The organism is Kitasatospora sp. NPDC001175, assembly GCF_053598215.1.
Genome location: NZ_JBSFJU010000037.1, coordinates 1 through 84,023, shown reverse-complemented (window position 1 = coordinate 84,023; position 84,023 = coordinate 1). Strand labels below are relative to the sequence as shown.

General features: G+C 73.0%; 71 protein-coding genes and 2 pseudogenes. 31 read left to right on the top strand and 42 right to left on the bottom strand.

Going from position 1 to position 84,023, the window contains the following annotated elements:
• Nucleotides 1–535 precede the first annotated feature (535 nt).
• On the top strand, nt 536–985 hold the full coding sequence (locus ACWDAK_RS24880; RefSeq protein WP_344640025.1) for a PTS sugar transporter subunit IIA: 450 nt from the start codon (nt 536–538) through the stop codon (nt 983–985).
• A gap of 183 nt (nt 986–1,168) precedes the next feature.
• Nucleotides 1,169–2,839 carry a phosphoenolpyruvate--protein phosphotransferase gene (gene ptsP, locus ACWDAK_RS24875; protein ID WP_344640026.1) on the top strand — a complete coding sequence of 557 codons (1,671 nt, stop codon included), beginning with the start codon at nt 1,169–1,171 and terminating at the stop codon, nt 2,837–2,839.
• A gap of 60 nt (nt 2,840–2,899) precedes the next feature.
• On the opposite strand, the gene ACWDAK_RS24870 is transcribed toward ptsP, so the two are convergent.
• From ACWDAK_RS24870 to ACWDAK_RS24860, 3 genes are all read right to left on the bottom strand, one after another.
• Nucleotides 2,900–4,918 carry an acetoacetate--CoA ligase gene (locus ACWDAK_RS24870; protein ID WP_344640027.1) on the bottom strand — a complete coding sequence of 673 codons (2,019 nt, stop codon included), beginning with the start codon at nt 4,916–4,918 and terminating at the stop codon, nt 2,900–2,902.
• Nucleotides 4,919–5,067: 149 nt separating this feature from the next.
• Nucleotides 5,068–5,625, bottom strand: coding sequence for an NUDIX domain-containing protein (locus tag ACWDAK_RS24865; protein WP_344640028.1), 558 nt, complete (start codon nt 5,623–5,625; stop codon nt 5,068–5,070).
• Nucleotides 5,622–6,644 carry an NUDIX hydrolase gene (locus tag ACWDAK_RS24860; protein ID WP_344640029.1) on the bottom strand — a complete coding sequence of 341 codons (1,023 nt, stop codon included), beginning with the start codon at nt 6,642–6,644 and terminating at the stop codon, nt 5,622–5,624. The genes ACWDAK_RS24865 and ACWDAK_RS24860 overlap by 4 nt, the downstream gene beginning before the upstream one ends.
• 250 nt (nt 6,645–6,894) lie before the next feature.
• Here ACWDAK_RS24860 and mmuM point away from each other — a divergent pair, with 250 nt between their 5' ends.
• From mmuM to ACWDAK_RS24835, 5 genes are all read left to right on the top strand, one after another.
• Nucleotides 6,895–7,824 carry a homocysteine S-methyltransferase gene (gene mmuM / locus ACWDAK_RS24855; RefSeq protein ID WP_427396202.1) on the top strand — a complete coding sequence of 310 codons (930 nt, stop codon included), beginning with the start codon at nt 6,895–6,897 and terminating at the stop codon, nt 7,822–7,824.
• A gap of 122 nt (nt 7,825–7,946) precedes the next feature.
• Nucleotides 7,947–8,711 carry an IclR family transcriptional regulator gene (locus tag ACWDAK_RS24850; protein WP_344640031.1) on the top strand — a complete coding sequence of 255 codons (765 nt, stop codon included), beginning with the start codon at nt 7,947–7,949 and terminating at the stop codon, nt 8,709–8,711.
• Between the two features lie 358 nt (nt 8,712–9,069).
• On the top strand, nt 9,070–9,789 hold the full coding sequence (locus ACWDAK_RS24845) for an MIP/aquaporin family protein (protein WP_344640032.1): 720 nt from the start codon (nt 9,070–9,072) through the stop codon (nt 9,787–9,789).
• 147 nt (nt 9,790–9,936) lie between these two features.
• Nucleotides 9,937–11,451, top strand: a complete 1,515-nt coding sequence (glpK, locus tag ACWDAK_RS24840) for a glycerol kinase GlpK (RefSeq protein WP_344640033.1) — start codon at nt 9,937–9,939, stop codon at nt 11,449–11,451.
• 197 nt (nt 11,452–11,648) lie between these two features.
• Nucleotides 11,649–13,244 carry a glycerol-3-phosphate dehydrogenase/oxidase gene (locus tag ACWDAK_RS24835; protein WP_344640034.1) on the top strand — a complete coding sequence of 532 codons (1,596 nt, stop codon included), beginning with the start codon at nt 11,649–11,651 and terminating at the stop codon, nt 13,242–13,244.
• Between the two features lie 415 nt (nt 13,245–13,659).
• On the opposite strand, the gene ACWDAK_RS24830 is transcribed toward ACWDAK_RS24835, so the two are convergent.
• Nucleotides 13,660–15,066 carry a GntT/GntP/DsdX family permease gene (locus tag ACWDAK_RS24830; protein WP_344640035.1) on the bottom strand — a complete coding sequence of 469 codons (1,407 nt, stop codon included), beginning with the start codon at nt 15,064–15,066 and terminating at the stop codon, nt 13,660–13,662.
• A 141-nt stretch (nt 15,067–15,207) separates the two neighbouring features.
• On the bottom strand, nt 15,208–15,738 hold the full coding sequence (locus ACWDAK_RS24825; protein WP_344640036.1) for a gluconokinase: 531 nt from the start codon (nt 15,736–15,738) through the stop codon (nt 15,208–15,210).
• Between the two features lie 138 nt (nt 15,739–15,876).
• On the opposite strand from ACWDAK_RS24825, the gene ACWDAK_RS24820 reads away from it, so the two are divergent.
• Nucleotides 15,877–16,572: a FadR/GntR family transcriptional regulator gene (locus ACWDAK_RS24820; protein ID WP_344640037.1), complete on the top strand. Its 696-nt coding sequence runs from the start codon at nt 15,877–15,879 to the stop codon at nt 16,570–16,572.
• A 327-nt stretch (nt 16,573–16,899) separates the two neighbouring features.
• The gene (locus tag ACWDAK_RS24815; RefSeq protein ID WP_344640038.1) at nt 16,900–17,154 is read left to right on the top strand and encodes a hypothetical protein; all 255 of its coding nucleotides are present in this window, start codon (nt 16,900–16,902) and stop codon (nt 17,152–17,154) included.
• A 225-nt stretch (nt 17,155–17,379) separates the two neighbouring features.
• Here the strand turns inward: ACWDAK_RS24815 and ACWDAK_RS24810 are convergent, their stop codons facing one another.
• The gene (locus tag ACWDAK_RS24810; protein ID WP_344640039.1) at nt 17,380–18,468 is read right to left on the bottom strand and encodes an NADH:flavin oxidoreductase/NADH oxidase; all 1,089 of its coding nucleotides are present in this window, start codon (nt 18,466–18,468) and stop codon (nt 17,380–17,382) included.
• Between the two features lie 116 nt (nt 18,469–18,584).
• On the opposite strand from ACWDAK_RS24810, the pseudogene ACWDAK_RS24805 reads away from it, so the two are divergent.
• Nucleotides 18,585–18,923 (top strand): annotated as a pseudogene (locus tag ACWDAK_RS24805) (ArsR/SmtB family transcription factor); the annotation flags it as partial.
• A 100-nt stretch (nt 18,924–19,023) separates the two neighbouring features.
• On the opposite strand, the gene ACWDAK_RS24800 reads toward ACWDAK_RS24805, so the two are convergent.
• From ACWDAK_RS24800 to ACWDAK_RS24775, 6 genes are all read right to left on the bottom strand, one after another.
• Entirely contained in the window at nt 19,024–19,152 is a 129-nt protein-coding gene (locus tag ACWDAK_RS24800; protein WP_344640040.1) for a DUF6126 family protein, read from the bottom strand.
• Entirely contained in the window at nt 19,149–19,505 is a 357-nt protein-coding gene (locus tag ACWDAK_RS24795; RefSeq protein WP_344640041.1) for an ArsR/SmtB family transcription factor, read from the bottom strand. Before ACWDAK_RS24795 ends, ACWDAK_RS24800 begins: the two co-directional genes overlap by 4 nt.
• Before the next feature lie 2 nt (nt 19,506–19,507).
• Nucleotides 19,508–19,705 (bottom strand): hypothetical protein, encoded by a 198-nt coding sequence (locus ACWDAK_RS24790; RefSeq protein WP_344640042.1) that lies wholly within the window; start codon nt 19,703–19,705, stop codon nt 19,508–19,510.
• A gap of 197 nt (nt 19,706–19,902) precedes the next feature.
• On the bottom strand, nt 19,903–24,462 hold the full coding sequence (locus tag ACWDAK_RS24785) for a hypothetical protein (protein WP_344640043.1): 4,560 nt from the start codon (nt 24,460–24,462) through the stop codon (nt 19,903–19,905).
• A 63-nt stretch (nt 24,463–24,525) separates the two neighbouring features.
• Nucleotides 24,526–25,398, bottom strand: coding sequence for a hypothetical protein (locus ACWDAK_RS24780; protein WP_344640044.1), 873 nt, complete (start codon nt 25,396–25,398; stop codon nt 24,526–24,528).
• Nucleotides 25,399–25,522: 124 nt separating this feature from the next.
• The gene (locus ACWDAK_RS24775; RefSeq protein ID WP_344640045.1) at nt 25,523–27,055 is read right to left on the bottom strand and encodes a hypothetical protein; all 1,533 of its coding nucleotides are present in this window, start codon (nt 27,053–27,055) and stop codon (nt 25,523–25,525) included.
• 190 nt (nt 27,056–27,245) lie between these two features.
• Here ACWDAK_RS24775 and ACWDAK_RS24770 point away from each other — a divergent pair, with 190 nt between their 5' ends.
• The 4 genes from ACWDAK_RS24770 to ACWDAK_RS24755 all read left to right on the top strand — a co-directional run bounded on the left by ACWDAK_RS24770 (nt 27,246) and on the right by ACWDAK_RS24755 (nt 30,783).
• Nucleotides 27,246–27,890, top strand: a complete 645-nt coding sequence (locus tag ACWDAK_RS24770) for a hypothetical protein (RefSeq protein ID WP_344640046.1) — start codon at nt 27,246–27,248, stop codon at nt 27,888–27,890.
• 310 nt (nt 27,891–28,200) lie between these two features.
• Nucleotides 28,201–28,977, top strand: a complete 777-nt coding sequence (locus tag ACWDAK_RS24765) for a LamB/YcsF family protein (protein ID WP_344640047.1) — start codon at nt 28,201–28,203, stop codon at nt 28,975–28,977.
• 158 nt (nt 28,978–29,135) lie between these two features.
• Nucleotides 29,136–29,816, top strand: a complete 681-nt coding sequence (pxpB, locus tag ACWDAK_RS24760) for a 5-oxoprolinase subunit PxpB (protein WP_427394662.1) — start codon at nt 29,136–29,138, stop codon at nt 29,814–29,816.
• A gap of 85 nt (nt 29,817–29,901) precedes the next feature.
• Entirely contained in the window at nt 29,902–30,783 is an 882-nt protein-coding gene (locus tag ACWDAK_RS24755; protein WP_344640049.1) for a 5-oxoprolinase subunit C family protein, read from the top strand.
• A gap of 215 nt (nt 30,784–30,998) precedes the next feature.
• Here the strand turns inward: ACWDAK_RS24755 and ACWDAK_RS24750 are convergent, their stop codons facing one another.
• The 6 genes from ACWDAK_RS24750 to ACWDAK_RS24725 form a co-directional block, all read right to left on the bottom strand.
• On the bottom strand, nt 30,999–32,258 hold the full coding sequence (locus ACWDAK_RS24750) for an RNA polymerase sigma factor (RefSeq protein ID WP_427394676.1): 1,260 nt from the start codon (nt 32,256–32,258) through the stop codon (nt 30,999–31,001).
• Nucleotides 32,259–32,329: 71 nt separating this feature from the next.
• Nucleotides 32,330–32,677 carry a YciI family protein gene (locus ACWDAK_RS24745; RefSeq protein WP_344640051.1) on the bottom strand — a complete coding sequence of 116 codons (348 nt, stop codon included), beginning with the start codon at nt 32,675–32,677 and terminating at the stop codon, nt 32,330–32,332.
• Nucleotides 32,678–33,149: 472 nt separating this feature from the next.
• Nucleotides 33,150–33,527 (bottom strand): hypothetical protein, encoded by a 378-nt coding sequence (locus ACWDAK_RS24740; protein ID WP_344640052.1) that lies wholly within the window; start codon nt 33,525–33,527, stop codon nt 33,150–33,152.
• Nucleotides 33,528–33,706: 179 nt separating this feature from the next.
• On the bottom strand, nt 33,707–34,486 hold the full coding sequence (locus ACWDAK_RS24735; protein WP_427394663.1) for a DUF1775 domain-containing protein: 780 nt from the start codon (nt 34,484–34,486) through the stop codon (nt 33,707–33,709).
• A 264-nt stretch (nt 34,487–34,750) separates the two neighbouring features.
• Entirely contained in the window at nt 34,751–36,211 is a 1,461-nt protein-coding gene (locus tag ACWDAK_RS24730) for a HEAT repeat domain-containing protein (protein WP_427394664.1), read from the bottom strand.
• Between the two features lie 332 nt (nt 36,212–36,543).
• Nucleotides 36,544–38,010 carry a DNA-binding protein NsdB gene (locus ACWDAK_RS24725; protein WP_344640055.1) on the bottom strand — a complete coding sequence of 489 codons (1,467 nt, stop codon included), beginning with the start codon at nt 38,008–38,010 and terminating at the stop codon, nt 36,544–36,546.
• A 540-nt stretch (nt 38,011–38,550) separates the two neighbouring features.
• On the opposite strand from ACWDAK_RS24725, the gene ACWDAK_RS24720 reads away from it, so the two are divergent.
• Nucleotides 38,551–39,711 carry an aminoglycoside phosphotransferase family protein gene (locus ACWDAK_RS24720; RefSeq protein ID WP_427394665.1) on the top strand — a complete coding sequence of 387 codons (1,161 nt, stop codon included), beginning with the start codon at nt 38,551–38,553 and terminating at the stop codon, nt 39,709–39,711.
• 267 nt (nt 39,712–39,978) lie between these two features.
• Here the strand turns inward: ACWDAK_RS24720 and ACWDAK_RS24715 are convergent, their stop codons facing one another.
• The 3 genes from ACWDAK_RS24715 to ACWDAK_RS24705 all read right to left on the bottom strand — a co-directional run bounded on the left by ACWDAK_RS24715 (nt 39,979) and on the right by ACWDAK_RS24705 (nt 43,172).
• Nucleotides 39,979–41,223, bottom strand: coding sequence for an acyl-CoA dehydrogenase family protein (locus tag ACWDAK_RS24715; RefSeq protein ID WP_427394666.1), 1,245 nt, complete (start codon nt 41,221–41,223; stop codon nt 39,979–39,981).
• A gap of 341 nt (nt 41,224–41,564) precedes the next feature.
• On the bottom strand, nt 41,565–42,059 hold the full coding sequence (locus ACWDAK_RS24710; RefSeq protein WP_344640058.1) for a hypothetical protein: 495 nt from the start codon (nt 42,057–42,059) through the stop codon (nt 41,565–41,567).
• Nucleotides 42,060–42,914: 855 nt separating this feature from the next.
• The gene (locus ACWDAK_RS24705) at nt 42,915–43,172 is read right to left on the bottom strand and encodes a DUF397 domain-containing protein (RefSeq protein WP_344640059.1); all 258 of its coding nucleotides are present in this window, start codon (nt 43,170–43,172) and stop codon (nt 42,915–42,917) included.
• A 441-nt stretch (nt 43,173–43,613) separates the two neighbouring features.
• Here ACWDAK_RS24705 and ACWDAK_RS24700 point away from each other — a divergent pair, with 441 nt between their 5' ends.
• Nucleotides 43,614–44,126, top strand: coding sequence for a PTS-dependent dihydroxyacetone kinase phosphotransferase subunit DhaM (locus ACWDAK_RS24700; RefSeq protein WP_344640060.1), 513 nt, complete (start codon nt 43,614–43,616; stop codon nt 44,124–44,126).
• 61 nt (nt 44,127–44,187) lie between these two features.
• On the opposite strand, the gene ACWDAK_RS24695 is transcribed toward ACWDAK_RS24700, so the two are convergent.
• Both ACWDAK_RS24695 and ACWDAK_RS24690 read right to left on the bottom strand, forming a co-directional pair.
• Nucleotides 44,188–44,667: an NUDIX hydrolase gene (locus ACWDAK_RS24695; RefSeq protein ID WP_344640061.1), complete on the bottom strand. Its 480-nt coding sequence runs from the start codon at nt 44,665–44,667 to the stop codon at nt 44,188–44,190.
• A gap of 116 nt (nt 44,668–44,783) precedes the next feature.
• Complete coding sequence (locus ACWDAK_RS24690) at nt 44,784–45,035, bottom strand: hypothetical protein (RefSeq protein WP_344640062.1); 252 nt, start codon at nt 45,033–45,035, stop codon at nt 44,784–44,786.
• Nucleotides 45,036–45,544: 509 nt separating this feature from the next.
• Between ACWDAK_RS24690 and ACWDAK_RS24685 the strand changes: the two genes are divergently transcribed.
• Entirely contained in the window at nt 45,545–46,543 is a 999-nt protein-coding gene (locus tag ACWDAK_RS24685) for a polysaccharide deacetylase family protein (protein ID WP_344640063.1), read from the top strand.
• A 76-nt stretch (nt 46,544–46,619) separates the two neighbouring features.
• On the opposite strand, the gene ACWDAK_RS24680 is transcribed toward ACWDAK_RS24685, so the two are convergent.
• Complete coding sequence (locus tag ACWDAK_RS24680; protein ID WP_344640064.1) at nt 46,620–47,402, bottom strand: glutamate racemase; 783 nt, start codon at nt 47,400–47,402, stop codon at nt 46,620–46,622.
• A 207-nt stretch (nt 47,403–47,609) separates the two neighbouring features.
• On the opposite strand from ACWDAK_RS24680, the gene ACWDAK_RS24675 reads away from it, so the two are divergent.
• Together ACWDAK_RS24675 and ACWDAK_RS24670 are read left to right on the top strand one after the other, a co-directional pair.
• Entirely contained in the window at nt 47,610–48,749 is a 1,140-nt protein-coding gene (locus tag ACWDAK_RS24675; RefSeq protein WP_344640065.1) for a glycosyltransferase, read from the top strand.
• A 101-nt stretch (nt 48,750–48,850) separates the two neighbouring features.
• Complete coding sequence (locus tag ACWDAK_RS24670; RefSeq protein WP_344640066.1) at nt 48,851–49,633, top strand: SAM-dependent methyltransferase; 783 nt, start codon at nt 48,851–48,853, stop codon at nt 49,631–49,633.
• 15 nt (nt 49,634–49,648) lie between these two features.
• On the opposite strand, the gene ACWDAK_RS24665 is transcribed toward ACWDAK_RS24670, so the two are convergent.
• A complete protein-coding gene (locus tag ACWDAK_RS24665; protein WP_344640067.1) occupies nt 49,649–50,299 on the bottom strand; it encodes a DsbA family protein in 651 nt (216 codons plus the stop codon).
• Nucleotides 50,300–50,671: 372 nt separating this feature from the next.
• Between ACWDAK_RS24665 and mscL the strand changes: the two genes are divergently transcribed.
• From mscL to ACWDAK_RS24640, 5 genes are all read left to right on the top strand, one after another.
• Nucleotides 50,672–51,115, top strand: a complete 444-nt coding sequence (gene mscL, locus ACWDAK_RS24660; RefSeq protein ID WP_427394667.1) for a large conductance mechanosensitive channel protein MscL — start codon at nt 50,672–50,674, stop codon at nt 51,113–51,115.
• 314 nt (nt 51,116–51,429) lie between these two features.
• A complete protein-coding gene (locus ACWDAK_RS24655; RefSeq protein WP_427394668.1) occupies nt 51,430–52,281 on the top strand; it encodes a DUF6643 family protein in 852 nt (283 codons plus the stop codon).
• A 169-nt stretch (nt 52,282–52,450) separates the two neighbouring features.
• The gene (locus ACWDAK_RS24650) at nt 52,451–53,335 is read left to right on the top strand and encodes an MOSC domain-containing protein (RefSeq protein WP_427394669.1); all 885 of its coding nucleotides are present in this window, start codon (nt 52,451–52,453) and stop codon (nt 53,333–53,335) included.
• 155 nt (nt 53,336–53,490) lie between these two features.
• Nucleotides 53,491–55,896: a right-handed parallel beta-helix repeat-containing protein gene (locus ACWDAK_RS24645; RefSeq protein WP_344640071.1), complete on the top strand. Its 2,406-nt coding sequence runs from the start codon at nt 53,491–53,493 to the stop codon at nt 55,894–55,896.
• Nucleotides 55,897–56,055: 159 nt separating this feature from the next.
• On the top strand, nt 56,056–56,871 hold the full coding sequence (locus ACWDAK_RS24640) for a DeoR/GlpR family DNA-binding transcription regulator (RefSeq protein WP_344640072.1): 816 nt from the start codon (nt 56,056–56,058) through the stop codon (nt 56,869–56,871).
• Between the two features lie 104 nt (nt 56,872–56,975).
• Here the strand turns inward: ACWDAK_RS24640 and ACWDAK_RS24635 are convergent, their stop codons facing one another.
• Complete coding sequence (locus ACWDAK_RS24635) at nt 56,976–58,079, bottom strand: PLP-dependent cysteine synthase family protein (RefSeq protein WP_344640073.1); 1,104 nt, start codon at nt 58,077–58,079, stop codon at nt 56,976–56,978.
• Nucleotides 58,080–58,777: 698 nt separating this feature from the next.
• Between ACWDAK_RS24635 and ACWDAK_RS24630 the strand changes: the two genes are divergently transcribed.
• The gene (locus tag ACWDAK_RS24630) at nt 58,778–59,158 is read left to right on the top strand and encodes a VOC family protein (RefSeq protein WP_427394677.1); all 381 of its coding nucleotides are present in this window, start codon (nt 58,778–58,780) and stop codon (nt 59,156–59,158) included.
• A 185-nt stretch (nt 59,159–59,343) separates the two neighbouring features.
• On the opposite strand, the pseudogene ACWDAK_RS24625 reads toward ACWDAK_RS24630, so the two are convergent.
• The 5 genes and pseudogenes from ACWDAK_RS24625 to ACWDAK_RS24605 form a co-directional block, all read right to left on the bottom strand.
• Nucleotides 59,344–59,685, bottom strand: a pseudogene (locus tag ACWDAK_RS24625) (response regulator transcription factor); the annotation flags it as partial.
• Between the two features lie 4 nt (nt 59,686–59,689).
• A complete protein-coding gene (locus ACWDAK_RS24620; RefSeq protein ID WP_344640075.1) occupies nt 59,690–60,568 on the bottom strand; it encodes a PhzF family phenazine biosynthesis protein in 879 nt (292 codons plus the stop codon).
• A 149-nt stretch (nt 60,569–60,717) separates the two neighbouring features.
• Nucleotides 60,718–61,335, bottom strand: a complete 618-nt coding sequence (locus ACWDAK_RS24615; protein ID WP_344640076.1) for a class I SAM-dependent methyltransferase — start codon at nt 61,333–61,335, stop codon at nt 60,718–60,720.
• Nucleotides 61,336–61,679: 344 nt separating this feature from the next.
• The gene (locus ACWDAK_RS24610) at nt 61,680–62,906 is read right to left on the bottom strand and encodes an alpha/beta fold hydrolase (RefSeq protein WP_427394670.1); all 1,227 of its coding nucleotides are present in this window, start codon (nt 62,904–62,906) and stop codon (nt 61,680–61,682) included.
• A gap of 373 nt (nt 62,907–63,279) precedes the next feature.
• Nucleotides 63,280–64,479 carry an ROK family protein gene (locus ACWDAK_RS24605; RefSeq protein ID WP_344640078.1) on the bottom strand — a complete coding sequence of 400 codons (1,200 nt, stop codon included), beginning with the start codon at nt 64,477–64,479 and terminating at the stop codon, nt 63,280–63,282.
• Nucleotides 64,480–64,859: 380 nt separating this feature from the next.
• Here ACWDAK_RS24605 and ACWDAK_RS24600 point away from each other — a divergent pair, with 380 nt between their 5' ends.
• Together ACWDAK_RS24600 and ACWDAK_RS24595 are read left to right on the top strand one after the other, a co-directional pair.
• The gene (locus ACWDAK_RS24600; protein ID WP_425557824.1) at nt 64,860–66,194 is read left to right on the top strand and encodes an MFS transporter; all 1,335 of its coding nucleotides are present in this window, start codon (nt 64,860–64,862) and stop codon (nt 66,192–66,194) included.
• Between the two features lie 325 nt (nt 66,195–66,519).
• Entirely contained in the window at nt 66,520–67,083 is a 564-nt protein-coding gene (locus ACWDAK_RS24595; RefSeq protein WP_344640079.1) for a HutD/Ves family protein, read from the top strand.
• Between the two features lie 342 nt (nt 67,084–67,425).
• On the opposite strand, the gene ACWDAK_RS24590 is transcribed toward ACWDAK_RS24595, so the two are convergent.
• Together ACWDAK_RS24590 and ACWDAK_RS24585 are read right to left on the bottom strand one after the other, a co-directional pair.
• Nucleotides 67,426–68,193, bottom strand: a complete 768-nt coding sequence (locus tag ACWDAK_RS24590) for an acyltransferase (RefSeq protein ID WP_344640080.1) — start codon at nt 68,191–68,193, stop codon at nt 67,426–67,428.
• Nucleotides 68,194–68,379: 186 nt separating this feature from the next.
• Nucleotides 68,380–69,144 carry an enoyl-CoA hydratase family protein gene (locus ACWDAK_RS24585; RefSeq protein WP_344640081.1) on the bottom strand — a complete coding sequence of 255 codons (765 nt, stop codon included), beginning with the start codon at nt 69,142–69,144 and terminating at the stop codon, nt 68,380–68,382.
• A 224-nt stretch (nt 69,145–69,368) separates the two neighbouring features.
• Here ACWDAK_RS24585 and ACWDAK_RS24580 point away from each other — a divergent pair, with 224 nt between their 5' ends.
• Nucleotides 69,369–70,169: an ATP-grasp domain-containing protein gene (locus ACWDAK_RS24580; RefSeq protein ID WP_344640082.1), complete on the top strand. Its 801-nt coding sequence runs from the start codon at nt 69,369–69,371 to the stop codon at nt 70,167–70,169.
• Nucleotides 70,170–70,225: 56 nt separating this feature from the next.
• On the opposite strand, the gene ACWDAK_RS24575 is transcribed toward ACWDAK_RS24580, so the two are convergent.
• A complete protein-coding gene (locus ACWDAK_RS24575; RefSeq protein WP_344640083.1) occupies nt 70,226–71,512 on the bottom strand; it encodes an MFS transporter in 1,287 nt (428 codons plus the stop codon).
• Nucleotides 71,513–71,637: 125 nt separating this feature from the next.
• On the opposite strand from ACWDAK_RS24575, the gene ACWDAK_RS24570 reads away from it, so the two are divergent.
• Nucleotides 71,638–72,621, top strand: a complete 984-nt coding sequence (locus tag ACWDAK_RS24570) for an ArsR/SmtB family transcription factor (RefSeq protein ID WP_427394671.1) — start codon at nt 71,638–71,640, stop codon at nt 72,619–72,621.
• Between the two features lie 176 nt (nt 72,622–72,797).
• On the opposite strand, the gene ACWDAK_RS24565 is transcribed toward ACWDAK_RS24570, so the two are convergent.
• Nucleotides 72,798–74,036, bottom strand: a complete 1,239-nt coding sequence (locus ACWDAK_RS24565) for a geranylgeranyl reductase family protein (protein ID WP_344640085.1) — start codon at nt 74,034–74,036, stop codon at nt 72,798–72,800.
• Nucleotides 74,037–74,164: 128 nt separating this feature from the next.
• On the opposite strand from ACWDAK_RS24565, the gene ACWDAK_RS24560 reads away from it, so the two are divergent.
• The gene (locus ACWDAK_RS24560) at nt 74,165–75,529 is read left to right on the top strand and encodes a dipeptidase (protein WP_344640086.1); all 1,365 of its coding nucleotides are present in this window, start codon (nt 74,165–74,167) and stop codon (nt 75,527–75,529) included.
• A 266-nt stretch (nt 75,530–75,795) separates the two neighbouring features.
• On the opposite strand, the gene ACWDAK_RS24555 is transcribed toward ACWDAK_RS24560, so the two are convergent.
• The 7 genes from ACWDAK_RS24555 to ACWDAK_RS24525 all read right to left on the bottom strand — a co-directional run bounded on the left by ACWDAK_RS24555 (nt 75,796) and on the right by ACWDAK_RS24525 (nt 82,756).
• On the bottom strand, nt 75,796–76,659 hold the full coding sequence (locus ACWDAK_RS24555) for a DUF4184 family protein (protein WP_344640087.1): 864 nt from the start codon (nt 76,657–76,659) through the stop codon (nt 75,796–75,798).
• Nucleotides 76,660–76,863: 204 nt separating this feature from the next.
• On the bottom strand, nt 76,864–77,919 hold the full coding sequence (locus tag ACWDAK_RS24550; protein ID WP_344640088.1) for an NUDIX hydrolase: 1,056 nt from the start codon (nt 77,917–77,919) through the stop codon (nt 76,864–76,866).
• 316 nt (nt 77,920–78,235) lie between these two features.
• Entirely contained in the window at nt 78,236–79,684 is a 1,449-nt protein-coding gene (locus tag ACWDAK_RS24545) for an acyl-CoA synthetase (RefSeq protein ID WP_427394672.1), read from the bottom strand.
• Between the two features lie 134 nt (nt 79,685–79,818).
• Complete coding sequence (locus tag ACWDAK_RS24540; RefSeq protein WP_344640090.1) at nt 79,819–80,781, bottom strand: electron transfer flavoprotein subunit alpha/FixB family protein; 963 nt, start codon at nt 80,779–80,781, stop codon at nt 79,819–79,821.
• Between the two features lie 77 nt (nt 80,782–80,858).
• Nucleotides 80,859–81,644 (bottom strand): electron transfer flavoprotein subunit beta/FixA family protein, encoded by a 786-nt coding sequence (locus ACWDAK_RS24535; protein ID WP_427394673.1) that lies wholly within the window; start codon nt 81,642–81,644, stop codon nt 80,859–80,861.
• A 537-nt stretch (nt 81,645–82,181) separates the two neighbouring features.
• A complete protein-coding gene (locus ACWDAK_RS24530) occupies nt 82,182–82,517 on the bottom strand; it encodes a TlpA family protein disulfide reductase (RefSeq protein WP_427394674.1) in 336 nt (111 codons plus the stop codon).
• 2 nt (nt 82,518–82,519) lie between these two features.
• Nucleotides 82,520–82,756 carry a hypothetical protein gene (locus ACWDAK_RS24525; protein WP_427394675.1) on the bottom strand — a complete coding sequence of 79 codons (237 nt, stop codon included), beginning with the start codon at nt 82,754–82,756 and terminating at the stop codon, nt 82,520–82,522.
• A gap of 242 nt (nt 82,757–82,998) precedes the next feature.
• On the opposite strand from ACWDAK_RS24525, the gene ACWDAK_RS24520 reads away from it, so the two are divergent.
• Nucleotides 82,999–83,766 carry a lysophospholipid acyltransferase family protein gene (locus tag ACWDAK_RS24520; protein WP_344640092.1) on the top strand — a complete coding sequence of 256 codons (768 nt, stop codon included), beginning with the start codon at nt 82,999–83,001 and terminating at the stop codon, nt 83,764–83,766.
• The last annotated feature ends 257 nt before the right edge of the window (nt 83,767–84,023 follow it).

Sequence of the window (84,023 nt, the reverse complement as noted above, 5' to 3'; positions counted from 1 at the left end):
TGGCACGCTGTTGAGTTCTCAAGGAACGGACGCTTCCTTCGGACCGCCTTCCAGCGGAACCTCCGGGCGCTTCGTTCTTTCGTGTTTCCAGCTTAGCAGATCCGTTTTCCTGGCGTTGACCAGGTGTTTACCGATCTGACTTGCTCCGTTCACCGCTGAAGCGCGGCGACCTGAGCAACAATAGCCGCTTCTGGCGCCAGCGCCTAATCGGGACGCGGCCACTGTCACCCGATCGGATGCGGGGCGCCCGCCCGAGGCACCGGTCGCCACGATCGTCGGGGGCCGCCCGCATGCCGTAGAGTGCGGCGCATTGGGCAAGAGGACTAGACCACTTGAGTTCGCGGGGATCGTCGCCGTCTGGGCTGCGGGCCGGTCTCATCGGTGTGGTGCCCGGCCGACGGCCGGGCGGGACACCGCTGTTTCCACCCGCGAGACTCTTGCGATATGTCCCAACTTGGCATGATTTACGCTTCAGTCGATGTCTCCGTCGCTGCCCGCGGCGGCACGATGTGCTCCGTACTTGGGAGGCTCCACCATGACCACTGTGACCTCACCGCTGGCCGGTCGCGCTGTCGGGCTGGCCAATGTGCCCGACCCCGTTTTCGCCGGCGCCATGGTGGGTCCCGGCACCGCCGTCGACCCGGTGCGGGAGCCCACTGCGGCGGTGGCGCCGGTGGACGGTCTGGTGGTGTCGATGCACCCGCACGCGTTCGTGGTGATGGATGCGGACGGCCACGGCGTGCTGGTCCATCTCGGGATCGACACCGTGCAGCTGAACGGCGAGGGCTTCGAGCTACTGGTCAGCAAGGGCGACCAGGTGAAGCGTGGTCAGCCGGTCATCAAGTGGGACCCGGCGGCCGTCGAGGCGGCGGGCAAGTCCCCGATCTCGCCGATCGTCGCGCTGGAGGCGTCCGCCGAGCAGCTCGGTGAGGTTGTCGAGAGCGGTGAGGTCGCCATCGGCGGCGAGCTGTTCACCTGGAACTGATTCCGGGTACACGCGCACCGTGCGCCGTCCCTCCAGCTCGTGTGGGACGGCGCACCGCACTATCGGGCCGCGGAGCGGCCACCACCCGTAGTGACCCCAGAGACGGACGAGCCCGGTCCGGTCCCGACGAGTGCCAGCAGGAGTGGCGCGTGGCCGGATTGCGGGTGAAAGGAACTCACGAAGATGGAACAGGCACTGCGCGGCGTAGGCGTCAGCCATGGTGTCGCGATCGGCCAGGTCCGGCACATGGGTACTGCGGCTCTCGAACCGCCCGCCACTCAGATTCCGACCGAGGAAGCGCCGCGTGAGCAGGCTCGTGCGCAGGCGGCCGTGGACGCGGTGGCGGCGGATCTGATCGCTCGTGGCAACCTGGCCGGTGGCGAGGCCCAGGCCGTGCTGGAGGCGCAGGCGCTGATGGCGCAGGATCCCGAGCTGATGGCCGACGTCAGCCGGCGGATCGCGGTCGGCAGCAGTGCGGAGCGCGCGGTGTACGACGCCTTCGCCGCGTACCGGGCGCTGTTGTCGGCGGCGGGTGACTACCTGGCCGGGCGGGTCGCCGACCTGGACGACGTCCGCAACCGGATCGTCGCCCGGCTGATGGGTGTGCCGATGCCGGGCGTGCCGGACAGCGACGAGCCGTACGTGTTGTTCGCCCGGGACCTCGCGCCGGCCGACACCGCCTTGCTGGACCCGACGCTGGTGCTCGGTTTCGTGACCGAGGAGGGCGGGCCGACCAGCCACAGTGCAATTCTGGCGCGGGCCATGGGAGTTCCGGCCGTCGTCGCGCTGCCGGGTGCGACCGGACTCGCCGAGGGCCGGCTGGTGGCGGTGGACGGCAGCACCGGCGAAGTGCTGGTCGACCCGTCCGAGGAGAAGCAGGCTGAGCTGCGGAAGACCGCGGCCGAGCGGAAGGCCGCGATGGCGGCCTCGTCCGGTCCGGGGCAGACCTCCGACGGGCACAAGGTGCCGCTGCTCGCCAACGTCGGTGGGCCGGCAGACCTGCCGGCCGCGCTGGAAGCGGGTGCGGAGGGGGTCGGACTGTTCCGCACCGAGTTCCTGTTCCTCGACGACTCGGCGAAGGCGCCGAGCGAGGAGAAGCAGGTCGAGGCCTACCGCAAGGTGCTGGAGGCCTTCCCGGAGAGCCGGGTCGTGGTGCGGGTGCTGGATGCCGGCGCGGACAAGCCACTGGACTTCCTGACCCCCGCGGACGAGCCGAACCCGGCGCTGGGTGTGCGCGGCCTGCGTACGTTGCTGGACCACCCCGAGGTGCTGCGGGGCCAGCTCCGGGCGCTGGCCAAGGCTGCCGAGGGTCTGCCGGTGCACCTTGAGGTGATGGCGCCGATGGTGGCCGACCGGCTGGACGCCAAGGCGTTCGCCGAGGCCTGCCGGGAGGCCGGGCTGGCGGCCAAGTTCGGTGCGATGGTGGAGATTCCGTCGGCTGCGCTGCGGGCCCGCTCGATCCTGCAGGAGGTCGAGTTCCTGTCGCTGGGGACCAACGACCTTGCGCAGTACACCTTTGCGGCCGACCGTCAGGTGGGTGCGCTGGCGCGGCTGCAGGACCCGTGGCAGCCGGCGCTGCTCGACCTGATCGCCGCCGCCGCGGACGCGGGCCGGGCCACCGGCAAGAGCTGCGGTGTCTGCGGTGAGGCCGCGTCCGACCCGCTGCTGGCCTGTGTGCTGACCGGTCTCGGAGTGACCAGCCTGTCGATGGGTGCGGCGTCGATCCCGTATGTGCGCACCGCACTGGCCAAGTACACGCTGGCACAGTGCCGGCGGGCGGCCGAGGCGGCGCGGGCCGCCGACACCGCCGAGGAGGCGCGGGCCGCGGCGCAGCAGGTGCTGTCCGGCGAATGAGGTGAGCGGTGAGAGGTGCGCCCCTGGTGAGGGGCGCACCTCTCACGTCGCGAGGTGCGGTCAGGCCCGGCGTTCGCGGCCGAGGGTCTCGAAGAAGCGCAGGTGGTCGAGGTTGTCGACGGAGCCGGGGTTGACCGCCTGGTCGAGGGGGGTGCCGGAGAGCAGTCGCTTGACCGGGACCTCGATCCGCTTGCCGGTGAGGGTGTGCGGGAGGCCCTTGACCGCGATGACCTCGTCGGGGACGTGGCGCGGGGAGAGCTGTTCACGCAGGGAGGTGCGGATGCGGGTGCGGAGGGCGTCGTCGAGTTCGGCGCCGGGGGCGAGGACGACGAAGAGCGGCATCCAGTAGCCGCCGTCGGCTTCCTCCAGGCCGATGACCAGGGATTCGGCGATCTCGGGCAGGCGCTCGACGACCTCGTAGATGTCCGAGGAGCCCATCCGGACTCCCTGGCGGTTGAGGGTGGAGTCGGAGCGGCCGTGGATGACGACGGTGCCGCGGGAGGTGGTGGTGATCCAGTCGCCGTGGCGCCAGACGCCCGGGTACATGTCGAAGTAACTGTCTTGGTAGCGGCGGCCGTCGAGGTCGTTCCAGAAGCCGGTGGGCATGGACGGGAGCGGCTTGGTGACGACCAGTTCGCCGACCTGGTCGGTGTGGGGGTGCCCCTGGACGTCCCAGGACTCGACGGCGGCGCCCAGGCAGGGGGCCTGGATCTCGCCGAGGTACACCGGGAGGGTGGGGACGCCGCCGACGAAGCAGCTGCAGATGTCGGTGCCGCCGCTGACGGAGGCGAGCCAGACGTCCTGCTTGACCTCGTCGTAGATCCACTGGAAGCCGTCGGGCGGAAGCGGGGAGCCGGTGGTGCCGACGCAGCGCACCGCGCCGAGGTCGAGGTCGCGGCCGGGGTGCAGTCCCGCCTTGCGGCTGGCGATCACGTAGGCGGCGGAGGTACCGAGGACGGTGGCGCGGGTCCGGGCGGCAACGGACCAGAGGGCTCCGGTGTCGGGGTGGCCGGGGCTGCCGTCGTAGGTGACGATCGTGGATCCGACCAGGAGACCGGCGACGAGGAAGTTCCACATCATCCAGCCGGTGGAGGTGTACCAGAGGAAGCGGTCCTCGGGGGTGAGGTCGAGGTGCAGGGCGGCCTGCTTGAGGTGTTCGACGAGGATGCCGCCCTGGCTCTGGACGATGGCCTTGGGGAGGCCGGTGGTGCCGGACGAGTAGAGCACCCAGAGCGGGTGGTCGAAGGGGACCTGTTCGAAGACGGGCGCGGTGTCGGCGCCGACCAGGCCGTCCCAGTGGAGGGCGCCTTCCGGGGCCGGGGCGCCGAGCAGCGGGACGTGTACGACGGCGCGCAGGGTGGGGAGTTCACGGCGGAGTTCAGCGACGACCTCGGTGCGGTCGTGGTCCTTGCCGCCGTAGTGGTAGCCGTCGACGGTGAACAGGACCACCGGCTCGATCTGCTGGAGGCGGTCGAGGACGCTGCGGGCGCCGAAGTCGGGGGCGCAGGAAGTCCAGACGGCGCCGACGGCGGCGGTGGCCAGCAGGGCGACCACGGCCTGCGGGATGTTTGGCAGGTACGCGCCGACGCGGTCACCGGGGCGGACGCCCTGGGCGCGGAGGGCCTCGGCGAGGGAGGCGACCTGGCGGCGCAGCTCGGCCCAGCTGAGTTCGGTGGGCTGCTCGGTGGTCTCGTCGAGGTGGAGGATCGCCGGGCGGTCGGCGTGGGCCGGGTCGTCCGCGTAACGGAGGGCGTGCTCGGCGTAGTTGAGGCGGGCGCCGGGGAACCAGCGGGCGCCGGGCATGGATCGGCCGGCGAGGACGGTGTCGGGTGCGGTGGAGAATCGGACGTCGAACCACTGCGTGACGGCCGTCCAGAAGCGTTCCAGGTCTTCGGTGGACCAGGTGTGCAGGGCAGCATAGCGGGCGGCGGCCTGGGCGTCGTCGGTGGTCGGGGCGAGGGGCCCGGCCGGGGCGCCGTGGTGCTCGGCGGCCCAGGTCTGGAAGGCCACCAGCTGGGTGCCGGCGGCGCGAGCGGGGTCGGGCCGCCAGAGGGGCTGGTCCTGGGTGGGGGTGCTCACGGTGGTCTCCCGGCCGGGGGTGGGGACGGGGGTGCTCGTGGCGGATCCCGTCCGGCTGGCACTGACGGTGCAGACCATGCCATGTGATCGTCGGCTGCGCCAGGTCTCCTGGGCAGCAGTCAGTGGTGCGGGGGTCGGGACGGGCCGGGTCAGAGGTGGGCGTAGGCGCCCTGGAACCAGGCCGTGGAGACTCGGGTGTGGAAGGGGAAGGCGAGTTGGACGGGCGCGGGTATCAGCTGCCAGCCGTCCGTCTCGTCGGTGGGTTCGGAGGGCGGCAGGTCGGCGAGGTCGCGTGCGGGCAGCAGGCCGAAGAGGCAGAGGAAGCCGCCGGCCCGGTCGGAGTCGGTGGCGACCAGGGTGATCTGCTCGGCCTCGGCCACGATGCCGGTCTCCTCGCGGAGTTCGCGTACGCAGGCCTGCTGCCAGCTCTCGCCGTAGTCCACGTAGCCGCCGGGGAGGGCGAGTTTGCCGTAGCCGGGCTCGATGGTGCGGCGGATGACGGTCAGGGCCTGGCCGTCGGCGGTGCTGACGGGGAGCAGGGTGACCACGACGGGCAGCGGGTTGCGGTAGCTGATCTCACCGCAGCCCGGGCAGGTGCGGGGCCAGGCGACGGTGCCGGCCGGGTAGGCCGTGCCGCACCAGTGGCAGTGCGTGCCCGGACCGAAGGGCCGGCGTTCGGCGGGGTGGTCGGCCTGCTGAGTGGTCATGGGGTGGATGGTAGTGGCCCGGGGTGGCCCGCGGACCCGGGTGCGGCCGGTTCGCCCTCGCGGGTGGGGCGGAGCAGCGGTGGGTGGAGGTACTGGGCGTCGCCGGAGCGGTAGCAGCGGGCCCGGGGGCCGCCGCGGGCCCCGCCGCGATCGGCGGTGGTGCCGGTGCCCTCGACGAAACCGGGGACGGAGAGGACCTTGCGGTGGAAGTTGCCCGGGTGGAGCTTCTCGTCCCATACCGCCTCGTAGACGGCGCGCAGCTCGGGGATGGTGAAGTCGTGGCCGAGGAAGGCGGTGGCCAGTGGGCTGTACTCGAGCTTGGCGCGGGCGCGGTCCAGGCCGTCGGAGAGGATGCGGGCGTGGTCGAAGGCGAGGGCGATGGCGGTGCCCTCGGCCGGGTCGGTGCCCTGGGATGCGGTGGTGTCCTCGCCGGCGGTGGGGCACTCGGTCGTGGTGGTGCTGTCCCTGGCGGCCCGGGCGGTCGTCGGGGTGGTGGAGCGGGCCCCGACCCGTCCGCCGACGCCACCCCCGTGGGCCTCGGCGGACGGGCCGGAGGCCCGGGTGGCAGCGAGGTCGACCGAGTCGACCCCGTGCCATGCGGCGGCTGCCGCGTCGGTGCCGGCCTGGGGGGCCGGCAGGTCAGGGGCGAAGGCCAGGTACGCGACCGAGACGACGTGCATCCGTGGGTCGCGGCCCGGGTCTCCGTAGGTACCGAGCTGTTCCAGGTGGATCCGGCCCAGTGCGGTGCCCGGGTCGGTGCCGAGCCGTAGGCCCGTCTCCTCGGCGAGTTCGCGGACCGCGGCCTGCTCCAGGCTCTCCTTGCCGGCGCGGAGGAAGCCGCCGGGTAGTGCCCAGCAGCCCTGGAAGGGCGGCTCACCGCGTCGGACGAGCAGGACGTGCAGCCTGCCCTGGCTCAAGGTCAGCGCGACGACGTCGACGGTGACGGCAATCGGCGGGTAGGCGGACGGTTGGTAGGCCGCCAACCACTGCTGCTCCGTTGCCACTGGTGGTGTTGACATGCCGCGCCTCCCCCCGGGGAACCGGTCGTTCTCCGACTGAGCAGAACCTAGCGCACGGCTCTGACAACCGGCCAACGGTTTTCGTGCCGGGGGATGCCGGCCAGCGGTGGGAGCGGCCCGGAGCGCGGCAGGAACCGGAGGGGCGGCGGGGCGGGCGGAGACGGGGCGGGATCCCGGCGGGTGGGCTGGTGGGTGGGGCTGACCTGGGGCGTCCTAGAGTGCAGACAGTTGGCACTGTCAGGAGGTCGCCGTGTCCGCCACTCCCCCCGCCGCCCCTTCGGGCGGCTTCGCCGCCGCGCTCGCGGCCGGTCCGCTGGTGCTCGACGGCGGGCTGTCCAACCAGTTGTCGGACGCCGGGTACGACCTGTCGGACGAGCTCTGGTCGGCGCGGCTGCTCGCGGACGATCCGGCGGCCCTCACCGGTGCCCACCTGGGGTACTACCGGGCGGGCGCGAGCGTGGCGATCACGGCCAGCTACCAGGCGAGCTTCGGGGGGTTCGCCCGGCACGGGGTCGGCCGGGCGGCGGCCGGGCGGCTGCTGGCACGGAGCGTCGAACTGGCCCGGGAGGCGGCGCGGCAGGCCGAGGTGGGGCGGCCGCTGTGGGTGGCGGCGTCGGTGGGTCCGTACGGTGCGGTGCTGGCGGACGGTTCGGAGTACCGGGGCGGGTACGGGCTGAGCGTGGCGGAGCTGGCGGCGTTCCACCGGCCGAGGCTGGAGGCGCTGGCGGCAGCCGGTCCCGATGTGCTGGCGGTGGAGACGATCCCGGACACCGACGAGGCCGAGGCGGTGCTGGGTCTGCTCGACGGGCTCGGGGTGCCCGCGTGGCTGTCGTTCAGTATTGAGGGGGAGCGGACCAGGGCCGGACAGCCGCTGGCGGAGGCGTTCGCGCTGGCGGCCGGGGTGCCCGAGGTGCTGGCGGTCGGCGTGAACTGCTGCACCCCGCAGGACGCGGACCGGGCGGTGCGGCTCGCCGCCGAGGTGAGCGGCAAGCCGGTGGTGGTGTACCCGAACAGCGGGGAGCGCTGGGCCGACGGCGGCTGGCGGGGCGAGCCGACCTTCCGTCCGGACCGCGTGGCGGGCTGGGTTGCCGACGGCGCGCGGCTGGTCGGCGGCTGCTGCCGGGTGGGCGAGGCGCAGATCTCGGGGCTCGCGCACGCCGTACGCGCCCTGCGGAGGTGATTGCACACCCGGTGAAGCCGACCGCAACTCCGGGGAAACGTGCGCGCCCGGCCATCGGCCTGGCAGACTCATGGCGATACCACTCGGTCGACAATGTCGACCGTCAGTCAGCGGAGGTGAACATGCCCGGCCCGATCCAGTCGCTCTCCCGGGCCGCCGCGATCATGCGCCTGCTGGCCGGCGGTGAGCGTCGGCTCGGCCTGTCCGAGGTGGCCACGGCGCTCGATCTGGCCAAGGGGACGGCGCACGGCATCCTGCGTACCCTGCAGCAGGAGGGTTTCGTCGAGCAGGATCCGGAGAGCGGTAAGTACCAGCTGGGCGCGGAGCTGCTGCGGCTGGGCCAGAGCTATCTGGACGTGCACGAGCTGCGCGCCCGCGCCCTGGTCTGGGCCGACGACCTGGCCCGGGCGGCCGGTGAGACGGTCTATCTCGGAGTGCTGCACCAGCAGGGTGTGCTGATCGTCCATCACGTCTTCCGGCCCGACGACACCCGCCAGGTGCTGGAGGTCGGCTCGATGCAGCCGCTGCACAGCACCGCGCTGGGCAAGGTGCTGATGGCCTACGACCCGGTTGCGCGCGGGGAGTTGGGCGTGGGCCCGTTGGAGTCGTACACCCTGCGCACCCTGACCGAGCTGGCCGACGTGGACGCGGAGTGCGCGCTGATCCGCGAGCGCGGCTGGGCGGACTCGATCGAGGAGACCTGGGAGGGCGTGGCCTCGATCGGTGCACTGATCCAGGACCGGCGGCGCAATCCGGTCGGCGCGGTGTGCATCAGCGGCGCGGTGGAGCGGGTCTGCGAGGACGGCTTCGTCCGGCCCTCGCTGGTCGCCTCCGTGCGCAGCGCCGCACGGGCGATCTCCCGGGACCTGGGCGCCGGTCGCTTCTGACCCCGCACTCCCCCATCACTGCGTGTCGAAGCGCGGACAGGCTGGAGCCTGTCCGCGCTTCGTCGTTCTGTCGGGTTTTCGCGTCATTTGCGGCCCGACTTCCGGGGGGTCGGCCGATCACTGCGAGTGATGGATCACAGGAGTATCACCCCGTCTTGACGTAGGGGCGACGGGAGGTGGAAGCTCTTCCGCATGGCGGTCGACATTGTCGAACGGCGTCCGTGAGAACCGGAACGCCACCGTCGGGGTGCGGCCCAGGGACGGGACGCACCCATCCCGTTGCGGACTCCCCCGCCGCGACGCGCCCTCCCCCACCTGCTCCGGGCAACACGGACGCCATACGGACAAAGGAGTCTCAGTGTCCGCCTTCTCCAACGGCGACATCTTCGTCGGCGAAACCCTCGGCACAGCCGCCCTGATACTGCTCGGCGGCGGCGTCTGCGCCGCCGTCACGCTGAAGAAGTCCAAGGCCCTCAACGCCGGCTGGCTCGCCATCACCTTCGGCTGGGGCTTCGCGGTCATGATCGCCGCGTACATGGTCGCCCCCAAGTCCGGCGCTCACCTCAACCCGGCCGTCACCCTGGCCCTCGCCGTCGACAGCGGCGACTGGAGCAAGGTGCCGGTCTACCTCGGCTCCCAGCTGCTCGGCGCGATGATCGGCGCCGTGCTGGTGTGGCTCACCTACTTCGGCCAGTTCCAGGCCAACGAGGAGCCCACGCTCGGCATCTTCTCGACCGGTCCCGAGATCCGGAACCCGGTCCAGAACCTGCTCACCGAGATCATCGGCACCCTGGTGCTCTGCATGGCGATCCTCACCCAGGGCCTCACCAAGGGCATCGGCCTCTCCGGCATGGGCGTGCTGATCACCTCGTTCACCGTGGTCGGCATCGGCCTCTCGCTCGGCGGCCCGACCGGCTACGCCATCAACCCGGTCCGCGACCTCGGCCCGCGCATCGTGCACTCGCTGCTGCCGATCCCGAACAAGGGCGGCTCGGACTGGTCGTACGCCTGGATCCCGGTGGTCGGTCCGGTCATCGGCGGTCTGCTCGCCGGTGCTCTGTACCACGTCGCGTTCTGACCTCGCCCCCGAACCACGCCGGGTTTGCCCCGCACCCGCTGACGGGGACTGAGACTGCGTCACCCGCACCCGCCCGTCACCCTCCACCCTTCCGAGGGCGCGCTCAGCGCGGCACCCCTTGGACCACTTACTCAGCCGAGGATCCCAATGACTGCCAACTACATCGCCGCGATCGACCAGGGCACCACGTCCAGCCGCTGCATCATCTTCGGCGCCGACGGCCGGATCGTCGCCGTCGACCAGCAGGAGCACAGCCAGATCTTCCCGCAGCCGGGCTGGGTCGAGCACGACGCCGCCGAGATCTGGACCCGAGTGCAGTCCGTGGTCCGCGGCGCGCTGGAGAAGGCCGGTCTCACCAAGGACGACATCCGCGCGATCGGCATCACCAACCAGCGCGAGACCACCGTCCTGTGGGACAAGAACACCGGCGAGCCCGTGCACAACGCACTGGTGTGGCAGGACACCCGCACCGAGGCGCTCTGCCGCGAGCTGGGCCGCAACGTGGGCCAGGACCGCTTCCGCCGCGAGACCGGCCTGCCGCTGGCCAGCTACTTCGCCGGCCCGAAGATCCGCTGGCTGCTGGACAACGTCGAGGGCCTTCGCGAGCGCGCCGAGCGCGGCGAGATCCTCTTCGGCACCATGGACACCTGGGTCATCTGGAACCTCACCGGTGGTGTCAACGGCGGCAAGCACGTCACGGACGTCACCAACGCCAGCCGCACCATGCTGATGAACCTGCACACCCTGGAGTGGGACGAGAAGATCGCCCAGTCCATGCAGGTGCCGATGGCCGTCCTGCCGGAGATCCGCTCCTCCGCCGAGGTCTACGGCCACGCGGTCGGCGACCTGGAGGGCGTGCCGGTCGCCTCGGCGCTCGGTGACCAGCAGGCCGCGCTGTTCGGCCAGACCTGCTTCGACGAGGGCGAGGCCAAGTCGACCTACGGCACCGGCACCTTCCTGCTGCTGAACACCGGCGAGAAGATCGTCAACTCCTACCACGGCCTGCTGACCACGGTCGGCTACCGGATCGGCGACCAGAAGCCGGTCTACGCCCTGGAGGGCTCGATCGCCGTCACCGGTTCGCTGGTGCAGTGGCTGCGCGACCAGCTCGGCATCATCTCGACCGCCGCCGAGATCGAGACCCTCGCCAACACCGTCGAGGACAACGGCGGCGCCTACTTCGTCCCCGCCTTCTCCGGCCTGTTCGCCCCGTACTGGCGCTCCGACGCCCGCGGTGTGATCGCCGGTCTGACCCGGTACGTCACCAAGGGCCACCTCGCCCGGGCCGTCCTGGAGGCCACCGCCTGGCAGACCCGCGAGGTCGTCGACGCGATGGAGAAGGACTCCGGCGTCGAGCTCACCGCCCTCAAGGTCGACGGCGGCATGACCTCCAACAACCTGCTGATGCAGAACATCGCCGACGTCCTGAACGCCCCGGTCGAGCGCCCGTACGTGGCCGAGACCACCGCGCTCGGCGCCGCGTACGCGGCCGGCCTCGCGGTCGGCTTCTGGCCGGACCTGGACACCCTGCGGGCCAACTGGCACCGCGCAGCCGAGTGGACGCCGCGCATGGACGACGCCACCCGCGAGCGTGAGTACAAGAAGTGGCTCAAGGCCGTGGAGCGCACCATGGGTTGGGTGGAGGAAGACGAGCAGGACTGAACCGAAGCCGGTCGGGGCGCCACGCCCCGGCCGGCCATCGGCGCTTCATCGGAAGCCTCGCCCGGGGCCGCCGACGGAGCTTCATCGCAAGGGAACCGGCCGTGACCAAGGCCGGTCCCCCCGGCCTCCCAGCAGAGGCCGCACCGCACACCGAGAGGAGACACGGCGCCGCCCGCACCGCGCGCCGTACACACACCATGGCAACCATTCCGACCCTGGGCGCCGAGCGCACCGCCGGACGCACCGCCTCCCGCGCCGAGACCCGTGAGCTGCTGGGCAAGGCGACCTACGACCTGCTGGTGATCGGCGGCGGCATCCTCGGCACGGCCGTGGCCTGGACCGCCTCGCAGGCGGGTCTCAAGGTCGCCATGGTGGACGCGGGCGACTTCGCCGGTGCCACCTCCAGTGCCTCCTCCAAGCTGGTCCACGGCGGTCTGCGCTACCTGCAGACCGGTGCGGTCAAGCTGGTCGCCGAGAACCACAAGGAGCGCCGGGCGCTGGCCACCGACGTGGCGCCGCACCTGGTCAACCCGCTGACCTTCTTCGTCCCCGTCTACAAGGGCGGCCCGCACGGCGCCACCAAGCTCGGCGCGGGCGTCTTCCTGTACTCCGCGCTGTCCGCCTTCCGTGACGGCATGGGCCGGGTCTCCACCGCCGCGCACGCCGCCCAGCAGGTGCCCGCGCTGCGCACCGAGGGCCTGCGCTCGGTCGCGGTCTACGGCGACCACCAGATGAACGACTCGCGGGTCGCCGTGATGACGGTCCGCGCCGCCGTGGACGCGGGCGCCGTGGTGCTCAACCACGCCGAGGTGACCGGTCTGCGCTTCACCGGCGGCCGGGTGACCGGTGCCGAGGTCCGCGACCGCCTGGACGGCAGCGAGTTCGGTGTGAACGCCCGCCTGGTGCTGAACGCGACCGGCCCGTGGGTCGACCACCTGCGCAAGATGGAGGACGCGGGCGCCGCGCCCAGCATCCGCCTGTCCAAGGGTGCGCACGTGGTGGTCAAGCGCCGCAGCCCGTGGCGTGCCGCGCTGACCATCCCGATCGACAAGTACCGCGTCTCCTTCGCCATCCCGTGGGAGGACCACGTCCTGCTGGGTACCACGGACGAGGAGTACACCGGTGACCCGCGTGACGTGCGCGCCACCGAGGCGGACATCGACCAGATCATGGGCGAGGCCTCGCACGCGATCCGCGACGAGCACCTCGACCGCGACCTGATCACCTACTCCTTCGCCGGTCTGCGTGTGCTCCCCGGCGGCCCGGGCGACACCGCCGCCGCCAAGCGCGAGACGGTCGTCACCGAGGGACGCGGCGGCATGCTGTCGGTCGCCGGCGGCAAGTGGACCACCTACCGGCACATCGGCCGCACCGTGCTGGAGAAGCTGGCGCACGTCTCCGGCACCGGCCTGGCGGACGACATGTCGCCGATCGCCCGCACCGTTCCGCTGCCGGGTGTCGGCACCCCGAACGCCGTCGCGCACCGCCTGCTGATCGACCGCGAGCCGGGCTCGCGGATGGACCCGCTGGTCGCCAAGCACCTGGCCAGCCACTACGGCACGCTCTCCTTCGAGATCGCGCGTCTGATCGCCGATAACCCCGAGCTGGGCGAGCCGATCCACGAGGACGGCCCGGACGTCTGGGCGCAGGTTGCCTACGCCGCCGACAGCGAGTGGGCGTACACCGCCGACGACGTGCTGCGCCGCCGCACCACCATGACGGTGCGCGGCCTGGACACCCCGGAGATCCGGGACCAGGTCGAGGCCTTCCTGTCGAAGCGCCGACAGGGCTGAACGCGGCAGGGCCGTATGCCCAGGGGCTCGGGCGCGGTGCTCTGAGCCACCAGTCGAAGGGCGGGTACCCGGAAGGTGGGTACCCGCCCTTCGGCGCGCCCGGGACGTTGTCGGATCGACACACGGTCACATGTCGGATGAGCCAGCTGCGGGATGTCGGATGGGCGGATACTCCGATGTCGGATGAGTGGACCGTCCGACGTCAGATCGACCGACCGTACGTCTTCAGACGAGTGGATCGTCCGACATCGGATGAACGGCCGGTCCGGCCTCGCCGGCCGAGCGGCACAGGTCCAACGGTCTGCTGTGATTGCCGCGCGGGGACGGTCGGTTCGGACCGCCGGGGCGGACGGCGCGAAGGTCCGCTCACCGGGCCGGCCTTGCGCCCCGTCGGGACGTCTCCGGCGGTGCGGCGCTAGACGACCAGGCTGAGCGGGAGGATCAAGGCGATGGCGACCACCGAGATCACTGTCTCCATGATCGACCAGGACTTCAGCGTCTGGCCGACGCTCATCCCGAAGTACTCCTTCACCAGCCAGAATCCGGCGTCGTTGACGTGCGACAGGAAGAGCGAGCCGGCGCCGATCGCGAGCACCAGCAGGGCCGCGTGGGTACTGGACATGCCGGCGGCCAGCGGCGCGACGATGCCGGCCGCGGTGATGGTGGCGACGGTGGCCGAGCCGGTGGCGAGGCGGATCAGTACGGCGATCAGCCAGCCGAGCAGCAGCGCCGAGATGTGCCACTTGCCGGACCAGGTGCTGACCACGTTGCCGACGCCGACGTCGATCAGGGTCTGCTTGAAGCCACCGCCCGCGCCGACGATGAAGACGATGCCCGCGATCGGGCCGAGCGACCTCTCGACGGTGCCTGCGATCCGGGCCTTGTCGAAGCCGGCGGCCTTGCCGAGGGTCAGCATGCCCAGCAGTACGGCTGCGAGCAGGGCGATCAACGGGGAGCCGACGAAGTCGACGAAGCGCTGGATGCCGGCCTTGGGGTCGTCGACCACCACGTCGGCGAGGGCCTTGCCGAGCATCAGCACGACGGGCAGCAGGATGGTGGCGAGCACCGCACCGAACCGCGGAGTGCGCTCGGGGCGCTCGTTCTCCCGCGGGGTGGTCTCGGCCGGGAGACTCAGCGGGCCGACCCAGCGCTCGGCGAGGCGGGAGAACAGCGGACCGGCGACGATCAGGGTCGGCACGGCGATCAGCAGGCCGAGCGCGAGGGTCACCCCGAGGTCGGCCTTGAGTGCGTCGACGGCGACCAGCGGACCCGGGTGCGGCGGCACCAGGCCGTGCAGCACGGAGAGTCCGGCCAGCGCCGGGATGCCGATCCGGATCACCGGGACGCTCGCCCCGTACGTGAGCGGCGCCCGTCGGGCGACCAGCAGCACGATCGGGACCAGCAGCACCACACCGACCTCGAAGAACAGCGGCAGCCCCAGCACGGCCGCGATCAGTGCCATCGCCCAGGGCAGCAGCCGCTTGCCGGAGCGGGCCAGCACGGTGTCGGCGATGATGTTCGCCCCGCCGGAGTCAGCGAGCAGCTTGCCGAGCATCGCGCCCAGGCCGATCAGCAGGCCGACGCTGCTCACGGTGGCGCCGAAGCCGGTGACGAAGCTGGTGGTCAGCTTGTCGAAGGGCGCTCCGGCGACAGCGGCGAGCAACCCGGAGCCGAGCGTCAGCGCGAGGAAGGGGTGCAGCTTCAGCTTGGTGATCAGCAGCACGATCACACCGATGCTGAGCAGCACGGCTGCCAGGAGTTGGCCGTCACTGCCGGTGTGCGGCAGGGCCGGTGGGGCGGCCGCGAGGAGAGTGGGGGTCACGCGAGGTCTCCATTGACGGGCTCCAGCCGCCCGGGTCCGGGGCGTGCCGCCGCCCGGAGCGGCGGATGACCGGGGACGAGGGGGTGCGGGAGCGGAAGGCGTGCGAAGCGGGTCAAGAACGCCCGGGGGCGGGCGGGCGAGTCACAGCAGTTCCTCGGCCATCTCGACGAGTTGTGCGGGCGTGTGGGTGACGTCCAGTACCGCGCCGCGCTCGTCCGGCTGCAGCGGTTCGAGGGTGGCGTACTGGGAGTCGAGCAGTGAGGGTGGCATGAAGTGGCCGGTGCGGTGGGCGAGCCGGTCCTCGATCAGGCCGTGGCCGCCGCTGAGGTGCAGGAAGAAGGCGTCCGGGCAGTCGGTGCGCAGGATGTCGCGGTACTGCCGCTTGAGCGCCGAGCAGGTGACCACACCGCCGGTTCCCGCCTTGGCGCACTCGCCGAGCCAATCGGCGAGCGCGTGCAGCCAGGGCCTGCGGTCCTCGTCGTCCAGCGGGATGCCAGCCGTCATCTTGGCGATGTTGGCGGGCGGATGGAAGTCGTCGGCCTCGGCGTAGGGAAGGCCGAGCCGCTCGGCCAGCAGCCGGGCGACGGTGGTCTTCCCGACCCCGGAGACACCCATGACGACCACGATGGGCCGGGGGGTGGTCCGGTGCTGGTTCTCGACGCTGAGAGCCATGGGGTAGTGCTCCTGTTCTGCCTGCTCGGGTGCAACCATCACGCAAAGATATGACTTATTCAAGAGGCTGAAACTCAATCGTCATACTTTCTATGCCTGACGATCTACCGCCGGGGCTGCGCCCTCTACCCTGGACGGATGGACATCCAGGGCCTGCCCGGCCGCCTCCTCGCAGACCTCGGACCAGCCATCGCCTCCGGTGAGATCCCGGCCGGCACGGTGCTGCGCAGCGAGGAGCTGGAGGCCAGGTACGGCGTCTCCCGCACGGTGGTTCGCGAGGCGGTGCGGATCCTGGAGTCGATGCGGATGGTTGCGCCCAAGCGTCGGGTGGGCATCACCGTCCAGCCGAAGTCGGGCTGGGACGTGTTCGACCCGATGGTGATCCGCTGGCGGCTCGCCGGGGCGGACCGCTCGGCCCAGTTGCGTTCGCTCGGCTCGCTGCGGGTGGCGGTCGAGCCGGCCGCCGCAGGACTGGCGGCCCGTCACGCCACCGACGACCAGCGGCGCGAGCTGAGTGCGCTGGCCGTCGAGCTGACCGTCACCGCCCGTGCAGCCGATCTGAAGACCTTCCTGAAGCACGACATCGCCTTCCACGCGACCATCCTGAAAGCGTCCGGGAACGAGATGTTCGCGCATCTCGGCGACACCGTCGGCGCTGTGTTGACCGGCCGGACAGAGCATCAGCTGATGCCGCACCAGCCGAGACCGTACGCGGTTCGGCTGCATCGGGAGGTGGCGGACGCGATCTGCGCGGGCGACGCGGAGCTGGCCGAGCAGTCGATGCGCACGATCGTGGTGGGGGCGCTCGAGGAACTGGACGCCACCCTGGGCTGACCGTATCCGCCTGGTCGCCTGCCCGTTCTTGCCATGGTCCGGCGGTTTTCGGGCATGACCGGCGCGGAACGGGGCAAGGTGTCGCTCGGGTGGCGCACGGCGCGCCGTCGACAGGACGGCGCGTCATCCGTACCGGGGGCGTGTCCGCCCCCGCCGGGGGTGCGCCATTCTTGCTCGCGGCGCATCGCGTGCACGAGGGGCGCATCGTGGCGAGGAGTGCGCCAACTCGGTTCTCGGTCGCCGTTCGTCCGCGCCTTGGGGGTCTGGATGTCCGCTGCACGCCGTCGCCTACCGGACGAGGTACGGTCGGCCGCCGTTCGGGCCTGGATGAGTCTCTCGTGCACCCTGGTCACGCTGATGGTGGCGACGCTGGCCTCGTACGCGGGGAGTTGGCTGCTGGCGCCGGCGCTGCTGGCCACCGGCGTGGGTGTGTTCGCCACCGCTTGGTGCCTGTTGGAGATCTTCATCTCGCGTCAGATCGCGGCGCAGCGGATGAGCAGGCCCAACTCGGCCTCGCCGATGTCCGGAAGCCGCTACGCGAAGCGGCGCCCGGACAGGAGCCGGGCGCCGCTGCAGTACTGATCCGGGCGTCGGCCGTGGATCGCGCCGGGGCGCGGGGAACGGTCCGTTCGGTCGGGGGAGCTGGCCGCACGGATCCCCCGACCGAACGGACAGCGTGCCAGCGCGTTCACCGAAGTGCGCTGCGGCGGCGGATGGCTGACCGCCGCGCCCCTCACGGTAGGAGCAGTGCTGCACCTGGATCGCCCAACTGCGGTTCAGCCACCGATGGTTGGCCCCCTCAGTCGCTCAGCGCTTCAGCACGTAGCCATACTGGACCGGCCAGTCGGGGGTGACGCCGAGCCGCTGGGCCGCGTGGAGCGGCCAGTAGGGGTTGCGGAGGAGTTCGCGGCCGAGGGTGATCACGTCGGCCTTGCCGCTGGTGAGGATCTCCTCGGCCTGGACGGGGTCGGTGATCAGGCCGACCGCGCTGGTGGCCAGGCCGGTGGCCGCGCGCACCTGATCGGCGAACGGCACCTGGTAGCCGGGGCCGACCGGGATCCTGGCGTCGGGGACGAGCCCGCCGGAGGAGGCGTCGAGCAGGTCCACGCCGGCCGCCTGGAGTTCCTTGGCCAGCAGGACGGTCTCCTCGGGCGTCCAGCTCGGCCGGTCGTCGACCCAGTCCGTGGCGGAGACCCGGAAGACCACCGGCAGTTCCTCGGGCCACACGGCGCGGATCGCCGCGACGACCTCCAGCGCGAACCGGGCGCGCCCGGCGAAGTCGCCGCCGTAGCCGTCAGTGCGGTGATTGCTGAGCGGAGAGAGGAACTCGTGGATCAGGTAGCCGTGGGCGCCGTGGATCTCGGCCACTTGGAAGCCCGCCCCCAGCGCCCGCTTGGCGGCGTCGGCGAAGGCCTGGACCAGCTCCTGGATCTCGTCGACCGTCAGCTCGTGCGGCACCGGCCCGCCGGCGGAGAAACCGATCGGGGACGGGGCGACCGTCTGCCAGCCGAGCCCGTCCGCCGGGAGCGGCGCACCGCCTAGCCAGGGCCGGTCGTGCGAGGCCTTGCGCCCGGCGTGCGCCAGCTGGATGGCGGGCACCGAGCCGTGCTGCTTGACGAGTGCGGCGACCCGGGCGAGCTGCTCCTGCTGCCGGTCGTTCCACAGGCCCAGGTCGTAGGGTGTGATCCGCCCGTCGGGGCGCACTGCGGTGGCCTCGACCATCACCAGTCCGGCCCCGCCGGCCGCGCGGGTGGCCAGGTGTGCGAGGTGGAAGTCGGTGGCGACACCGGCCTCGGGCCCCTCGGGGGCGGCCGAGTACATGCACAGCGGTGCCAACCAGATCCGATTGGGGATGGTCAGCGATCGGAGGGTGATCGGCTCGAAGAGTGCACTCACGGCTGCTCCTAGGACGGACGCGCAGGGGTTCATGGAGACACTCGTACGATATCTCTCGTAGTACGACACCTGTCAAACTACTATTCCTCTCGTACTATCGAGGAGTGACCGAGACCATCGCAGCCACCGGAGACCAGGCCGTACTGCCGGAGCCCACCTGCGGGGAGATCCGCCTGGAGGCGGTGCTGCACGCCCTCGCGGACCCGGTACGGCTGCAGATCGTCACCGAACTGGCGGTCAACCGGCACGAGATGGCCTGCCAGGCGTTCGGCCTGCCGGTGAGCAAGTCGACCACCACCCACCACTTCAAGGTGCTGCGCGAGGCGGGCGTGATCCGCCAGTTCCGCAGGGGGACGGCCCGGATGAGCATGCTGCGCACGGAGGATCTGGAACCGCTCTTCCCCGGCCTGCTGGACGGCGTGCTGAACGCCGCGCTGGCCCAGCGGGCCCGCGTGGAGCAGTGTCCGGACGGCGGGGCGGTCGGAACGGGTCCCGGCGAAGCGGGGACGGCCCGGCGAGGCGGCCTGAACGGTCCCCGTAGCGCGCCCGAGGGCGTCAGCGCTTGCCGAGCGTGAAGAGCAGGATCATGAAGCCCGCCCAGATGTGGGTCGCCGCGATGTAGATCAGCGCCCTGGTCAGCATCGCCTTGCGGCGGCTCTTCTCCTCCGCCTTGGCGTCCGTCATCGGTGGGCTCCCTGGGGTTCGGCGGCCGCGCCGCCGCGCAGCTGGGCGAGCAGTGTGCCCTGGTCGGCGAGCAGGGCGGTGAGGATTCGGCGTGCGGCGCCGAGCAGCTCCGCCACGTCGGGGGTGCTCAGCTCGTACACCACGGTGTTTCCCTCGCGGGTCGCGGTGACCAGCTGGGTGCGGCGCAGCACGGCGAGCTGTTGGGAGAGGCTGGATGCTTCGATGTCGATCTCGGTGAGGAGTTCGCGAACCGGCCGCGGGCCGTCCTGGAGGAGTTCGAGAACGCGGATCCGGACCGGGTGACCGAGGGTGCGGAAGAACTCCGCCTTGGCCTGGTACAGCGGTACCGGCATGCTCAGTCCTCGTCCCCTACGTCGTCGTCCGGCTCGTGCGGAACCGTGATGCTGTGGCGGGCGGCGATGCGGAGCAGCCCGGTGATCCGGCCCCGGTACGCATCGATCCCGTCCTCGTCCCCGGCCTCGCGGGCTGCCGCGAGGTCCAGCCTCGCCTGGGCGAGCTGGTCGCGCAGTTCCTCGGCGAACACGTCGGTCACGCGTACAGGATCTATGAATGTGAAGAATTCTTCAAGCCGATCGCCGGCCTCCTGACCGCCGCTCCGGACACCGCTTCCCGCCCACCGGAGCGGCGGCACCCCAGTCCCGCCCGAGTCGCGCAGCAGCAGGGGCATGGAGCGCCGTGAACGGCTCTCCATGCCCCTGTCGCTGCAACTCCTCACCGCTGGGAAGTCGTTCAGACGGTCGCCGGCTCCGCGGGCCGCTTGAACATCCGGGTCGCGGTGATCTCGCCGTGAATGGTGGGGCCCTCCGGGTCCTGGGGGGCCGGGAGGCCGGGGCGGAGGTGCTCCTCGACGGAGATGTACTTGAGGCCGGCCCGCAGGTCGGCGTCGTTGCGCAGGCGGATGACCAGCGGGAACTCGGCCAGCGCCGTGGTGTCGAACAGACCGGTGGTGTAGATCAGCTGGACGCCCAGGGCGTCGGCCACCGCGCGCTGGAGCTCCAGCAGGTAGGTGGCGTTGGCCCGGCCGATCGGGTTGTCCAGGAAGAGCGTTCCGGCGTGCCGGAGCTGGGACTGGCCGCGGTCGTTGGCGCGCAGCGCGGCCATCGTGCAGTAGAGCGCGATGGCGGCGGTGAGCAGCTGGCCGCCGGAGAACACGTCCGACATCTGGCCGACGCCGACGCGTTCGGCGCGCAGTACCGCGTCCGGCTTGAGGATCTCGACGCTGACGCCCTTCGGACCGATGGCGGCGGCGACTCCGCGCAGCAGCAGGGACATTCCGTCCCGGCGCAGGTCGGAGTTCTTCTTGACGGCGGCGCGGGTTGCCTCGTCGATGACCTCGCCGAGGCGTTCGACCAGCACGGCGTGGTCCGGGTCCTCGAAGCGGATCCGCAGGAACTCCTGGCCGGACCACTCCCCCAGGCCGTCGGGCAGCCGGGACAGGCGCTGGGCGGCGCGCAGGGTGGCCAGCGAGCTCTCCACCAGGCCGCGCAGGCGGTCCACGATGGAGCCCCGGTTGCGTTCCAGCTGCGCCAACTCGTCGCTGAGGACGCGCAGTCGGGGTGCGAAGGCGGCGGCCCATGCGGCCGCGTGGTCGGGCAGCGTGGCGGCCGGGAGTTCGCGGATCTGCTGGCGGGCGGGGGTGCGCACGGCCTCGTAGCGAGCGGCGTTGGCGTGCCGGATCAGGGCGTCGGCGGCGTCGCGGACGGCGAGTTCGGCGGCGCTCAGCTCGGTGGCGGCGGCGCGCAGGCTGCGACGGGTCTCGGTGGCGGCGCTGCGGGCCTCGGCGAGGCCGCCGAGGTACGGGTCCGAACTCTGCTCCGTCTCCTCGGGGTTGTCGCGCAGGCCGTCGCGGAGCCCGGCCGCAGCCTCGTCGAAGTCGGCGGCGGCGCTCTGGGCGGCGTCCAGGGTGCGCTGGAGGTCGGCGTACTCGAGGCGGGCCGTCTCCACCTGCTCGCGGCGCTCGGCCAGCAGCGAGGTGGCGGTGCGCAGCAGGGTCTGGGCGTGCTCGGGGTCGGTGGGGACCAGGTCCTCGGGCAGTTCGGTGTGGCACTCGGCGCCGTCGGCGGGGGCGGAGCGCTCGACCTCGCCGCGCAGGCGGCCGAGTTGCTCGCTGGCGGTGGCGGACCGGGCCTCGATGGTGGCGACCAGCCCCTCGGCCCGCGCGGCGGCGGCCTGGCGGGCGGGGCCGTCGGCGCCGTCGGGGCTGGAGAGCAGTTCCTCGGCGCGGGTGCGGACCTTGTTGGTGAGGCGGTCGAGCTCGGCGGCGGCCGCGGCCTCGTCGCCTTCGGCGCGGGCCTGTTCGGCACGCAGGTCGGCGCCGACACCGACCTTCTCGTAGAGCTGGGAGGCGGCTCGGTAGGCCTCGCGCAGGGCGGGCAGCGAGGCGGGGGCCTCGTCGGGTTCGATGATCTCCGTGCCGGCGGAGATCTCGGCGCGTTCGGCGCGCAGGGTGCGGGCGGTGCGGCGGGCGTCGTCGGCGGCGCGCTGAGCGGCGCGGCGGTCCTCGTCGCAGGTGCGGGCGCGCTCGGCGCAGGCGGCCTGGCGGCGGTCGCACTCGGCGGCGTCCTCGGTGAGTTCGCGGCGGCGGCGGGCCCAGTTGGCGCGTTCGCGCAGCCGGAAGGCGAGTCCGGCCAGGGCGTCGGCGCGGCGACGGGCACGCTGGGCACTCTCCCGGTGGTCCTCGTGGATGGCGGCGGCCGCGGCGTGGTCGGTCTCGGCCTCGGCGTGCTCGGCACGCAGGGTGGCGAGTTCGGCGGCGGCGCTCTCGGCGGCGAGGGCAGCGGCCTGGACGGCTTCGGCGAGTTCGGCGAGGGTGCCGGGCGGGCAGCTGGCGTGCCAGGAGGCGAGGCGGGCGGCGAGGGCGCGGTCGTGGCCGAGCCGGGCCGCGAGTTCGCGGATGTGCTCCTCGCGAGCCATGGCGCGGGCGCGCAGTTCGCGGCGCTCGCCGTCGGCGGCGTTCTCGTCGTGCATGGCCGGGTTCGGTGGCACCAGGAAGAAGGCGGGCTCGTCGGTGATCGGGGCGATCAGCGAGGCGGCGGTGCCGACGGCGACGGTGGAACGCGGCAGCAGGGCGGCGTTGCCCAGGGCCTCGCGGGCGCGGTCGAGCGAGTTGGGGTCGGTGACGACCACGCCGTCGACCAGTTCGGGCCGGGCGGCGAGGATCGCCTCGTGGTCGGCCGGGTCGACGGACTGGGCCAGGTAGCGCCAGCCGGGCAGCGCGGGCACGCCGTGCTCACCGAGGTACTCCACGGTGGCGAGCACGTCGGGGCCCGGCGGCAGCAGCCCGCCGTCGCCGAGCGCGGCCAGGATGCGGGAGTCCTCGGCGGCAGCCGTGCGGAGGTCGAAGAGGGTCCGCTCGGCGGTGGCGATGGCCTGGTCGAGTTGCTCGCGCAGGTCGTCGGCGTTGACGTCGAGGACGGCGGGGGTGAGGAAGCCCTCGCCCTCCTCGGCGCCCTCCTGGTACGGCGTCAGGGAGAGCAGGTCGGCGAGGCGCTCCTCGGCGGCGAGCAGCGCGGCGGTCCGCTGCTCGCCGCCCAGGGCGCGGCGGGCGGCGGTGTGCGCGTCGGCGGCCCGGGCGGCGGCGAGTTCGGCCTTGGCGGCCAGGGCCGAGGTCTCCCGGACCCGGGCGGCGGTCTGCTCGGCGGCGGCCCGGGCCTGCTCCAGTGCGCTGGTGGCGGCCTTCTCGGCGTCGGCCGCGAACAGGGCGGCTCGGGCCGGGTCCGGCTCGTCGGCGTCCGCGTCGATCCAGCCGGCCTCGACGGCGGCCTGGGTCTCCTGCTCGACCTCGGCGAGGCGCTGGCGCAGGTGCTCGTCCTCGCTGCGGGCCTTCTGTGCGGCAGTGGCGGCGGCGGTGGCCTCGGCCTGCGCGGCGGCGCCGTCGGACTGCAGCTCCTCGGCGCGCAGCTCCTCCTGGTCGGCGCGGGTCTCGGCGGCGACGGCGGCGCTCTCCAGCGCCCGGGCCAGCGCACCGGCGGCCTTGGCGCGGGCGGCGAGCGCCGGGGCGGCGTCCAGCTCGGCCTCGCGGATCGCAGCGGCGACCCGGGCCACCCGGTCGGCGGCCGCGCGGTGGCGCAGCACCGCCTCGGCGGCCTGCCAGGCGGAGTGCAGCGTACGGGCGTCGGTCAGCTCGCGGCGCAGCGCGGCGGCCTCGGCGGTCGCGGCGGCGAGCCCGAGGGTGGCGTGGCGGTGGGTCAGCTCCGCGACGATCAGGGAGTGCCGGGTGCGGTCGGCCTCGGCGGCGGTGACGGCGCTCGCGGCGGCCGCGACCTCGATGGCGAGGTCCTGGGCACGGTCGCGTTCGGCGGCGGCGCGGGTGGCGAGGGCATGGGCGAGTCGGCGGGTGCGGCGCTCGGCGGTGCGGTGCGTCTCGCGGACGCTCTCCCGGGCGGTGGTGCAGTCGACGATCCGCTGCAGCAGGTCGAGCGAGCCGGCGGTGAAGTCGCGTTCGGCGGTGAGTTCGGCGCGGCGGCCGAGCTTGGCGGCGAAGCCGTGGACCAGGTCGGCGAGGCCGTCGGTGTCGCGGGTGTCGGTGACGGCGCGCAGCAGCAGGTCGGTGAAGTCGGAGTCGTGCTTGACCGCGAAGAGGCCGGCGGCCTCACCCTCGTCGGCATTCATCTCGCGCTGGTAGCGGAAGAGTTCGGGGTCGAGGCCGAGTTCGCCCAGGTGCTCGGTCCAGCGGTCGTGGCCGTCCTCGAAGGTGAGGTCGAGGTACGGGTGCGCCTTGCCGGTCTCGGTGAGGGCGTCGCGGAAGCCCTTCATGGTGCGGCGGCGGCCACGGGCCCTCTGGTCGGCCAGGTTGATCCGCTCGGCGACCGGGAGCGAGTCCAGGGTCAGGCCGGGGCCGGGGCGGAAGGAGTACCAGAGCTCGGCGAACTTGCGCGGGTCGGAGGAGACCTGGCGGCCGCGCCACTCGCTGACCTTGCCGACCACGATCAGCTCGCCGGTGACGGTGTGCTGCCACTCCAGGGCGACGTGCCCGCAGTCGTCGGCGAGCAGGAACTTGCGCAGCACGCCGGAGCTGGCGCCGCCCAGGGTGTTTCGGTGGCCGGGCAGCATCACGGAGAAGATCAGCTTGAGCAGGACGGACTTACCGCCGCCGTTCTCCAGGAACAGCACGCCGGCGGGGGCGGGGCGGCGCTGCGGACCCTCCGGGTCCTCACCGAACAGGCCGATCTGCTGCGGCACGGGCTCGGGCACCGGTTCGCCGACACCGCGCAGGTCGAGCACCGTGTCGGCGTAGCGGGCGCCGGCCGGTCCGATCGAGTAGAGGCGGACCCGGTTGAGCTCGTACATGTGCGGCGGTTCTCCAGTGACGGGGGGTCGGGGTGGTCAGGGTCGGCGGGCGGTGGCGGTGGATCAGAGGGAGTGGAAGGGCAGGCCGGCGTCGGCGACCAGCTCCTCGCTGTCGTCCGCGGGCAGCAGGCTGGCGGTGCCGTCGCTGACGGCGACCACACCGAGTTCCAGCAGTTCGGCCATCGCGGCGCTGCCCGCCAGGTCGCGGACCTGGAGCTGGTAGCGCGCGGTGGTGCGGTAGGTGCCGCCGGAGTCGTCCGAGACCTTCTGCAGGAAGCCGGAGTCGACCAGGAAGAGCACCGCCTTGGAGACGATGCCGATGGTGGAGCCGGCCAGGCGGCGGGCGTCCTTGGTGGCACCCGTGGCGCTGCGGCGGGCCCACACCCGCCAGGCGGACTCCAGGCCCGGTGCGTCGCTGGCCGGGTCGGTGTTGGCGCCCGCGGCCTCGGCCTGCTGTTCGAGCCGTCGGCATGCCTGGCGGACGAAGGCGTCCACGCCGTTGACGCTGACCCGGCCGAGGTAGCCGTCGTCGGACAGGTCCTCCGGGCGTGGGAAGGCCATCGCGGCGATGGCCAGGTGGGCCAGGCCGTGCAGGAAGCGGTCGGTGGACTCGGCGGCGGCGCGGCGGGAGTAGTCGCCCATCCGGACCGCGAAGACGGACTCCTCGGCGGCGGCGACGGCCATGCCCGCGCGCGGGGACACCTCCAGCACCACCAGGCCCATGCCGGTCGCGACGGCGTCGGCGAGCCGGGCGAACGGCGGATCCTCCCGGTGCCGGCGGATCAGTTCGGCGTACTCCGCGTCCCGGGCCGGGAGCAGCTTCGCCTGCAGTCCGAAGGAGACCAGCCGCGCGGCATCGGCCACGTCGGCGGGCGTGATCGGCGCCGGGGCGGGCTCGGGGTCGGGCGCCCAGGTCGCGTCCGGGTGAGTGATCACGGGTGGTGCTCCTTGCGGATGGTACGAGGGAGGACTGGACGGCTTGCGGGGTTCTTCCGGCGCGCGGCCGGCCGGGGTACCGCCGGCGGAGGCTGACGGTGCGCCGATGGCTGGCGGCGAGCCATCAGCTCGCGTCCTTGCGGTCGGCCGCCATGCCGGCGGCGTCCAGCAGGGCGCTGCCGACGATCAGGTCGGCGCCGCCGAACTCCGGGTCGTCCAGCCGGGTGCCGTCGTCGACCGCGAAGAGCAGGCGCTCCTCGCCCTGCCGGTAGGCCGTACCGACCGGCGGGCTAGCCGCGTGCACGGCCAACAGGGCGACCAGGTAAGGAAGTTCCGGATCCTGGCGGCGAGCCTCGGCGAGCAGGCCGGAGAGCCGGCGGGGGGCGTCGGCCGGGAGGTCGAGCAGCTCCAGCGCGGCCTCCAGCTGGGCCTCGGAGAAGCGGCTGTCGTCCGGGGTGGCGATCAGGTCGGGGTCGGGCAGCTCGGCGCCGAGGTGCTCGCGCTCGACGGGCGGGGTGAGCAGCAGGTCGACCAGGTCGGTGACGCGTACCGAGACCGGGGTGCGCAAGCCGATGCCGCGGGTGAAGAAGGCGTCCGTCGGCCGGGTGGCGTCGGCTACCGGCAGGCCGAGCAGCGGGGCGAACAGCTGGCCGTAGAGGTCGATGCCGCTGCGGGCGCTGGGCGCGGCGAAGGCCTGGCGGTCCTGCTCGGCACGGAACAGCGGGCCGGCCTCCAGCAGCCGGGTCTGCAGCTGGGTGTGGCGGCGGATGCAGTCCTTGACGATGTCGACCAGCTCGGCGGCACGGCGCTTGTGCTCCGACCCCTCGGCCTCGTCTCGGGCCTTGCGGATGTTGGTGAGGATCGCGTTCTCGTGCCGGTAGCGGTCGGCGATGTGGTCCAGGGCCTCGTCGATCAGGTCGGGAATGGCCTGCATCCAGTCCACCGCGCGGACGTTGCGCCGGGTGGCCTCCAGGGCGCGGCGCAGCGTCTCGGCGTACTGGACGGTGCGGTAGCGGGCCTGTTCGGCGGCGAGCTGGGCGTCGGCGAGGCGGCCGCGCCTGATCAGCACCTCCAGCTTGACCTCGGCGGCGATCTGAGCGGACGTCACGTCGGTGTCGAGCGCGCCGACCAGGACGTTGACCGCCTCGTCGGTGGTGCGCAGGTAGACGCCGCCGTCGGGGCCCGGCACCTCCTCGATCAGCTTGAAGTCGTAGTCGCGCCTGACGTACCCGCCGTCGGCGGCGAAGGTGCCGTAGACCATGCGGAAGCCGCGGTCGACGCTGCCGACGTTGATCAGCGACTCCAGCACCCAGCGGGCCACCCGCTCGTGCTCGGTGGCGGTGCGGGCGGGGTTCTGCGCGGCGACCCGGGGCAGCAGGCGGGCGAGCACGGTGTCGCGGTCGGCACCGGTGTCGAAGTCCATGTTCAGCGTGACCAGGTCGATCACGGCCAGGCCGATCTCGGCCATGGTGTACGAGCTGTACTCGCCAGCGAGGTTGACCTTGCGGCTGTCGAGGTCGTGCAGCGGGGCCGTGCAGGCCAGTGCCTTGAGCCGACGGGCGAGCCCTTCGTCGGCGGCCGGGCCCGGGGCTGGCCGGGCGGCTGCGGCGGGCGGCCGGAGCTCGGTCTCGGCGCTCTGATCTGCGATGGCGGTCACGGGGGACAAGATTAGAGGTTCGCACCGGCAAGGTCCGAAACGAGTCCGGCCATCCCGGACGCCGGGGACGCGAAAGACGCCCACAGTGAAGTTGAACGCGTTCAATTCCAGGTCTACAGTCGGCTGCGGAGCGGCCGGACGATGTCCTCCGGCCGCCGCTCGGACAGGTTCGGACAGGTGGGGGCTTGGTATGGGAAACCTGGATGGTGCCGCGACGGCCGGCGAGCGGGTACTGCGCGGGGATGGCGGGGACGGCGGGCGCCGGGGCGGGGGTGGTGCGGCCGACTGCGGGGGTGCCGCAGCCGCGGGCAGTGCGGCCGGAGCCGGTGAGCTGCGCCGGATCAGGACCTGGCTGTGGATCTTCGTGGTCTGCCTGGTGCTGAGCGGGCTGACCGCCTTCCCGCTGCAGACCGAGTCACGCTGGCTGGCCGAGCTGATCGGCGGCTCACCGGTCGGCCACGCCTTCCCGGCGGCGACCGCCTGGGCGGAGCGGATCCGCGACGGGCTGGCCGACACCAACGCCCGCTACCCCTTCCTCGCCTACGGCACCGACTGGCTCGCCTTCGCGCACCTGGTGATCGCGGCGGCCTTCTGGGGACCGATCCAGAACCCGGTGCGCAACGTCTGGGTGGTCAGGTGGGCGGTGACCGCCTGCGCCGGGATCATTCCGCTGGCGCTGATCTGCGGCCCACTGCGCGGCATTCCGCTGGCATGGAGATTCGTCGATATGTCTTTCGGCGTGGTGGGCGTGGTGCCGCTGCTGATCGTGCTGCGCGCGATCCGGCGACTCGAGCGGGCGGCCACCACGGCGCCGGGTACCCCACTGACAGCCTGACCGCGCCCCGTCGGCAGCCCGGCCCCTGAGGTGCGGACCGCGGACGGGGCTCGGGGGACGGGGCGCGTGTCCGTCGACGGACGGCGAGTGGCGCCGTGGTGAGCCGGTGGGCCGCCCTCGTACCAGCTTCCGCACAGCGGAGCAGCCCGTGCACCTGGACGGCTATCCATCGGTTGGGGGAGCGCGCGAGGGCCCGTCGCACGCTCCGTCGCCGGGTCACACTCACCCCTGCCACCGGCCAGGCCCTACGATCAACCCGAACAGCGGGCGTGGGCAGACGCGGCAGCATGACGCGGGAGGCGGGCGTGGCGTGGCCGATGCGGTGATCGATCTCAATGCGGATCTCGGCGAGGGGTTCGGACGCTGGGACCTGACCGACGACGAGGCCCTGCTCTCCGTAGTCACCAGCGCCAACGTGGCCTGCGGTTTCCATGCCGGCGACCCCTCGATCATGCGCCGGGTCTGCGCGCTGGCCGCCGAGCGCGGGGTACGCATCGGCGCCCAAGTCTCCTACCGCGACCTCGCAGGTTTCGGCCGCCGGGCGATGGACGTACCGCCGGAGGAACTGGCCGACGAGATCGCCTACCAGATCGGCGCTCTCCAGGTCTTCGCCCGAGCGGCCGGTTCCCGGGTCTCGTACGTGAAGCCGCACGGCGCGCTCTACAACAAGGTGGTGGGCGATTCCGAGCAGGCCGAGGCGGTGGTGGCCGGGGTGCTGCGGGCGGGAGCGGTGTGCGACGGGCCGCTGCCCGTGCTCGGCCTCCCCGGGTCCCGGCTACTGGCGGTGGCCGAGGGCGTCGGACTGCCGGTGGTCGCCGAGGCGTTCGCCGACCGGGCGTACACCTGGGCGGGCACCCTGGTCCCGCGGCGCGACCCGGACGCCGTGGTGCACGACCCGGAGGCAGTGATCGCGCGCGCCGTCGGCATCGCCAGGGACGGCCTGATCACCGCCGTCGGCGGGGAACCCGTCGCCGTCGAGGCCCGTTCGCTCTGCGTGCACGGCGACACCCCGGGCGCGGCCCAACTCGCCTGGCGAGTACGCGGAGCGCTGGCCTCTGCCGGCGTACGGGTCGAACCGTTCGCCTGACACACCCCGGCACGGGCAACGGCGCGGGCTGACAGGCGGACAAGCGGACCAGCAGGGGTGGGCGACCGGTACGGGCACGGACGCGGGCACGGGCACGGGCACGGCCAGGAAGCGGCGGTTGGTGGCTATGGCGGGGGTAGCGGAACATGGCAGAAGGTTTGACATTACGTCAGGTCGGCGAGGACGCACTGCTCGTGGAGACCGACCGGATCGAGCGGGTGACCGCCCTGTACATCGAGCTGCTGGCCCGGCGGGACGAACTCCCGGAGATAGCCGAGATCGTGCCCGCCGCGCGCACCGTCCTGCTGGACGGCGTCACCGACCGCCCGCTACTGCTACGGAAGTTGGCCGAGTGGACGGTTCCGCTGCACCCGGCCGCCGAGGGCCCGCTGGTCGAGGTGCCGACGGTCTACGACGGCGCCGATCTGGCCGAGATCGCGGCGCGTTGGGGCGTCTCGCCTGAGGCGGCGGTGCGGATCCACAGCGAACCGGAGTACCGGGTGGCGTTCTGCGGCTTCGCCCCGGGCTTCGGCTATCTGACCGGTCTGCCCGAATGCTATGAACTGCCCCGCCGCGAGACCCCGCGCAGCTCCGTGCCGGCCGGATCGGTCGCGCTGGCAGGATCGTTCACCGGGGTCTACCCGCACTCCTCCCCCGGCGGCTGGCAGCTCCTCGGCCGCACCACGCTGACGCTCTGGGACGTCCGGCGCGACCCTCCCGCCCTGCTCGCCCCGGGCGTCCGGGTACGGTTCGTCCCGGTTCCGGACACCCTGAGCGGCAGTCGCCTCCCACCGGCGGGCAGCCGGGCAACGAGCGGCCGGGCAACGGACCACCGATGAGCGGGCGCCCGTTGAGCGGCCGACCGCAGGCACCGGCAGGCCTGCTCCCGCCGACCAGCCACCCGACGGACCAGGAGGAGGCTCGTTGAACGGCCTGCTCGTCGTGCGCCCCGGCCCGCTGACAACGGTCCAGGACCTCGGGCGGCGTGGTGTGGCACACCTCGGCGTACCGCGCGGCGGCGCACTGGACGAGCCCGCCCTGCGGACGGCGAACCGGCTGGTCGGCAACCCGTCGGGCACGGCGGCTCTGGAGACCACCGTGGGCGGCGTCGCGGTGAAGGCCCTCTCCCCGCTGCTCGTCGCGGTTACCGGCGCGCCCGCACCCGTGCGGATGGACGGGCGTCCGACCGCGTGGGGTGCGCCGGTCGCGGTACCGGCGGGGGCGGTGGTCGAGGTCGGGCCCGCCACGTACGGCGTGCGCAGCTATCTGGCGGTGGCCGGCGGGCTCGCGGTGTCCGAGGTGTTCGGCAGCCGCTCGACCGATCTGCTGTCCGGGCTCGGCCCCGCACCGCTGGCGGCCGGCCAGGTGCTGCCGGTCGGACCGGCGGTCGGGCCCTACCCCGCGGTGGACGTGGCCCCGCTGCCCGCTCCCCCGGTCGAACTGGTGCTACGCCTGCGCCCGGGCCCGAGGGCCGACTGGTTCACCGCCGAGGCGCTCGCGGGGCTGGCGCGCGCCCGCTACCGGGTGGCGACGGCCAGCAACCGGATCGCGCTGCGCACGGAGGGACCGGCGCTGGCCAGAACCCGCGAGGACGAACTCCCCAGCGAGGGAGTGATGTTGGGGTCGGTACAGGTCCCGCCGAACGGCCTTCCGGTGATCTTCCTCGCCGACCACCCGACCACCGGTGGCTACCCGGTGATCGGTGTCGTCCCGGCCACCGACCTCGCCGCAGCCGCCCAGGCCCGCCCCGGCACCCCGCTGCGGTTCGCCCCGCTGCGCGGCCCCCGGGTCCGGCCCGGCACCTGAGACGAGGGCGGGCAAGCCCCAGGGCCGGCAAGAGAGCAGCACCACGGGCTCCTGCCAGCAGTCGAAGCGGTTCAACGGCCTGCCGCGATGTGGTCAGGTGCTGCGCCGGGGAGGTGCCCGGTGGGCCGCACACCGTCGCCGGTGCCTGCGGCCGGGCCGGTCGGAGGCCGCGGCCCGCCGTCGCCCCGCCGCCCGAGCCGCGTCCGGCGGCCGGGCTACTCCCCCAACTCGGCGAGCCGACGCTCCAGTTCGGCCCGCTCGACCGCGTTGCCGGTCAGCGACAGTGCGTGCTGGTAGGCCCGGGCCGCGCCCTCGCGGTCTCCGACCTGCCGCAGCAGCTCGGCGTGGGCCGCGTGCAGCGGCTGGTAGCGCGCCAGCCGGGAGTCGTCGAGCAGCGGTGCGAGCACCTCCAGGCCGGCCGAGGGGCCGGCCGCCCGGGCGAGCGCGACCGCGCGGTTGACCTCGATCACCGGTGAGGGTGACAGGCGGCCGAGTGCCAGGTACAGCCCGGCGATTCGCGCCCAATCGGTCTGCTCGGCTCTGGGTGCCTCGACGTGCAGCGCGGCGATCGCGGCCTGCAACTGGTACGGGCCCGGGCGGCGCAGCGCCATCGCGGCGTCGAGCGTGCCGAGCCCCTCCCGGATCCGGTCCCGGTCCCACCGGGACCGGTCCTGCCGGTCCAGCGGGACGTAGCGGCCGTCGGCGTCGAGCCTGGCGTCGCGGCGGGCGTCGTGCAGCAGCATCAGCGCCAGCAGACCGCGCACCTCGGCGTCCTCGGGCATCAGGGCAGCGAGCAGCCGCCCCAGCCGGATCGCCTCACCGCACAGCTCGCCCCGGACCAACCGGTCGCCCTCCGCCGCTCCGTACCCCTCGTTGAATATCAGGTACACCACGGACAGCACGCCCTCCAGCCGCCCGGGCAGCGCCGCACCGCTCGGCACCCGGTACGGGATGCCGGCTTCGGCGATCTTGCGTTTGGCCCGTACCAGTCGCTGGGCCATCGTGGTCTCGGAGACCAGGAAGGCCCGGGCGATCTCCCCGGTGCCCAGGCCGCCGAGCGTCTTCAGTGTCAGCGCCACCCGGGCGGGCATCGCGAGGGCGGGGTGGCAGCAGGTGAAGATCAACCGCAGTCGGTCGTCGACGACCTCACCGCCCTCGTCGGCTCCGTGTTCCGGGCGGTGCTCCTGGGCGTCGAGGCGCGCGAGCTCGGCCAGCCGTGCGGCGCGGTCGGCGATGGCCCGTTCGCGCCGCAGCCGGTCGATCGCCTTGCGGCGCGCGGTCACGGTGATCCACGCTCCCGGATTGGCCGGGATGCCGTCCTCGGACCAGGCGGCGAGCGCGGCCGCGAACGCGTCCTGAACGGCGTCCTCGGCGAGCTGGAAGTCGCCGAGGTGCCGGATCAACGTGGCCAGCACCGCACCCTGTTCGGCGCGGAAGGTGCGTTCGACGGCGGCGGCCGGACCAGCCGGTGCCACAGGCTCTGCGGCCGGCCGCCACGCGTCGTTCGAGCTCACGCCCTATCCCACTCCTGTCCTGCCGCGGCCGCCTAGGCCTGGCCCCAGACCGGCCGCACCTCGACCGAACCATAGCTGCTGCTCGGCATCCGCGCGGCCCATTCCAGTGCGACGTCGAGATCGGGCGCCTCGATCAGGAAGTAGCCGGCCAGGTACTCCTTGGTCTCCGCGAACGGCCCGTCGGTCAGCTGGGTCTCACCGCCCCGCACCCGGACGGTCGTCGCCGCGTCAGGTCCGGCGAGTCCGTCGTTGGCGAGGAACAGTCCGGCCTCCTTGAGGTCCTGGTCGTACCGCATCCATCGGGCGTGCTGCTCCCGCATCTCCTCGGGCGCGGGGCCGCCCTTGGTCGGCAGATAGTTCAGCAGCATGTACTTGGGCATCGTGACTCCTCGGTCGGTATCGGCCTGGTCGGTATCGGCCGCTCGTTCGGCGGCCTCATCCAGGACGACGCCGCAGGTCCGCCGGATTCGACACCCCCGGAGAAGTTTTTTTCGGATTCTCGGAAATCCGATGGCCTTCGGACGCCGATCCGGTGGCCGGGGCCGCTCCGGCTCCGGTCACCGGGCAAGCCGGTGGCTGGGCCGACCGCGGCGGCACCGAGGTCGGACGACACGGCCCGCACGCTACCGAGCCCACTTGCCGGACCGTGTTCCGACAGGCCGTGCGTCGGTCCGGTGCCACCCGATCGCGCCGCGCGCCGACCTCTGGCGGTCATCCGGGACCGGGAGGTCCTCGCCACCGTCGTAGCGGATCCCGTCGAACCGCTCCGGCACCCGCGGATCGCCTCGGCCCGCGGCATCGAGTCAGCGCGGTCCGACCCCTCCAGCGGGCACCACATCCACCGGGAGCCGGTCAGTTCCTCCGGAGCGCCGCGAGGAACGCGTCAGGCATTTCGAGACTCAGGCGCAACTCCCGCAGCCGCACCGGGAACTGGACCGCGTATCCGCGTACCGCGGGGTCGATTCCCAGCCGGACCAGCCCCCTCGACGAGCCGTTGACCAGCCAGTGACCGGCGAAGCCGTGCACGCCCCAACCGGTGACCCAGCCGCTGTCCGGTCCGGCTGATCGGATCGCGTCCAACGGGATCCGCGCGCGAAAGGCCCAGCCGATCCGCACCGTGACCGCGCCGTCCCCGACCCGGACACCCGCCCGGCGCCGCCCGAGACCGACCATGGTGGCCAACGGGAGGAACCAGCTGTCGTAGCGCAGTGGGAACTCGGAGATCGTCACCCTGCCAGCCTCGCACAACACCGGGCCACAGAACGGCAGTTCGAGCCGTCCTGACGCTCTGTTGACGCGCGCGACCGCTTCAACGCCTCCCGGCAGGCGCGATCCGAGCCGGACTCGCGGCCCGGGGCGCCCGGCTCGGACCTACGTCGCTCTGCGGCGCACCCGGCTTGCCGCGCGCCTCAGTTCCCGGCAGCGCGGCGGCGCCACCAGACCATGCCGCCGACGGCCGCGGCCAGCACCACCACCACCGTGATGACCACGGGAACACTGCTGGAGGACGAGCCGCTGCCGGATGCCTTCGCCGTGGCCGAGGCGGAGGCGGAGGCGGGCGCCGCAGCGGACGCGGACGCGGAAACAGGAGCGGACGCGCCAGTCGAGGCGCCAGCCGAACCGGCGGTGGTGGCCGGGGCGGTGGCGGTCGGCGTGGCGGGCACAGCCGACGGGTCGGCCGGCAGCGGGGTGGCTCCGGGGGCTGCGGCCGCCAACTTGAGTACGGGCGCCGGATGTTCCGGGGTGGCCCCGCCCTGCGGGAGTTCGATCCAGCGGTCGACGTGGCCGTCCGTGTAGGTCACCAGCGACTTGAACACCAGCTCCTTGGCGTCCGGCAGCTGCCGCACCTTGATCTTGTAGCCGGCGGCCTTCGACGGCGCCAGCGCGGGGCTGGCGACGGTGTAGCCGTCGGCGGAGGGCGTGAGCATCCACCCCTGCGGTCCGTCGGTGAGCGTCACGTCCCCGGGCGCGATACCTGCCGGCAGTGCGACGCGGATCTGGCTGATGCCCGCCGTGTCCGACTCGCCCTCCGCATTGAACGAGACGACCGCGCCGACGGCGAGCGCCTGGGCCCCGTCCGACTCGACCTCGACATGCGCCGACGCGGGGCCCGTCAGTGCGAGCACACCGGCCAGGGCGGCGATCGGAGTGACGACACGGGCCAGGACCCGGGAACGGGAACGGTTCATGAGGACAGCTGCTCCAGGAGGCACGGGGCTCGGGTACGGGACGGAGCCCATGGACGGCCGCGGACGGATCGGCCGGACAGCCCCGTCATCATGCCCCACCCGGTGCCGTACCGGGTACAGGGCCTCCACGCGCCGTCGGCGCTCCCGAACCACCGCCGATCTGGCCTCCGGACACCCGCGCACACCCGCGCACTCCCCGGTGTGCCCCGGTGCGCCCACCGCGCGCTGCCGCACGCCCCCGGCGTACGCCTCCGTACGATCCCGTCAGGTACGGTCCCGCGCGGTCAGCCGCCCGCGAACCGCGGCGTGGACCTCGGCCTCCTCGGCCGGGTCGGCGGCGAGGCGGCGCAGGCGCTCCAGCACCCGGACGTCACCGGTGGTGGTGACGTGACGGGCGGCGAGTTCGCGGGTGGACTCCTCGCAGTCCCAGAGGCACTCGACGGCGATACCCCGGGCGAAGTGCGGGTCGGTCACGGCGAGGGCCTGGGCCGCGCGGCCGCGCAGCTCGGAGGAGGCCGCCTCACCGTAGATGTGGCGCAGGGCGGGTACGGCGTGCGCGGCGGCCAGCCGCCCCGCTCCGTCGACCAGGGCGCCGAGCCCGGCACCGGTCACCCCGCGGACCGAGAGCCAACGGCGCAGCGCGGCGACCACCAGCGGGCCGTCGCAGGGTTCCCCGGTGTCGGCCAGCAGTTGCACGGCCGCCTCACCGAGGACGCTGTCGGCGCCACCGTTGTCCGGATCCGCCCAGCGGCGGGCGTGGCCCAGGACCTCGGGGCCGCGCATCCGCTTGACCAGTTCCAGTGCGGCGCAGACGATCCGCTCGTCGATGTCTGCGGCGGCGGTCTCGATCAGGGCGGCCGCCCCGGGATCCTGCTGGTCGACCAGATAACGCAGGGCGGCGATCCGGGCGCCGGGGGCGCCGTCGAGGGCGGCCTCCAGCACGGCGTAGTGGTCCTCCGGGCGGCGGACCACGGCGGCGAGGCAGCGGGCGGCCGCCGCGGCCCTGCGGGCCAGCGCTCCGCCTTCCGGAGGTTCGCCGGTCACCGCGGCCGCGCCCGGCTCCGACCGGTCGGCCCAGGCGAGCACGTCGGCGGTGCTCCAGCCCGGAGTGACACCGCTGCGGTTGAGCTGGCGCTGCCAGAGGTCGAACGGGGACTGCTCGCTCGCAGCGGCGACCCGCGGGTAGTGGGCGGCCCACAGCCGCCACGGCCTCGGTTCGTACGCGGAGCGGATCGCGGCACGCAGCTCGGCCTCGCCGCGCTCGTCCTCCGGGAAGCGGGCCAGCACGGCGGGTGCGAGCGAGAGCAGCGAGCGGTCGTCGTCGCGCAGCGCCAGCTCGTCCAGGGCCCAGGCCCAGTTGGCGCCGACGGCGGTGTAGCCGCGCAGCAGGTCGAGGGCGTCGCGGCGCCCGTAGGCGGCGAGGTGGCCGAGCACCGCGAGGGCGAGGCCGGTGCGACCCTCGTCCTGGTCGAAGACGTCGGCGGGGTCGTGCAGATGCTGCTCGAGGCCGGTGAGCGGAGCCTCCAGCTCCATGTACAGCCGGGCGTAGTAGAGGGAGCGGTTCTCGACCTGCCAATCGGCACGCGGGTCGCAGGTGACGCATTCCTCAAGGGCGGCGAGCGCCTCGGCACGGTCGGCTGCCAGCGCATGCAGCTGCCCGTCACCGCGGCCCCGCTGGAGGAGGCCGAGGAGGCTGGCGCTGGGCGCTATCACTGGCTCGAACATGAGGTCAGCATCCGTTGCGGCGGTCGTCGTGGGCAACGGGATTTCCGTCGCCGGGGGTTAACTGGTCGGTCGTGCAAGGGCGCCCCGGGCGCCGGAATCACCGAAGGTTACCGCCTGGGCGCTCCTTACGCACACAGGACCGAGCAGGACTACCCGCGGTCCGACGCCGGGACACCGGAAGCGGACCATCCGCACCGATCCCACCCGGAACGGTACCGAAATCTTCCGACGACGCACCCTGTTCGCACACAACTCCAGATATCGAAGCGGCGCGGTAGCGACTGGATCAAGCCACTACCGCGCCTCCACCGGAATACCGCCCGCGGACCCTGTCAGATCGTGCGGGGCTTCGGCGGCATCACCGAATGGATCTCGTCCCGCAGCTCCGCCACCGCCGGGACGCCCTGGTACTTCGCCGACAGCCGGTACATCTCTCGCAGCCGGTCCCAGGTCCGCATCGAGGAGGTCTGGTTGATCGCCGCCAGCGCCATCTTGGCCTGCACCTGGGCCTCGTCCGGCTCGCCGGAGATCCAGTAGACCGAGGCGAGGGTGATCCGGTCCATCAGGGCGGAGCGCTCCCGGCCGCTCATGGCCCGCTTCTCGATCGCTCGGCGCGCGTGCAGCTCGGCCAACTTGGCCGCGCCCGGGTCGTGCTCGGCGAGCGTCCGGTAGACCAAGGCCTGCATACCGTGCAGCTCGGCCTCGTCGAAGAGCAGCATCCAGCTCGGCGCCGGGTCGTCGGCCGGCTGGACGAAGAGCTTCTCGGCCTCGCCCAGCACCCTCCTGGTGGCCTCCGAGCGGCCGAGCGAGGCCTGGGCCCAGGCCTCGATGGTGCGCAGCATCGCCCTGGTCTGCGGCAGGGCGCGGTCACCGCTGCTGGCCTGGGCGAGCTGCATCAGCTCCAGGGCGTCGTCGGCCCGGCCGAGGTGCAGCATCTGGCGGGCCGCACGGGAGACCGCCTCTCCTGCCCGGGGACGGTCCCCGGCCTCCCGGGCGGCCTGGGCTGCGATCACGAAGTACCGCTGCGCGGTGGGTTCGAGGCCCACGTCGTGCGACATCCAGCCGGCCAGCACCGAGAGGTTGGCGGCGACCGTCCACAGCCGCTGCTTCACCCCGGGGTTCAGCTCGTGCGTCAGCAGGCCGCCCACCTCGTTCAACTGGCCGACCACCGCCTTGCGTTGGAGGCCGCCGCCGCGGGAGGCGTCCCAGGCCCGGAACACCTCGACCGAGAGCTCGAGCGCGGCCACCTCGTCGGCGCCGACCGGACCGGGTTCATAGACGTTCACCACAGGGTTGGCGCCGCCCTGGGCGATCACTTTCCGAGGCCCGGGACGTTCCGCCGCGTACGCCACGTCGGGGCCACTGAGCCAGTCGTACAGATTGTCGGCGATGACGGCACCGGCCGTGAGCGCGGCTGACGCCCCCACAAATCCGCGTCGGTTGAGCATGAGGTCCATTCCCGTGAACTCGGTGAGGACCGCGGCCGTCCGATCCGACTCCCAGGGTTCTGCCGACGGCGTCGTTCCGGACCTGGTTCGCCGGTGTCGTTCCAGACCGAGGTCCTCAGTGGTGACGACACGGCCGAGCCGCTCCGTGAACACGGCAGCCAGCAGTCTCGGCACGGGATCGCGCGGGATCTCCCCCTGCTCGATCCAGCGCCGGACCCGCGAGGTGTCGGTGGACAGCTGCTGCTGGCCCATGGCCGCACCCCGCCGGTTGACCAGCCTGGCCAATTCGCCCTTGGACCAGCCGGTCAGGGCGAAGAGGTCGGCGAGTCTGGCGTTCGGCTCCTTGCTCACGTGAAGCCCCCAGGTTCCTCGGCTGGCTTCGACACTAGTAGCTGTGTCATGTGCCACGCGACCATTCGCCATGCTTCGCCAGGGTCCGCCACATGGTGTACCAGTGGCGATCGGGTGTCAGGTAGGAGTGCGCCACCTCGACTCCGGGTCAAGGCGGCCGAGGCCCGGTCAGCACACCAGCTGACCGGTCGTCGGCGACCTCTCCCGTGGCCTCGTCGGAAGGGGTGGCGCGGCCGGGTGGCGCGCAGGCGCCGGGCACGGCCACGGCGGCTGCGGCCTCCGCACTTCCCCAGGGTGCGGACGGCCCGCCACCGCCGCCGCGGGCTCCCACAGCCGTACCGTCCGTGCCCGGCGCCTGCGTTCCACCCCGGAAGACCGGTCGGCAGTCGGGTGCATGGACGCCACGCGTCCGACTGCCGACCGGTCGGAGCCCTGACGGCGCGCCAGGACCCGCGCCACCGGGGCAGTCCGTACACGTCAGGGCGTCGGCTCTCACCGGCAGGGGCCACCGATCGGCCAGGAAGGGACTCTCACCACCCCATGTACTCCTCAGCCACCAGCGGCACCACCCAGACCCGCACCGCGCTGCGTCCCCCCAACGCAGCGGCCGGCGGCCGGCCCGCGCAGGGCCCGGTTCCGCGTGGTGCCGAACTCCGCGACCCGCGTGTACTGGCGGGCCGCGGCCCGGTCGGACAGGTCCCGCTCCGTCCGGCCGACCAGCTGGCCGGGCGCCCCGGTGCCGACCGGCTGCTGCGCGGCCGGCACCTGGACCCTTCGGTGGACCGGGTCGACCCGGCCGCCCTGCAGACGCCGGCCGTGCGGGCGGTGCTGGCCAACATCTCGCGGATATGTCCCGCCTTCCTCCCCCGCCAGGTGCTCCGGGAGGGCAGCCAGCACATCCTGATCGCCGGCACCATCGGCCGGGCCCCCGTGGTCGCCAAGTGCGTGTCGCCGCAGGCCCTGCGCAGTGAGCAGCACGTCCAGCTGGTCGAACGCTTCCACCACGAGGTGGCGGTCTACCGGGCCTTCGTCCGGCACCGTCCGCCGGTCCGGCTGCCGCGGCTGGTCGCGGCCGACCACGACCGCTGCGTCCTGGTGCTGGAGCGGGTCCCGGGCCGTCCGGCCTCGCGGGAGCGGCACCCGGTCAACGCGCCGACCCCCGGCGAGGTGCGCGCGGTGCTCGGCGCGGTCCGGACGCTCAACCTGTGGCGCCCGCCGACGGACGTCTTCGGCAAGCCGCTCGACTACCAGCTGGAGGTCGCCAGGTTCCACTCGGTCGGGCAGCTGACCGACCGCGACGCGGGCGACCTGCGCCAGCTGCTGCACGGGGTCCAGCACACCTCCTGGCAGCTCTGCCATGGTGACGCGCTCCTCGGCAACATCCTGCTGGCGCCGTCGGGTCCGGTCCTGCTCGACTGGGAGCAGGCCGGCTGGTACCTGCCCGGGTACGACCTCGCCGTGCTGTGGAGCGTCCTCTCCGGGGACACCGCCGCCCGCCGCCAGATCAGCCAACTCGCCCAGTCCGGCGGGACGGTGGCGCGGGACGCGTTCCTGGTGAACCTGGTGCTGGTGCTGATGCGGGAGATCCGGCTGCACGACGTGCCGGGCGCGGGCGAGGAGCAGCGCATCATGATCCGGCGGCTGTACGACGACGCCGCGCTCGCCCGTCGGGCGGTCCGTGCGGCGGTCGGTACTCGCTGAACCTCCCTCCCGGGCGTACCGGGAGGGCAGGCACTCCGGGCGCGTGGGGAGGGCAACTGCCCTTCAGGCGAGTGGGGTTGCTTTCCGGGGCGCGGGGCTCTGATCGGTCAGCCCCGCGCTCCCGGGCGGCGCGACCGGCTTCGGGACTGTTTCGGCTTGCGGCCTTCGGCTCTGCGCCGGGTCCTGCGCCCCCGGCGGGATCGCCCTTCCGTACGCCCCCGGAAAGCAACTTCGCGCCCCGGATGGTCTGCGCGCCTCTCGGATGCCTCAGTGCGCCCGGCGCGTGCCGCGTTCCAGAGCGACGCACCCGAGCGCGTCGAGCACCACTTCCTCGGCCGGGAAGTAGACCCGGCCGCTGAGGATGTCGCGCAGATGGCGCTCCAGCGGGTGGCGGCGGCTGAGTCCGGGATTCCCGGCGAGCGCGACGGCCTGCTGAACGGCTGTGGTGGCGGTGCGGTTGACGGTCAGCTGGGCCGCGGCGGCGCGGGTCACGGCCGTCGGCTCGCCCCGGTCGACCCCGGCGGCCAGACCGCTCACCAGTTCCTCGGCGGCAATCAGCGAGCTCTCCATCTCGCCGAGCGCGGTCCGGTAGCGGGGCAGGTTCGCGAGGGAGTGCCCTTCCCCCGGTCTCCGAGGCCCGGAAACCGGGGGAAGCTCCGTCAGGTTGGCGGGGGGCTTCCGGTCGAGGAAGCGGACCAGCCAGCCCTGCGCCGCACGCGCCACGCCCAGGAGGACGGCGGACAGCGCGAGGTCGCGCCAGGCCAGGTCGAGCCGCTCGGCCGCGAGAACGGCCTCCGAACGCGGTCCGCCCGCCTCGGCCAGCCCGACGGCGGCCTCGACCGGCACCCGCACCCCGTCGAACAGCACGTCGTGCCCGGCGCTGGCACGCAGCCCGAGCTGGTCCCAGACCGGGTCGATCTCGATACCCTCGGCGTCACCGCGGACCAGGAACAGACCGGTCCGCGGAGCCGGTTCGTCGGTCCTGGCCCATACCGCCATCCAGGCCAGTGCCTCGGACCCGGCGCAGTACGTCTTCCGACCGTGCAGCACCCAGCTCCCGTCGGCCGCCCGCCGGGCCACCGTGGCGGGCAGGCCCAATCCGCCGCCGGGCTCGGTGCGCAGGGTGTCGACCAGCGCGGGCCCGCGCCGGGACTCAGCCAGCAGCTTGCGGTAGACCGGGGCAGGCCAGCGGGGCGCTCTGGCCTGCTCGGCGTGCTGGAGCAGGGTGAAGGCTGCGAGCACCGCCACCGAGGCGTCGCCGCGCCCGAGTTGGCCCAGCACCCGGACGGTGTCGGCGAGCGTTCCGCCCGGGCCGCCGTACCGCGGGGCCACCGTCAGGGTGAGCAGCCCGGCCTCGTGCAGGGCTTCGACGCCCTGGTACGGGAAGGTGGCGTCCCGGTCGTGCTCCTCGGCGCGGGCGGCGAGCAGGTCGACCACCCGGGGCAGCCGAGCGAGGGCCTCGGCGACAGTTGACGGGACGTCGGTCGGAAGATCGGCGGAGCGGGTGGTCATGGTGCTGTGGCCTCCAGGGCGGCAGCGTGAACCTCAGCAGACTTCGGTGGCACACCGGCTGGCGTGCGATTTCGGACGCGGCGCCCCGAAACATGGCAGCCCGGCCGATCGGTTCGGCCGGGCACGCGCCGCCTGCGGAACGGAAGGTTCCCCCTCAGCGGCTTCGACACGCCGCGCTCGCGGTTCGCCGCAGGTCGAGACGGCTGCGACGGGTCAGCGGCGGGCGACGACACGACATGCTGGTGACTGTACGAAGCGTTGATCGAAGCCGTCAAGCACGCCCGGGAGGCGGCGGAGCGCCCGCCCGGGCCGACCCCCGCCGCAGCGGTGTCGGGGGCGGATCAGCCCTGCTGGAACATCTCCGCGGGCAGCGGCTTCAGCAGCTGGTAGAGATCGTCCGAAATCGGCCGGTCCCAGGAGGCGATGGTGACCTGGACGCCGTCGCTGCGCCCGAACTGGGCGCAGAACACCCGCTCCTCGCTGACCTTGACCTTCTTCACGATCAGCAGGTCGTCCCCGAGCATGACCGGGAAGTCCTCGGCCGAGACGAACTCGACCGGCTCGTCGTTCTCCAGTGCCTCGAGCAGCTGATGGACCTCGAACGGGACTCCGTCGGCCGCATCCCTGGCCGGAGAGCCCTCCGGCAGGTTGCCGATGAACATCGCCGGACCGCGGCCGCCGAACAGGTCGTACCGCAGGAAGATGCCCTGGCAGGAGCCGTCGGGGGCGCTCATCATCATGGCGCCGAAGTGGCCGGGCCAGTCTCCCGGGTCCATCGCGAGCACGTCGAAGTCCGGTCCTGCGGGCGAGCCGGAGCGACGGCGGAGAAATGACATGCCACCCATCGTACGTGCCTGTCAGCTGCCGCTTCACGGGGTGGGTGGGGGCGCGGCCGAGATCCACGCTCAGAGACCAATGTTGACTCTGAGCAACCACCCGGGCTACGTTCGGTTCTGCACGGCAGCCGCTGTGGAGTCGATCCACCGGGGGGCGGCATGTCGCGGCGCGCCCGCATGCGCGTTCCCTCGCTGTGCACATGCCGTACGACACACACCAGAACCGCCGGATCACTTCCAGCTGTCCACAGACCACCAACAGCAACGCACAACACCAGAAGCCAGGTTCGCGGGGCCCCAGGCCCGTCGCACTCGCGGACCTGCCCGGGACACCGCCGCGTGGGGGCGTGCGGATCCTGGGCACCGGTTCCACCGCCCGAGTCGCTCTTGGGCTGCTGGAGCCACGCCTCCCGGCGACTGCCGGCCTCTTCGGAGGTCGGGACCGGCCGACGCACCCGGGTGCGTTCGGGGATTCACCTACGGGAGGTGCTCGGCACTCGTGCCGGGCTGTACAGCAGGCGCCGTGTTCGGCCGCGTGGGGGCGGCCGTCACGGCGTCTGTTGTCTTTTCCTACTGTGAGCCGTTGCTTGTCCAGCAGTCAACGAGTTTTCGGCCGCCAGATTTATTCTCAGCCTCCGACGGGCAGCCGGCGATTCCCCCGCGGGCGCGCCCCGGACGGGTCGACCCGATCTCTCCAACTCCGCTGGGACGGAGCGGATCTGACATCTCCTCAGTCGACCTTCCGATCCGGCTGGCGGCCCTGGCCAAGTCGGTTCCTGAGCGGAACGGTCCGGTTCCGGTCGGATCGGCTCGATCCTCACCGGGACCGGAGCGTTCCGGACCGGTTGGTCCTGATCAGGTGAGGTCGAACTCGCCGTCCCTGGCTCCGAGTACGAAGGCGCGCCACTCCGCCGGCGTGAAGACGAGCACTGGCCCTTCCGGCTGCCGGCCGTCCCGCATCGCGATGTACCCCTCGACGAAGGCGATCTGCACATCGCCCACACCTTGGCTGCTTGAGAGCCACTCGGCGTCGGTGAGATCCAACTTCGGCTTCCGGCCGCCCTCCAGGGTCCCCGTGCCGCCGTTCTCCACGCTCGTCCCGCTAGTGGCCACCGCTGTGCTCCTCCCGACAAGTTCCGAAGCCCCAGGGTAGCCACGCCCGGCCCGCGCGGAAGGCCCTGTGTCCAGGTCTCCTCCGACCGGGGCCAGTCGACCGGTTCCGGCCGTGGCGGGGCGGGGACTGTGCTATCGGATGACACGGCCCCGGTTCACCCCGGCGGACGCGCCGGGCTGCGAGAGTGTTGGTCGCACGCCCCCATCACCTCGCCCTCGCTCCACCACCCTCAGGTCCCTCCCCGCTCACCGGCCCTACCAGGCCCGCCCGCCACTCCTGCCACCCACCTGCCGGCCCGTTGGCGAGCCGTACCACCCAAGCCCGCCGGCCCCTCCCCTACCAGCCCCTTCTCGCCCACCGACCCCACCAGCACCGCCCACCAGCCCTGACCCGCCCACCAGCCAGGCCCATTCCACGCCCCAGGCCGACAGGAGCAGCCGATGGACCGCCGGGACGCCCCCCAGGCCGACGTCATCCCGATCTCTTCCGCGCCGTCCGCGCCGCACGCCGAGACCCCGGCCGCGCGGCCGGGTCGGCCGACGGGACACGGCCGGGTCGGTGTGGTGCTGGTGTCGCACAGCGCCGAACTCGCCGCCGCCGCCGGCGCGCTGGCGGTGGCCCTGGCGCACAGCGAGGACCCGGCCCCGGTCGCCACCACCGGTGGCAGCCTGGGTGACGGCCCCGGCACCAGCGCGGTACTGATCGCCGCGGCCGCCCGCCGGGTCGACCAGGGCCACGGCGTCGCCGTCCTCTCCGACCTGGGCAGTGCGGTCACCACCGTCCTCGCCGTACTGGCCGAGGCGGACGAGCACGGGCTGCCCTTCCCGGTCCGCTTCGCCAATGCCCCGTTCGTCGAGGGCGCGGTCGCCGCGGTGGCCACCGCCACGGCCGGCGGCGACCTCTCGGCGGTCCTGGACGCGGCCGAGGAGATGTACCGCCAGCACAAGCTCTGAACGCCCCGCCGACGGCCACCGCCCGGAGCAACCGCTGGGCGTCCTGGAACCGGAGCAACCGCTAGGCGCCCGCGAAGCGAAAGGCGGTCGCGCCGTCGAAGGCCAGGGCGATGTCGATCCTGCGCCGGGTGTACTCGTCGAGCTCGGGCAGGGCGTCCAGCCGGAACCAGCCGACCTCGGTGGACTCGTCGTCGTTCACCCGCGCCTCGCCCGACACCGGACGGCAGCGGAAGGTCAGGTCCAGGTACTGGGCCTGGTCCCCGTTCGGGTACTGCTGCAGCTCGGAGACCGTCACCGAGGTGAGCGCCTCCGGCAGCACCGTCACTCCGGTCTCCTCGAGGCACTCCCGCACCATCGCGTCGGCGGGCTCCTCCCCCGGGTCGAGGATGCCGCCGATCAGCGCCCAGCGGCCGGTGTCGGACCTGAGGTTGAGCAGCAGCCGGTCCTGCTCGTCGACGACCACCGCGGTGACGGCGGAGAGCCAGAGCGGCCGGGTGCCGACGAAGGAACGGAGATCGGCGAGGAATGGAGGGATGGCCATGGGCAGACCTTACGCGCCGGGCGCTCCCCCGAACTCACCGAGAGCCCGCTGACGCCCCATCCGCCTCCTGCGCAACAGGTGCCTCCCGCAACCACGGGACGGCCAGGAGGCACGACTCAGGGCCCGGTGCTCCGGAACAGGGCCAGCGCCACCCGGGTGAGCAGCAGCACGCCTGCCGCCAGGCAGCCGGCCACCGCCATCGCCCAGGCCGGTCCGTCGCTCTCGGGGACCAGCACCGCCACCACGATCCCGGCAGCGACGCAGGCCGCGCCGACCGCACTGATCAGCAGTTGGTGCCGCTCCACGGCGCAGCCGCCGACCAGCCGCGCGAGACGGCCGCCCGGCTGCTCACGTTGGGTCTCGCCCATGGCACCCACGGTATACCCGAGCGGCTCGGCCCACCCGGTCCGTTCGGCCCGGCGGTCCACCGCTGGGGCGGCAGCGCGCCCCTGCCGGCGCCCCGTCGGAGTCCGGCGCGGTCCGACCCCAGCCCTGCCGGAGCCCGGCGCGTCCAGCGCGGCCGCGAGTGCCGCCACGCGCCCCCGTATGAGCCCCGATGAGCTGCAGCGCGCCCCTTGAGCGTCCCTCGCACCGCCGTAAAAATCCATTGGCCGCCGTACAACCATCCGCGGGCCCGAGTGGTCTCCATTACATCGACCGAGCCACACCACCGATCCGACCCACCCGCCCGCTTCAACCGCGTCAGCCAGACCACTGCATCAGCTGGACCATCCAGGACCGTCCCCGGCGAGGGTTGGGAGTCCCCCCGTCGCGGGCCGGAGATCTCGGGTGCGGAGCCGCCGCGCCCTGGTGCCGGAGGCCTTGTGACGGCGCTCCGGCGGCGCCACCACGCCGCATCGGCGACCGAGGGGGACCTGTGCCGTATCCCGAATCCACCACCGTCAGCACCCGCCCCGGCGGCCCATCGCCGGCCGTCCTCCCCGCCGCTCCCCAGCCCGAGCGGGACCGGGGTGGCTGGCTGCGCTTCTCCCCCGTCCAGCCGTTCTTCCGGGCCCGCGCGGCGCAGCGCCTGGCCGTGCTCGCGTACCACGGGGTGACCGATCCGCGTTCCTTCGGCGCCCAGCTGGACCGGCTGCGCCGGCTCGCGACGCCGGTCTCGCTGCAGGCCGTGGAGCGGGCGATCTCCGAGGGCCGGCCACTGCCGCCGCGCAGTGTGCTGATCACCTTCGACGACGCCGACCGTACGGTGCTGACGCACGCGCTGCCGGCGCTCGCGGCGCGGCGGATCCCGGCGGCGGCCTTCGTGATCGCCGAGCTGATCGGCACCGACCGCCCGTTCTGGTGGCACGAGGCCGCGTTCCTGGCCCAGCACGGCGGTCAGGCGCGTTCGCTGTCGACCAGCGGCCGTCCCGACCAGTTGCTGGCGCGGCTGAAGGCGCTGCCCGATCCGGACCGCCGGCGGACACTGCACGAGCTGCGGGTCAGTGCCAGGCGCCGTCCGCCCGGCCAGGAGCAGCTCGCTCCGGAGGATCTGCGGGCGCTGCGGGCGGCGAAGGTCGCGATCGGCAACCACACCATGGGCCACCCGTGTCTAAGCCGGTGCGACGACGCGACGGTCGCCGCCGAGATCGTGGGCGCGCACCGGTCGCTCACCCAGTGGCTGGGCGAGCCGCCGACGGCCTTCGCCTACCCCAACGGCGGGTACGAGCCCCGGGCGGACTCGGTGCTGCGCGGGCTCGGCTACCGGTTGGGTTTCCTCTCCGACCACCGGCTCGGCCCCCGGCTGCCGGTCCATCCGCTGCGGATCAGCCGGCTGCAGGTGGACTCGACGACCTCGACCCGCCGGTTCGACACCATCCTCTCGGGGCTCGAACCGGCGGTGCAGCGCTGGCGCAGGCACCCCGACGGGGAGTGACCCGGGGCCCGCGGGCCGGGACGCGCCGGGCGCGGCCGGCCGGGAGCAAGTGCTCGGCCGAGCTCGGGACGGGCGCTCAGCCCGCGGCCGGGACGGGGGCGACCAGTGCCCGGCCCTGGGCGTAGTTCGAGGCGGCGGCGGGCAGCTCGGTGACGCGGCCGCTGTGCAGGACGGTGAGGGTGCCACCGCCGGTGGTGGACGCGGCGGAACCGATCCGCCGCAGGACCTGGGCGGCGACCGCGACGGCGGAGCCGAAGCAGACCGGTCCCGGGGCGCCCTGGCCGACGGCGGCCCGGATCCGGTCCTCGACCAGTTCGTAATGGGTGCAGCCGAGCACGATGGTGTCGGTGCCGGCGGGGGTGCGCGCGGCGGCGTTCGCGATGGCGGCGTCGATGGCGGCGTCGTCCCCGTGCTCGATGGCATCGGCCAGTCCGGGGCAGGCGATCTCGGTGATCTCCTCGGCTGCTCCGCCGAACTCCTCGATCAGCCGGCGCTGGTACGGGCTGCCGGTGGTGGAGGGAGTGGCCCAGATCGCGACCCGGCCGCCACCCGCGGCGGCCGGCTTGATCGCCGGTACGGTGCCGATCACCGGCAGGTCCGGCTCCAGTTCGACCCGCAGTGCCTCCAGGGCGCGTACCGAGGCGGTGTTGCAGGCGACCACCAGGGCGTCCGGGCGCTGTGCGGCGGCGGCCCGCGCGCAGGCGAGGGCGTGCGCCGTGACGTCCTCCGGTGTGCGCGGGCCCCAAGGCATGGTGTCGGGGGCGGAGGAGAGCACCAGGTCCGCGTCGGGCCGCAGGTGTCGCACGGCTGCCGCGGCGGCGAGCAGGCCGATTCCGGAGTCCATCAGTGCGATCTTCACAGGGCACGACTCTACTGGACTCCGCGCCGAGGCTTCGGGGAACGCCTCTGACCCACCGTCCGTCCCCGACGGCCCGGGCCTTCGGCAGGCCGACGCCGGAGCGGCACCTGGCCGCATCGGGCCCAGGACTCCCGGGTGCGCGCCACACCGAGAACGCGATCGCCGGTTGGGGGTGGGCGGGCGCCACCCGTGGGGCAGACTGCCGGGGTGACCGTACTGCGCTGGCTGTCGGTGGTGTCCCTGCTCGGTTGGCTCTATCTGGCCGCCGGCCACGGCAGGTTCTGGCGGACGGATCAGCGGCTGCCACCGCGCCGGCCGCCCGGCCGCCGGCCCGAGGTGGCGATCGTCGTCCCGGCACGCGACGAGGCGGAGGTGCTGCCGCTGAGCCTGCCGAGTCTGCTGGCGCAGAAGTACCCGGGCCGGGCGCGGGTGATCCTGGTGGACGACCACAGTGACGACGGCACGGGCGCGCTCGCCCGGCACCTCGCGGAGACCGGCGGACTGCCGCTGACCGTCACCACACCTCCCCCGCTGCCGTCCGGTTGGACCGGCAAGCTCTGGGCACTGCGGCACGGTGTCGAACTCGCCGGTCAGGTCGACTACCTACTGCTCACCGACGCGGACATCGCCCACGGTCCGGACTCGGTCGCCGACCTGGTCGCCGCCGCCGAGAGCAACGGGCTGGACCTGGTCTCGCAGATGGCCGGGCTGCGGGTCGCCACCGGCTGGGAGCGGCTGATCGTCCCGGCGTTCGTGTACTTCTTCGCGCAGCTGTACCCGTTCCGCTGGAGCAACCGTCCCGGGGCCCGGACGGCAGCGGCGGCGGGCGGCTGTTCGCTGGTCCGGCGGGAGGCGCTGGAGCGGGCGGGCGGGATCGCGGCGATCCGGGGCGCCGTGATCGACGACGTGTCGCTGGCCCGCGCGGTGAAGTCCACCGGCGGCCGCACCTGGCTGGGGCTGGCCGACCAGGTGGACAGCGTCCGCCCGTACCCGCGACTGGCCCAGCTGTGGCGGATGGTCTCGCGCAGCGCGTACACCCAGCTGCGGCACTCGCCCCTGCTGCTGGCCGGCACGGTGGCCGGGCTCGGACTGGTCTACCTGCTACCGCCGGCGGCGCTGCTGACCGGCCTGTCCACCGGGCGGGCCGGCCTCGCCGCGACCGGCGGGGCGGCCTGGGCGCTGATGGCGGGCACCTTCCTGCCGATGCTGCGCTACTACCGGCAGCCCGCCTGGTCCGCGCTGTTGCTCCCGTTCACGGCCCTGCTCTACCTGATGATGACGGTGGACTCGGCGGTCCAGCACTGGCGCGGCCGGGGCGCGGCATGGAAGGGCCGGACGTACCGGTGAGAGCGGTGCCGACGACGGGCGGCGCCGCTCCGGGAGCCGGGCGGAACGCGGTTCGACGAAACTCGGTTCACAACCGGGCCGTGTCGGCGCAGACTTTCCCGATGGACCGTCATCTGATCTCCCGTATCGCGCACGCCGAACACCCCATCGCGGCGCCGCTCTCCGACGAGTCGGTGCGAGGGCTGCTGGACCGCGTCCTCGGTGCCGGTGCCCGGCGCATGCTGGATCTCGGCTGCGGGGAGGGCGCCTGGCTGCTGCGCGCCCTGGCCGCGCGGCCGGAGCTGCACGCCGTCGGCGTGGACCTGGACGCCCGAGGCCTGGCCCGGGCCCAGCAGGCGGCCGCTGTGCTCGGGGTGTCGCAGCGGATCGGGCTGCACCACCGGGACGCCCGCGAGTTCAACCATCCGGAGCTCTTCGACGCGGTGCTGTGCGTGGGTTCGACGCACGCCTTCGGCGGTCTGCTGCCGACGCTCACGGCGATCGACCGGCAGCTGGCGCCGGGCGGCGTGGCGCTGGTCGGCGAGGGGTTCTGGGAGCGGGAGCCGACCGAGGCCGCACTGGCGGGCCTGGGCGGAGCGTCCGCCACGGACTACGACGACCTGGCGACCACCGTCGACCGGGTCACGGCCGCCGGGTGGACGCCGGTGTACGGGCATGTCAGCAGCCGGTCCGAGTGGGACGACTACGAGTTCTGCTGGACCGGCTCGCTCGCGGCCTGGGCGCTGGACCACCCCGAGGCCCCGGACAGCGCGGAGGCGGCGGCGGTGGCCGCCGAGCACCGCGCGGAGTGGCTCGGCGGCTACCGGGGCACGTTCGGGTTCGTCACCCTGGCGCTGCGGCGGACGGCCGACCCGGGCACGGGCGGTACCGGCACCGCCCGCTAGCCGGGGGCGCGGCGCTCAGGACCGGGCGATCAGGTCGTCCAGGACCTCCGGCATCCGCTCCACGCCGCCCGCGCGGCTCGGCGAGGTACGGAAGCGGCCGCCCCGCACCATGACGGTCGGCACCTCCTTCACCTCGTACCTGACCAGCAGGTCGGACGCACCCCTGGTGGCCCGGTCGACCTCCGGCGAGCGGTAGGCCGCGCGGAACGCCCGGGCGTCGAGGCCCTGACGCCGCGCCCAGTCGGCGGCCTGCTCCTCACCGGCCAGGTCCTCGCCCTGGTCCCGCACGGCGCGGAAGGCGGCGAGCTGCAGGCGGTCCACCTCGCCGAGCTTCTCCAGGGTGTAGTACAGCCGGGCGTGCGCCAGCTGGGCCCGCTCGTCGGGCCCGCCGGACCAGACTGCGGGGACCCGGCGCAGCGTCACGTCCCCGTGGTGCCGGTCAGCCCACTGCTCCAGTGGCTGCTCCAGCTGGTAGGAGTGCGGGCAGCCGTACCAGAAGAACTCGACGGCCTCCCGGCGCTCCACGGCCCGGACCGGTCGCGGGTGGTCGAGGTGGGCGAACTGGGCTCCGTCGTGCGGGACTTCGGGGGCGGCGGCGGCGGAGGGGCCGGTGAGCAGTCCACCGGCGAGGGCGAGCAGGGCGGCGGTGCGCAGCAGAGGGTTCATGGACGTCACCCTGCCAGTCACGGAGAGCGACCGGCCAGCCACCGGTCGGGGCGTTGAGGGTCATTCACCTGATCAGAGCAGTTTGAAAGCGCCTCGGCCCGCATGTCCGTCCAGCTCCGCACGGCGGCTCCCCGGCAGTACCCGCCTCCGGGGCCGTGGCGGCAGTGCGGCACCTGACGCCCTCACTCCCGCGGCGCGGCCTCCCACCCGGTCGCCCCTGGGGCCGGGACCCTCGTTCGAAGCCGGGACAGAGTTGCGACGGTTAGCCAGTTCAGGTGAACTCAGCTGGACCACAAGGGTGTTGGATCGGCAGGATCGTCAGCCGGGCCCGTCGGCCCCGCTCCCCTGGCCGCCCCGAGTTTGGAGTTCCCGGTGTTCAAGGGTTTCCGCAGCTTCCTGCTGCGCGGAAACGTCGTCGACCTGGCCGTCGGCATCGTCATCGGTGCAGCCTTCACCGCCGTCGTCACCGGGTTCGTCACGGCCTTCCTCACCCCGCTGGTCGGAGTCGCGACCGGTGCCGTGGGCGACTTCAGCCAGAACCACTTCTCGGTCGCGGGGACCACCTTCCCGTACGGCGCCTTCCTGAACGCGCTGATCAGCTTTGTGCTGATCGCCACCGTGATCTACTTCTTCGTGGTGGTGCCGGTCGGCCGGCTGCAGGACCGCTTCTACCCGGCGAAGGACATCCCGGTCGCCAAGACCGACTGCCCCGCGTGTCTGAGCTCGGTCCCGGTCGCCGCCACCCGCTGTGCGCACTGCACCTCGGAGCTCGCCGGTCAGCCCGGAGTGCCGGCCCAGACGGCGCAGAACCGCTGACCTCGGCGCACGTCTGTTGACGAGCGCTCAGCCCCCGGCATCCGCGCCCTGTGACCAGGGTACGGGCGCCGGGGGCTTGCCGACGACCTCCGCACGCCCTCGGTTCGCGACCAGCACACTGGATTACGTCCGGAAGGTGGCGTTCGTCCGCTGTTCGACTGTCCATCAGACGACGGATTGGCCGAATCTGAACCAGCAAAATGTCGGATCTAAGCAAGTTCGAGCGGTTTGTGCGAGCGAAGACTCTGTAAACACTCGAACTCCTGGGCCTTCCAGTCTCCTCAGCAGGCACAGTTGGGCTTACGGTATGCCCCATGACCTCGCCCCGCTCCTACGACGGAGTCGGCTACCCCTCTCCGTCCTTCTCCTCCGGCACGCCCATCTACGACAGCCTCGTCGCAGAGCGCGGGGTGCCGCAGATCGCCCCGATCAACGTGCCGGCGGCACTGCCGCCCGCCCTCCCGTCCGGCTATGCCTCGACGTCCGGCTACGGCGCGTCCGGCTACGGCCCGGGCGCGCAGGGCTTCGGCGCCCCCGGCCTGCCCGCCCCGGCGATCCCGACTCCCGGTCTCCCGACTCCGGGCTTCGGGACCCAGGGCCTTGACGGCCCGACGGGCAACCTGCCCGCGCTGCCTCCGGCCCGCCTCGCGCTCGGCCCGGGCTCCGGTGGCAGCGGGCCCGCCACCGCGTACCTGCCCGCACAGGCGGCCCCGGTCCCGGCCGGGTACGCGGCCGCGCCGCAGCCGCCCGCACCCGGCTACGGCGGTGTGCAGCCGGTCCTGCCGTCGCAGCGGCCGGTGGTTCCCGTCCCCGCCCAGTCGTTCCAGCCGCAGGCCGGCCAGAGTCTCGGCGGTCAGAACGGCTTCGCGTCGGCCCCGCAGGGCTTCGGCGGGCAGCCCTCCGGCGGCCTGCCGGGCCAGGGCGGGCCGAACGGCCAGAGCTTCGGCGGGCAGGGCTTCGGCGGCCAGCCGTTCGGCGGCCAGGCGCAGCAGGGTTTCGCCGACCAGAGCATCGGCGGGAACCAGTTCCGCCCCGCCGCGCCGGTCGCGCCCGTGCGGCCGGTCCAGCCGCAACGTCCGGCGCAGTACGGCGAGCAGCAGTACCAGCAGGGCCTGGGCCAGCAGTTCGCCAACCCGCAGGCCGGCCTGCAGGCCAACGCCTTCTGACCGGCCGCGCGCCCACCGAGTAGCACCCCGAGAACCACAGGACCCGGCGAACGAGGGCGCCGGGCCCGGCAGGGCAAGGGTCGTCCGCGAGGGCCGTCCCGATCGCAGCATGCCTGCGATGGGGACGGCCCTCGCACATATGCACTACTGATGCTGGCAGGATGTCGACATGCCACAGCTCACCGCACTTCACATCCACCCGTTGAAGTCCGCCTACCGACTGAGCCCCGGGAGCGCCCGGGTCGAACCCTGGGGCCTGGCGGGCGACCGCCGGTGGATGCTGGTCGACGAACGGGGCAAGGCGTACACCCAGCGCGAGAACCCGGCCGTCGGCCGGTTCAAGGTGCTGCCCGGCGAGGACGGCTCGCTGACCGTGACCGGTCCGGACGGTGCCCACCTGGTGGTGGTCGCGCCGTCGGGCGCCGCGGGCGCCGAGCGGGTCAACGCGGACATCTTCGGCTCGGTCTTCGAGGCGGCGCCGGCGGGCGAGGAGGCGCAGCGGTGGTTCGGCGAGCGGCTCCCGGGTGTGCGGCTGCTGCACCTGGACGATCCGCGCAGCCGCGCGGTGAGCCCGGAGTACTCCGAGCCGGGCGAGACCGTGTCGATGGCCGACGGCTTCCCGCTGCTGCTCACCACCACGGCCTCGCTCGCCGCGCTGAACGAGCTGATCGCCGCCGAACACCCGGGGGACGAGGTCAATGGTGCGGCGCTCCCGATGGAGCGATTCCGCCCCAACCTGGTGGTCTCCGGCACCGAGGCATGGGCCGAGGACGGCTGGCGCCGGATCCGGGTCGGCGAGCTGACGTTCCGGGTGGTCAAGCCCTGCGGCCGGTGCGTGATCACCACCACCGACCAGGAGACCGGCGAGCGTTTCCATGAGCCGTTGCGGACGCTGGCCAAGTACCGCCGCTTCGGGAAGAGCCTGGTGTTCGGCCAGAACCTGATCCCGGACCGCCCGGAGGGTGTGTCGGGCGACCTGCTCGGCACCGTCCGGCTCGGTGACGAGGTCACCGTACTGGAGGAGGGTCCGCGTCCGGAGCCGGACCGGCGCTGACCGGAAGGGACCAGCGCTGACCGTGGCAGGCTGTGGCACCGGCACCCGGGGTCCGCTCGCTCGTTGTCCTCGGTGAGCGTCCGAGGGCCCGGGCCGGGCACGCTACCGTGGGCACGGGGCGGGCAGGTTCGATGAAGGTGGGATGACGGTTCGTCATGGGTGAGCACAGGGTCCGGGTCACGCAGGACAGCGCCTCTCGGTGGCGGCGGCGCGCCGGGGATTACCAGACGCTGGGCGAGGCGCTCGCGGTGGCCGAACCCGGGGACACCCTGACGATCCGTCCCGGCACCTTCCGGGAGGGCCTGGTGGTCGACAAGCCGGTCACCCTGGTCGCCGCCGAGGGCCCGGGCACCGTCCGGATCGATCCGCCCGGCGGGGTCGCGCTGCTGATCACGGCCGCCGTCACGGTGCGCGACCTGGTGGTCGAGGGCAGCGAACTCTCCGCCCCCGCCGTACTGGTGACCGGCCCGGAGGCCGCCGCCGAACTGGTCGGCTGCCGGGTGACGGCGCGCTCCTCGGCCGGTGTCGAGGTCGCCGACCGGGCCCGCGCCGCCCTGCGCGGCTGCACCGTGCACAATCCCTCGGGCCTCGGCATGCGGGTGCGCGCGCAGGCCGCCGCCGTGATCGAGGACAGCGAGCTCGCCGAGGCCGGGCAGGCCGCGCTCGCCGTCCTCGGCGGCTCGAGCGCCACGCTGGACCGCTGCCGGCTGCACCACGCGAGCGGCGCCGGGCTGCTCCTCGCCGACCCGGGCAGCAGCGCCGAGCTGACCGGCTGCGAGGTCTACGAGATCCGGGGCAGCGGTGTGCAGGCGGAGGGCCAGGCGGTCGGCCGGCTCGTCGACTGCACCGTCCGCCGGGTCTCCGGCAACGGCCTCACCCTGGACACCGATGCCGAGCTCACCCTCACCGGCTGCCGGGTGCACGACCTGCCGGAGAACGCCGCCGACCTGCGCGGCCGCTCCCGGCTGGTGCTGGAGCACAGCACCGTCCGGGACTTCGGGCGGGGCGCGCTGTCCATCTGGGACCAGGGCACCCGTGCCGAGGCGCTCGCCACCGAGATCCACAGCAGTGACGGCGACTACCCCGCCGTCTGGGTCAGCGACGGCGCCGGGCTCACCCTGGTGGACTGCTCGCTGCACGACCTCCCCGACGCCCTGTTCGTACTGGACCGGGACTCGCGTGCGAGCGCCAAGGACTGCTCGTTCAGCCGGATCCGCAGTTCGGCCGTCTCGGTCAGCAGCGGCGCGACCGTCGACCTCTCCGACTGCCGGATCCAGGACGCCGGTACCGGCCTGTGGTTCCGCGACCACGGCAGCGGCGGGCGGCTGACCGGCTGCGAGATCTCCGAGGTGGCCACCGGTGTGATCGTCACCAAGGGCGCCGACCCCGAACTGCGCGAGTGCACCGTGCGGGAGAGCGAGGACGCCGCCGTGTACGTCTCGGCGCAGGGGCGCGGTGTCTTCGAGGACTGCCGGGTCTCACACGGCAGGGGCTTCGGTTTCCACATCATCGACGGCTGCCGCACCGTGCTGACCCGCTGCCGGGCGGAGCAGAACGGCCGGGCGGGCTTCGAGTTCTCCGAGCCCGGGCCGGTCGCCGAGGGGTGCGTCTCGGACGACGTGCCTTCGACTGCGGACGTCCCGGCGCCGCGCAGCGTGCCCCCGGTTGGGGCCGTCGGCCGGGCCGTGGCGCAGACCGCCCCCGTGCCACTGGCGTCGGCTGCCTCGGCCGCACGGATCGCGCCGATTCCCGACTGCCGCCCGGCCGGCGAGGCGCTGGCCGAACTCGACGCGCTGGTGGGCCTGGCCACCGTGAAGCAGGAGGTCCGCACGCTGATCGACCTGATCTCGGTCGGCCGGCGGCGTCAGCAGGCCGGGCTGAAGGCGCCCTCACTCCGCCGCCACCTGGTCTTCACCGGCTCCCCCGGCACCGGGAAGACCACCGTGGCCCGGCTCTACGGCGAGATCCTGGCCTCGCTCGGGGTGCTGCAGCGCGGTCATCTGGTCGAGGTGGCCCGGGTCGACCTGGTCGGTGAGCACATCGGCTCCACCGCGATCCGCACCCAGGCCGCCTTCGACCGGGCCAGGGGCGGGCTGCTCTTCATCGACGAGGCCTACTCGCTGGCGCCCGAGGACGGTGCCAGGGACTTCGGCCGGGAGGCGATCGACACCCTGGTCAAGCTGATGGAGGACCACCGGGACGAGGTGGTGGTGATCGTGGCCGGCTACACCGCCGAGATGGAGCGCTTCCTGTCCACCAACCCCGGTGTTTCCTCCCGGTTCTCCCGCACCGTCACCTTCCCCGACTACTCGGCGGACGAGCTGCTGCAGATCGCCCGGGCCCAGTGCGCCGAGCACGAGTACGCCCTGACCGAGGCCGCCGAGTCCGCCCTGCTGGACCACTTCGGCTCGCTGGAGCGCGGTCCCGGCTTCGGCAACGGCCGCACCGCCCGGCTGGTCTTCGAGACCATGGTGGAGCGCCATGCGATGCGGGTGGCCCAGCTCCCCGACCCGTCCACCGAGGAGCTCCAACTGCTGGTCCCGGCGGACCTGCCCGGCTGACGGGCGACCGGGCGGCTGGCTGGACCCGCTGCTCCACCGATCTGCCGACCCACCTGCCTGCGGTCCGCGTCCGACCCGGTGCACCTGCCGACCGGCCGACGGGCTGTCCGGGGCGTCTGCGAGGATGGCAGCGGACGAGCCAACGGGAGGTGTGGACACGTGGCCGACAACGGCAATCTGCTGGCCGAGCAGCGGCGCGCGCTGATCCTCGACGAGGTCCGGCGGCGCGGCGGCGTCCGGGTCAACGAGCTGACCCGGCAGCTGAACGTCTCCGACATGACGATCCGTCGGGATCTGGACGCGCTGGCCCGGAGCGGCGTGATCGAGAAGGTACACGGCGGCGCCGTGATGGTCGAGGAGGCCCGCACCCACGAGCCCGGCTTCGAGGCCAAGTCGGTCCTCGAACTCTCCGCCAAGGAGCAGATCGCGCAGGCCGCCGCCGAGTTGGTCACCCCCGGCAGCGCCATCGCGCTCTCCGGTGGCACCACCACCTATGCGCTGGCCCAGCACCTCACCGAGATCGAGCAGTTGACGGTGGTCACCAACTCAGTCCGGGTCGCCGACGTCTTCGACCGGGCGCAGCGCACGACCGGCGCCCCGGCCGCCACCGTGGTCCTCACCGGCGGCGTGCGCACCCCCTCGGACGCCCTGGTCGGCCCGATCGCCGACCGGGCCATCCGCTCCCTCCACTTCGACCTGCTCTTCCTCGGCACCCACGGCCTCTCCCCCGAGGCGGGCCTGACCACCCCCAACCTCGCCGAGGCGGAGACGAACCGGAACTTCATCGCCTCCGCCCGCCGCGTCATCGCCGTCGCCGACCACACCAAGTGGGGCATCGTCGGCCTCTCGACCTTCGCCGCCCTCGCCGAGGTCGACACCTGGGTGACGGACTCGGGCCTGCCCGCCGAGGCGGCGTCGGTGGCCCGCGAGCACGTACGGGAACTCGTCCTGGCTCAAGAAGGTAGAGCCGGCTGACCGGTTGAGGTACCGGGGCTGGACACTCCAGCCGTCGACAACGCGGGTTGGCGGAACGCCTGCGTCCGGTAGGTCTGTTGACGCTTCCCGACGGTGGTGCCGGGTCAGCCCAGCAGGCCGGTGCCGTTGAGGAAGGCTTCCAGTTCGTCCTGGTACGGGGCGATGTCGATGCCCTGGCCGGCCAGCCAGTCGTCGGAGTAGTACTTGTCGAGGTAGCGGTCGCCGGGGTCGCAGATCAGGGTGACCACGCTGCCGCGCCGACCGGAGGCGCGCATTTCGGCGACGATCCGCAGTGCGCTCCACAGGCCCGTACCGGTGGAGGCGCCGGCCTTCTTGCCGAGTTGGTGTTCCAGGACCCGGATGGCGGCGATCGAGGCGCCGTCGGGGACCTTCATCATCCGGTCGATGGCGCCGGGGACGAAGCTGGGTTCCATCCGGGGGCGGCCGATGCCCTCGATCCGGGAGCCGCGGTCGCAGGTGGCGGACGGGTCGTGGCTGACCCAGCCCTCGAAGAAGCAGGAGTTCTCCGGGTCGGCGACGCAGATCAGGGTGTCGTACTGCATGTAGTGGACGTAGCGGGCGATGGTGGCGGAGGTGCCGCCGGTGCCGGCGGTGGCGACGATCCAGGTGGGCTCGGGGTGGGGTTCCAGGCGAAGCTGGGCGAAGATCGACTCGGCGATGTTGTTGTTGCCGCGCCAGTCGGTGGCCCGCTCGGCGTAGGTGAACTGGTCCATGTAGTGGCCGCCGGTCTCCTCGGCGAGCCGGGCCGACACCTCGTACACCTCGGCCGGGTCGGCGACCAGGTGGCAGGTGCCGCCGTGGAACTCGATCAAGTCGATCTTGGCCTGGCTGGTGGTCTTGGCCATCACCGCGATGAACGGCACACCGATCAGCTTGGCGAAGTACGCCTCCGAGACGGCGGTCGAACCGCTGGACGCCTCGATCACGGGCTTGCCGGGTCTGATCCAGCCGTTGCACAGGCCGTAGAGGAACAGCGATCTGGCCAGGCGGTGCTTCAGGCTACCGGTCGGGTGGGTCGACTCGTCCTTCAGGTAGAGGTCGATGCCCCACTCCTCGGGGAGCGGGAAGCGCAGCAGGTGGGTGTCTGCGGAGCGGTTGGCATCGGCCTGCACCTTGCGGACGGCCTCGTTCAGCCAGGCCCGGTACTCCAGGTCGGAACGGTCCACGTCCAGCGTCTCGATGCTCATTGCACACCCTCTCGGATCGGCGGAAACTCGGCAAAAAGCCCATGGGTACGACCAACCGAGTGTAACAATTGACTACGAAAAGTAATCTTTTTAAGAGTTCCAGCTTCCGCTTATCGGACTTGCCGTTGGCGGGCCTGTCGGCCCGCGACCGCCGATCGCGGTGTCGGGGGGCCGGCCGAAGGCGTCCGGCCGGGGGGTGTCCGGCCCCGACCGGAGGTGTCGCGGGGGCGTTACGGCTGCTTGCCGTGGCCCGGCTCTCGTCCGCCGTGTCTGTCCGGCCGCTCGAGGAGCACCGCGCGCCGGGCCCGGTTTCCTCGGCGTCGATCTCGCCCTGGGCGTAGCGGCGGCCGAGCACCGCGAGCGGGCTGTCGCCGAAGGCGGCCCAGCGTCGCCGCCCGACCGTGCGCCGCAGCAGCAACGTGGCGAAGAAGATCACCACCAGCCAGCAGAACGGGATCACCAGCAGCCACGGGCCGGGGCCGGTCCAGCGGTCGTGGTCCGCGATCGGCAGTGCGGCCAGCGGCAGTGTGGTCAGTGTGGTCATCGGGGCCATCTCCTCGTGGGTCGGTCCTGGGTCCCGGGCACCTTGGGCATCCCGCCGCGGCGGCCGCCACGCGTCGTAGGGGCAGCGGCAGTTGCGCTACTTCCCGGGGCGTAGCGGCACCGGACTGCCTAGCCTGGAGGAGGAGGTGGTGGAGATGCTGACCGATGCCCCCGTCCACGCCGTGATCCCGGCCACCGACCTCGAACGGGCCACCGCGTTCTACCGCGACACCCTGGGCCTGAAGCTCGCGCTGGACTCCGAGCAGGAGGTCCGGTTCGAGAGCGGAGGCACCGTCTTCTCGGTCTACCGGACGCCCAACGGCGGCAAGGCCGGGCACACGCTGGCGAGTTGGCAGGTAGCCGACCTCGCCGCCGAGATGGCCGAGCTGCGCTCGCGCGGGGTGGCTTTCGAGGACTACGACCTGCCGGGGCTCAAGACGGTCAACGGTGTCGCGGAGGCGGAGGGCATGCGCTGCAGCTGGTTCAAGGACAGCGAGGGCAACGCCCTGTGCCTGGTGGAGGAGCGCACGCGGTAGCCGTCCGATACGCCGTTTTCCGATCCGCGCCCGGCGGTTGAGCGTGCGGGGGGCACGCAGCAGCCGACGCGCGCCCGGTCGGGCGTACCGGCCGGTCGCGCCGGTCAGCCGTGTCGGTGGGCCTGGTCCGTGAGGCACGTAGGTGGGCCGAGGCCCTCAAGCAGGTCCTGGCCGACCGGGCCCGGTCAGCCGTGCCGCGGCCGGGCCGGCCAGCCGAGCCAGCCAGGCCGGACCAGCCCGGTCTCGTATGCCAGCACCACCAGCTGGGCCCGGTCGCGGGCGCCGAGTTTCACCATGGCCCGGCTGACATGGGTCTTGCCGGTGAGCGGGCTGACCACCAGTCGGCGGGCGGTGTCCTCGCTGGACAGGCCCGTGCCTACCAGCGCCAGCACCTCGCGTTCCCGGTCGGTGAGCCGGTCCAGTCCGGCCGCCACCTGGTCGGGAGCCTTGGAGCGGGCGGCGAACTCGCCGATCAGACGCCGGGTGACACCGAGCGAGAACAGTGCGTCACCGGCTGCGGCGCCCCGTGCCCTACCCGGCTACACCATCCGGTATCCGGACCGCCGCGCCGCTGACCCGTATCCGCAGGTCGCCCGGGCGCAGCTCGACCCGCAGGAGGCCGGGGCGGCCGAGGTCGACACCCTGGTGCAGGGTCAGCACGGCGGCTCCGGACTCCGCGGTCGGGGTCAGCTCGCCGAGTTCCCGCAGGTAGGCGCCGAAGGCGGCGGCCGCGGCACCGGTGGCCGGGTCCTCGACCACGCCGCCGACCGGGAACGGGTCACGGACGTGGAAGGTGTCGGCCGACTCCCGCCAGACCAGCTGGAGGGTCGTCAGGTCGAGCCTGGTCATGAAGGCGGCGAGCCGCTCGAAGTCATAGGCCAGGTCGGCGAGTCGGCGACGGGTCGCGACGGCCAGGACCAGGTGGCGGGCCCCGGCGTAGGCGATCCGCGGCGGCAGGGTCTGGTCCAGCTCCTCGCGGCGCCAGCCGAGTGCCGCGAGCGCCTCCGCCACGTCCGCGTCGGCGACCTGCTCGATGTACGGTTCGACGCTCGTCAGGGTGGCCTCGAGGACCCCGCCGGAGCCGGTGGTCACATCGACCGGGACCGTACCCGCGCGGGTCTCGAACACCACCCGGCCGGGGCCGATCCGCTCGGCCAGCGCCACGGCGGAGGCCACGGTCGCGTGTCCGCAGAACGGCACCTCGGCCTTGGGGCTGAAGTACCGCACGGTGTAGGAACGTTCGGGGCCCGGGGTGAGGAAGGCCGTCTCGGAGTAACCGAGTTCGGCGGCGATCGCGAGCCGGGCGGCCTCGTCCAGGCCGGTGGCGTCGAGCACCACGCCGGCGGGGTTGCCGCCGCCGGGGTCGGTGGTGAATGCCGTGTAGCGCAGCACCTCTGCAGAGATCGTCATGCCGATCCCGAACACCGCCCCGGCCGGGCTGATTCCCCTGCCGCCACGATGGAGAGAGCACTTCCGGGGGCGCGGCGCTGCCCAAGCGATCGTGCGCCCGCGCACGCGGTGAAGGGGACGGCGGACCCGCCTCGGAACGCGCTCCCGCCTCAGCCGTTGCGGGTGGCCCACACCTCGACGAAGACACCCCGGTCCACGTCCTCGACCGTGAACCCGGCATCGGCGACGACGGCGGCGAACCCCTCCGGGTCCCAGACGGTGTACCAGCGCCTGCCGTCCGGCTCGTCGAGCCAGCCGGTGCGGCCGACGGCCTTGAGGCAGACGTACAGTCTGCCGCCGGGACGCAGCAACCGGGCGAACTGGCCGAGGACGTCCACGGCTTCGGCCGCGAGGAGGTGGACGAGCGATGCGGAGGCCCAGATCCCGTCGAAGGTACCGTCCGGGTACCGACTGCCGATGTCGCGCAGATCGCCCACGGTGGTGGGCGCGTGGGCACTCGCCATCGCGACGAACACCGGGTTCAGGTCGGCACCGCGGGCGACGTGTCCGTGGGCGATGAACCGGGCCAGGTCGCGGCCCGGGCCGCAGCCGGCGTCGAGGATCAGCGAGGGCACCGGCAACGAGCCGGCGAACCGCTCGGCCCGGTCGGACATCTTCGCCGCGTGGGCGGCCCGGTAGTCGTCGGCGTGGTCGGTGTAGACCGCGACGGACCGGGCGGCCTGGTCGACCGGCCGGTCCTCGCTGCCGGTGCCGCCGTGCGAGGTCATGCTCTCCCCCTGACACCCGGTCATGGCCGGGCCGCCTGCTCCGGGCGTGGTGCTCCGCCCGTTGTCGATCACTGCCTCCAGTCTCCGCCCTGGTCCCGGACGGCCGGTGTCCGGGGTGCCGGTGCCGACGGCGGCGGTGACGGCCACGTGGATGACGACGGCGCGGGTCGTCGCGCATCGGCCCGCGTCGGCGAACCGCGCGAGGTCCGGGTGGCCCTGCGGCGCGGGACGGTGCGGACGGCCTCGACCTCGGCGGTTCCTATCACCAACGAACGCGTACCGTACCGGAGTTCAGGTCCGCAAGCGCCAGGTTGCCGTCGCCGCAGCCGTGTCCGGGTCCGTCGTCAAAGCCGGATCCCGGACACCTTCGGCGCTTCCCCGGGATCGTACTTCCGTTTCACGGGACCGGTTTTCGACACCGCCCGCGCGGTCGTCGGGGCCAGGTGGCTGACCTCGACGACGGCGGCTGCGAAGGCTTTCGGCGCCTCCTGGGGAAGGTTGTGTCCGGCGTGGGGAACGACGTGGTGTACCCGGGGTCCGGTGAAGTGCGGCGCCGACGCGGTCCCGTCGGTCCACGGAAGGCTTCCGTCCGCCTTGCCGTCGAGGGTGACGGCGGGGACCGTGATCGGCGGCTGCTTCAGCAGGCGCGCCTCCAGCTCGGCGTATCGGGGGTCGCCCGGTGCCGCCAGGCGCCGGGTGCGATAGCAGTTCAGCACGACGGCGAGGTAGTCCAGGTTTTCGAAGAGCTGGGCCGCACGGTCGAGATCGGCTTCGGTGAACCGCCACTCCGGCGAGTTCCTCTTCCAGACGACCCGCGCGAACTCCTTGGTGTTCTTCGCCAGTCCTGCCGCACCTCGCTTCGTCAGGAGGAAGTAGTAGTACCAGTGCGCGGATTCGACGTCCGGCGGGTCCGGTCGGTCGATCACCGAGGGATCGAGGTCCTGGATGAGATAGCTGTTCACCGAGACGAGCCCGGAACAGCGCTCCGGCCACAGCGCGGCGGCGACGCAGGCGCCTCGGCCGCCCCAGTCGTATCCGCCGAGGATGGCGCGCCGGATGCCCAGCGCGTCCATGAACGCGATGACGTCCGCACCGAGGGCGGCCTGCTGGCCGGACCGGACGGTGGCCCGGTGCCGGAACACGGTGGGACCGTGGCCGCGCAGGTACGGCACGTAGCAGCGGAAACCCCGGCCGGCCAGCTCGGGCACGACCTCCTGGTAGGCGTACGGGCTGTAGGGCCAGCCGTGGCCGAGGACGACCGGCCTGCCGTCGGCCGGCCCCGCCTGGTGGTAGGCGATGTCGAGCAGGTCGGTGCGCACGCGGCGGACCGGCCCGAGCCCGGTGGCCGGCTTCGCGGCGTCAACTCCGGCCTGCTCGGCGGTACCGGCCGTACCGGCCGTATCGTACGTACCGGCCGTACCGGCCGTGGTTCGGTCTGCCGTGTCCGGACCTGCCGAACCTGGCTTCCCGCCGCTGGTCGGAGCATCGGCGGCCGCCGCCGAGAGACCCCCGGCGGTAACCGATGCCGCGCCTATGGTGAGCACCTTGGAGAAGCTTCTCCTGTTGATCATCTGGGATCCGTCCTGCCGGAGAGCGACCTCGAGCGCACTGAGACGGCGCGGGGAAGCACGGCTTACCGGGATCGCGGACCGACTGGCCGCACCGGGACCGGCAGACGACATGCTAGGAGCAGCTGACGCCGTCCACCACGTGGGGCGCACTGCCGGTGACGGAGCGCGACAGCAGGTGCCCACGCGCGGCCTCTGCGCTTGACCTCTGCGCCCCGCGCGCTCCCCCGCTCACCGCCCATGCCCGCGGCCTCGGCTCCGCCCCGCCGACCGTCCGCTCCGCGCCGCGCTCCCGGAGGAGCGGAGATCGGAAAACAGGGAGAGGATCCCTGAGCGTTCGCCCGCCGCCGCGCAGCGGGCGGCGGGCGGCGCGGCGTCAGGCCGTGGCCACCGCCTGCGGATCATGAAGGTAGGGCTCCCAGGCGAGTTCGGCCGCGCCGACGAGTCCCGCGTGGGTGACCTCGGCAGCCACGATCGGCACCCGCCCGCTGCGGCCCCACAGGCAGCGGTCCGCGACCACCGAGGCCAGGCGTTCCGGGGCGGCGGCGAGCAGGTCGCGGTGCAGTCCACTGAGCACGATGCGGTCGGGGTTGAGGATGTTGACCATCCCGGCCAGCCCCAGGCCGAGGCGGTCCACCACGCGTTCGACGACGGCCAGTGCCTCGGGGTCCTCGGCGGCGGACCGGGCCAGTTCGCGGGCCTGGTCGAACAGCGGGCGGCCCGGGTCCGGGGTACGGCCGGCGGCGGCGAACAGGGCGTCCGGATCGGTCTCCGCGTTCAGGCAGCCACGGTTGCCGCACTGGCACGGACGGCCCAGCGGATCGACGGTCAGATGACCGACCTCGAGGGCCAGTCCGGCGCTGCCGGTGTGCAGCCGGCCGTCGATGACCAGCGCTCCGCCGACACCCCGGTGGCCCGAGGTGACCAGCAGCAGATGCCGTGCCCCGCGTCCGGCGCCATGGCGGTGCTCGGCGAGCGCGGCCAGGTTGGCGTCGTTGGCGACGGCGCTCGGGAACGGGCGCGGGACGCCGGGACCTAGGTCGGCCTTGCGGACCTCCTCCGCGAACAGGTCCGCGACGGGGGTGCCGCTCGGCCAGGCGAAGTGCAGTGCGGCCAGCGCGGTGCCGTCCGGTTCGGTCACCGGGTTGGGCAGCGCGAGCGCCGCGCCCAGACAGCGGCGGCCGGACGCGCGGGCCAGCCCGGCACCGGCGGTGGTGACAGTGCGCAGCAGCCGTACCGGATCGGTCGAGGAGGGCAGCGGCAGGTGGACCGGCGGCTCAAGTCGGCCGCCGAGCCCTGCCAGTGCCACGCTCAGGCCGTCCGCGTGGATCTGTGCGGCGATCACCACCGGACCCGCCGGGTCGATGGCCAGTCGGTGCGAGGGGCGTCCCCGTCCGCCGCCGGCCGGGCTGGAGTCGACGGTGATCAGGCCGAGCGCCTCCAGTTCGCCGCTCACCGCGCCCGCGGTGGCCCGGGTCACGTCCAGCGCGCTGGTGAGCGCGGATCGGGTGGGCGCGCGGCCGGTGTGGATCAGCGCGAGCGCCGGCCCGAGCAGCGTACGGCCACGGTCCGGCACACTCCGGCGCGTGTCCGCGGTCCCTTGGCGACGCGCGTCCGTGACCCCTTGGCTGCGCGTGTCCGAAGCTCCCGAACGTCGCACATCGGCTGTGCCGCGCGGGCGCGAGCCCAGGAGCGGGTCACGGCTCGCGCCGCCGCGTGCAGCGGCATGCGCGCCGGCCGTCGCACGGCGCTCGGGACCTGCCGCCCGCTCCCCGGGACCGGACTGCTCCTCTCTGGCCGTCTGATCCACGGGCCCCGTCCACCCCTCGCAGGCCGTCTGCCCCTCGCGACCCGGCTGCCCCCCGGGAACCGGCCGGCCTGCGCCGGAGGGGCCCTGGGGGTCACCGGCCGGATACTGACTTGTTGGTGTGTGCGGCACCCCCCTATTCTGACTTTGTGCCGCTCCTAAACAAAACCCGCGCCCGTTCAGAAGCTCAGAATCCCCCGTTCGGCCGACCTGGCACCGCACCCGGACCCGGCACCGCCCCCAGCCGCTCCTGGTCCCCCGCCCGGATCGCCCTCACCGCGTTCTTCGCCGTCGACGGCTTCCTGTTCGCCGCCTGGGTGGTACGGATCCCCGACATCCGGGCCCAGGTCAGCGCATCGCACAGCGCACTCGGCCTGGCCCTGCTCTGCATCTCCGCCGGAGCGGTCGCCACCATGCCACTGATCGGCAGACTCTGCGTCAGGTCCGGCAGCCGCCCGACCACCGTCGGCGCACTGGTCGCGCTCAGCCTCGCCGTACTGCTGCCCGCGCACATGCACTCGGTGCTCGGGCTCGGCCTGGTCCTGCTCCTGTTCGGCGCGGCCTACGGCGCCGCGAACGTCAGCATGAACAGCGCGGCCGTCGACCTCGTCGCCGAGCTCGACCGCCCCGTGATGCCCAGCTTCCACGCCGGCTACAGCCTCGGCGGACTGCTCGGCGCGGGGGTCGGCGGCCTGCTCGCCGGCCGGCTCAGCACAGCCTGGGCCCTCGGTCTCAGCGGACTGCTCGGTCTGCTGGTCACCGCCCTGGCCGGCACGGCCCTGCTGCGCAGCCCGGCCACGATCAGGCGCCCCGTGCCCAGGACGGCCGGACCCGACTCGACGGGTCCCGCCGCCGCGGCCGACCTGCGTGGTCCCAGGACTGGTTCAGCCACCGGCAGCCGCAGCGCGATGCCCACGCGCACCGCCGGGGTGCTGGTCCTGCTGCTCGGGCTGGTCGCCCTGTGCGACGCTTACGGAGAGGGCTCGCTCGCCGACTGGGCGACCCTGCACCTGACCGACGACGTCAGGGCGAGCGCCGGACTGGCCGCGACCGGCTTCGCCGCCTACGCCTTCGCGATGACCGCCGGACGGATCGCGGGCACCTGGCTCTCCATCCGGCTCGGCCAGACCAGGGTGGTGCTGTACGGCGGACTCACCGCCGGGACCGGGATGCTGATCGCCGCCCTCGCCTCGAACGTGCCCGTGGCGCTCGCCGGGTTCGTCCTGGTCGGACTCGGCCTGTCCAACATCTTCCCGCTCGCCATCGCACAGGCCGGTGCCATCGGCGGCCCGCGGGGCGTCGCCACCGCCTCCACCCTCGGCTACGCGGGCATGCTGATCGGCCCACCGGTGATCGGCTTCCTTGCCGACGCGACCAGCCTGCCGATCGCCCTCACCACTGTCGCCGCCACCTCGGCTCTCACCGGTCTCCTCGCGGTCGCCGTCCGTGCCCGGCGTACCCGCGAACGCACCGCACCCGCCTAGGACTTGGGCAGGCACCACCGTCCGCTGGCGCGAGAAGCCCGGCAACGCGTGCCGGGCATGCCTCAGAGTGCGACGGGAGGTTCGTCCCGGCCTGCTCCTGCTCCTGCCCCTGCTCCTGCTCCTGCTCCTGCTCCTGCTCCTGCTCCTGCCGCGAGCCGAGCATCCGGCCGGATGCGGCGACCGGACGGGGCTGTGAGAGGCTCAGCCGCGAACACGGCGGTGCAGCGGCGTCGGAGCACTGAACGCTCAAGCGCCACAGCACCACAGCGCCGCAGCTCGGTCACTCCGGAGCTCGGGAGCACGACCTGCGAGGACGGGACGATCGATGACGGTTGAGGTACTGCTGGCCGAAGGACGGGCCGCGACGCCGTGGCTGAACGGCGGCGGGGTGACCCGCGAGGTCGCCGGATTCCCGGCGGGCGCCGGGCTGACCGAGTTCGCCTGGCGGGTGAGCCTCGCGGACGTGGCACACGGCGGCCCGTTCTCCCGCTTCGAGGGCGTGGACCGGGTGATCACGGTGGTCGAGGGCGCCGGTATGGCCCTGACGGTGGACGGTGCCGAGCACCGCATCGCGCAGCCGTACCGTCCGTTCGCCTTCTCCGGCGAGGCGGAGACCGGGTGTCGTCTGCTCGACGGACCGGTGGTCGACTTCAACGTCATGACCCGGCGCGGACACGCGACCGCCGAGGTGGAGATCACCGACGGCCGACGGGAGCTGCGGGTGCCGCCGACCGCCGTCGTCCTGCTGATCTGCCTCGCCGGGACCGCCGAACTCGGCTCCGCCGACGTCCGGTTGGGCCGGTACGACGCCGCCCTGCTGGAGCGGGGCGAGGAACTGCTGCAGGTGGACGGCGTGGTGGCGGTGGTGACGCTCCACCGGGCCGGCTGAGCGGGCGAGCGAGCGCTCGGGGCTCCCATCCAGTCGCCCAGCGGCTCGCCCGCAGCGCGGTCTTGGCATGTCGGCGCCGGCGGCACGCCGGTACGCCGACTGGTGCCGCCAGTACGGGGGCCGACCCGCACCGGAGCTCGCCCGGTCAGGTCCACGGCCCTTCCCACCCGAAGCTGTGCCGACACGGGCGCGTCCGGCACCTCCACCCCGACTGGAAACGGCAGTCCGGCCTTCCGGCCCGTCACAACGGCAGTCCGGCCTTCCGGCCCGTCGCAGCGGCGAGCCGGTCAGTATGGGTTCGGGCACCCGACCCGCTGCCGGGCGTACGGAGGCCCTCGGGTGTCAGCTCTGTTCGCCGGCGCCCTCGCCGGGCAGCCGCAGGTCCCAGCCGACCAGGGCCCGGAGCTGTTCGGCGGTGATGCCGTCCGGGATCGGGTTGGGCGGTTCGTGCCGAAGTGGCGGCTGCCAGCCGTCGGCGTCGGTCCAGTTGCGCACCACCTTGGCCGGAGCGCCCGCGACCACGCTGAAATCGGGGACCTCGCCCCGGACCACGGAGCCGGCCGCGACCACCACGTTGCGGCCGATCCGCGCGCCGGGCAGGATCACCGCCCCCGTGCCTATCCAGCTGCCGGAGCCGATCTCGACCGGCTCGTTGCGCGGCCACTGCTTGCCGATCGGCAGCTCGGTGTCGTGGTAGGAGTGCGCGGTGTCGGTGATGTAGACGTACGGGCCGGTCCAGACGTCGTCGCCGAGCACGATCGACTGGTGGCCGACGATGTGGCTGCCGCGTCCGATCACGCAGCCGCCGCCGATCCGCACGATCGGGTCGGGGCCGAGGTCCAGCCCGGGCAGGAACCCGGCCGAGATGGTCACGCGTTCGCCGATGATCGAGAACGGGCCGATGGTGATCCACTGTTCGTTGAACACGGCGCCGAGCGGGAACGCCAGCTTGGTGCCGTCGCCGAGTTCCCGGAACCGGTACGGGCCCGGGTTGTCATTGGAGACCGCGCCCACGCCCTGCACCCACTTCCACCCCCGGTGCACCAGCCGACCGGCCACGCGGCGGCCTCGGGAGCGGGTGGCGTTCAGGAACGTACGGACATTCGACATATGCCCAACGCTAGCTGGCCGGTGCCGCACCCCGGATGGCGGAGGGACCAAGATCACAGGACTTGGCCGGCCGGCCGCCGGGAGGCCACGCCACCGGGGGTACGAGGAGCCGGGCGGCCCTGAGACCCGAGGCCCCGGTCGCCCACCCCTCGCGCCCCCGGTTCCGGGCGCGTGGCTACCGCAGGGCTACTGGGCCCAGCGGGCGGGCCGGCGCTCCAGGAAGGAACGCATGCCCTCCTGGGCCTCGGGGGAGCCGAACAGCCGCGCGGACTGGGCGACCCGCTCGTCCGCGTCCCGCTCGAAGGAGGCCACCACATCCGCGTTGGTCAGCCGCTTGGACTCGGCGAGGCCCTGTGGCGAGCCCAGCCGGATGGCGTCCAGCACGGTCTTCAGCGTGGCCTCCGGATCCTCCACCGCCTCGGTGACCAGCCCGATCCGGGCTGCCTCGGCGGCCTGGAAGACCTCACCGGTCAGGTAGTAGCGGGAGGCTGCGCGCGGGTCCAGCTTGGGGCGCAGCGGGAGGGAGATCACCGCGGGCGCGAGACCGAGCCGGACCTCGGTGAAGGCGAAGCTGGAGAGCGGTCCGGCGATGGCGATGTCGGCGGCACCGAGCAGGCCGAGACCGCCGGCCCTGGCGGCGCCGTTGACCACGGCGATCACCGGCTTCGGGCAGTCGATGACGGCCCGTTGGATGTCCACCAGGCCGCGCGGCCCCACCGTGGGATCGGCACCGGTCGCCTCGGAGAGGTCCGCGCCCGCGCAGAACACCTTGCCGGTGTGGCCGAGCACCACCGCCCGGACCGCCGGGTCGGCGGCCGCGTCCGCGAGGCCCTTGGCGAGTTCGGCCATCAGCCGTGTGGAGAGGGCGTTGCGGTTGTGCGGGGAGTCGAGTTCCAGGGTGGTGACGGCATCGGCGGTGCTGATGCGGACGAGCGGCACTTCGGGGGTCATCGCGGCTGGGCCTGCTTTCCGGCTGAGGGGTGGTCGGACGGTGTGCGGTCGGCTCGTACGCGCACCCGGACCCCGCGGAACGGCCGGTGTGCGCGCGCCTTGGCGGACGGCCGGTGGCTGCGGCCGCCCGGAACGAGACTCTGGCACGAGCACCCGCCCCGGAACCAGAGCTCCCGGCAAATCCGCTGGCCCGCGCCGCTGCCGGTGCGGCAGCATCCTTCCCCATGAGCACCGGAAGCCTGTTCCTCCTCGCACCCAGGATCAACGAGACCGGCCTGCAGCTGCTGACCGCGGCCCGCCGGCGCGGGCTGCGTGCGCACACCGCCCGCAGCTGGCAGGTGCCCGAGGAACTGGCGGGACTGCGCCCGGCACACCTCTACGGCGGCCCGCTGTTCGCCGATGCGGTCGCCCGGGAGCTGGGCATCGCCGCGCTGGACGCCCCGGCCGACTGGCTCACCGCCCTGCCCCGGGAGCTGACCCGGCGCCGGGTCGAGTGCACCACGCTCGCCCTGGCCCGGCAGGTCCGCCGTCCGGCGTTCTTCAAGCCTCCGGTCGACAAGTTCTTCCCGGCCCGGATCCACCCGGACGGCAGTCGGCTGCCCGGACCGGACGCCCTGGACGACGACACCCTCGTCCTGGTCAGCGACGTGGTGACGTTCCGCCAGGAGTACCGGCTGTTCGTCCTGGACGGCGCGGTGCGGACGGCGAGCCGCTACGCGACCGACGGCGACCTGGACGTACGGCCGCTGGCCGAGGATCCGCTGCGGCGGGAGGTGGAGGCGTTCGCCGCCGAGGTACTGGCGGTCTGCGCGGAGGGGCTGCCGAGCGCGGTGGTGGTCGACATCGGCCTGCTCGCGGACGGGCGTTGGGCGGTGGTCGAGGCCAACCCGGCCTGGGCGAGCGGTGGTTACGGCTGCGACCCGGAGCACGTCCTGGACGTCGTCCTCCGCGCGGCCGGCCCCGACACCGCCGTCCTCGACCGCGACCGTCCCCACCTCCGGGACCTCCCCGCGGTCGTCCGTTAGCAGTGCGAGGGAGCACGCCGACCACGCCTTAACGGCCGTCCGCGGACCGGAAGCCCTCAACTGCCCTGGTGCGTGCCACTACCGGTTTTCCGGCGCTGCGCCCAGCGCACCGTCGGCGTCATCGCCAGCCCGCTGCTCGCGAAGATCGCGGCGAGCAGGGCCCACCCGACCGGCCCGTGGGCGATCACCACGGTGGTGATCAGGGCTGGGCCGAGCATCTGGGCAGTGGACATACCGGTGCCGAAGACGCCCTGGTACGCGCCGTGGGCGCCCTCGCCCGCGAGGTCGTAGCTCAGCGCCCAGCCGGCGGCCTGGGAGAAGATCTCACCGAGGGCCTGGAGTCCGACGCCGGCGACCACCAGCAGTGCTGCGGCCCAGGCGGAAACACCACCGGCCAGGGCCAGCACCAGGCAGGAGGCGGCGACCAGCAGGCCGCCCCGGCCGAAGATCCGGCCGGCCGCCTCGGGTTGTTCGGTGCCCTTGGTGGCCCGGAGTTGGAGAGCGACGACCACCAAGGTGTTGACGATCATGGAGCCGGCGACCATCACCCGCGGCGCATGGGTGTGCGAGACGATCCACAGCGGCACGCCGACCTCGAGCATCGCGAACTGCAGCCCGAGCAGCGCGTTGAGCCCGGTCACCGCGAGGAAGGGCGCATTGCGCAGCGCGGGGTTGCGGTCCTTGCCCTGTACGGCGGCACCGTCGGTGTCGGCGGTCCTGGCCCGGACCGGCACCGGGATCAGCGCGAAGAGCACCGCGACCAGTACGAAGGAGAGCGCGTCGCCGAGGAAGGCGGATACGTACGCAGCCCTGGTGTCGGCCTGCAGGGCGAGCGCGGCGACGGCCGTACCGGCACCGAGTCCGACGTTGGTGACCACCCGCAGGTAGGCCCGGCCGGCCACCCGGCGCTCGGCGGGCAGGACTTCGGCGTAGAGGGCGTTGCGGACGGCGGCGGACCCTCGGTCCACCGCCGTGACCAGGCAGGAGAGCAGCAGGAACGCGACGTAGTCGTGGACCAGAACGTATCCGACGGTCCCGACGGCGTCGATGGTGACCAGGGTGACCAGGACCGGCTTGCTTCCCCAGCGGTCGGCGGCCCGCCCGGCCGGGATGCCTGCCAGCACTCCGCACAGTCCGGCGGCGGTGAGCGCGGTACCGACCTGAGCTGCGCCGAAGCCGAGGAGCCGGGTGAAGAACAGGACGCCGAGAGTCGCGAAGAGGCCGTTGCCGAGGCAGTTGATCAGAGTGATCCCGGCGAGCCGGCGCACCATCGGATCGGGGTGCAGCGGGCTGCGGCGGCGTGCGGGCACGGCGGACGGAGTGACGGTTGTCGTGGGGGTCATGCCACGATCCCACCGTCCGCGGGCCGTTCCCGGTACTCATTTAGGCTATGGCTAACGCCTGAAGGCGCAGCGGGGGCTGCGACGTCGGCCGGTCCGGCGGCGCGAGAGGATCGTCGGGGGGACGGATGCACCTGTTCCGGCTCAGTACGGAGGACCTGGCGAGCGCCACCTTCGCCATCTCGCCGCTGCAGGAGGCGATGCTCAGCCTGCGGATGTGGAAGCACCCGGGCAGCTATCCGCTGCAGACCGAGTGGCTCGACCGGCTCCGGCCCGGGTTCGAGCGGCTGGACACGGTGCTGCTCCGTTCCCTGGTGGCGACCTCCAACAAGAACGTCCCGGACTTCCTGACCCCCCGTCCGGCCACCCCCTTCCCGGACTTCCACAGCGAGCTGGCACGGGTCAGGTCGCTTCCGCCGGAGCGGCTGCGCCGGGAGCTGGAGAACACCCATCTGCCGCACGACCGGGTGCTGCCCGAGCCACTGGCCGCCGGGCTGTCCGACCCCGCCGGGCTGCTGGGGCGGATCGCCGACGCGGTGGCGGAGTACTGGGAGCGCTGCCTGGCGCCCGCCTGGTGGCCGCGCGCCCGCCCGGTGCTGCACGCGGACGTGGTGCACCGCTCCCGGATCCTGGCCGAGCGCGGCGCGGCAGCGCTCTTCACGGACCTGGACGGGCGGCTGCACTGGGCGGACGGCGTCCTGACGATCCGCCGGGACTGGGCCGACCACGACATCGAGATCGAGGTGGCCCGGCGCGGCCTGGTGTTCGTCCCGACCTGCTTCGCCACCGGTGCGGTCACCTCGATCAGCGACGAGCATCCGCCGACCATCATGTACCCGGCGCGCGGACAGGCCGGGATGTCCCCGGCCCCGCGGCCGACGCCGGCCCGGCGGGACCTGGAGCAGCTGCTCGGCGCCCCGAAGGCGCGGCTGCTGGCGATGCTGGACGAGCCCGCCTCCACCACGGAACTCGCGGCCCGGCTCGGCGTCACCCCGGGCGCGGTCAGCCAGCACCTGGGGGTGCTGTTCGCCACCCGCCTGGTCGGCCGCACCCGGCACGGCCGGGTGGTGCTGTACGCGCGCACGCCGCTGGGCGACCAGCTGAACGGCTGACCGCCAGCCTATTCACCCGAGCAGCAGGTCGATCGGCGCTGCGGCCCGGTCCTCCCACCGTGCCCGCCGACGGGCGGCATCCCGAGCGGCGCCCTGATCACCGAGCCCGACAGCGGCCCGGAGCAGCACCTGGCGGACGGACCGGAGATCCCGGCCCGTCCGTCCCGGGGCAGGACTCAGCGCGCGGCGAAGGACGCCAGCTTGCGCGCCGCCCGGTGGTCGCGCATCACCCGGGCGAAGGTGGTGTGCCCCTGGGTGGTCCGGGCGAAGGCCCGCCAGGCCGGGTCGATCAGGCAGACCGCCGCGTGGAACAGGTGCGGCCGCCGCTCGAAGGCGTTCAGCATCACCTTCCCGGCTCGCATCTCCACCCCGAGACCCGCCTTGATGGCGAAGGCGTAGTTGAGCGCCTGGCGCCGTACCGCGGTCATTCCGTCCGCCTCGGCGACCTTGACCGCCCACTCGCCCGCCAGCCGGCCCGAGCGCAGCGCGTACGAGATGCCCTCGCGGGTCCACGGCTCCAGCAGCCCGGCCGCGTCGCCCGCGACCAGCACCCGGCCACGGGACAGCGGCGAGTCCTCGGCCCGGCACCGGGTCAAGTGCCCCGACTCGATGCTCGGGGTGAACCCGGCCAGGCCCAACTGCCGGATGTACTCGGCCAGGTACTGCTTGGTGGCCTCGCCGTCGCCGCGCGCCGAGATGACGCCGACGGTCAGCGTGCCCGAGTCGGTCTTCGGGAAGACCCAGCCGTACGAGCCGGGCAGCGGGCCCCAGTCCAGGTGGATCTTTCCGGCCCAGAACTCCGAGACCGACTCCGGCACCGGGATCTCGGCCTCCAGGCCCAGGTCGATCTGGTCGAAGGTGACCCCGACGTGCCGGCCGATCCGGCTGGCGCTGCCGTCGGCGCCGACCACCGCGCGGGCCTCGATCCGCCGCCCGTCGGCGGTGGTGACGAACACGGTGCGCGCGTCCTCGTCCTGCTCCACGCCGCTGACCGTGACCCCGGTGACCAGCACCGCGCCGGCCTGCTCGGCGGCCTGCACCAGACGCAGGTCGAACTCGTCCCGGTTGACCAGGCCGAACAGCATCCGCTTCGAGCGGCGGGTCCGGGTGAACCGGCCGCCGAGCGAGAACGTGACGGCGTGGATCCGGTCCTGCAGCGGCAGCTTGAAGTCGGGCGGCAGGCTGTCCCTGGACGGGCCGATGATGCCGCCGCCGCAGGTCTTGTAGCGCGGGTGCTCGGACTTGTCGAGCAGCAGTACCCGGCGGCCCTGCGCGGCCGCGGCGTGCGCGGCGGAGGACCCGGCCGGCCCTGCGCCGACCACCACCACGTCCCACACGCCGCCCAGCGGATCGGGCTCGGCGGGGCTGTCGTTGCGGGCCTGGTCGTGAGAGGTACCGGAGTCAGTCACAGGCATCAATCCTAGTCGGCGCACCGGATTCGCCAAGCCATCAGATTATGCCGTGTGAGCTGCCCCGCCCGGTCCACCCTATGATCGAAAGTCCCCCTGGACGCCAGTCCCCCGAACGTCTCTCGGAGAAGTCGATGAACCAGCAGCCCCTGGCGGCGGCCGTCCGTTCCCTGATGCCGCGTGCCAAGGCCGACCTCGCCGAGCTGGTGGCCTTCCGCTCGGTCGCCGACCCGCGCCAGTTCCCGGTGGAGGAGTGCGAGCGGGCGGCCCGCTGGGTCGCCGACGCCCTCGCCGCCGAGGGCCTGACGGGTGTTCGCCTGCTCGACACCCCGGACGGCACCCAGTCCGTCTACGCCGAGTTGCCCGGCCCCGAGGGCGCGCCGACCGTCCTGCTCTACTCGCACTACGACGTGCAGCCGCCGCTGGACGAAGCCGCCTGGCAGAGCCCCGCCTTCGAGCTGACCGAGCGCGACGGCCGCTGGTACGGGCGCGGCGCGGCGGACTGCAAGGGCAACATCCTGATGCACCTCACCGCGCTGCGCGCCCTGCGCGAGGTGCACGGCGGCTTCCCGGTCGGCCTGAAGGTGATCGTCGAGGGATCGGAGGAGCAGGGCACCGGTGGTCTGGAGCGCTACGCCGAGCAGCACCCGGAGCTGCTGGCCGCCGACGTCATCGTGATCGGCGACACCGGCAACTTCGCCCCCGGCCTGCCGACCGTCACCGCCTCGCTGCGCGGGATGACCGTGGTCGAGATCGCCGTCGAGACGCTGCCCGGCAACCTGCACTCGGGCGCCTTCGGCGGTGCCGCACCGGACGCCTTGCAGGCACTGATCCGGGTGCTGTCGACGCTGCACGACGAGAACGGTGACGTCGCGGTCGCCGGGCTGCGTTCCGACCAGACCTGGACCGGCGTGGCATACCCCGAGGAGCAGTTCCGGGCCGACGCCAGGGTGCCGGACGGCGTCTCGCTGACCGGCACGGGCACGGTCGCGGACCGGCTCTGGGCCCGGCCCTCGGTGACGGTCCTCGGGATCGACGCTCCGGGGGTGGTCGGCGCGACCTCCTCGGTGCAGGCCACCGCCAAGGCCAGCGTCAGCCTGCGGATCCCGCCGGGCATGGACCTGCAGCAAGCCCAGGACGCCCTGGTCGCCCACCTGGAGGAGGCGGTCCCGTTCGGTGCCCGCGCCACGGTGAACCGGATCAGCGGTGGTGAGGCGTTCAGCGCCGACATGACGGGCGCGGCGTACGAGGCGATGGGAGCGGCGATGCGCGAGGCCTTCGGCGTCGACATGGTCGCCTCCGGCGAGGGTGGCTCGATCCCGCTGTGCAACACGTTGCGCACCCTCTACCCGCAGGCCGAGATCATCCTGATCGGCGTCGAGGACCCGACCACCCAGATCCACGCGGTCAACGAGAGCGTGGACCCGCTGGAGCTGGAGCGGATGGCCCTCACGGAGGCGCTGTTCCTGCGCAACTACGCCGACGGCTCGGCCTCGTAGCCACCGCGGCCGGCCGGTGCACCGGAGCGCTCTCCTCCGCACCGGCCGGCTCCCCGCCGCCGCCCCGGTGCGGCCGTCCCGAGATCGGCGACGCCACCCAGGACTCCACACTCGACGCCTGACCGACTGACGGGCTGACCGGCTGACCGACTGACCGACTGACCGGCTGACCGGCTGACCGGCTGACCGGCTGACCGGCTGACCGGCTGACCGGCTGACCATGACACGACTACCGAACTCCTCGATGTCCACTGCCAGTTGGCCGGTCACCCGCGCTGCGCAGGCCGGTTCAACAGCCGTACCGCCAGCGCGTGGCCCGACGCCCCGAGCACGAGTCCGGCACCTGCGCCGAAGCAGCACTCGTCGAGCCGGGAGGCCCTGCGGCGGCGCAGCAGCCGGTGTGCCGCACCGACCGCCGCACCGATACCGAGCGCGGCCACTCCGGCCGCCTGCGGGGTGGCCGGCCAAGATGGCTCCGGCGCCCGTCCCGGCCCTCGTTCGGCCGCCAGCAGCGCGACCGTGTACCGGGCGAGTCCGGCGAGCCCGAGGGCCGAACCGCCGTACTGCAGCACCTGGTAGACCGGCACCCCGGCGACCCGCCGCGCCAGCACCGGGAACGTGCGGACCCCGGCCCGCCCCTGGTGCGTGAACTCGTCCCACCCGACGTGCGTCGCCGCACCGAGCGCCGCCGACACCGCGAACCACCCGAGCGTCCGGCGCCCGCCTCCCGTGGTGACCGCCCGGGCGGCCGCCGCCCAGGGGGCGGGGAGCAGCGCCAGCTCCGGCTCCCGCAGCAGGCACTGCCAGCCCGCCGCCAGCCCGCCCGCGAGGACCACGTCGACCGTCGGCACTGCCCACCACCGGTGCGTGATTGTCCCGAGCCCGTACGCCCCGCGCACCGCCGACTCCGCGTAGAACGGCACGTCCGGCGCCAGCGCCCCGGTGACCAGTCCCAGTGCCACCAGTGGCCCGCGCCCCCGTCCGCCGCGCAGCAGCGGCAGCACCGCGACGGGATGGCTCAAGGTGAACGGCACGAACCCATCCTGCCCGGTCGGCTGCGCCACGGTGGGCAGCCACGCGCCCTCGAGCGGTGCGCGCCGCTGCTCGGCGAACCGGCGTGCGCGGCCCATGGGTACCGGGGCCGTGCCGAGCAATCGCCGTTTGACGCGCCGGTCGCGGCGGCGAGCGCGGGAGCAGGGGGCTCATGGCACGGGCGCGTACACCCGCCGCACTCCGGGCGGTCCGCCTACGCGTTGCCGGCGTCGGGACGTGGTGTCCATCACCGGTCCGACCGCCGTGCGCCTGAGGTCAACTCCCCTTGCTCGGCTCCGGATTCACCTGGCCGCCGCACCCGCCGCGGCCGGGCGTCCCGCCTCCAGGTAGAGCAGTTCGCCCCGCTCGCGTGCGTCGAGCGCGGCCGCCAGCCTGCGCAGCCGCCCGGGCGTGAGCAGTCCGGCCGCCTCGTCCAGGGTGACGAAGCGCCAGCCGCGTAGCTCCTCGGGAGGCAGGCGCAGTGTCGCGCGGGCGGCCGCGTCCAGCCGCCCGCCGTCGTAGACCAGGCGCAGTCCGCCCCGGCGCGGACCGGTGCGCGGCTCCCAGTCGACGGCGAGCAGGCGCAGCGCGGGCGCTTCCAGGCGCAGGCCAAGCTCCTCGGCGGTCTCGCGCAGCGCGGCGTCGGTGGGGGCCTCTCCGCGTTCGACGACCCCACCGGGGAACTCCCAGGCGGGCTTGTAGACGGGGTCGACCAGCAGCACCCGGTCCTGTTCGTCGAAGAGCAGGACCGCGGCCGCCACCGTGTCCCCGGTGGTGTCGACGCTCTGCACGATGGGACAGCGCGCGACGCCGTCCTTGACCAGCTCCGCGAGCACCTCGGCGGTCTCTCGCGGCGTCAGCCCGCCGGTGTCGATCAGCCGGGCGTCACGGCTGAGCCAGCGTCTGGCGGCCCGGTACTGCGGCAGGTGCTCGCGGCACCAGGTACGCACCCTGGCGCTGGCCTCGGGGTCGCCCGGGCACTCCTCCCGTCCGTCGATCCGCCTTTGCAGGATCGTTTCCGCAGGGTCCAGTACGAAGTGGTGCACGGCCAGTCCACGGGCGGCGAGTGCTCCGAATATCTCGTCCCGGTAGTCCTCCCTGAGCAGGGCCATCGGCACCACCAGCGGGCCCTCGACCTCGCTCAACAGGGCCGCCGCGACCTCGGGTACCAGGCGCCGCCAGGAGGGTAGGTCCTGGTAGTCGGCGACGGTGGCCATCCGGTCCACGGGAAGCATCCGGCGCAGCCCCGCCCCGACCAGTTCCGGGTCGTACAGCACGCTCCCGGGCAATAACTCCACCAGCTCACGGCAGGCGCTCGTCTTGCCCGCCCCGAATGTGCCATTGACCCAGACGATCACAGCGTCCCCTGCCTTCGGCGCCGCCCGATGCCGGACGCACCGGGCGGCGCGGTTCGGATGTTCCTGGCTTCGCGCCAATCGTGGTGGTACCCGCGCCGGGGCCCCGGCCATACCTGGCCCGCCGCCGCACCGTCATTTCCCGGCCGCCCGGCACATGTCCGCCGATCCCCCGGCCCCGGCGGGCGCCCGGGCGGCGCCACGGGAGCGTGGGAGCAGCGCGAGCGGCCCCCGAGCGGAGGCACGGTCGCCCGGCCGACCTGCACCGCCCGCGGAGTCCGCTTCGCCGTCCGCCGAGGCGAGGGAGTCCGGCGGGACCTCAGAGCCGTTCGAGCAGCTGCTTCTTCAGCACCTTGCCCATCGCGTTGCGCGGCAGCTCCTCCACCAGCACCACTCGCCGGGGCCGCTTGTGCACCGACAGCCGCTCGGCGACGAAGGAGATCAGCCGGTCACCCGTCACCGCGCCGTCCGCGATCACGAAGGCGACGACGGCCTGGCCGAGGTCCTCGTCGGGCGCGCCGACCACCGCCGCGTCCGCGACGGCCGGATGGTCCCGCAGGGCGGCCTCGACCTCACCCGCGCCGATCCGGTAACCGCCGCTCTTGATCAGATCGACCGAGGCGCGGCCGACGATCCGGTGGAAGCCGTCCGGGTCGATCACCGCGACGTCTCCGGTGCGGAACCAGCCGTCCTCCGTCCAGGCCTCGGCGGAGGCGTCGGGCCGGTTCAGGTACCCGGCGAACAGCGTCGGACCGGCCAGCTGCAGCTCGCCCACCGTCTCGCCGTCGTGCGGGACGGGCGAGCCGTCCTCGCCGACCAGTCGGGTGCGCACCCCTTCGAGCGGCAGCCCGACACTGCCCGGCCGTCGTTCGCCGTCGGCCCTGGTGCTGACGGTGATCAGGGTCTCGGTCATCCCGTACCGCTCGATCGGGGCCTGGCCGGTGAGGGCCGCCAGCCGTTCGAAGACCGGTACCGGCAACGGCGCGCTGCCGGAGACCAGCAGCCGTGCCCCGCCGAGCGCCCGCGCCGCGGACTCGTCGGCGGCCACCCGGCCCCAGACCGTCGGCACCCCGAAGTACAGGCTGCCGCGAGCTGCGGCGTACGCCCCGGGCGTGGGACGGCCGGTGTGCACCAGCTTGCTCCCGGTCCGCAGTGCGCCGAGCACACCGAGGACCAGCCCATGTACATGGAACAGCGGCAGACCGTGCACCAGGGTGTCCTCGGCGGTCCACTGCCAGGCCTCGGCCAGCGCGTCCAGGTCGGCGGCGACAGCCGACCGCGGGATCAGCGCTCCCTTGGGCGCGCCGGTAGTACCCGAGGTGTACAGCACGAAGGCCGTACGCTCCGGCGCGGGTTCGGGGTACGCGCCCCCGGCGCCACCGGAGCCCTGCGATCGCTCCGCACGCGCCGTCAGCTCGACCGGCAGCACCTCGATCCCGGCCCCCACCCCTCCCGCCGGCAGCTCGTCCCCCGGCCGGACGGCCAGCAGGGCCGCACCCGAGTCCCGCAGGATGTGCTCCCGTTCCGTGGGTCCGGAGTCGGGCGGCAGCGGCACCACGGGTACGCCCGCCAGCAGGCCGCCCACCACAGCCGTGACCGTCTCGGCGGTCGGTCGGGCGAGCACCGCCAGCGCCGGCGCGCCGGCGATCCTGTCGGCCACCGCCGTCGCGGCGGTCAGCAACCGCTCGCGTGACATCGCGTACCCGCCGATCCGCAGCGCGTCGGCGGCATCGCCGTACCCGCCCTCAAGTGCCGTCAACAGTCCCATGCCGCGGACTCTACGCCGCCCCGCAACGCCATGATCGGGGAGCCCCACGACGCCGAAGGGCGCGGCCCCCGGAGTCCCGGGTGGCCGCGCCCTTCGGCAGCCGCACTAGGTTCGCACCACGACCTGGCGAACCGTCAGCCCTTGCGGGCCTTGACCTCGGCGGTCAGCTGCGGCAGGACGGTGAACAGGTCACCGACCACGCCGTAGTCGACCAGCTCGAAGATCGGCGCTTCCTCGTCCTTGTTGATCGCGACGATGGTCTTCGAGGTCTGCATACCGGCGCGGTGCTGGATCGCGCCGGAGATGCCCGCCGCGATGTACAGCTGCGGCGAGACCTGCTTGCCGGTCTGGCCGACCTGGTTGCTGTGCGGGTACCAGCCGGCGTCGACGGCAGCACGCGAGGCACCGACGGCGGCACCGAGCGAGTCGGCCAGCTCCTCGACCACGCCGAAGCCCTCGGCGGCACCGACACCACGGCCACCGGAGACCACGATCGCGGCCTCGGTCAGCTCCGGGCGGCCCGAGGAGACCCGCGGGGTGCGGGAGACGACCTTGGCGGCCTTGCCGGTGAACTCGACGGTGACGTTCTCGACTGCGCCGGCGGCCGGGGCGGCCTCGGGGGCGACGGCGTTCGGCTTGACGGTGATGACCGGGGTGCCGTGCGACACCTTGGACTTCACCTGGAAGGAGGCGGCGAACACCGACTGGGTCGCGACCGGACCGCCGTCACCGGCCTCCAGGTCGACGGCGTCGGTGATGATGCCCGACTCCAGACGCAGCGCCACGCGGGCCGCGACCTCCTTGCCCTCACCGGAGGAGGTGACCAGCACCGCGGCCGCACCGGCGGCCTTGGCGATCTGGGTCAGCGCGTCCACCTTGGGGACGACCAGCTGGTCGGCGAACTCGGCGCCGTCGGCGACGTACACCTTGGCCGCACCGAACTCGCCCGCCTTGGCGGCGATGTCGGCGGCGGCGGAACCGGCACCCAGGACGACCGCCGAGGGCTCGCCGATCCGGCGGGCCAGGGTCAGCAGCTCGAGGGCCGGCTTACGGACCACACCGTCGGCGTGGTCGACGAGGACGAGAATCTCACCCATCGCTCAATGTCTCCTGTATCTCCGAACTGCCCGCCACTCCCAGTGTGGGCAGTCACCACGTCAATGGGTCAGATGGATCAGATGAACTTCTGCTCGGCGAGGAAGGCGGCGAGCTGCTTGCCGCCCTCCCCCTCGTCCTTGACCACGGTGCCGGCGGTGCGGGCAGGGCGGGCCGTGATGGTCTCCACGGCCGTCCAGGCGCCGGTCAGGCCGACCTCGTCCGCCTCGACACCCAGGTCGTCCAGGTCGTACTCCTGAACCGGCTTCTTCTTGGCGGCCATGATGCCCTTGAAGGACGGGTAGCGCGCCTCGCCCGACTGGTCGGTGACCGAGATCACGGCGGGCAGCTCGGCCTCGAGCTGCTCGGTGGCGGCGTCGCCGTCGCGGCGGCCCTTGACGGTGTTGCCCTCGATCGAGACCTCGGAGAGCAGGGTGACCTGCGGCAGGCCCAGGCGCTCGGCCAGCAGGGCCGGCAGAACACCCATGGTGCCGTCGGTGGAGGCCATGCCGCACACGACCAGGTCGTACCCGGTCTTCTCCAGCGCCTTGGAGATGATCGCCGAGGTGCCGATCACGTCGGTGCCGTGGATGTCCTCGTCGTTGACGTGGACGGCCTTGTCGGCACCCATCGAGAGCGCCTTGCGCAGGGCGTCCTTGGCGTCGTCCGGGCCGACGGTCAGGACGGTCACCTCGGCGTCGCCGTGAGCTTCGGCGAGCTTGAGCGCCTGCTCCACACCGTACTCGTCCAGCTCCGAAAGCAGGCCGTCCACGGCCTCCCGGTCGGTGGTGGTGTCGTCCGCGAAGCGACGGTCACCGGTCGCGTCGGGCACGTACTTCACACAGACAACGATCCTCAAGCTCACGGCCTGTCTCCTGTACTGGTCTCGTCCGGCGGCTGCGGCTGTGCAAGTGGGCTGTAGACACACTCCAGTGCCCACTCCGGGCAGCGGTTATAGCTGTGCCCGTCCGGAACTTCCTGGCAGCATACTCGCCAGTAGCTTAGCCGTCACTACTGGCCAGTAGCTTAGCGCTGCCGGCGCCCGGCCGAGCGTCCCGGACCCCTCGAAGCACGCTGGCCAGAGGAGGTGCGGGACGGCTGCACTGCCGTCTGCGCCCATCCTGCCTCAGGGCGGGCCGTACTCCACCTGACTGCGCAGCAGATCCACTGTGAGATTGAACGGTCTTGACAAGATTCACCTTGCCGGACGGTCCGCCTGCGGCACCTCCGGGTCGCCCGGCGGAGCGGCCCCGAAGCACCGCCGGATCGGCCTCGCAGCGCTCCTGAGGCCCGGCCTCACGACGCGACCGCGGCCCGGCTCCGCAAGGCCCTGCAACGCATCGGCCTCGCAAAGCCCTCGGACGCGCCCGTCACCGGTCCCGGCGAGGCCCCGGACAGTTCCTCAGACCGCCGCGCCCAGCGCCACGATCACGTCCGCGCGGCGGGGCTGGCCGGACGCCCGGCGCACCACCCTGCCGTCCGCGTCCAGCACCAGGACGGTCGGGGTGCGCCGGATCTCCAGCCGCCGCACCAGCTCCAGGCGCTCCTCGGCGTCGATCTCCACGTGCGCGACCCCCGCCACCATCCCCGCGACCTCCGCCAGCACCCGCCGGGTCGCCCGGCAGGGCTGGCAGAACGCCGTCGAGAACTGCACCAGCGTCGCCCGCTCGCCCAGTTCCTGGCCCAGTTCGTCCGCCGACAGCCGTACCACCGCGTCCTTCGTCCGCTCCTGCAGCACCTTCAGCCCTTCCGTCCCGCCCGTCCCGCCCGGCCCGTCGCGGCCCGCCAGTACGTGCACCGCACCGCCGGCCCGGTCATCGCCCCAGTGTGCGCCCCGGCGTTCTCACCGGTCGAGTGCCCCTGGACGACGTAGACGACCACCCACAGCCGCGCTGCGGCGATCACCCCTGCCCGCACCCGGACGCCGCTCGCCGCTCGCCGCTCGCCGCTCGCCGCTCGCCGTACAGACTGCGCCATACCACAGCTCGCTCCACCCGAGGAGGCAGATGCCCGTCGGCCCGGACACGCCGCCCAGGACGCCCTGGAGTGCGGCATTCGTCACCTCCGGACGTGCTCAGATGACAGAGGGCACCCCTTCGGGGGATTATCTCCGTGTATCACCCGTGGCCGCCGCGGCGTGCCGCCCCTTCCGTCGGCCACCACCCACGCCCCGGGTACCACCTGACCGGGCGGTAGGCCCGTGGGAAGTAGGGCTGACCATGGCAGAGTTCGTGTACCCGCCGGTGATCGGAACGGCGCTCACCGTCTTCAGGGCACTCGACCTGCGGATCAGAATCGACGGCGCCGAACACGTCCCCTCCGAGGGCGGCGCGGTCCTGGTGAGCAATCACATCAGCTACCTGGACTTTCTCTTCGCCGGCATGGGTGCCTATCGGGGCGGCAAGCGCAAGACCCGCTTCATGGCCAAGGACGACGTCTTCCGCCACCGCATCTCCGGTCCGCTGATGCGCGGAATGAAGCACATCCCGGTGGACCGCACGGACGGCCAGCCCGCGTACGAAGCGGCCGTCAAGGCCCTGAAGCAGGGTGAGGTTGTCGGGGTGTTCCCCGAGGCCACCATCAGCCGCTCCTTCATGCTGAAGAAGTTCAAGACCGGTGCTGCCCGGATGGCCGCGGACGCCGAAGCTCCGCTGCTCCCGGTGGTGCTCTGGGGTACCCAGCAGCTCTGGACCAAGGGCCGCCCGAAGACGCTGACGAAGCGTCACATTCCGGTCACCATCATGATCGGCGAGCCCATCGAGCTCACCCCCCAGGACAAGCCGGTCATGGTCACCCGCCGTCTGCGGAGCGCCATGTCCGAGATGCTCGACCGCGCCCAGCGCGAGTACCCCGGCGAGCCGGCCGGCCCCGACGACACCTGGTGGCTCCCCGCCCACCTCGGCGGAGCCGCACCCACCCTGGAGGTCGCCGAGGCCGAGGACGAGGCCGAAGCCGCCGCCAAGGCCGAGCGGCGCGCCCAGCGCTGACCGGCTGTCTGCTACCGACCACTTCGGTCGGATCCTCACGTACACCCTTGCGGGGCCGGGACTCCTTCGGTGAGTCCCGGCCCCGCTCCCCCGTCCGCGCTCTCCGGGCTTCCCCTGCTTGCCTTCATACCTTGTCGGAAATCCTTGTCCGAAAGTCCTTGTCCGGAAATGCGGAAAGCCCCTCCCGGTATCCCCGGGAGGGGCTTTCACTAAAAATTGTTCGGCGGCGTCCTACTCTCCCACAGGGTCCCCCCTGC

Bases quoted from the DNA above. Each gene is read 5' to 3' on its own strand.
- ACWDAK_RS24880 (WP_344640025.1), top strand. From the start codon at position 536: ATGACCACTGTGACCTCACCGCTGGCCGGTCGCGCTGTCGGGCTGGCC.
- ptsP (WP_344640026.1), top strand. From the start codon at position 1,169: ATGGAACAGGCACTGCGCGGCGTAGGCGTCAGCCATGGTGTCGCGATC.
- ACWDAK_RS24865 (WP_344640028.1), bottom strand. From the start codon at position 5,625: ATGACCACTCAGCAGGCCGACCACCCCGCCGAACGCCGGCCCTTCGGT.
- ACWDAK_RS24860 (WP_344640029.1), bottom strand. From the start codon at position 6,644: ATGTCAACACCACCAGTGGCAACGGAGCAGCAGTGGTTGGCGGCCTAC.
- ACWDAK_RS24850 (WP_344640031.1), top strand. From the start codon at position 7,947: ATGCCCGGCCCGATCCAGTCGCTCTCCCGGGCCGCCGCGATCATGCGC.
- glpK (WP_344640033.1), top strand. From the start codon at position 9,937: ATGACTGCCAACTACATCGCCGCGATCGACCAGGGCACCACGTCCAGC.
- ACWDAK_RS24835 (WP_344640034.1), top strand. From the start codon at position 11,649: ATGGCAACCATTCCGACCCTGGGCGCCGAGCGCACCGCCGGACGCACC.
- ACWDAK_RS24825 (WP_344640036.1), bottom strand. From the start codon at position 15,738: ATGGCTCTCAGCGTCGAGAACCAGCACCGGACCACCCCCCGGCCCATC.
- ACWDAK_RS24820 (WP_344640037.1), top strand. From the start codon at position 15,877: ATGGACATCCAGGGCCTGCCCGGCCGCCTCCTCGCAGACCTCGGACCA.
- ACWDAK_RS24815 (WP_344640038.1), top strand. From the start codon at position 16,900: ATGAGTCTCTCGTGCACCCTGGTCACGCTGATGGTGGCGACGCTGGCC.
- ACWDAK_RS24800 (WP_344640040.1), bottom strand. From the start codon at position 19,152: ATGACGGACGCCAAGGCGGAGGAGAAGAGCCGCCGCAAGGCGATGCTG.
- ACWDAK_RS24795 (WP_344640041.1), bottom strand. From the start codon at position 19,505: ATGCCGGTACCGCTGTACCAGGCCAAGGCGGAGTTCTTCCGCACCCTC.
- ACWDAK_RS24785 (WP_344640043.1), bottom strand. From the start codon at position 24,462: ATGTACGAGCTCAACCGGGTCCGCCTCTACTCGATCGGACCGGCCGGC.
- ACWDAK_RS24770 (WP_344640046.1), top strand. From the start codon at position 27,246: ATGGGAAACCTGGATGGTGCCGCGACGGCCGGCGAGCGGGTACTGCGC.
- ACWDAK_RS24745 (WP_344640051.1), bottom strand. From the start codon at position 32,677: ATGCCCAAGTACATGCTGCTGAACTATCTGCCGACCAAGGGCGGCCCC.
- ACWDAK_RS24735 (WP_427394663.1), bottom strand. From the start codon at position 34,486: ATGAACCGTTCCCGTTCCCGGGTCCTGGCCCGTGTCGTCACTCCGATC.
- ACWDAK_RS24730 (WP_427394664.1), bottom strand. From the start codon at position 36,211: ATGTTCGAGCCAGTGATAGCGCCCAGCGCCAGCCTCCTCGGCCTCCTC.
- ACWDAK_RS24720 (WP_427394665.1), top strand. From the start codon at position 38,551: ATGTACTCCTCAGCCACCAGCGGCACCACCCAGACCCGCACCGCGCTG.
- ACWDAK_RS24715 (WP_427394666.1), bottom strand. From the start codon at position 41,223: ATGACCACCCGCTCCGCCGATCTTCCGACCGACGTCCCGTCAACTGTC.
- ACWDAK_RS24710 (WP_344640058.1), bottom strand. From the start codon at position 42,059: ATGTCATTTCTCCGCCGTCGCTCCGGCTCGCCCGCAGGACCGGACTTC.
- ACWDAK_RS24700 (WP_344640060.1), top strand. From the start codon at position 43,614: ATGGACCGCCGGGACGCCCCCCAGGCCGACGTCATCCCGATCTCTTCC.
- ACWDAK_RS24695 (WP_344640061.1), bottom strand. From the start codon at position 44,667: ATGGCCATCCCTCCATTCCTCGCCGATCTCCGTTCCTTCGTCGGCACC.
- ACWDAK_RS24690 (WP_344640062.1), bottom strand. From the start codon at position 45,035: ATGGGCGAGACCCAACGTGAGCAGCCGGGCGGCCGTCTCGCGCGGCTG.
- ACWDAK_RS24670 (WP_344640066.1), top strand. From the start codon at position 48,851: ATGGACCGTCATCTGATCTCCCGTATCGCGCACGCCGAACACCCCATC.
- ACWDAK_RS24665 (WP_344640067.1), bottom strand. From the start codon at position 50,299: ATGAACCCTCTGCTGCGCACCGCCGCCCTGCTCGCCCTCGCCGGTGGA.
- ACWDAK_RS24655 (WP_427394668.1), top strand. From the start codon at position 51,430: ATGACCTCGCCCCGCTCCTACGACGGAGTCGGCTACCCCTCTCCGTCC.
- ACWDAK_RS24650 (WP_427394669.1), top strand. From the start codon at position 52,451: ATGCCACAGCTCACCGCACTTCACATCCACCCGTTGAAGTCCGCCTAC.
- ACWDAK_RS24645 (WP_344640071.1), top strand. From the start codon at position 53,491: ATGGGTGAGCACAGGGTCCGGGTCACGCAGGACAGCGCCTCTCGGTGG.
- ACWDAK_RS24635 (WP_344640073.1), bottom strand. From the start codon at position 58,079: ATGAGCATCGAGACGCTGGACGTGGACCGTTCCGACCTGGAGTACCGG.
- ACWDAK_RS24630 (WP_427394677.1), top strand. From the start codon at position 58,778: ATGCTGACCGATGCCCCCGTCCACGCCGTGATCCCGGCCACCGACCTC.
- ACWDAK_RS24620 (WP_344640075.1), bottom strand. From the start codon at position 60,568: ATGACGATCTCTGCAGAGGTGCTGCGCTACACGGCATTCACCACCGAC.
- ACWDAK_RS24615 (WP_344640076.1), bottom strand. From the start codon at position 61,335: ATGACCTCGCACGGCGGCACCGGCAGCGAGGACCGGCCGGTCGACCAG.
- ACWDAK_RS24610 (WP_427394670.1), bottom strand. From the start codon at position 62,906: ATGATCAACAGGAGAAGCTTCTCCAAGGTGCTCACCATAGGCGCGGCA.
- ACWDAK_RS24595 (WP_344640079.1), top strand. From the start codon at position 66,520: ATGACGGTTGAGGTACTGCTGGCCGAAGGACGGGCCGCGACGCCGTGG.
- ACWDAK_RS24590 (WP_344640080.1), bottom strand. From the start codon at position 68,193: ATGTCGAATGTCCGTACGTTCCTGAACGCCACCCGCTCCCGAGGCCGC.
- ACWDAK_RS24585 (WP_344640081.1), bottom strand. From the start codon at position 69,144: ATGACCCCCGAAGTGCCGCTCGTCCGCATCAGCACCGCCGATGCCGTC.
- ACWDAK_RS24580 (WP_344640082.1), top strand. From the start codon at position 69,369: ATGAGCACCGGAAGCCTGTTCCTCCTCGCACCCAGGATCAACGAGACC.
- ACWDAK_RS24575 (WP_344640083.1), bottom strand. From the start codon at position 71,512: ATGACCCCCACGACAACCGTCACTCCGTCCGCCGTGCCCGCACGCCGC.
- ACWDAK_RS24570 (WP_427394671.1), top strand. From the start codon at position 71,638: ATGCACCTGTTCCGGCTCAGTACGGAGGACCTGGCGAGCGCCACCTTC.
- ACWDAK_RS24565 (WP_344640085.1), bottom strand. From the start codon at position 74,036: ATGCCTGTGACTGACTCCGGTACCTCTCACGACCAGGCCCGCAACGAC.
- ACWDAK_RS24560 (WP_344640086.1), top strand. From the start codon at position 74,165: ATGAACCAGCAGCCCCTGGCGGCGGCCGTCCGTTCCCTGATGCCGCGT.
- ACWDAK_RS24555 (WP_344640087.1), bottom strand. From the start codon at position 76,659: ATGGGCCGCGCACGCCGGTTCGCCGAGCAGCGGCGCGCACCGCTCGAG.
- ACWDAK_RS24545 (WP_427394672.1), bottom strand. From the start codon at position 79,684: ATGGGACTGTTGACGGCACTTGAGGGCGGGTACGGCGATGCCGCCGAC.
- ACWDAK_RS24540 (WP_344640090.1), bottom strand. From the start codon at position 80,781: ATGGGTGAGATTCTCGTCCTCGTCGACCACGCCGACGGTGTGGTCCGT.
- ACWDAK_RS24525 (WP_427394675.1), bottom strand. From the start codon at position 82,756: ATGGCGCAGTCTGTACGGCGAGCGGCGAGCGGCGAGCGGCGAGCGGCG.
- ACWDAK_RS24520 (WP_344640092.1), top strand. From the start codon at position 82,999: ATGGCAGAGTTCGTGTACCCGCCGGTGATCGGAACGGCGCTCACCGTC.